Source organism: Marinobacter zhanjiangensis (assembly GCF_014651935.1).
Lineage (GTDB): Bacteria > Pseudomonadota > Gammaproteobacteria > Pseudomonadales > Oleiphilaceae > Marinobacter > Marinobacter zhanjiangensis.
Map to the genome: position 1 here is coordinate 519044 of NZ_BMXV01000002.1, position 115343 is coordinate 634386.

At 60.1% G+C, this 115343-nt stretch carries 98 protein-coding genes, 5 tRNA genes and 1 pseudogene (2 of these 104 running past the window's edge); 57 read left to right on the top strand and 47 right to left on the bottom strand.

Annotation, left to right across the window (positions count from 1 at the left end):
* The 3 genes from pta to IE079_RS05835 all read right to left on the bottom strand — a co-directional run.
* A protein-coding gene (pta, locus tag IE079_RS05825; protein ID WP_189574184.1) for a phosphate acetyltransferase crosses the window boundary here: on the bottom strand, window positions 1-1231 show its 5' portion. It extends 923 nt beyond the left edge of the window; the window shows 1231 of its 2154 coding nt (coding positions 1-1231); the start codon lies at window positions 1229-1231; the stop codon falls past the left edge of the window.
* 15 nt (window positions 1232-1246) lie between these two features.
* Entirely contained in the window at window positions 1247-2458 is a 1212-nt protein-coding gene (locus IE079_RS05830) for an acetate/propionate family kinase (RefSeq protein WP_189574187.1), read from the bottom strand.
* 93 nt (window positions 2459-2551) lie between these two features.
* Entirely contained in the window at window positions 2552-4957 is a 2406-nt protein-coding gene (locus IE079_RS05835; protein WP_189574190.1) for a bifunctional diguanylate cyclase/phosphodiesterase, read from the bottom strand.
* 295 nt (window positions 4958-5252) lie between these two features.
* Here IE079_RS05835 and ccoM point away from each other — a divergent pair, with 295 nt between their 5' ends.
* Window positions 5253-5390, top strand: a complete 138-nt coding sequence (ccoM, locus tag IE079_RS05840) for a cytochrome c oxidase subunit CcoM (RefSeq protein WP_189574193.1) — start codon at window positions 5253-5255, stop codon at window positions 5388-5390.
* A gap of 26 nt (window positions 5391-5416) precedes the next feature.
* On the opposite strand, the gene IE079_RS05845 is transcribed toward ccoM, so the two are convergent.
* From IE079_RS05845 to IE079_RS05855, 3 genes are all read right to left on the bottom strand, one after another.
* Window positions 5417-5492 (bottom strand) — tRNA-Glu (locus IE079_RS05845).
* A gap of 112 nt (window positions 5493-5604) precedes the next feature.
* A complete protein-coding gene (locus IE079_RS05850; protein ID WP_189574196.1) occupies window positions 5605-6513 on the bottom strand; it encodes a TIGR01777 family oxidoreductase in 909 nt (302 codons plus the stop codon).
* Window positions 6506-6883 (bottom strand): sirohydrochlorin chelatase, encoded by a 378-nt coding sequence (locus IE079_RS05855; RefSeq protein ID WP_189574199.1) that lies wholly within the window; start codon window positions 6881-6883, stop codon window positions 6506-6508. The genes IE079_RS05850 and IE079_RS05855 overlap by 8 nt, the downstream gene beginning before the upstream one ends.
* Window positions 6884-6969: 86 nt before the next feature.
* Here IE079_RS05855 and IE079_RS05860 point away from each other — a divergent pair, with 86 nt between their 5' ends.
* The 4 genes from IE079_RS05860 to IE079_RS05875 all read left to right on the top strand — a co-directional run bounded on the left by IE079_RS05860 (window position 6970) and on the right by IE079_RS05875 (window position 10688).
* The gene (locus IE079_RS05860; protein ID WP_189574202.1) at window positions 6970-7584 is read left to right on the top strand and encodes a DUF924 family protein; all 615 of its coding nucleotides are present in this window, start codon (window positions 6970-6972) and stop codon (window positions 7582-7584) included.
* A gap of 165 nt (window positions 7585-7749) precedes the next feature.
* Window positions 7750-7825, top strand: a tRNA-Gly gene (locus IE079_RS05865).
* Between the two features lie 104 nt (window positions 7826-7929).
* Complete coding sequence (locus IE079_RS05870; protein WP_189574205.1) at window positions 7930-8724, top strand: MOSC domain-containing protein; 795 nt, start codon at window positions 7930-7932, stop codon at window positions 8722-8724.
* 14 nt (window positions 8725-8738) lie between these two features.
* On the top strand, window positions 8739-10688 hold the full coding sequence (locus IE079_RS05875; RefSeq protein ID WP_189574208.1) for an ATP-binding cassette domain-containing protein: 1950 nt from the start codon (window positions 8739-8741) through the stop codon (window positions 10686-10688).
* 25 nt (window positions 10689-10713) lie between these two features.
* Here the strand turns inward: IE079_RS05875 and IE079_RS05880 are convergent, their stop codons facing one another.
* Window positions 10714-11145 carry a universal stress protein gene (locus tag IE079_RS05880; RefSeq protein WP_189574211.1) on the bottom strand — a complete coding sequence of 144 codons (432 nt, stop codon included), beginning with the start codon at window positions 11143-11145 and terminating at the stop codon, window positions 10714-10716.
* Between the two features lie 167 nt (window positions 11146-11312).
* A complete protein-coding gene (locus tag IE079_RS05885) occupies window positions 11313-12125 on the bottom strand; it encodes a hypothetical protein (RefSeq protein WP_189574214.1) in 813 nt (270 codons plus the stop codon).
* A 427-nt stretch (window positions 12126-12552) separates the two neighbouring features.
* Here IE079_RS05885 and fadB point away from each other — a divergent pair, with 427 nt between their 5' ends.
* The 3 genes from fadB (at window position 12553) to topA (ending at window position 18802) form a co-directional block, all read left to right on the top strand.
* A complete protein-coding gene (gene fadB, locus IE079_RS05890; RefSeq protein WP_189574217.1) occupies window positions 12553-14700 on the top strand; it encodes a fatty acid oxidation complex subunit alpha FadB in 2148 nt (715 codons plus the stop codon).
* A 31-nt stretch (window positions 14701-14731) separates the two neighbouring features.
* Window positions 14732-15907 (top strand): acetyl-CoA C-acyltransferase FadA, encoded by a 1176-nt coding sequence (fadA, locus tag IE079_RS05895; RefSeq protein ID WP_189574220.1) that lies wholly within the window; start codon window positions 14732-14734, stop codon window positions 15905-15907.
* 261 nt (window positions 15908-16168) lie between these two features.
* Window positions 16169-18802 (top strand): type I DNA topoisomerase, encoded by a 2634-nt coding sequence (topA, locus tag IE079_RS05900; protein WP_189574223.1) that lies wholly within the window; start codon window positions 16169-16171, stop codon window positions 18800-18802.
* 161 nt (window positions 18803-18963) lie between these two features.
* On the opposite strand, the pseudogene IE079_RS05905 reads toward topA, so the two are convergent.
* Both IE079_RS05905 and gltA read right to left on the bottom strand, forming a co-directional pair.
* Window positions 18964-19845, bottom strand: a pseudogene (locus tag IE079_RS05905) (NAD(P)-dependent oxidoreductase); the annotation flags it as partial.
* A gap of 195 nt (window positions 19846-20040) precedes the next feature.
* Window positions 20041-21315 (bottom strand): citrate synthase, encoded by a 1275-nt coding sequence (gene gltA / locus IE079_RS05910; protein ID WP_189574231.1) that lies wholly within the window; start codon window positions 21313-21315, stop codon window positions 20041-20043.
* Between the two features lie 511 nt (window positions 21316-21826).
* Here gltA and sdhC point away from each other — a divergent pair.
* From sdhC to rluB, 13 genes are all read left to right on the top strand, one after another.
* Window positions 21827-22204 (top strand): succinate dehydrogenase, cytochrome b556 subunit, encoded by a 378-nt coding sequence (sdhC, locus tag IE079_RS05915; protein WP_189574235.1) that lies wholly within the window; start codon window positions 21827-21829, stop codon window positions 22202-22204.
* Window positions 22195-22542: a succinate dehydrogenase, hydrophobic membrane anchor protein gene (sdhD, locus tag IE079_RS05920; protein WP_189574239.1), complete on the top strand. Its 348-nt coding sequence runs from the start codon at window positions 22195-22197 to the stop codon at window positions 22540-22542. Before sdhC ends, sdhD begins: the two co-directional genes overlap by 10 nt.
* 3 nt (window positions 22543-22545) lie before the next feature.
* Window positions 22546-24318 (top strand): succinate dehydrogenase flavoprotein subunit, encoded by a 1773-nt coding sequence (gene sdhA, locus IE079_RS05925; protein WP_189574242.1) that lies wholly within the window; start codon window positions 22546-22548, stop codon window positions 24316-24318.
* Between the two features lie 14 nt (window positions 24319-24332).
* Window positions 24333-25037 (top strand): succinate dehydrogenase iron-sulfur subunit, encoded by a 705-nt coding sequence (locus IE079_RS05930; protein WP_189574246.1) that lies wholly within the window; start codon window positions 24333-24335, stop codon window positions 25035-25037.
* A 315-nt stretch (window positions 25038-25352) separates the two neighbouring features.
* Window positions 25353-28187, top strand: a complete 2835-nt coding sequence (locus IE079_RS05935; RefSeq protein WP_189574249.1) for a 2-oxoglutarate dehydrogenase E1 component — start codon at window positions 25353-25355, stop codon at window positions 28185-28187.
* A gap of 26 nt (window positions 28188-28213) precedes the next feature.
* A complete protein-coding gene (odhB, locus tag IE079_RS05940) occupies window positions 28214-29470 on the top strand; it encodes a 2-oxoglutarate dehydrogenase complex dihydrolipoyllysine-residue succinyltransferase (RefSeq protein WP_189574252.1) in 1257 nt (418 codons plus the stop codon).
* A 71-nt stretch (window positions 29471-29541) separates the two neighbouring features.
* The gene (lpdA, locus tag IE079_RS05945) at window positions 29542-30984 is read left to right on the top strand and encodes a dihydrolipoyl dehydrogenase (protein ID WP_189574255.1); all 1443 of its coding nucleotides are present in this window, start codon (window positions 29542-29544) and stop codon (window positions 30982-30984) included.
* A gap of 232 nt (window positions 30985-31216) precedes the next feature.
* Complete coding sequence (sucC, locus tag IE079_RS05950) at window positions 31217-32383, top strand: ADP-forming succinate--CoA ligase subunit beta (protein ID WP_189574258.1); 1167 nt, start codon at window positions 31217-31219, stop codon at window positions 32381-32383.
* Entirely contained in the window at window positions 32383-33255 is an 873-nt protein-coding gene (gene sucD, locus IE079_RS05955; protein ID WP_189574261.1) for a succinate--CoA ligase subunit alpha, read from the top strand. The genes sucC and sucD overlap by 1 nt, the downstream gene beginning before the upstream one ends.
* Window positions 33256-33404: 149 nt before the next feature.
* A complete protein-coding gene (locus IE079_RS05960; RefSeq protein WP_189574264.1) occupies window positions 33405-34619 on the top strand; it encodes a tryptophan--tRNA ligase in 1215 nt (404 codons plus the stop codon).
* Window positions 34620-34750: 131 nt separating this feature from the next.
* Entirely contained in the window at window positions 34751-35485 is a 735-nt protein-coding gene (locus tag IE079_RS05965) for a segregation and condensation protein A (protein ID WP_189574690.1), read from the top strand.
* A 1-nt stretch (window position 35486) separates the two neighbouring features.
* Window positions 35487-36149: an SMC-Scp complex subunit ScpB gene (gene scpB, locus IE079_RS05970; protein ID WP_189574267.1), complete on the top strand. Its 663-nt coding sequence runs from the start codon at window positions 35487-35489 to the stop codon at window positions 36147-36149.
* Window positions 36150-36167: 18 nt separating this feature from the next.
* The gene (gene rluB / locus IE079_RS05975; RefSeq protein WP_189574270.1) at window positions 36168-37187 is read left to right on the top strand and encodes a 23S rRNA pseudouridine(2605) synthase RluB; all 1020 of its coding nucleotides are present in this window, start codon (window positions 36168-36170) and stop codon (window positions 37185-37187) included.
* A gap of 4 nt (window positions 37188-37191) precedes the next feature.
* Here the strand turns inward: rluB and IE079_RS05980 are convergent, their stop codons facing one another.
* A complete protein-coding gene (locus IE079_RS05980) occupies window positions 37192-38145 on the bottom strand; it encodes a GGDEF domain-containing protein (protein ID WP_189574273.1) in 954 nt (317 codons plus the stop codon).
* 310 nt (window positions 38146-38455) lie between these two features.
* On the opposite strand from IE079_RS05980, the gene smc reads away from it, so the two are divergent.
* The 3 genes from smc (at window position 38456) to ligA (ending at window position 45188) form a co-directional block, all read left to right on the top strand.
* Window positions 38456-41953: a chromosome segregation protein SMC gene (gene smc, locus IE079_RS05985; protein WP_189574276.1), complete on the top strand. Its 3498-nt coding sequence runs from the start codon at window positions 38456-38458 to the stop codon at window positions 41951-41953.
* Window positions 41954-42068: 115 nt separating this feature from the next.
* Window positions 42069-43112 carry a cell division protein ZipA gene (gene zipA, locus IE079_RS05990; RefSeq protein WP_189574279.1) on the top strand — a complete coding sequence of 348 codons (1044 nt, stop codon included), beginning with the start codon at window positions 42069-42071 and terminating at the stop codon, window positions 43110-43112.
* Between the two features lie 45 nt (window positions 43113-43157).
* Window positions 43158-45188, top strand: a complete 2031-nt coding sequence (gene ligA / locus IE079_RS05995; protein ID WP_189574282.1) for an NAD-dependent DNA ligase LigA — start codon at window positions 43158-43160, stop codon at window positions 45186-45188.
* Window positions 45189-45383: 195 nt separating this feature from the next.
* Here the strand turns inward: ligA and IE079_RS06000 are convergent, their stop codons facing one another.
* The 6 genes from IE079_RS06000 to flgA all read right to left on the bottom strand — a co-directional run bounded on the left by IE079_RS06000 (window position 45384) and on the right by flgA (window position 50562).
* Window positions 45384-46016 carry a CBS domain-containing protein gene (locus tag IE079_RS06000; RefSeq protein ID WP_189574285.1) on the bottom strand — a complete coding sequence of 211 codons (633 nt, stop codon included), beginning with the start codon at window positions 46014-46016 and terminating at the stop codon, window positions 45384-45386.
* A gap of 128 nt (window positions 46017-46144) precedes the next feature.
* The gene (gene mnmC / locus IE079_RS06005; protein WP_189574288.1) at window positions 46145-48043 is read right to left on the bottom strand and encodes a bifunctional tRNA (5-methylaminomethyl-2-thiouridine)(34)-methyltransferase MnmC2/FAD-dependent 5-carboxymethylaminomethyl-2-thiouridine(34) oxidoreductase MnmC1; all 1899 of its coding nucleotides are present in this window, start codon (window positions 48041-48043) and stop codon (window positions 46145-46147) included.
* Window positions 48044-48046: 3 nt separating this feature from the next.
* The gene (locus IE079_RS06010; RefSeq protein WP_227712339.1) at window positions 48047-48697 is read right to left on the bottom strand and encodes a peptidylprolyl isomerase; all 651 of its coding nucleotides are present in this window, start codon (window positions 48695-48697) and stop codon (window positions 48047-48049) included.
* 155 nt (window positions 48698-48852) lie between these two features.
* Window positions 48853-49323 carry a flagella synthesis protein FlgN gene (locus IE079_RS06015; protein ID WP_189574291.1) on the bottom strand — a complete coding sequence of 157 codons (471 nt, stop codon included), beginning with the start codon at window positions 49321-49323 and terminating at the stop codon, window positions 48853-48855.
* An 8-nt stretch (window positions 49324-49331) separates the two neighbouring features.
* Complete coding sequence (gene flgM / locus IE079_RS06020) at window positions 49332-49661, bottom strand: flagellar biosynthesis anti-sigma factor FlgM (RefSeq protein ID WP_189574294.1); 330 nt, start codon at window positions 49659-49661, stop codon at window positions 49332-49334.
* A gap of 196 nt (window positions 49662-49857) precedes the next feature.
* Entirely contained in the window at window positions 49858-50562 is a 705-nt protein-coding gene (flgA, locus tag IE079_RS06025; RefSeq protein ID WP_189574297.1) for a flagellar basal body P-ring formation chaperone FlgA, read from the bottom strand.
* Between the two features lie 294 nt (window positions 50563-50856).
* Between flgA and IE079_RS06030 the strand changes: the two genes are divergently transcribed.
* The 8 genes from IE079_RS06030 (at window position 50857) to IE079_RS06065 (ending at window position 57148) form a co-directional block, all read left to right on the top strand.
* Entirely contained in the window at window positions 50857-51786 is a 930-nt protein-coding gene (locus IE079_RS06030; protein WP_189574299.1) for a chemotaxis protein CheV, read from the top strand.
* A gap of 52 nt (window positions 51787-51838) precedes the next feature.
* Entirely contained in the window at window positions 51839-52669 is an 831-nt protein-coding gene (locus IE079_RS06035) for a CheR family methyltransferase (protein ID WP_189574302.1), read from the top strand.
* A 28-nt stretch (window positions 52670-52697) separates the two neighbouring features.
* Window positions 52698-53624, top strand: coding sequence for a LysR family transcriptional regulator (locus IE079_RS06040; RefSeq protein ID WP_189574305.1), 927 nt, complete (start codon window positions 52698-52700; stop codon window positions 53622-53624).
* 65 nt (window positions 53625-53689) lie between these two features.
* Window positions 53690-54061: a DUF7352 domain-containing protein gene (locus tag IE079_RS06045; protein ID WP_227712340.1), complete on the top strand. Its 372-nt coding sequence runs from the start codon at window positions 53690-53692 to the stop codon at window positions 54059-54061.
* Window positions 54062-54166: 105 nt separating this feature from the next.
* Window positions 54167-55111, top strand: coding sequence for a sodium-dependent bicarbonate transport family permease (locus IE079_RS06050; protein WP_189574307.1), 945 nt, complete (start codon window positions 54167-54169; stop codon window positions 55109-55111).
* Window positions 55112-55193: 82 nt separating this feature from the next.
* Window positions 55194-56255, top strand: a complete 1062-nt coding sequence (locus tag IE079_RS06055; protein WP_189574309.1) for an endonuclease/exonuclease/phosphatase family protein — start codon at window positions 55194-55196, stop codon at window positions 56253-56255.
* Between the two features lie 53 nt (window positions 56256-56308).
* The gene (locus IE079_RS06060) at window positions 56309-56857 is read left to right on the top strand and encodes a lipocalin family protein (protein WP_189574311.1); all 549 of its coding nucleotides are present in this window, start codon (window positions 56309-56311) and stop codon (window positions 56855-56857) included.
* An 84-nt stretch (window positions 56858-56941) separates the two neighbouring features.
* Complete coding sequence (locus tag IE079_RS06065; protein WP_189574313.1) at window positions 56942-57148, top strand: DUF2905 domain-containing protein; 207 nt, start codon at window positions 56942-56944, stop codon at window positions 57146-57148.
* A gap of 81 nt (window positions 57149-57229) precedes the next feature.
* Here IE079_RS06065 and IE079_RS06070 read toward each other — a convergent pair whose 3' ends face one another.
* On the bottom strand, window positions 57230-58177 hold the full coding sequence (locus IE079_RS06070; protein WP_189574315.1) for an AEC family transporter: 948 nt from the start codon (window positions 58175-58177) through the stop codon (window positions 57230-57232).
* Window positions 58178-58565: 388 nt separating this feature from the next.
* Between IE079_RS06070 and IE079_RS06075 the strand changes: the two genes are divergently transcribed.
* Entirely contained in the window at window positions 58566-59315 is a 750-nt protein-coding gene (locus IE079_RS06075; RefSeq protein ID WP_189574317.1) for a fructosamine kinase family protein, read from the top strand.
* 9 nt (window positions 59316-59324) lie between these two features.
* Here the strand turns inward: IE079_RS06075 and IE079_RS06080 are convergent, their stop codons facing one another.
* The 4 genes from IE079_RS06080 to IE079_RS06095 all read right to left on the bottom strand — a co-directional run bounded on the left by IE079_RS06080 (window position 59325) and on the right by IE079_RS06095 (window position 61666).
* The gene (locus IE079_RS06080; RefSeq protein ID WP_189574319.1) at window positions 59325-60230 is read right to left on the bottom strand and encodes a CHAD domain-containing protein; all 906 of its coding nucleotides are present in this window, start codon (window positions 60228-60230) and stop codon (window positions 59325-59327) included.
* A gap of 142 nt (window positions 60231-60372) precedes the next feature.
* Window positions 60373-60463: transfer RNA gene (locus IE079_RS06085), tRNA-Ser, on the bottom strand.
* Between the two features lie 176 nt (window positions 60464-60639).
* Window positions 60640-60978: a branched-chain amino acid transporter permease gene (locus IE079_RS06090; RefSeq protein ID WP_189574321.1), complete on the bottom strand. Its 339-nt coding sequence runs from the start codon at window positions 60976-60978 to the stop codon at window positions 60640-60642.
* The gene (locus IE079_RS06095; protein ID WP_189574324.1) at window positions 60971-61666 is read right to left on the bottom strand and encodes an AzlC family ABC transporter permease; all 696 of its coding nucleotides are present in this window, start codon (window positions 61664-61666) and stop codon (window positions 60971-60973) included. Before IE079_RS06095 ends, IE079_RS06090 begins: the two co-directional genes overlap by 8 nt.
* A 230-nt stretch (window positions 61667-61896) precedes the next feature.
* Here IE079_RS06095 and IE079_RS06100 point away from each other — a divergent pair, with 230 nt between their 5' ends.
* The 5 genes from IE079_RS06100 to pgsA all read left to right on the top strand — a co-directional run bounded on the left by IE079_RS06100 (window position 61897) and on the right by pgsA (window position 68874).
* A complete protein-coding gene (locus IE079_RS06100) occupies window positions 61897-62151 on the top strand; it encodes a hypothetical protein (RefSeq protein WP_189574327.1) in 255 nt (84 codons plus the stop codon).
* A gap of 135 nt (window positions 62152-62286) precedes the next feature.
* Complete coding sequence (locus tag IE079_RS06105) at window positions 62287-65610, top strand: acetyl-CoA carboxylase family protein (protein ID WP_189574330.1); 3324 nt, start codon at window positions 62287-62289, stop codon at window positions 65608-65610.
* A gap of 190 nt (window positions 65611-65800) precedes the next feature.
* Window positions 65801-66457, top strand: coding sequence for a UvrY/SirA/GacA family response regulator transcription factor (gene uvrY, locus IE079_RS06110; protein ID WP_189574333.1), 657 nt, complete (start codon window positions 65801-65803; stop codon window positions 66455-66457).
* Window positions 66441-68306: an excinuclease ABC subunit UvrC gene (gene uvrC, locus IE079_RS06115; RefSeq protein WP_189574336.1), complete on the top strand. Its 1866-nt coding sequence runs from the start codon at window positions 66441-66443 to the stop codon at window positions 68304-68306. The genes uvrY and uvrC overlap by 17 nt, the downstream gene beginning before the upstream one ends.
* A 7-nt stretch (window positions 68307-68313) precedes the next feature.
* Window positions 68314-68874: a CDP-diacylglycerol--glycerol-3-phosphate 3-phosphatidyltransferase gene (pgsA, locus tag IE079_RS06120; protein WP_189574338.1), complete on the top strand. Its 561-nt coding sequence runs from the start codon at window positions 68314-68316 to the stop codon at window positions 68872-68874.
* Here pgsA and IE079_RS06125 read toward each other — a convergent pair.
* Genes IE079_RS06125 through IE079_RS06140 form a run of 4 tightly spaced genes read right to left on the bottom strand, consistent with a single transcriptional unit; the run spans window position 68868 to window position 72352 of the window.
* Window positions 68868-69506: an ABC-type transport auxiliary lipoprotein family protein gene (locus tag IE079_RS06125; RefSeq protein WP_189574340.1), complete on the bottom strand. Its 639-nt coding sequence runs from the start codon at window positions 69504-69506 to the stop codon at window positions 68868-68870. The two genes, pgsA and IE079_RS06125, sit on opposite strands and share 7 nt — an antisense overlap.
* On the bottom strand, window positions 69503-70441 hold the full coding sequence (locus tag IE079_RS06130; RefSeq protein WP_189574343.1) for an MlaD family protein: 939 nt from the start codon (window positions 70439-70441) through the stop codon (window positions 69503-69505). Before IE079_RS06130 ends, IE079_RS06125 begins: the two co-directional genes overlap by 4 nt.
* Before the next feature lies 1 nt (window position 70442).
* Entirely contained in the window at window positions 70443-71234 is a 792-nt protein-coding gene (locus IE079_RS06135; RefSeq protein WP_189574346.1) for an ABC transporter ATP-binding protein, read from the bottom strand.
* Window positions 71228-72352, bottom strand: coding sequence for an MlaE family ABC transporter permease (locus IE079_RS06140; RefSeq protein WP_189574349.1), 1125 nt, complete (start codon window positions 72350-72352; stop codon window positions 71228-71230). The genes IE079_RS06135 and IE079_RS06140 overlap by 7 nt, the downstream gene beginning before the upstream one ends.
* 188 nt (window positions 72353-72540) lie before the next feature.
* Here IE079_RS06140 and IE079_RS06145 point away from each other — a divergent pair.
* Window positions 72541-72616, top strand: a tRNA-Gly gene (locus IE079_RS06145).
* Between the two features lie 88 nt (window positions 72617-72704).
* Window positions 72705-72778: transfer RNA gene (locus IE079_RS06150), tRNA-Cys, on the top strand.
* 95 nt (window positions 72779-72873) lie between these two features.
* On the opposite strand, the gene IE079_RS06155 is transcribed toward IE079_RS06150, so the two are convergent.
* Window positions 72874-73131 (bottom strand): hypothetical protein, encoded by a 258-nt coding sequence (locus IE079_RS06155; protein WP_189574718.1) that lies wholly within the window; start codon window positions 73129-73131, stop codon window positions 72874-72876.
* Window positions 73132-73531: 400 nt separating this feature from the next.
* Between IE079_RS06155 and IE079_RS06160 the strand changes: the two genes are divergently transcribed.
* Window positions 73532-76117, top strand: coding sequence for a bifunctional diguanylate cyclase/phosphodiesterase (locus IE079_RS06160; RefSeq protein WP_227712341.1), 2586 nt, complete (start codon window positions 73532-73534; stop codon window positions 76115-76117).
* A 95-nt stretch (window positions 76118-76212) separates the two neighbouring features.
* On the opposite strand, the gene IE079_RS06165 is transcribed toward IE079_RS06160, so the two are convergent.
* The 5 genes from IE079_RS06165 to IE079_RS06185 all read right to left on the bottom strand — a co-directional run bounded on the left by IE079_RS06165 (window position 76213) and on the right by IE079_RS06185 (window position 83975).
* A complete protein-coding gene (locus tag IE079_RS06165; protein WP_227712342.1) occupies window positions 76213-77970 on the bottom strand; it encodes a putative bifunctional diguanylate cyclase/phosphodiesterase in 1758 nt (585 codons plus the stop codon).
* 463 nt (window positions 77971-78433) lie between these two features.
* Window positions 78434-78949, bottom strand: a complete 516-nt coding sequence (locus IE079_RS06170) for a hypothetical protein (protein WP_189574353.1) — start codon at window positions 78947-78949, stop codon at window positions 78434-78436.
* 279 nt (window positions 78950-79228) lie between these two features.
* Window positions 79229-80785, bottom strand: a complete 1557-nt coding sequence (locus tag IE079_RS06175; protein WP_189574356.1) for an FGGY-family carbohydrate kinase — start codon at window positions 80783-80785, stop codon at window positions 79229-79231.
* Window positions 80782-82344: a glycerol-3-phosphate dehydrogenase/oxidase gene (locus tag IE079_RS06180; protein ID WP_189574359.1), complete on the bottom strand. Its 1563-nt coding sequence runs from the start codon at window positions 82342-82344 to the stop codon at window positions 80782-80784. The genes IE079_RS06175 and IE079_RS06180 overlap by 4 nt, the downstream gene beginning before the upstream one ends.
* Entirely contained in the window at window positions 82341-83975 is a 1635-nt protein-coding gene (locus tag IE079_RS06185) for an FAD-binding oxidoreductase (RefSeq protein WP_189574362.1), read from the bottom strand. The genes IE079_RS06180 and IE079_RS06185 overlap by 4 nt, the downstream gene beginning before the upstream one ends.
* Before the next feature lie 266 nt (window positions 83976-84241).
* Here IE079_RS06185 and IE079_RS06190 point away from each other — a divergent pair, with 266 nt between their 5' ends.
* Window positions 84242-84916, top strand: a complete 675-nt coding sequence (locus IE079_RS06190) for a spermine/spermidine synthase domain-containing protein (RefSeq protein WP_189574365.1) — start codon at window positions 84242-84244, stop codon at window positions 84914-84916.
* Window positions 84917-84944: 28 nt separating this feature from the next.
* On the opposite strand, the gene IE079_RS06195 is transcribed toward IE079_RS06190, so the two are convergent.
* Window positions 84945-85799, bottom strand: a complete 855-nt coding sequence (locus tag IE079_RS06195; RefSeq protein WP_189574367.1) for a PA4780 family RIO1-like protein kinase — start codon at window positions 85797-85799, stop codon at window positions 84945-84947.
* 246 nt (window positions 85800-86045) lie between these two features.
* Here IE079_RS06195 and IE079_RS06200 point away from each other — a divergent pair, with 246 nt between their 5' ends.
* Both IE079_RS06200 and IE079_RS06205 read left to right on the top strand, forming a co-directional pair.
* A complete protein-coding gene (locus IE079_RS06200) occupies window positions 86046-86459 on the top strand; it encodes a TA system antitoxin ParD family protein (protein WP_189574369.1) in 414 nt (137 codons plus the stop codon).
* Window positions 86449-87018 carry an ATPase gene (locus tag IE079_RS06205; protein WP_189574371.1) on the top strand — a complete coding sequence of 190 codons (570 nt, stop codon included), beginning with the start codon at window positions 86449-86451 and terminating at the stop codon, window positions 87016-87018. The genes IE079_RS06200 and IE079_RS06205 overlap by 11 nt, the downstream gene beginning before the upstream one ends.
* 13 nt (window positions 87019-87031) lie before the next feature.
* On the opposite strand, the gene sodC is transcribed toward IE079_RS06205, so the two are convergent.
* Entirely contained in the window at window positions 87032-87580 is a 549-nt protein-coding gene (gene sodC / locus IE079_RS06210; protein WP_189574373.1) for a superoxide dismutase family protein, read from the bottom strand.
* Between the two features lie 551 nt (window positions 87581-88131).
* Between sodC and IE079_RS06215 the strand changes: the two genes are divergently transcribed.
* The gene (locus IE079_RS06215; protein WP_189574375.1) at window positions 88132-89220 is read left to right on the top strand and encodes a sigma-54 interaction domain-containing protein; all 1089 of its coding nucleotides are present in this window, start codon (window positions 88132-88134) and stop codon (window positions 89218-89220) included.
* Between the two features lie 41 nt (window positions 89221-89261).
* Here the strand turns inward: IE079_RS06215 and IE079_RS06220 are convergent, their stop codons facing one another.
* The 8 genes from IE079_RS06220 to IE079_RS06255 form a co-directional block, all read right to left on the bottom strand.
* Entirely contained in the window at window positions 89262-90152 is an 891-nt protein-coding gene (locus tag IE079_RS06220; RefSeq protein ID WP_189574376.1) for a hydroxymethylglutaryl-CoA lyase, read from the bottom strand.
* A 3-nt stretch (window positions 90153-90155) separates the two neighbouring features.
* A complete protein-coding gene (locus IE079_RS06225; protein ID WP_189574377.1) occupies window positions 90156-92162 on the bottom strand; it encodes an acetyl/propionyl/methylcrotonyl-CoA carboxylase subunit alpha in 2007 nt (668 codons plus the stop codon).
* Window positions 92159-92953 (bottom strand): enoyl-CoA hydratase-related protein, encoded by a 795-nt coding sequence (locus IE079_RS06230; protein ID WP_189574379.1) that lies wholly within the window; start codon window positions 92951-92953, stop codon window positions 92159-92161. The genes IE079_RS06225 and IE079_RS06230 overlap by 4 nt, the downstream gene beginning before the upstream one ends.
* Window positions 92954-92963: 10 nt before the next feature.
* Entirely contained in the window at window positions 92964-94571 is a 1608-nt protein-coding gene (locus IE079_RS06235) for a carboxyl transferase domain-containing protein (RefSeq protein WP_189574380.1), read from the bottom strand.
* Between the two features lie 7 nt (window positions 94572-94578).
* Entirely contained in the window at window positions 94579-95745 is a 1167-nt protein-coding gene (locus IE079_RS06240; protein WP_189574382.1) for an isovaleryl-CoA dehydrogenase, read from the bottom strand.
* Window positions 95746-95811: 66 nt separating this feature from the next.
* Window positions 95812-96192: a MerR family transcriptional regulator gene (locus tag IE079_RS06245; protein ID WP_189574384.1), complete on the bottom strand. Its 381-nt coding sequence runs from the start codon at window positions 96190-96192 to the stop codon at window positions 95812-95814.
* A 77-nt stretch (window positions 96193-96269) separates the two neighbouring features.
* Window positions 96270-96920, bottom strand: coding sequence for a transglutaminase-like cysteine peptidase (locus IE079_RS06250; RefSeq protein WP_189574386.1), 651 nt, complete (start codon window positions 96918-96920; stop codon window positions 96270-96272).
* A gap of 15 nt (window positions 96921-96935) precedes the next feature.
* Window positions 96936-97598, bottom strand: coding sequence for a type II secretion system protein N (locus IE079_RS06255; protein ID WP_189574388.1), 663 nt, complete (start codon window positions 97596-97598; stop codon window positions 96936-96938).
* Window positions 97599-97892: 294 nt separating this feature from the next.
* Here IE079_RS06255 and gspE point away from each other — a divergent pair, with 294 nt between their 5' ends.
* The 11 genes from gspE (at window position 97893) to gorA (ending at window position 107832) form a co-directional block, all read left to right on the top strand.
* A complete protein-coding gene (gspE, locus tag IE079_RS06260; RefSeq protein WP_189574391.1) occupies window positions 97893-99407 on the top strand; it encodes a type II secretion system ATPase GspE in 1515 nt (504 codons plus the stop codon).
* A complete protein-coding gene (gspF, locus tag IE079_RS06265; protein ID WP_189574394.1) occupies window positions 99407-100618 on the top strand; it encodes a type II secretion system inner membrane protein GspF in 1212 nt (403 codons plus the stop codon). The genes gspE and gspF overlap by 1 nt, the downstream gene beginning before the upstream one ends.
* A gap of 89 nt (window positions 100619-100707) precedes the next feature.
* Window positions 100708-101142, top strand: coding sequence for a type II secretion system major pseudopilin GspG (gene gspG, locus IE079_RS06270; RefSeq protein WP_227712343.1), 435 nt, complete (start codon window positions 100708-100710; stop codon window positions 101140-101142).
* Window positions 101123-101704, top strand: coding sequence for a type II secretion system minor pseudopilin GspH (gspH, locus tag IE079_RS06275; RefSeq protein ID WP_227712344.1), 582 nt, complete (start codon window positions 101123-101125; stop codon window positions 101702-101704). Before gspG ends, gspH begins: the two co-directional genes overlap by 20 nt.
* Window positions 101704-102084: a type II secretion system minor pseudopilin GspI gene (gspI, locus tag IE079_RS06280; RefSeq protein ID WP_227712345.1), complete on the top strand. Its 381-nt coding sequence runs from the start codon at window positions 101704-101706 to the stop codon at window positions 102082-102084. The genes gspH and gspI overlap by 1 nt, the downstream gene beginning before the upstream one ends.
* A 2-nt stretch (window positions 102085-102086) precedes the next feature.
* Window positions 102087-102836, top strand: a complete 750-nt coding sequence (gspJ, locus tag IE079_RS06285) for a type II secretion system minor pseudopilin GspJ (RefSeq protein ID WP_189574701.1) — start codon at window positions 102087-102089, stop codon at window positions 102834-102836.
* Window positions 102833-103855, top strand: coding sequence for a type II secretion system minor pseudopilin GspK (gene gspK / locus IE079_RS06290; protein ID WP_227712346.1), 1023 nt, complete (start codon window positions 102833-102835; stop codon window positions 103853-103855). Before gspJ ends, gspK begins: the two co-directional genes overlap by 4 nt.
* Window positions 103856-103871: 16 nt before the next feature.
* Window positions 103872-105176 carry a type II secretion system protein GspL gene (gene gspL, locus IE079_RS06295; protein WP_189574400.1) on the top strand — a complete coding sequence of 435 codons (1305 nt, stop codon included), beginning with the start codon at window positions 103872-103874 and terminating at the stop codon, window positions 105174-105176.
* Between the two features lie 2 nt (window positions 105177-105178).
* Window positions 105179-105706 (top strand): type II secretion system protein M, encoded by a 528-nt coding sequence (locus tag IE079_RS06300; RefSeq protein WP_189574403.1) that lies wholly within the window; start codon window positions 105179-105181, stop codon window positions 105704-105706.
* Window positions 105707-105764: 58 nt separating this feature from the next.
* A complete protein-coding gene (locus IE079_RS06305) occupies window positions 105765-106445 on the top strand; it encodes a GNAT family N-acetyltransferase (RefSeq protein ID WP_189574405.1) in 681 nt (226 codons plus the stop codon).
* A gap of 25 nt (window positions 106446-106470) precedes the next feature.
* Entirely contained in the window at window positions 106471-107832 is a 1362-nt protein-coding gene (gene gorA / locus IE079_RS06310) for a glutathione-disulfide reductase (protein ID WP_189574408.1), read from the top strand.
* A gap of 47 nt (window positions 107833-107879) precedes the next feature.
* Here gorA and IE079_RS06315 read toward each other — a convergent pair whose 3' ends face one another.
* The 3 genes from IE079_RS06315 to IE079_RS06325 are packed head-to-tail and all read right to left on the bottom strand — an operon-like array spanning window position 107880 to window position 112999.
* A complete protein-coding gene (locus tag IE079_RS06315; RefSeq protein WP_189574409.1) occupies window positions 107880-109868 on the bottom strand; it encodes a hybrid sensor histidine kinase/response regulator in 1989 nt (662 codons plus the stop codon).
* Entirely contained in the window at window positions 109865-110836 is a 972-nt protein-coding gene (locus tag IE079_RS06320; RefSeq protein ID WP_189574411.1) for a type 1 periplasmic-binding domain-containing protein, read from the bottom strand. Before IE079_RS06320 ends, IE079_RS06315 begins: the two co-directional genes overlap by 4 nt.
* A gap of 27 nt (window positions 110837-110863) precedes the next feature.
* Window positions 110864-112999 carry a TonB-dependent receptor plug domain-containing protein gene (locus tag IE079_RS06325; protein ID WP_189574413.1) on the bottom strand — a complete coding sequence of 712 codons (2136 nt, stop codon included), beginning with the start codon at window positions 112997-112999 and terminating at the stop codon, window positions 110864-110866.
* 276 nt (window positions 113000-113275) lie between these two features.
* Here IE079_RS06325 and IE079_RS06330 point away from each other — a divergent pair, with 276 nt between their 5' ends.
* On the top strand, window positions 113276-113992 hold the full coding sequence (locus tag IE079_RS06330; RefSeq protein ID WP_189574415.1) for a J domain-containing protein: 717 nt from the start codon (window positions 113276-113278) through the stop codon (window positions 113990-113992).
* 11 nt (window positions 113993-114003) lie between these two features.
* Here IE079_RS06330 and IE079_RS06335 read toward each other — a convergent pair whose 3' ends face one another.
* Both IE079_RS06335 and IE079_RS06340 read right to left on the bottom strand, forming a co-directional pair.
* Window positions 114004-114999, bottom strand: coding sequence for a bile acid:sodium symporter family protein (locus tag IE079_RS06335; protein ID WP_189574418.1), 996 nt, complete (start codon window positions 114997-114999; stop codon window positions 114004-114006).
* On the bottom strand, window positions 114996-115343 hold the 3' portion of the coding sequence (locus IE079_RS06340; RefSeq protein ID WP_189574421.1) for a FadR/GntR family transcriptional regulator. The gene runs 336 nt beyond the window's last position; only the last 348 of its 684 coding nucleotides appear in the window; its start codon lies beyond the right edge, outside the window; its stop codon occupies window positions 114996-114998. The genes IE079_RS06335 and IE079_RS06340 overlap by 4 nt, the downstream gene beginning before the upstream one ends.

A 115343-nucleotide genomic window follows, 5' to 3' on the forward strand; every position in this document is an offset into this window, starting at 1 on the left:
GCTCGTTGCCCTCGGGCAAGACAATGCGTTTGCCCGCCTGCCGTGCCAGCTGCGACAGCTGGTGGCGGAACGCCGGCGGTGACAGCCGGCGCAACCGGTCAACCTTCAGGTGCTGCTGTAGCCAGTCGGCATCCAGCCGGGAGGCCACCGTTTCCATCACTTTCTCGATACGGTCCGGATCATCGGCGGGAACCGCGCCGGGCAGATTGGCCAGCTGGTGAGCGGTCTCGTAGGTGTTGGTGTCCGTACGCAGCACGGGCAGGCCGGTTGCCAGGGCCCGGCGGCACAGGTCGATGGTGCGCTGGTCCGGCATCAGGCCGCCGGTCATCAACAGGCCGGCCATGGGTACACCGTTGAGGGCCGCTACGGCGGTGGCCAGCAGGATATCCTCCCGGTCCCCGGGGGTGACAATCAGCGAGCCCGGGCGCAGGGTGTCGACCATGTTGGGAACGGTGCGCGCACACACGGTGACCTTCTGCACCCGCCGTGTATTCATGTCCCCTTCATGGAGCACCTCCGCCCCAAGGTCACTGGCAATGTCTGTCACCCGCGGGGCCAGCAGATCCGGCTGCCAGGGAATGGCTGCCAGCAGGCGCAGGCGGCCCGAGCTGAAAATCTCGCAGTCGTTGGCATAGTCCGGCGTTGCCACCGGTTCCTGGCGGTCGAAGGATGGCAGCATGCCGGTCTGCTCTGGCTTGCCCAGTTTGTTGAGCACGACCCCGATCACATCCGGGTCGTCGGAGTCGGCAAAGAGCCGCGCCGAGAAATCCAGCCACTCGTCCAGTTCGTGGCAGTCGCGGCCATCCGGAGTGCATACCAGGATCACCTCGGAACCCAGGTTGCGGGCCATTTCCACATTCATGCGCGCGGTGTAGGCCTCACTGCGGTCCGGCACCAGACCTTCGACAATGACCACATCAACGTCGCGGGCCACCGACTGGAAGCGTCCTACCATGTCCTCCATGAACTCGTCGGACTTGCCCCGGTTGAGCAGGTTCTGTGCCTGCTTGAGGGGTATCGGAGTGGGCGGATCCAGGTCGGAGCGTGCCCGTACGAACGGCACCGAAAAATCGTCCGCGTTCCTGTCGCCGGCGGATTTCGCTGGCTGGCTGACCGGCTTGTAGAAACCGACCCGGACACCCACCCGGTCCAGGGCCCGGAGCAGGCCCAGGCACACGGAGGTCAGGCCGCTGTTGAGTTCCGTGGGGGCTATAAACAGGCTTTTTGCCATAGCTGCTGGCATCCTTCAGTGATTCTGTGATTGGTTCGGGTCGGCTTCGCCGGTGGCCAGTGCGACCGCTTGACGGGCAATCATGGCCTCTTCCCGGGTGGGGATCACCAGTATCGGGAAACGGCTGTCACTGGCTGAGATGGCTCCATTGCGGGCCTGGCCGTGGTCGTTGTTGCTGTCCGGATCGATACGGAAGCCCGGCAGGGCAAGATGAGCAACGGTTCGCGCCCGCACCTCGCTGCTGTTCTCGCCAATCCCCCCGGTGAACACCAGGGCATCCAGGTTGTCCAGGGACACCATCATGGCGCCGATATAGCGGGCCAGGCGGAAACAGAAGACTTCGAAGGCGTCCTGGCAGTCGCGGTCGCCGTTGCGGGCGGCCTTGAGCAGGTTGCGCATGTCGCTGGTGGTCCCGGACAGGCCCAGCAGGCCACTTTCCCGGTTGAGGATGCCATGGGTGTCTTCCGGACTGATGCCCTTGCTGGCCAGGAAATCGAACAGGCCCGGGTCAACGTCGCCACTGCGGGTACCCATCACCAGGCCCTCCAGGGGCGTCAGCCCCATGCTGGTGTCGACACTTCTGCCATCCCGGATAGCCGTAATGCTGCAACCGTTTCCGAGGTGGGCGGAAATAACGGAAGCGGTTTCAGCCGGCTTGTCCAGACGGCGCGCGGCCTCTTCGGCCACGTACTGATGGCTGGTGCCATGAAAGCCGTATCGCCGCACCCCCCAGTCGTTGTAGAACCGCTTTGGCACCGGGTAGAGCCAGGCATGGCGAGGCAGGGTCTGGTGAAAGGCAGTGTCGAATACCGCCACCTGGGGAACCCGGGGGAACAGCTCCATGGTGGCCTCGATTCCCGCCAGGTTCACCGGGTTGTGCAGGGGCGCCAGGCTGGCGCAGTCCTCAATGGCCCGGATAACCTTGTTGTTCAGCAGTGCCGCCTGGTGAAAGGCCTCGCCGCCATGAACCACCCGGTGACCGATGGCCAGGGGAGCCTTGCCAAGGTGGCCGTTATCCTGAAGCCACTGGATGCCTGCGATCAGGGACTGGCGATGGTCGGCATTCGGGGGCAGGGCAACCGTATCGCCCCCTTCAGGAACCAGGCGGGCGTCGGACTGGCCGATTTTCTCAGCCAGCGCCGACGCGAGTGACTCACCGGAGCGATTGAAAACCGCCATTTTCACGGAAGAGCTTCCGCAGTTTACGACCAGAATCTGATCATTCATGGATTGGGCAACCCCTGCTGTTATTCAGTATAGCGCGGATAGTAGCTTACCGGCGGTCCGCGGTCATTAACAGGCCACGGGTATCAGGGGGTGCTAGCGGATCCGGAGCCAGGCGAGAAAATCGGCATCCGGAATCGGCCGGCTGTAATGGTATCCCTGCAGGAAGTCGCAGCCGTGGGCGCTCAGGAAAGTGGCCTGGGCCGCTTCTTCCACGCCCTCGGCCACGACCGTCAGGCTGAGGCTGTGAGCCATGTTGATGATGGCTCTGACCAGGGCCGAGTTGTCGTCGGCTCCCAGTACATCCGCCACAAAGGACTTGTCGATCTTGAGCGTATCGAAGGGGTAGCTCTTCAGATAGCTCAGGGCCGAGAAGCCGGTTCCGAAATCATCCACCGACAACCGGATGCCGGTGGCGTCGAGTTCCTGCAGAATGGTGGCGGCTTCAATGCTGCTGTCCAGTAACAGGCGTTCGGTAATCTCCAGCTCCACCCGGTCGGCCGGCATGTCGCAGGCGGTCAGAATCTGCTGCACGCTACTGACGAATTCCGGGTCCCGGAACTGCCTGGGGGAGACATTGACCGCTATGTTCAGTGCTGTGCCGGTAGCCTCTTCCCAGCGTTTCGCCGCGGCGCAGGCCTGCTCGATTACCCAGCGCCCGATGGGGATGATCATGCCGGTTTCTTCGGCCAGGGGTATAAACCGGTCCGGCATGACCAGACCCATGACGGGGCTGTTCCAGCGCAACAGGGCTTCGGCACCAGTGACCCTGCCGGTGGCGGCGTCGATAATCGGCTGGTACCACAGTTCGAATTCGTCCAGCTCCAGCGCCCGGCGCATGCGGGACTCCATCTGCAGCCGTTCATGGGACAGTTCCTTCATTTGCGGAGCAAACCGTTCCCACGAGCTCTTGCCGTTGTGCTTGGCCTCGTACATGGCAGCGTCGGCGTTCTGGAGCAGGGTGCTGGTGTTGTCCGAGTCCAGCGGGTAGATGGCGATGCCAATACTGGTGGTCACGAACACCTCCTGTCCGCCCAGCAGGAACGGTGCATTAAAGCCTTTCAGTATGCGCTCGGCCACCTGTCCCGCCCCCTGCTCGTCCTTGAGGCCGGGCAGCAGCACCAGAAATTCATCGCCGCCAAGTCTTGCCACTGTGCTGGTGCCGCGCAGGCAGGAGGAAACCCGGCGCGAGGCTTCCACCAGCAGGGTGTCGCCGGCGTCATGGCCCATGGTGTCGTTGATATGCTTGAAGTTGTCCAGATCCAGGAACATCACGCCGACCAGACCCTCTTCCCGTTGCGCCTGGGCAACGGCCAGTTTGAGGCGGTCAAGGGCGAGCATGCGGTTGGGCAACCCGGTAAGCACGTCATAGTTGGCCTGACGGAGCAGCTGTTGCTCGTAGCGTTTACGGATACTGATATCCTCGCCAATAATCAGGAAGTGGCTGATACGGCCATCCTCATCCTTGATCGGTGATACCACGATCTGTTCCCAGTAATGGGCGCCATTGCGGCGCACGCTGTTGACCTCGCCCTGCCAGACGCCTACCCGCTGGACCTGTATGCGGATGGTTTGCCACAGGTGCTGGCTGTCACGAGCGGCGCGGGCCCCCAGGGCCAGGTCGCCGGGGCGTTGCCCGAGAACCTGTTCCGCCGGGTAGCCGGTCAGCTGGCTGAACTTGTGATTGACGAACTCGATATTCCACTGGCGGTCACAGATCATCACCGACGAGGGGCTCTGCTCCACGGCCATGGAAAGCTTGCGGATTTCCTCCTCGTCCCGTTTACGCCGTTCAAGATCATCCTTCAGCCGTTCGCGCATCTGGTTGAAGGCGTCCGTCACCTGGCCGAGTTCGTCGTTGCGGTGGCGCTGGTTGTCGGACCTGTCCAGTGTCAGCGGCTGATCCAGGTTGTTCAGGGAGAAGCGCCGGGCAAACTGGGCCATGTGGCTCAGGTGCCTGGTGACCATAACCTGAAAAATCCAGACGATCAGAATGGCGGTCAGGAAGGTTTTCAGGAACTGGGTGGTGATGGTGGTCCAGATCGTCTCTTCCAGCTCGCGGTAGGTGCGTTCCAGAGAGGCTGTTACGGTCAGTTCCCCCAGCAGGGTTTCCTGGGGATCGGAATGCCGGATGGGGAAGCTGTGCTCGCGGGTAGCGATGTCGCGGTCAGGTTGTTCACCCATGACCAGCTCTGAGTCGGGGTCGATGCGAAGGCGCAGGTGGACAATGTCCGGCAGTGACAGGATACCTTCCAGCTGGACCTCCAGCAGGTTGCGGTCGAGGGCCCAGAGGCTTCGGGACAGACTGGAGCGATACCCGCTCTCCACAACCCTGAAGCGTTCCTCAATGGCGGAAACGTCTTTATGGAAATCACTATAGATCTGCAGACCCGATGCGAACACGGTGAACACGGAACTGAACACCAGGATATAGGCCAGCAAACGGAACGACAGGGGCGAGCCGTGGCGGAACTGCTGAAGGCGCGAAAGTGGTTTGAGCATCCTGTTTGTGTGCAAACTTCCCGGGTGCGTTGCCGGCCGGAACCGATGGCGACTCAGTGTTTCTGGGCAACGGAAACCGTTGCAACCGGATATCCGGCGTAACCATTGAGAATATAGCAGTCTGCCCGGTGAATTGTCGTGCCGGCAGGGGATGTAACTGGCAAAAATTCAATGGATAAGGGGTTTAGTGCTCTTGATTCAGGTCAAGATCGACCGACCGGCGCAGGCGTAGGCTGAAATTGGAGACAGGGCCTAAAAATGACCGGGCCATCACAGGATGAAGAGGAGTAGTGCCATGTATATGGACGGAGTTGTCATCGCCGGCGTGGGAACCGTATTGCTGATGGTAGGGTTTATGGTGGCTGTCGGGTGGTTTGTGGTGCATGATGCCAAGACCAGAGGCAATGACAAGCACAAACAGGACGGTCGTTAAGAGACAGGATGGTTGTTGAGAAAAAGTGGCGTCCCCTACCGGGTTCGAACCGGTGTTGCCGCCGTGAAAGGGCGGAGTCCTGGGCCACTAGACGAAGGGGACGTATTTCTCTTTGACCGTTACCTCGTCGAGGTGGCGCGTATATTAAGAACGCGCCGGGTGAGTGTCAACGGTCCAACCGAAAAATGTCAGAATTTTTTATCCTTGCGGATGGTTACTTGCCCAGCGCCTCCTGCAGAGCGGGCTCCAGTTCCGGGTAGGCAAAATGGAAGCCCTCCTGCTCCAGTCGCTCCGGTACCGCCCTCTGACCGGTGAGCAACAGCCGGGACATTTCGCCCAGTGCCAGCTTCAGCACAGGTGCCGGAACCGGGAACAGGGCGGGGCGATTAAGTACGTCGGCCAGGGTCCGGGTGAAGGTGCGGTTGGTGACCGGCGCCGGGCTCACCACGTTATAGGGCCCCCTGGCTGACTCCTCGGACAGCATCCAGAGAATGGCGTTGACCACATCCTGCCGATGAACCCACGGCATGTACTGGCTGCCGTCGCCAATCCGGCCGCCGAGCCCCAGCCTGAAGGGTATGGTCATTTGCTGCAGGAAGCCGCCGTCAGCGCCGACCACGACACCCGTGCGGGAATAGCATACCCTGACGCCCTTTTCGGCCAGGATGCTCGCGGCCTTTTCCCAGTCGGCGCACAGGCGGTGACTGAACTCGTCATGGGGAGGGGTTTGCTCGGTGACAGTGGTGTCGCCCTGATCACCGTAATAGCCCACTGCGGACCCGGAAATCATGACCTGCGGCAGGGTATCCTGGCGCAGCAGCGCGGACACCAGTTTCCGGGTCAGGTCAATCCGGCTCTCCCTCAGCACCTGCTTGCGGTGTTCAGTCCAGCGCTTGGCCGCAATGCCCTCGCCGGCCAGGTTCACCACCGCGTGGTAACCGGGGCGCTCGCCAATATCGGTAATCTGGCCTACGGGCGTCACACGACCACAGATCGCCCGCACATCCTCCGGCTTCTGCCGGCTCACCACATCCACCTGGTAGCCGGCATTGAGCAGTTCCGGGCACAACACCCGACCGATAAAGCCGGTCCCTCCGGTTACCAGGATCCGGTGTTCAGGCATGACTTTCCTCCAGAGTCCCCTCGACGATGTCCTTCAGCACCTGGCCAAGCCTGGGGTCTTCGCCAATGGGCGGCAGCAGGGTGATATCGACACCGAAACGCTGGCGATACTCCTCCAGCATGGCAGGAACATCCTTGCGGAGGTGTCGGCCGGCGGCCAGAAACAGGGGGACGACGCGTATGTCTCCGATTCCTTCCGTTACGGCCTTGCCGACTTCCTCCTCGAGGGTGGGGCTTGCCAGTTCCATGTAGGCAACGCGCGCCTCAGGGAGTGACTGCAGCGTGGGGGCGGCCAGCGCCTCGAAGGTATCGCACCAGCGCTGGTCGCTGCTGCCGTGGGCCAGTAACAGAACTCGTGTGGCTGCCGTCATGGGTAATAGCGCTCCTTTGGCTTGAACTGCTTTAAGTGTATAACTACGTTTCTGCGACTGCGAATTTCAACGTGACCGGAGACAATATGTTCGCTTGGCACGAGCTTCTGGATTTCTGGTTTGGTGAACTGGACGAAAATGGTCTGCCGGACCGTGAGCATCGGGAGCGCTGGTTCCGCTCATCCCGGGCATTTGATCAGGAAATACGGCGCCGTTTTATTTCCATGGTGCTGTTTGCCTCGGAAAATGGCCTGGAGCAATGGCGGCGGGAGCCCGGCGGACGGCTGGCGGAAATACTTCTTCTGGACCAGTTTACCCGGCATATCCACCGTGGCGGGGGTATGGCGTACTCCAATGACCGCCAGGCGATAGCCCTGTGTCTGGAGGGGCTGGACAAGGGGGCCGATGTACCGCTGGTGCCGATACAGCGTGCCTTCTTCTATATGCCATTGCAGCATTCCGAGAATCGCGCCCATCAGGATCGATCGGTGGAGCTGTATGAACAGCTGGCAGCCTCTCAGGACGGCCCGCTGGGGGCATTCCTGGGGAGCTTTCTGGAATCGGCGCGCAATCATCGCTCGGTGATTCAGCGTTTCGGTCGCTTTCCACACCGCAATGCCGCGCTGAAGCGACCGTCAACGCCAGAGGAACAGGCCTATCTTGGTGCCGGGGCCAGCACATTCGGGCAGCAACAGAGCTGACCGGAAGCCTGGTTATCCGGCTCCCTCGAACTTGCCGGGTGTGGCAGGAAAAACAGTTCGCCCAGCTGCCCGGGCCTGCAAAGAAAAATTCATAAAAACAGTTGACGACTGCGGTCCTATCAGTAGAATACGCAGCCGTTGAGAGGTTACAGCCCTCACAACAAAGCGGGAATAGCTCAGTTGGTAGAGCACAACCTTGCCAAGGTTGGGGTCGCGAGTTCGAGTCTCGTTTCCCGCTCCAGATTCCGAAACCCGGTCCGAAAGGCCGGGTTTTTTCATTTCTGGCCCCTCAGCTTCCCGGAACTTCAGTATACTGGCGCTGGTTCTTTGTCGTCTGGACGCCCTATGAAAATCAAAGCGCTCTATTACTATCCGGTCAAGTCCCTGGCTGGCGTTGCCACTACCGAACTTTCTCTGGACCGTTTTGGTCCGGTGGGTGACCGGCGCTGGATGCTGGTGGACCAGGAAAACCGGTTCGTTACCCAGCGCAAGAACCCGTCGCTGGTCAGAATCCGACCCCGGCTCAACGACGAGGGGCTGTGCCTGGACATTCCCGGCCAGGGCAGAGTTAAGGTAAGGGCGAGTAACGACAGTGAGACCGTGACCGTCTGGCGGGATCAGGTGGATGGTGTGCTGATGGCCAGTCCGGAGGCGTCAGAGGCCGTATCCGTGTTTCTGGGCAAGCCCGTGACACTGGTCTACATGCCCGATTCTGTCACTCGTCCTGTTCGTCAACAAAGTCTGCAGGCGGTGCATCCGGTCAGTTTTGCCGACGGGTTTCCTCTGCTGGTGACCAGTCAGGCTTCCCTGGAAGATCTTAACCAGCGGCTGCCGTGGTCGGCGGACATGCGGCGCTTTCGTCCCAACGTGGTGGTTGAGGGTGCCGCCATGCCCTGGGAGGAAGACCGCTGGCAGACACTGGCACTGGGCGATGTGCCGGTGAGGCTGGTCAAGCCCTGCAGCCGCTGCGTCATGACCACAGTGGATCCGGACTCCGGTGAACGTTCACCGGACGGCAATCCACTGAAAACCCTGTCCGGTTTCCGTCGTACTGAAGACGGCGTCATTTTCGGCGCCAACGGCGTACATCTCGAGACCGGTACCCTGCGCGTCGAGGATCCGGTTACGATCAAATTATAGGAGTTGTTCCGTTCATGCCACTGCTGACCCTGGAAGAAATCTCACTGGCCTTCGGGATGCAGCCCCTGCTGGATCATGCCTCTCTGGTGGTGGAGCCCGGAGAACGGGTGTGCCTGCTGGGCCGCAATGGTGAAGGCAAGTCCACACTGCTGAAGATTATTGCCGGGGAGGTCACGCCTGATGGCGGTGTGGTCCGCCTGGACAGTGGCGCCAGACTGGCGGTGTTGCCCCAGATGCTGCCCTCGGACGACACCCGTACCGCCTATGAGGTGGTCTCCGATGCATTCCCGGAGACTGGTAAACTGCTGGCGGAGTTTCATCATCTGTCCCAACAGGCGGACGAAGCGAGCCTCGACCAGATGATGAAAGTGCAGGAGCGTCTCGAGGCGCTGGACGGCTGGCGCCTGGACCAGAAGGTGAATGCCATCCTGGAGCAATACCGCATTGATCCGGACCAGACCCTCAACACCCTGTCCGGCGGCTGGCAGCGGCGGGTGTTGCTTGCCAAGGCGCTGGTGGCGGAGCCGGATATCCTGTTGCTGGATGAGCCCACCAACCACCTGGACGTGCCGGCCATCGCCTGGCTCGAGGAGGCACTTGGCCAGTTCCGTGGCGCCATTATCTTTGTATCCCACGACCGGGCCTTTATTCGTCGCATGGCGACACGGGTGGTGGAGCTTGATCGGGGCCATCTGGTGAGCTTCGCGGCTACCTATGACCGCTACCTTGACCTCAAGGAAAAAGCCCTGGAAGAGGAGGAGCGGCAGAATGCCCTGTTCGACAAGCGCCTGAAGCAGGAGGAGGCCTGGATTCGCCAGGGTATAAAAGCCCGGCGGACACGGAACATGGGCCGGGTCAGGGCGCTCAGGGCCATGCGGGAAGAGCGCCGGCAGCGCCGGGAACGGGTGGGAACCGCCAGCTTCTCGGTGGAGGATGCTTCCCGTTCGGGCAAACTGGTGGTGGATGCCATCCAAGCCGGATTTGAGTATCCGGATGGCAAGCCGGTTATCCGGGACCTGACGATGACCATCCTCCGTGGCGACAAGATCGGCCTGGTGGGCGAGAACGGCACTGGCAAGACCACTCTGGTTCGCCTGCTGCTGGGAGATCTGGAGCCTACGGAAGGCCGTATCCGTCTTGGCACCAACCGTCAGGTCGCCTATTTTGATCAGCTTAGGGGAGAACTGGACCTCGAGCGCACCGCCCTCGACAATCTGTCAGAGGGGCGGGAATTTATCGAAATCAACGGCCAGCAGAAGCATGTGCTGGGCTACCTTCAGGAGTTCCTGTTTACGCCCGAGCGTGCCCGGTCACCGGTCAGGGTGTTTTCCGGTGGCGAGCGTGCCCGTCTGCTGCTGGCGAAACTGTTCAGTAAACCGGCCAACATACTGGTGCTGGACGAGCCCACCAACGACCTGGATGTGGAAACACTGGAGCTGCTTGAGGAACGCCTGGTGGACTTTGCAGGCACGGTCATCGTGATCAGCCACGACCGGGAATTTCTCGACAACATCGCCACGGACACCCTGTTCCTGGACGGCTCCGGCTTTGTCCGGGAGTATGTGGGCGGCTATTCGGACTGGCGCCGGCAGGGCGGCCGGTTTCCGTCAGAGGAAGGGGCGGGAGGCCCCGGCTCAAGCAGCAGGAAAGCTTCGTTATCGGAGAAGCGTGACAAGGCTGCCAGTAGCGGCACCCCCGCCGGATCCGGGCAGGCGCGACCAGCTCCGGTCAAAATGAGTTACAAACTCAAGCACGAGCTGGAGCAGTTGCCCGGTCAGATCGAGAAACTCGAAGCGAGAATAGAGGCCCTGAACGGGGAAGTGTCAGGCCCGGATTTCTATAAGCAGGATACGGCAACGGTAGACCGTGTTCTCAAGGATCTGACGGACACCAAGGAAAGCCTGGAAGCCGCCATGAACCGCTGGCTGGAACTGGAGGAAATGCAGGCCGGGGGCCAGGGCTGAACCCGGCCCCCGGACGCCGCTGGAATCAGTTGATCCTCAGCGCCAGCACATCGCATTTGGCACCATGGAGCACACCGTTGGCAGTGGAACCCAGCAGCAGCTGGATGCCCCGGCGGCCATGGCTGCCCACGATGACCAGGTCGACACCCTGGTCCTCGCTGAGGTGATGGATTTCCGACTCCGGCCGGCCCACGGTAACAATCTGGTTGTCTTCCGGAATGCCGTATTGCTTGCCGTAAGCGGCCAGTTGTTCACGGGCAGCCTTGTCCAGCTGGTCCTGTAGCTCGCTCAGGTCCATGGGAATATCACCGCCGTAGGCATAGCCTACGGGCTCCACCACATGTGCCAGCAACAGCCGGGCATCGTGTTGTTTGCCAATCTCTACTGCCTTTTCAAGCACCTGCGGCGCTTCCTCCGTGAGGTCAATAGCCACCAAAATCTTCTTGTACACGGACATAGGCTCAAAGCTCCTTTCAGGTAGCGCGACGGGAAGCCATCGGGTGATCCACGGGCTTACCCATTACTTTAGGTGAATATACAACACTGTAAACTGATCGGGGTCAACTATACGAAAACGGGCCACCCGTGGGTGGCCCGCTGTCGGTCCGGTTGTTTCCGGTCGTGTCAGGCGTTCTGCAGGGAATTTACCGCGGAATTCAACTCCTCGAGAATCGCACGGGAATAACGTTCGATCACAAAAACCACGTTCTGCTTGTTATAGTTGATATAGGAGTCCTTGATAAAGCTCCATTTGACCTGGATTTCAACCGCTGTTTCCTGCAGCTGGCCCTGACTGGCGGAAGTGACAAATTCGCTGATCAATGCATCCAGTTCCTGTGCCTGCTGATCCAGTGGCGCAAGACCGGAGGCCCCCTGGAAGGTCTGGGTAACCGGGCTGTAGGACCGGGCGGCGTAACGTGAAAGCATCTGGGCCATCAGCACCGAAGCGGAGCGTGCGGTTTCCACCTGTGGTTTAATGGCGGTCTGGGAGCTTTCCCGCGCCTGGGAGTAGAGTTCCTGCGCCACATTGCTCAGCTTGACGGCCTGGTTGGCCATTTCGCCCACCAGGCGCAGGTCGGGGTAGCCGATTTCGGTGACGTCGCTGACGTTCTGGGCCATGAGCTGGCTGAAGGTATTGAACTCGGACCTGAGGGAGGCGATCTGGTCAGCGCTGAGTACATTGGCGCCGCTTTCGGAAACCGCCTGCAGGTTGCGGGTGGCCTCGCCCATCAGTTCCTTGATCGAATCCTGGGCGGTCGTGTCGTTGGTGGCGCTGTAGCGGTAATAGTTGCTCAGGGCCATGAAGTTGTTCAGGCGGAACTCATGGAGTTCACGCAGGAATGCAGAGCCTTCGTCGGCACGGGCCGACAGAGAGCTGAGCAGCAGCAGTACCATCACTGCCAGCACAGAATGGATTCGGAGGCGAGAGTCATTCATTGGGGCGTAACTCCATTTCGATGCGCTTTCTTATTGGAATGGACGGGATCTGGTTCACAAAGCTAAATTAAGCGTTACAGTCGTTCAAGCGGTTTGTTACAGATTGCGACCCCGTTCCGTGATTTTACTGAATTTTGCAGTTTTTCCGGAGGCTTGGTAAGTCATCTTAACTTGTCGCTTCCGGTGTCTATGGACCTTACGTCACAAATTCGTTGACAAGATCGGAGTTTTTTCACAAGGTGTGCCCTCCTGATTCAAACGGCTGTATGAATTTTTGAATCGAACCGTGTTTCGCCGGGCCTGCCCGCCACCGGGCAGTGACCCGTCCGGGCGATGCACCAGGGCAGTGACCGAAAATCCGCTGTAATGCCGGTTCCGGCGCGGTCGGAGCAGGGCACAGCAATCAACACAGACTGGAGATCAGTTGATGATTTACGAAGGTAAAGCCATCACAGTAAAAGAGATCGAAGGCGGAATTGCGCAACTGAACTTTGACTTGCAGGGCGAGTCAGTCAACAAGTTCAATCGCCTCACTATCGAGGAACTGGGCGCCGCCACCGATAAACTGAAGGCACAGACCGGCCTCAAGGGGCTGGTGGTGACCAGTGGCAAGGACAGTTTCATTGTCGGCGCGGACATCACCGAATTTACCGATCTTTTTGCCGGTCCCGAAGAAGATCTGATCAACAACAACCTCACTGCCAACGCTGTTTTCAATGCCATTGAAGATCTGCCTTTCCCCACCGTGACCTGCTTCAACGGCATGGCCCTGGGTGGCGGCTTCGAGATGGGCCTGGCCACCGATTACCGGGTCATGGACAGCAAGGCAAAAGTGGGTCTCCCGGAAGTGAAACTGGGCATTTTTCCCGGTTTCGGCGGCACCGTTCGCCTGTCCCGCCTTATCGGTGTCGACTACGCCATCGAGTGGATCTGCATGGGCTCCGAACACCGTGCCGATGACGCCCTGAAGACCGGCGCCGTCGATGCGGTAATTGAAACCGACAAGCTGATAGACGCGGCACGGGCGATTATTGACCAGTGCAACGAAGGCAAGCTGGACTACCAGGCCCGTCGTGAAGAAAAGAAAGGCAAGATCAAGCTGAACAACATGGAAAGCATGATGGCCTTTGAAACCGCCAAGGGCTTCGTGGCTGGTCAGGCCGGCAAGAACTACCCTGCGCCAGTTGAGGCCATCAAGGTCATGCAGAAGCATGCCGGCCTGACCCGCGACAAGGCCGTGGAAGTCGAGGCCAAGGGCTTTGCCAAAATGGCCAAGACCAATGTCGCTGCCTGCCTGGTCGGCCTGTTCCTGAACGACCAGAAGCTCAAGGCAAAGGCCAAGCAGTGGGAGAAGGAAGCGGCTGACGTCAAACAGGCTGCTGTTCTCGGCGCCGGTATCATGGGCGGTGGTATTGCCTATCAGTCTGCCTACAAAGGCACGCCGATTCTGATGAAGGATATCAACGAGGACGGCATCAGCCTGGGCCTGAAGGAAGCCAAGAAGCTTCTGAGCAAGCGGGTGGCGAAGGGCAAGATGAAACCCGAGCAGATGGCCGATGCCCTCAACAACATCCGGCCGACCCTGAGCTATGGCGACTTCGACAACGTGGATATCGTTGTGGAAGCGGTTGTCGAGAATGTGAAGGTCAAGGACTCTGTCCTGCGGGAAGTTGAGGAAAAGGTATCCGATGACACCATCATTACCTCCAACACCTCTACCATCTCCATCGATACCCTGGCCAATAACCTGAAACGCCCGGAAAACTTCTGCGGCATGCACTTCTTCAACCCGGTGCACATGATGCCCCTGGTTGAGGTGATCCGCGGTGAGAAAACCAGTGATCGCGCCATTGCCACCACGGTTGCCTATGCCAAGGCCATGGGCAAGACCCCGATCGTGGTCAACAACTGCCCGGGTTTCCTGGTGAACAGGGTGCTGTTCCCGTACTTCGGCGGCTTTGCCGGCCTGGTACGCGACGGTGCGGATTTCCAGCGGGTCGACAAGATCATGGAAAACTTTGGCTGGCCCATGGGTCCGGCCTACCTGCTGGACGTAGTCGGCATGGATACTGGCAAGCACGCCAACGAAGTGATGGCGGAAGGCTTCCCGGACCGGATGAAGACCGACTGGAAGTCCGGCATCGACGTGATGTTCGAGAACGACCGTTACGGCCAGAAGAACGGCAAGGGCTTCTACGCCTACGAGGAAGACAAGAAAGGCAAGCAGAAGAAGGTAGTGGACGAAGAAACCTACAAACTGCTTGAACCCGTGGTCAAGGAAAAGAAAGACCTCACTGATGAGGACATCATCGCCCGCATGATGATCCCCCTGTGCATGGAAACCGTTCGCTGCCTGGAAGACGGCATTGTCGAAGAGCCGGCGGATGCGGATATGGGCCTGATCTACGGCATCGGCTTCCCTCCGTTCCGTGGTGGCGCCCTGCGCTACATCGATGACATGGGCGTCGACAAATTCGTCGAGCTGGCAGACAGGTACGCAGACCTGGGTCCGTTGTACCAACCGACCGAGAAGCTGCGCGAAATGGCCAAGAACGGCGATAAGTTCTTCGCCTGATTGAACGAGATTTCCGAACGGAGAAAGATCTATGAGCCTTAATCCGAGAGACGTTGTCGTAGTGGATTGCGTGCGGACTCCGATGGGTCGTGCCAGGAACGGATGCTTCCGCAACGTTCGCGCAGAGACCCTGTCCGCCACGCTGATTGATGCACTGCTGGAGCGCAACCCCAAGGTCAACCCCAAGGACGTTGAAGACGTCATCTGGGGTGCGGTCAACCAGACCAAGGAGCAGGGCTTCAATGTGGCCCGCCACATCTCCCTGCTGACCGGGTTACCTCACGAGACCGGCGCGCAGACCGTCAACCGCCTGTGCGGTTCGTCCATGAGCGCCATCCACACCGCCGCTCAGGCGATCCAGACCGGCAACGGTGATGTGTTTGTGATCGGTGGTGTCGAGCACATGGGGCATATCCCCATGACCGAAGGCTTCGACCACAATCCGGCCGCCTCCAAATACTCCGCCAAGGCCTCCAATATGATGGGCCTGACCGCGGAAATGCTGGCCAAGATGCACGGCATCAGCCGCGAGCAGCAGGACGAGTTCGGTGCGCGGTCGCACCGTCTTGCCCACGAGGCGACCCTGGAAGGTCGCTTCAAGAACGAGATCGTGCCCATTCAGGGCCATGACGAGAACGGCTTCGTCAAGCTGATCGAGGACGACGAGACCATTCGTCCCGAGACCACCGCGGAATCACTGGGCGAGCTCAAGCCGGCCTTTGACCCGAAGCAGGGCACGGTCACGGCGGGTACCTCCTCCCAGCTGACGGACGGTGCTGCGGCCATGCTGATGATGTCCGCCGAGAAGGCCCAGGACCTGGGCCTGACGCCGATCGCGAAGATCCGTGGTATGGCGGTTGCCGGTGTCGATCCGGCCATCATGGGCTATGGCCCGGTACCTGCTACCAGGAAGGCACTCAAGCGGGCCGGCCTGACCATCGATGACATCGACTTCTGGGAGCTTAACGAAGCCTTTGCCGGGCAGTCGCTGCCAGTACTGAAGGATCTCAAGTTGCTGGACGAGGTGGACAAGAAGGTCAACCTCAATGGCGGCGCCATTGCCCTGGGCCACCCGCTGGGCTGCTCCGGTGCGCGGATTTCCACCACTCTGCTGAATATCATGCAGGCTCGTGGCGGCGATCTGGGTGTGTCCACCATGTGTATCGGTCTCGGCCAGGGCATTGCAACCGTCTGGGAACGGCTGTAACACCCGGCTGAAAGTCAGGTCCTGACAAGCCCGGCCCTGTGCCGGGCTTTTTTCTGGATACCGGGCCGGAGCCCGCTTTCAGGATGTGCTTAAGGTTTATCAAAAATCAAAGTATGGGTTGTCTTGACTTTGCTGACACTGTAAAACAGTGCACCTATGCGATCCGGCCGGCCTCCGCGTGCTTCCCAGTTGGCTGATTTTTCTTGCGGTTTGGGCCATGGCTGAAATTATTGAACTGTTTCCTGGGGTAATGTCTCTGATATGGGTAAAAGTCTCGTTATTGTCGAGTCGCCAGCCAAAGCGAAGACCATCAACAAGTATCTGGGCAACGATTACATCGTAAAGTCCAGTGTTGGTCATATTCGCGATTTGCCTGTCAGTGGCAGTGGTTCCACGTCCGATCCCAAGGAGCGTGCCCGTCAGGCCGCCCAGACCCGGAAGCTGGACCCGGAGGAAAAGGCCGCCTACAAGAAACGCAAGGCCCGCGACCAGCTGATTGCCCGTATGGGCGTCGATCCGGATCATGACTGGCAGGCTCGCTATGAGATCCTGCCGGGCAAGGAAAAGGTGGTCAGTGAGCTCAAGCGCCTGGCCAAGTCCGCCGACCACGTCTATCTGGCGACGGATCTGGACAGGGAAGGGGAGGCCATTGCCTGGCACCTGCGGGAAACCATCGGCGGCGAACCCGACAAGTATCGCCGTGTGGTCTTCAATGAGATCACCAAGCGGGCGATTCAGTCCGCGTTCGACGATCCCGGCAGCGTGGACACCAACCGGGTCAATGCCCAGCAGGCCCGCCGGTTCCTGGACCGGGTGGTGGGCTATATGGTGTCGCCGCTGCTATGGTCCAAGGTTGCCCGCGGGCTTTCCGCCGGGCGGGTGCAGTCGGTGGCGGTACGCCTGATCGTCGAGCGGGAAAAGGAAATCCGCAGCTTCATACCGGAAGAGTACTGGCAGCTGCATGCGGACCTGAAGAAAGGGTCTTCCGCCGTCCGGTTCGAGACCACCCGCTACCAGGGCAAGACCTACCGCCCGGAAAATGAAAAGCAGAGCAACGAGCATGTGGCACGCCTGAAACAGGGCGAGTTCCGCGTTGCCAAGCGGGAAGACAAACCCACCCGGTCCCGGCCCTCGGCACCCTTTATTACCTCGACGCTGCAGCAGGCGGCCAGCAACCGTATGGGCTTCACCGTAAAGAAGACCATGATGCTGGCCCAGCGCCTTTACGAGGCCGGCTACATTACCTACATGCGGACCGACTCGACCAACCTGAGTCAGGATGCCGTTGCCGGTGCCCGGGACTGGATCAGCAAACAGTTCGGTGATCAGTACCTGCCGGACTCGCCCCGCGTTTACGGCAGCAAGGAGGGGGCCCAGGAGGCGCACGAGGCGATTCGCCCCACCGAAGTTACCCGTAAGCCGAGTGATATCAGTGGGTTGGAAAAAGATGCCGAGAAACTGTATGAACTTATCTGGCGCCAGTTTATTGCCTGCCAGATGGCCGACGCCGAGTTCCTCAGCACGTCCATTATGGTTGCCAACGGCGACTATGAGCTGCGCACCCGTGGCCGCATCATCAAGTTCGAGGGCTTCCTGAAAGCCGCGCCCCAGTCTGCCAAGAAAGACGAGGACGTGGCGTTGCCGGATATCAGGGTGGACGAAGTGCTGGATCTGGAAAAACTGGACCCCAGTCAGCATTTCACCAAGCCGGCTCCCCGCTACACCGAGGCCAGCCTGGTCAAGGAGCTGGAAAAGCAGGGCATTGGCCGGCCATCCACCTATGCTTCCATTATCTCCACCATCCAAGACCGGGGCTATGTGCGCCTGCAGAACCGCCGGTTCTACGCCGAGAAGATGGGCGATATTGTCACCGAGCGGCTCACCGAATCCTTCCCCAATCTGATGGATTTCGACTTCACCGCCCGGATGGAGGACGAGCTGGACGAGATTGCCGAAGGCGAGGAGGACTGGAAGAAAGTCCTCAATGACTTCTACGCCCGCTTCCGTCAGCAACTGGAAGAGGCCGAGAAGCCCGAAGGGGGCATGCGCAGCAACACCCCCACGGAAACCGATATCCCATGCCCCACCTGTGGTCGCAACATGCAGATTCGGGTCGCCAGTACCGGGGTGTTCCTGGGCTGTTCCGGTTACTCGCTGCCCCCCAAGGAGCGCTGCAAGACCACCATCAACCTGGTATCCGGTGATGAGGTGGTCAGCGCCGAGGACGACGTGGAAGGCGAGGGCGAAAGCCGTCTGCTGCGCAAGAAGCGCCGCTGCCCGAAGTGCGGCACGGCCATGGACAGCTATCTGATCGACGAGAAGCGCAAGCTGCACATTTGCGGTAACAATCCGGATTGCTCGGGTTACGAGGTGGAAGAGGGCACCTTCCGCATCAAGGGATACGACGGTCCGACCCTGGAATGTGACAAGTGCGGCTCGGAAATGCAGCTCAAGACAGGCCGTTTCGGCAAGTATTTCGGCTGCACCAATCCCGAGTGCAAGAACACCCGCAAGCTCCTGAAAAGCGGCGAGCCGGCACCTCCCAAGATGGACCCGGTACCCATGCCAGAGCTTCCGTGCCAGAAGGTGGACGACACCTATGTACTGCGGGATGGCGCTTCCGGCCTGTTCCTGGCGGCCAGCAAGTTCCCCAAAAACCGGGAGACCCGTCCGCCGCTGGTCAAAGAGATCAAGCCGCACCGTAAGGAAATCGATCCCAAGTACGATTACCTGATGGACGCGCCGGAGAAAGACCCGGAGGGCAACCCCACGGTGATCCGTTACAGCCGCAAGACCAAGGAGCAGTATGTCATGTCCGAAAAGGACGGCAAGGCGACGGGCTGGTCTGCATGGTACGAGAACGGGCGCTGGGTGCCGAGGGACAAGAAGAAGTAACTAAAAGCCCCTCTCCCTTGAGGGGAGAGGGGGTGGGGTGAGGGTGGAGAGGCCAACTCTCAAGTCCGATGCTCTGGCGCCCTGCGGGCGCTCCCCCTCACCCTGGCCCTCTCCCGCGCAGGGGAGAGGGGATAGACGGCGCAGGCTTGGCGAGAGTCACCTCACCGCTTCCTCAACCTCTGGACTAACGAAGACGTATCCCAGCGCCGTCCACCCATGTCCTGCACATCCCCGTAGAACTGGTCCACCAGCGCCGCCACGGGCAGTTTGGCGCCGTTACGACGCGCTTCCTCCAGACAGATGGCCAGATCCTTGCGCATCCAGTCCACCGCGAAACCGTGATCGAATTCGCCGGCAATCATGGTAGCGGACCGGTTTTCCATCTGCCAGGACTGGGCGGCTCCCTTTGAAATCACGTCGATCACCTTGCTGACATCCAGGTCTGCCTCTTCAGCGAAATGGATAGCCTCCGACAATCCCTGCACCAGCCCCGCAACCGCAATCTGGTTGACCATCTTGGTTTTCTGGCCGCTGCCAGCCGGCCCCATGAGGTTGAGGGCTTTTGCATACAGGCTCAGTGTCTTGCGGATGCGGTCGTAGGCATTCTGGTGGCCGCCGCACATGATGGTGAGTTGACCATTTTCGGCGCCCTGCTGCCCCCCCGAAACCGGGGCATCCAGAAATTCCTGGTCGACGTTGGCGGCTGCGTCATAAAGCTCTTCGGCAATACCGGCGGAGGCGGTGGTATGGTCCACCAGAATGGCGCCCTTCGGTGCATTGGCAATGATGCCATGGGAGCCCAGGTAAACGTTACGCAGGTCGGGGTCCGCCCCGACACAGGTCAGCACCACATCGGCTTTGCTGACGGCATCGGCAATGGTCGTGCAGGCTTCGCCAGCGTACTCGTTCGCCCAGTCGCTGGCTTTTTCCGGACTTCGATTCCAGACGTTCACAGCCAGCCCGGCATTTGCCAGGTGACCCGCCATGGGGTAGCCCATCACGCCAAGGCCGATAAATGCGATATTCTTCATCCGGTTTTCTCCAGTTGCCCGTTGGTAGAGAGAAAACCGATGATTGCAGAAGTCCGGGGCATGTTAAAGGCGTGCGCTCAGGCCGGAATTTACGTAAATCGGGGTCAGACCCCAATTTTCAGGTTTCCACATAGGGAGTTTAATCAAAAAAAGGCCGCTGGATTCCAGCGGCCTTTCGGGTCGGTCCTGAGAAACAGGGCAGCGCGCTTACTTCTCCGGGTAATCCCGCTTTTCGAAGCCGGTATAAAGCTGGCGCGGTCGACCAATGCGGTAGTTGCCGGATACCATCTCGTTCCAGTGGCTGAACCAGCCAATGGTGCGGGACAGGGCGAAGATAACCGTGAACATGGAGGTCGGGATGCCGATGGCCTTGAGAATGATGCCGGAGTAGAAGTCGACGTTCGGGTACAGCTTGCGCTCCACGAAGTACTCGTCTTCCAGGGCGATCTTCTCCAGGCGCTGGGCGATCTTGAGCAGCGGATCGTCTTCCAGGCCAAGTTCCTGCAGAACTTCGTGGGCGGTCTCGCGCATGACCTTGGCGCGGGGGTCGAAGTTCTTGTAGACCCGGTGACCAAAGCCCATGAGGCGGAATGGATCGTCCTTGTCCTTGGCCTTGGCAATAAACTTCTCGATGTTTTTCTCGTCACCGATCTCGGCCAGCATGTCCAGTACGGCCTCGTTGGCACCACCATGAGCCGGTCCCCACAGGGCGGCAATGCCGGAAGCGATACAGGCATAGGGGTTGGCACCGGTTGAGCCCGCCAGGCGCACCGTGGAGGTGGAGGCGTTCTGCTCGTGGTCGGCGTGCAACAGGAAAATCTTGTCCATGGCCTTGGCCAGGGTGGGGCTCGGCTTGTAGTCCTCGCAGGGTACGCCAAACATCATGTGCAGGAAGTTTTCCGCGTAGTCCAGGTCGTTGCGGGGATACATGAACGGTTGACCAATGGAATACTTGTAGCACCACGCCGCAATGGTGGGCATCTTGGCGATCAGGCGATGGGCGGTGATTTCGCGCTGGCGGGGATCGGACACGTCCATCTGGTCATGATAGAAAGCGGACAGGGCGCCTACCACGCCGCACATGATAGCCATGGGATGCGCATCACGGCGGAAGCCCTGAAAGAAGTTGCGCATCTGGTCGTGCAGCATGGTGTGGTTCTTGATGGTGTCGTGAAAACGCTGGTTCTCTTCCGGGGTGGGCAGCTCACCATTGAGAAGCAGGAAGCACACTTCCAGATAGTCGGAATGCTCCGCAAGCTGGTCGATGGGGTAGCCGCGGTGCAGCAGCATACCCTGGGCGCCATCGATATAGGTGATAGCGGATTCGCAGGCGGCGGTGGAAACAAAGCCCGGATCGTAGGTAAAAACGCCTTCCTGAACGAGGCCTCGAACGTCAATGACGTCAGGCCCAACGGTACCTGAGTAAACCGGAAGCTCAATGGATTTGTCACCCACCGAGAGCGTGGCTTTCCTGTCGGTCATGGTGCTCTCCTGTTTTTCAGCGTTAGTAGCGCGGGAAGGCGCGTATTATTGGTAAACCGGCGGCAAAATATAGGGTGTTGGCTTTTTTTGTCAATGCGCGGCGAGATAAAAGATACGGATTCAATTCAGGCATGATACCTGATTGTGATCTGAAATGGAGGCGTCCGCTGGCTAAAAACGAGCTATAACCGTGCCGGGTCGTCTCTGAGCCACAACGCTTATCCGTCTCAAATTGTATTTGTCAATTATCCCAATAGCGGAGTGTGCGGCCTGATCTGACAGGGTTTTACGGGTTTGCCGGTTTGTAATTCCCGGGGGCACTCCTTATAATCTCTAGCCCGGAAACGGGGACATGCCAATAAGGAACGCCTGCAACGACGTCTGCGGTGATGTTCTCCCTCCTGAATTACCTGTGCGGACACAACGGCGTGCCGACACGGTCATCCTTTATACCAACCATCCGCCCCGGCCCGGCCGGAAACGCGGAGTAAAAAGAGAGTGTGAGAGCGCTGTGAATAGCAAACGACCAGTTAATCTCGATCTCGGCAAGTTTCATTTTCCGCTGCCTGCCATTACTTCCATTCTGCATCGCATCAGCGGCGTCATCATGTTCGTGGGTGTCGCCTTCCTGCTTTACGGGCTGGACCTTTCCCTGTCCGGGGAAAATGGCTTCAACCGGGTTAATGAATTGCTGGACAGCTTCCTGGCGAAGCTGATCATCTGGGGCATCCTGTCAGCCCTGCTTTATCATCTGGTAGCCGGCATCAAGCACCTGCTGATGGACATGGGTATCGGTGAAGAGCTTCAGAGCGGTCGTCTCGCGGCCAAACTTACCTTGGTGATTTCGGTCATTCTTATCATTCTCGCGGGGGTCTGGATATGGCTGTAAACAGCGTAACGAATCTTGGCCGCAGCGGTGTCTACGACTGGATGGTCCAGCGTGTCAGCGCCTACGTATTGGCTCTTTACACGATTTTCCTGCTCGGCTTCATGCTGACAACTGACGTCGACTATGAAGCCTGGGCGGGTCTGTTCGGGCAGACATGGTTCCGGATTTTCAGTCTCGGAACCCTGATCGCGCTCGGTGGCCACGCCTGGGTTGGTCTGTGGACCGTTTCCACCGACTACATCAAGGCAACGCTGCCGCGTTTCCTGTTTCAGGCCGCTTGCGGCACCGTGATGTTCGTATATATCGTCTGGGGCATTCAGATTCTTTGGGGGCTTTAATAGATGGCTAATATCAAGACCATTTCCTATGATGCGGTCGTTATCGGTGGCGGTGGCTCCGGCATGCGTGCCGCGCTGCAGCTGACCGAGTCCGGGCTGAATACGGCCTGTATTACCAAGGTTTTTCCAACACGCTCCCACACCGTGTCCGCCCAAGGCGGTATCACTTGCGCCATTGCCAGTGCAGATCCCAACGATGACTGGCGCTGGCACATGTATGACACCGTCAAAGGCTCCGACTATATCGGTGACCAGGACGCCATCGAATATATGTGCTCCGTCGGCCCCCAGGCCGTTTTCGAGCTGGAGCACATGGGGCTGCCGTTTTCCCGTACCGAGCAGGGACGCATCTACCAGCGTCCGTTCGGCGGTCAGTCCAAGGGCCCGGATAACCCCACTCAGGCAGCGCGTACCTGTGCCGCCGCTGACCGTACCGGTCACGCCCTGCTGCACACCCTGTACCAGGCCAACCTGAAGGGCGGCACCACCTTTCTTAATGAGTGGTACGCCGTCGATCTGGTCAAGAACAGCAAGAACCAGGTGGTTGGTGTGGTCGCGATCGAGATCGAAACCGGCGAAGTGGCCTATATCAAGTCCAAGGCCACGGTACTGGCAACCGGCGGGGCGGGTCGCATCTACTCCTCCACCACCAATGCCCTGATCAACACCGGCGATGGCGTCGGCATGGCTCTGCGCGCGGGCTTCCCGGTTCAGGACATGGAGATGTGGCAGTTCCACCCGACCGGCATTTATGGCGCCGGCACACTGGTAACCGAGGGTTGCCGGGGTGAGGGGGGTTATCTGATCAATGCCGAGGGTGAGCGTTTCATGGAGCGCTACGCACCCAACGCCAAGGACCTGGCCGGTCGTGACGTGGTCGCCCGCTCCATGGTTCTGGAGATACTCGAAGGCCGTGGCTGTGGTCCCGAAAAGGATCACGTTCTGCTGAAGCTGGACCACCTCGGTGAAGAGACCCTCAACCTGCGTCTGCCCGGTATCTGTGAGCTGTCCCGTACCTTCGCCCATGTCGACCCGGTGAAAGAGCCGATCCCCGTGGTTCCCACCTGTCACTACATGATGGGCGGTATTCCCACCAACGTGGGCGGTCAGGCATTGACCCAGGACGAGAACGGCAACGACATGGCCATCGAAGGCCTGTTTGCCTGTGGTGAGGCGGCCTGTGTGTCCGTGCACGGGGCCAACCGTCTGGGCGGCAACTCGCTGCTGGATCTGGTGGTGTTCGGCCGCGCGGCCGGTCTGCACATCGAGAAGATGCTGCGTGACGGTTTCGAGATCGATGGCGCGACCGAGGAAGAGATCCAAAAGGCCATGGCGCGTCTGGACCGTCTGAACAACGCCGACGAAGGTGAAGACGTGGCCCAGGTTCGCAAGGACCTGCAGGCCTGCATGCAGCTTTACTTCGGTGTATTCCGTGACGGTGACAGCATGGAAAAAGGGCTCAAGCAGCTTGACGAGATTGGCGAGCGCGTGCGCAGAACCCGTCTGGCGGATCGCAGCGATGCTTTCAACACGGCTCGCATTGAAGCCCTTGAGCTCGACAACCTTTATGAAGTTGCTTACGCCACGGCGGTGTCCGCGGTTGAGCGCAGGGAGAGTCGCGGTGCTCACGCCCGTAACGACTTTACCGAGCGTGATGACGAGAACTGGCTCAAGCACTCGGTTTACTTCCCGCTCGAGAAGCGGCTTGGCAAGCGTGATGTGAACTTCGCGCCAAAAACCGTTCCGACGTTCGAGCCGAAGATTCGGACCTATTAAGGGGGACCTGAAAGATGTTGGTAAGCCTTTACCGTTATAACCCGGAAACTGACAACGCCCCTTATATGCAGGATATTGAGCTGGAGCTGCCGGAAGGCAAGGACCTGATGGTCCTGGACGTGCTCAACCTCCTGAAGGAGCGGGATCCTTCTGTGGCGTACCGCCGCTCCTGCCGTGAAGGTGTCTGTGGCTCGGACGGCATGAACATGAACGGCAAGAACGGCCTGGCCTGTATCACTCCGATGTCCGAGGTTGTCAAGAATGGCAAGCTGGCGCTGCGCCCGCTGCCGGGCCTGCCGGTGATCCGTGACCTGGTGGTGGACATGAACCTGTTCTACCAGCAGTACGAGAAGGTACAGCCATACCTGATCAACAACACGCCGGAACCGGCCATCGAACGCCTGCAGAGCCCGGAAGACCGCGAGAAGCTGGACGGCCTGTACGAGTGTATTCTCTGTGCCTGCTGCTCCACTGCCTGTCCGTCGTTCTGGTGGAATCCGGACAAGTTCATCGGTCCGGCGGGTCTGCTGCAGGCCTATCGCTTCCTGGCCGACAGTCGTGATACCGCCCAGGACGAGCGCCTGGCGGAGCTTGATGACCCGTTCAGTGTGTTTCGCTGCCGGGGCATCATGAACTGTGTCAGTGTTTGCCCCAAGGGCCTGAACCCGACCCGGGCGATCGGGCACATTCGTGATCTGCTGTTGCAGCGGGCCACCTGACCTGCGGTTTTCCGCAAGACCGCTATACTGTTCTGGAAGTTCCAGGCCTCCGGCCTGAATGACACCTGACCGGATAGCCTTCTACCAAAGGCGCATTGGCAGGTGAGGGCCGGTAAGGCAAGCTATCGGGCCGCAGCAAGTGCCCACAAAGTGCTTCTGCGGCGTGATTCAGTATAAAAACCACCGGGGAACGGAAAACATCCGTGAGCAATGTGGTGGCTGCAGTCGATCCGGTAAAAACCCGTATTGACTGAGAAATATCCCTGGCCGACCATTAAGGGCTCCCCCGCACCAGTCCAAGGTGAGCTATTCAAAATGCATGAAAGCATAATGGAGCAGTTATGGCAGACCTCCCATCTCCAGGGTGGGAATCTGACCTATGTTGAGCAGCTTTTTGAAACCTACCTGACCGACCCCAACGCCATCCCCGAAGAATGGCGAAATTATTTCGATAAGCTGCCGGGTGTCGAAGGTAATACCCGTGACGTTTCGCACTCCATCATCCGCGAACAGTTCGAGCATATTTCCCGCAACCAGCGCTTCTACAATGGCGCCGGTGTTCCCGCCTCCGCCACCACCGATGCTGACCGCAAGCAGATCCGTGTTCTGCAGATGATCAATGCTTACCGTTTCCGCGGTCATCAGGAAGCGCAGCTGGATCCGCTGGGTGTCTGGCAGCGGCCCAGGGTGGAAGACCTGGACCCATCCTTTCACGAGCTGTCGGAGGCGGACCGTGATCTCGAGTTCCAGACCGGTTCCCTGAATTTCGGTTCCGAGCGGATGAAACTTGGCGATATCGTAGATGAACTGCGCAAAACCTATTGCAGCAGCATCGGCGCCGAGTACATGCATGTGGTGGACACCCGTATCAAACGGTGGTTCCAGCAGCGTATGGAGCCTGTCAGGTCAAAGCCCGCCTACGAAGCAGCGACCCGCAAACACCTGCTCGAACGGCTTACCGCCGCGGAAGGCCTGGAAAAGTATCTGGGTTCCCGTTATCCCGGTGTCAAGCGCTTTGGCCTCGAGGGGGGCGAAAGCCTGATCCCCTGCCTTGACGAGCTCATTCAGCGCGCCGGCAGTTATGGCGCCAAGGAAATCGTTCTGGGCATGGCCCACCGCGGTCGCCTGAATGTGCTGGTGAACACCCTGGGCAAGAACCCGAAAGATCTCTTCGACGAATTCGAAGGCAAAAAGATGGCGGATTCCGGCTCCGGTGACGTCAAGTATCACCAGGGCTTCTCATCCAATGTTATGACCGAAGGCGGTGAGATTCATCTGGCCCTGGCGTTCAACCCGTCGCACCTGGAAATCGTGTCTCCGGTGGTTGTCGGTTCCGTCCGGGCCCGGCAGACCCGCCGTCAGGACACCGACGGCAGCAACGTGGTGCCCATTATTCTTCACGGTGACGCTGCCTTTGCCGGGCAGGGCGTGGTCATGGAAACCTTCCAGATGTCCCAGACACGGGGCTTCAGGGTGGGCGGCACCATTCACCTGGTGATCAATAACCAGGTCGGCTTCACCACCAGCAAACAGGAAGACGCCCGTTCCACCGAGTACTGCACTGACGTCGCCAAGATGGTTCAGGCGCCGATCCTGCACGTTAATGCCGATGATCCCGAGGCGGTCATGTTCGCCACGCAGATGGCCATGGACTACCGCAACGAGTTCCGGGGCGACGTGGTCATTGATCTGGTCTGTTACCGTCGCCGTGGCCATAACGAGGCCGACGAGCCGTCGTCTACCCAGCCGGTGATGTACGACAGGATCCGCAAGCTCAAGAGTACCCGCCATCTGTACGCCAGCAAGCTGGTGGAGGAAGGGGTCATCTCCGAGGATGACGCCAAGAAGATGGAAACCGAGTATCGCGACGCCCTCGATAACGGTGAGCATGTGGTGAAGTCGCTGGTCAAGGAGCCCAACACCGAGCTCTACGTCGACTGGACCCCGTACCTGGGCCACGAATGGACGGCCAAATGCAAGACCAGCGTGAGCCTGAAGAACATCCAGCGCCTGGGCAAAAAGCTGACCTACGTTCCGGAGGGTTTTTCTGTCCAGCGTCAGGTGCAGAAGATTGTCGATGATCGCAGGAAGATGACCGCCGGCGCCCTGGGGCTTAACTGGGGTTACGGCGAGATGATGGCCTACGCCTCCCTGCTGGACGAGGGCCACCCGATCCGGATCACCGGCCAGGACGTGGCCCGCGGTACCTTCTCGCACCGCCATGCGATCCTGCACAACCAGAAGGAAGGAGACACCTGGACGTCCCTGGCCAACCTGTCCGAGAAACAGCCGAAGTTCGAGATCTACGACTCGCTACTGTCGGAAGAGGCGGTGATGGCGTTCGAGTATGGTTTCGCCACCACCACACCTGCCACTCTGGTGGTCTGGGAAGCCCAGTTCGGCGACTTCTCCAACGGCGCCCAGGTGGTGATCGATCAGTTTCTCACCAGTGGCGAACACAAGTGGGGACGCCTGTGTGGCCTGACCCTGCTGCTGCCCCATGGTTATGAAGGTCAGGGTCCGGAGCACTCCTCGGCGCGGCTGGAGCGTTTCCTGCAGCTGTGTGCCGAGCACAATATTCAGGTGTGCGTACCCACTACGCCTTCGCAAGTGTTCCACATGCTGCGCCGGCAGGTGAAGCGGCCCCTGCGCAAGCCGTTGGTGGCCATTACGCCGAAGAGCCTGCTGCGCCACAAGGAAGCCACGTCGGACCTGGAAGACCTGACCTCCGGCACCTTCCAGACCGTGTTACCGGAAAAGGAACCGTCGGATCCGAAAAAAGTTACCCGTCTGATCCTCTGTAGCGGCAAGGTGTACTACGATCTCCTTGAGAAGAAAAAGGCGGATGGTCGTGACGACACGGTGATTTTCCGGATCGAGCAGCTTTACCCGTTCCCCGGTGATGATCTGGACGAGTTGCTGGCCCCTTACACCGGGCTCAAGAACGCGGTGTGGTGTCAGGAAGAGCCGATGAACCAGGGTGCCTGGTACTGTAGCCAGCATCATATGCGGGCAGCGCTGGCGCGACTCAATCCGAAACTTTATCTGGATTACGCTGGCCGTGATGCTTCCGCCGCACCGGCCGCCGGCTATATGTCCGTACACGTCGAGCAGCAGAAAAAGCTGGTGAATGACGCCTTTGAACTGTGACCAGTTACCGAACGTAAGGATTTGAAATGTCAACAGAAATAAAAGCCCCCGTTTTCCCGGAGTCGGTCGCTGAAGGTACCATTGCGACCTGGCACAAGAAGCCTGGCGAAGCCTGTGAGCGCGACGAACTGATTGTCGATATCGAAACCGACAAGGTGGTTCTGGAAGTGGTTGCGCCGGCCGACGGCGCCATTGAGGAGATCGTCAAGGACGAGGGCGACACCGTTGAGAGCGGTGAGGTAATCGGCAAGTTCAAGGAAGGCGCTGCGGGCGAGAGCAAGCCCGAGGACAAGGGCGACTCGGGCAAGGAAGAAGAGAAGGCCGAGACCAAATCCGAAGAGCCGGCTTCCGCCGAAAGCGGCAGTGCTGCTTCTTCCGGAGATGCCATTCTGAGCCCGGCGGCCCGCAAGCTCGCGGATGAAAACAACGTTGACCCGGATTCCGTCAAAGGTACCGGCAAAGATGGTCGCGTCACCAAGGAAGATGTGCAGGCCCACGTCGACGGTGGCAAGTCTTCCGCCGGCAAGGCCTCCGGTGGCAGCCAGCCCGCAGCCGCTCCAGCAGCCGATGTCCCGACCGGCGAGCGCCCTGAGAAGCGTGTGCCCATGACCCGTCTGCGGGCCAGCATCGCCAAGCGCCTGGTACAGGCCCAGACCGATGCGGCCATGCTCACCACCTTCAATGAAGTGAACATGAAGCCGGTGATGCAACTGCGTACAGAGTACAAGGAAGCCTTCGAGAAGCGCCATGGCATCAAGCTGGGCTTCATGTCCTTCTTCGCCAAGGCCGCCACCGAAGCCCTCAAACGGTTCCCGGCGGTGAACGCCTCCATCGACGGCAACGACATGGTTTACCATGGTTATCAGGATATCGGTGTGGCCGTGTCCACCGACCGGGGCCTGGTGGTTCCGGTTATCCGTGACGTAGACAGCCTTGGTCTGGCGGATATCGAGAAAAAGATAGTTGAATACGGTCAGAAGGCGAAAGGTGGCAAGCTGGGCATTGACGAGATGACCGGTGGCACCTTCACCATCACCAACGGTGGCATTTTCGGTTCACTGATTTCCACTCCGATTCTGAATCCGCCGCAGACAGCGATTCTGGGTATGCACAAGATCCAGGAGCGTCCGATGGCGGTGAACGGGCAGGTGGAAATTCTGCCGATGATGTACCTGGCCCTGTCGTACGATCACCGTATGATCGACGGCAAGGAAGCCGTTCAGTTCCTGGTGGCCCTCAAGGAGATGATCGAGGATCCGGCCCGAATGCTGCTGGACGTCTGAGCCGTACAAACCAATTCCGGAGCCCCGGGGGTGAAAGCCTCCGGGGCTTCCGCCAGATAACGGGATAGAATATGTCTGACAAGTACGATGTCATCGTCATTGGCGCCGGCCCCGGCGGTTATGTAGCCGCCATCAAGGCAGCCCAGCAGGGCCTGAAGACCGCCTGTGTGGAATCCTGGACATCCGGGGACGGCAAGCAGCAGGTACTGGGCGGAACCTGCCTCAATATCGGCTGTATTCCGTCCAAGGCGCTGCTGGAAATTTCCCACAAGTATGAGGAAGCCCAGCACGGCTATGCCGATCAGGGTATCGAACTGAACGACCTGAGCATCAACATCGACAAGATGATGAAGCGCAAGGAGGGTATCGTCGAGCAGCTTACCGGCGGTATTGCCGGCCTGTTCAAGAGTAACGGTGTCACCGCCATCCACGGTCATGGCAAACTGCTCGCCAACAAGCAGGTCGAAGTCACCGATAAAGACGGCAAGACCACGGTCTATGACGCAGAAAACGTCATTCTTGCCAGCGGCTCGAAGCCTATCGAGATTCCACCGGCCCGGTTTGACGGTGACCATATCGTGGATTCCGAGGGTGCCCTGGAGTTTACCGATGTGCCCAAGCGAGTGGGCGTGATCGGTGCCGGTGTCATCGGGCTTGAGCTGGGTTCCGTGTGGGCCCGCCTGGGTTCCGAAGTGACCATGCTGGAAGCCATGGACACGTTCCTGCCGGCGGTTGACCAGCAGGTGGCGAAGGACGCCCTCAAGCACTTCAGGAAGCAGGGCCTGGACATCAAGCTGGGCACCCGCATGACCAAGGCCGAGGTCAAGCGCAAGCTGGTTTACGTAGACTATGAAGAGGGCAACAACAAGGAGCAGCTCAAGTTCGACAAGCTGATTGTTGCCGTGGGCCGCAGGCCCAATACCGAAAATCTGCTTGCCGCTGACGCGGGCGTCAACCTGGATGAGCGTGGCTTTATCTTTGTTGATGAGCAGTGCAAGACCGATGTGCCGGGCGTATGGGCCGTTGGTGACGTGGTGCGTGGCCCCATGCTGGCCCACAAGGCGTCGGAAGAAGGCGTCATGGTTGCCGAGCGCATCGCGGGCCACAAGCCACAGGTCAACTACGACTGTATTCCCAACGTGATCTACACGTCGCCGGAAGTGGCCTGGGTTGGCAAAACCGAAGAGCAGCTCAAATCCGAGGGTGAGGCCTACAAGGTCGGCACCTTCCCGTTTGCCGCCAATGGTCGCGCCATGGCAGCAAACTCCACCGGCGGCATGGTAAAGATCATTGCCGACGAGAAAACCGACCGGATACTGGGCTTCCACGTAGTTGGCCCCCAGGCGTCCGAGATTGTGGCCCAGGGCGTGATCGCCATGGAATTCGGCTCCAGTGCCGAAGACCTGGCTCTGACCTGCTTCGCACACCCGACCCTGTCGGAATCCGTGCATGAAGCGGCTCTGGGTGTCGACGGTGGTGCCATTCACAAGGCCAACCGTCGCAAGAAGAAATAACGCTGATGCCCCGGGCAAAGGGCTGGCATGCCAGCCTGCAGCGGCGAAATAACGCCGTGCCCGGGAAGCGTTTGGGTACGCTGAGTTGATCCCCGGCGTACCGTAGCGAATTCGCTTAGAGGGAGCGCATCGGAGTCAGGCTGCAGGCGTACTGCGCCGGCCTGTTTCCGATGGGTTCTGGCGGGTTCATTTCCGTATGTGGTTATCCTCCATCAAATCGGGACACTAGATTATGAATTTGCACGAATATCAGGCCAAACAGCTGTTCGCTGAATACGGCCTGCCCGTATCCAAGGGCTATGCCTGTGATACTCCTGAAGAAGCCGTCGCGGCGGCTGACAAGATCGGCGGTGACGCCTGGGTGGTCAAGGCTCAGGTTCACGCTGGTGGCCGCGGCAAGGCCGGCGGCGTCAAGCTGGTCAAGAGCAAGGATGAGATCAAGGCGTTTGCCGAGCAGTGGCTGGGCAAGAACCTGGTAACCTTCCAGACCGACGAGAAAGGTCAGCCGGTTGCCAAGATTCTGGTCGAGTCCCTGACCGATATCGATCAGGAGCTGTATCTGGGTGCGGTGGTTGACCGTGGTGCCCGTCGTATCGTTTTCATGGCGTCCACCGAGGGTGGCGTCGAGATCGAGAAGGTAGCAGAGGAAACCCCCGAGAAGATCCTCAAGGCCGAAGTCGACCCGCTGGTCGGCGCACAGCCTTACCAGGGCCGTGAGCTGGCTTTCAAGCTGGGTCTGAAAGGACCACAGATCGGTCAGTTTGCCAAGATTTTTGTGGGTCTGGCCAAGCTGTTTGAAGACAAGGACCTGGCGCTGCTGGAAATCAACCCGCTGGTCATCACCGACGAAGGCAACCTGCACTGCCTGGACGCCAAGATCGGTGTGGATGGCAATGCCCTGTACCGCCAGAAACAGATCCAGGAAATGCACGACCCGTCCCAGGACGATGCCCGCGAAGCGGAAGCAGCCAGCTGGGAACTGAACTACGTGGCCCTGGATGGCAATATCGGTTGCATGGTCAACGGCGCGGGCCTGGCCATGGGCACCATGGACATCATCAAGCTGTCCGGCGGCCAGCCCGCCAACTTCCTGGACGTGGGTGGCGGTGCCACCAAGGAGCGTGTCTCCGAGGCGTTCAAGATCATCCTGTCTGACGATAACGTGAAGGCGGTACTGGTCAACATCTTCGGTGGTATCGTGCGCTGCGACATGATTGCCGAGGGTATCATCGGCGCCGTGAAGGAAGTGGGTGTGAAGGTTCCTGTGGTGGTTCGTCTGGAAGGCAACAATGCCGAACTGGGCACCAAGGTACTCGAAGAGAGTGGCCTCAACATCATTGCCGCAACCAGCCTGTCCAATGCTGCAGAGCAGGTCGTTACAGCCGCAGGGGGTAAATAATGAGCATCCTGATTAACAAAGACACCAAGGTTATCTGTCAGGGCTTTACCGGTGCCCAGGGTACCTTCCACTCCGAGCAGGCTCTGGACTATGGCACCAAGCTGGTCGGCGGCGTCAGCCCCGGCAAGGGCGGCACCGAGCATCTGGGTCTGCCGGTGTTCAACACCGTACGTGAGGCGGTGGAAAAGACCGGCGCCGAGGCAACGGTTATCTACGTGCCGGCACCCTTCTGCAAGGATGCCATCATTGAAGCAGCCGACGCCGGTATTCAACTGATCGTCTGCATCACCGAAGGCATCCCCACCATCGACATGCTCTATGCCAAGGAGTATGTGGACAAGGTCGGCGCCCGCATGATCGGCCCCAACTGCCCCGGTGTGATCACTCCGGACGAGTGCAAGATCGGCATCATGCCCGGTCACATTCACCAGAAGGGTAAGGTGGGTATCGTATCCCGCTCCGGCACCCTGACCTATGAGGCGGTCAAGCAGACCACCGACTTCGGCTATGGTCAGTCCACCTGTGTCGGCATCGGTGGTGATCCGATCCCCGGCTCCAGCTTCATCGATATCCTGAAGCTGCTGCAGGAAGATCCGGAAACCGAGGCCATCGTGATGATCGGTGAAATCGGCGGTACCGCCGAGGAAGAAGCCGCCGCCTTCATCAAGGAAAACGTGACCAAGCCGGTGGTATCCTACATCGCCGGTGTCACCGCGCCTCCGGGCAAGCGGATGGGGCATGCCGGTGCCATCATTTCCGGTGGCAAGGGTACGGCGGACGAGAAGTTCGCCGCCCTGCAGGACGCCGGTGTCAAAACCGTGCGCAGCCTGGCTGAAATCGGCAATGCCCTGAAGGAAGTAACCGGCTGGTAAGAGCCCCAGAGGCCGCATCCGGTAAACTGCAAACCCCCGCCCGGTGTCACCGGTGCGGGGGTTTTGCGTTTAGGGAAGGGGATCTCTGTCATCCCCGGGCGGAGTGATTTATCATAACCGGTCAATTGTGACCATAAGGAGTTCATGCTTTGGGTTCTGTCGATTCCCGGCAACGGGTGCTGTCCGGTATGCGACCGACCGGTCGTCTGCATCTCGGGCACTACCACGGCGTACTCAGGAACTGGGTGAAGCTGCAGCATGAATTCGAATGCTTTTTTTTCGTGGCCGACTGGCATGCCCTGACCACCCGTTACGATGACCCTTCCGATATTCGTGAAAACGTCTGGGAAATGATCATCGACTGGCTGGCTGCCGGGGTCAATCCGGGGTCGTCCACGCTGTTTATCCAGTCGTCGGTGCCGGAGCACGCGGAACTTCATCTGCTGCTGTCCATGATCACCCCGCTGGGCTGGCTCGAGAGAGCCCCCACCTACAAGGATCAGCAGGACAAGTTACGTGAGAAAGATCTCGCAACTTACGGATTTCTCGGGTATCCGCTTCTGCAAAGTGCCGACATACTGCTGTACCGGGCCGGCAAGGTACCGGTGGGGGCCGATCAGGTGTCTCACGTGGAGATTACCCGCGAGATTGCCCGCCGGTTCAATCATCTCTATGGGCGCGAACCCGGTTTCGAGGAGCAGGCGGAAGCGGCCATCGTCAAGATGGGCAGGAAAAACGGGCGTTTGTACAGTACCCTCAAACGTCGCTACCAGGAAGAGGGCGACATGGAGGCGCTGGAAACCGCCCGCGCGCTGCTTCATGAGCAACAGAACATCTCCCTTGGCGATCGGGAACGCCTGTACGGCTATATCGAGGGCGGGGGCAAGGTGCTGCTCCCCGAGCCCCGGGCATTGCTGACGGATACCTCGAAAATGCCCGGGCTGGACGGACAGAAAATGTCCAAGTCCTATGGCAATGATATCGGCCTGCGGGAGTCACCGGATTCAGTGGCCAGGAAAATCCGCACCATGCCCACCGACCCCCAGCGGGTGCGCCGGACGGATCCGGGTGAACCGGAGAAGTGCCCGGTATGGGAGTTCCACAAGGCCTACAGCGACGAAAAGACACAGGAATGGGTCCAGACCGGGTGCCGCAGTGCCGGCATCGGCTGCCTGGATTGCAAGAAACCGGTCATTGACGCCATCGTGGAAGAGCAGCGCCCGCTGCATGAGCGGGCCAGGGAGTACGAGGAAAGCCCGGACCTGATTCATGCCATTATCGAGGAGGGCACCGACCGCGCCCGTGATGCGGCCCGGGATACCCTCGATGAGGTTCGCGAGGCCATGGGCGTGGTCTACCGGTGAGCGGAATCAGGGGATGACACGTGACTGAGCGGGTAACCGGCTCCGACGATAGTCGGGACATTCCTGCCGCACCGGAGGGCGAGCAGGCGCAGGCCCCTGTGGCCCGGGTAGAGGGTAAACCCCTGTCCGATATGCCCCGGGATCTGTACATCCCCCCGGATGCGCTGGCCGTGTTCCTGGAAGCCTTTGAAGGTCCCCTGGACCTGCTGTTGTATCTGATTCGCAAGCAGAACATGAACATCCTGGACATCGACGTCAGCGAGATCACCCGCCAGTATATGGAGTACATCGGTGCCGTCGAAGCCATGCGCTTTGAGCTGGCGGCGGAATACCTGGTGATGGCAGCCACGCTGGCAGAGATCAAGTCGCGGATGCTGCTGCCGCGTCAGGAAGTGGAGGACGACGAGGAAGTGGACCCGAGGGCCGAGCTGATCCGCCGCCTGCAACAGTACGAGCGTTTCAAGAAGGCTGCCGAAGACGTGGACAGCCTGCCGCGCATGGAGCGGGACACCTTCGTGAACTCCGCCAAGCTGCCTGAGCTGGACCGGGGCGCCAGCCATCCTCCGGTGGAGCTGCGGGACATGCTGCTGGCCCTGCAGGGTGTGCTGCACCGCGCGGATCTGTTTACCAGCCACCACGTGGAGAAGGAGCGGCTGTCCACCCGGGAGCGGATGTCCTCCATTCTATCGATGTTGCCCGCCGACCGGTTCATGGCTTTCGAGAGCCTGTTCACCCGGCAGGAGGGGCGTCTTGGTGTGGTAGTGACGTTCCTGGCCATGCTGGAGCTGGTCAAGGAAGAGCTGATCGAGATCGTCCAGGCGGAAACCCTGGGTGCCATTCATGTACGGGCACGAACCAGTAACTGAGATGAACGAAGAAAACCTCAAGCGAGTTCAGAATATCGTGGAAGCGGCGCTGCTATCGGCCGGCCGTCCCCTGAGCATTGACCAGCTTCGGGACTTGTTCGAAGAGCACGAACGGCCCGCCCGCCAGATCATGGAGCACGTGCTGATGCTGCTGGATGAGTCCTGCATCGGGCGTGGCTTTGAACTGCGCAGGGTGGCCAGCGGCTACCGTTTCCAGGTTCGTCAGCAATACGCACCCTGGGTGGGCCGCCTGTTCGAGGAAAAGCCTCAGCGCTATTCCAGAGCCCTGCTGGAAACCCTGGCGCTGATTGCCTATCGCCAACCCATTACCCGGGGCGAAATCGAGGATATACGCGGTGTTACGGTAAGCAGCAATATCATTCGTACCCTGCAGGAACGAGAATGGGTTCGAGTGGTGGGCCACAAGGACGTTCCCGGGCGTCCGGCCATGTACGCCACCACTCGCCAGTTTCTTGACTATTTTAATCTGACCAGCCTCGAACAGCTGCCACCGCTGGCCGAGATCCGTGATCTCGAGGAAATCGGACGCGAGATCGAGCAGGACATACAGGCCGAGATCCAGTTCGAGTCGCCTGCAGCGCCGGAACCGGCGCAGGATCAGGGTTCCGGCGATTCGTCGGACAGCAACACCACACTTCATTAAGCCAGTAAGGATTGTTCCATGGCGTCGCAACGCCCCCCCAAGCCGTCCAGGTCGGACGCACCAGACTCCGGAGAGCAGCCCGAGCGTCTTCAGAAACTTTTGTCCCGTGCCGGTGTTGGTTCCCGTCGTGAAGTCGACGCCTGGCTCCAGGATGGCAGGGTGACGGTCAACGGATCCGTTGCCCAGCCCGGCGACCGCGCCCTGACCAGTGACCGCATTGCCGTTGACGGCAAGCCCGTTGAAAGCCGCTCCGCTGCCGCCGTGGTTCGGCGCGTGCTGGTCTACAACAAACCGGAGGGGGAGGTCACTACCCGCCACGATCCGGAGGGCCGGCCAACGGTCTTCGACAACCTGCCACGGCTCAGGGATCAGCGCTGGATCGGCGTGGGCCGCCTGGACATCAACAGCACCGGCCTGATGCTGTTTACCACCGACGGCGATCTGGCCAACCGGCTCATGCATCCTTCCAGCGAAATCGACCGGGAATACGCCGTGCGCATTTTCGGAACCGTGGATGACGACATGATCCGGCGGCTACGGGAAGGCGTGTTGCTGGACGATGGCGTGGCCGCTTTTTCTGACATTGCCCCCGCCGGTGGCAAGGGCCAGAACCAGTGGTTCCATGTCACCCTGATGGAAGGACGTAACCGGGAAGTCCGTCGCCTGTGGGAATCCCAGGGTGTGCGGGTGAGCCGCCTCAAGCGGGTTCGTTACGGCCCGATATTCCTGCCCAGCCGGCTCAGTGTCGGGCGCTGGGAGGAGCTGGACCAGAAGGGTCTGGATGATCTGAGCAATGCTGTCGGGATGTCGTCATCACGGCTGCCGGACAAGACCCCTGGCGAACAGGCGGAGCATGAGCGTCGCCGCCGCAAGGCGCCATCAAGGGGGAACAAGAAGTCCGCCGGTGGTCGCTGGCAGGTGGCTGATCAGGCTGCACCGAAAGCGTCTGGCCAGCGCCGGACCGAGCGTAGCCCGGCGCCAGGAAAGCCCGCGGATCGCAAGAAGGGGCGCAGTACGTCTCGCGGACCTGCCCGGTAATGCATCAGACGGGCTGCGTCTTGCTGCCTTTTACCACGTGGGCAACGCGGGTGCAGTTCCGGCCACCATTCTTGGCGCGGTAGAGTGCGTCGTCGGCCCGGGCCAGCCACTGGTCCGGGGTTTCGCCGCGACGGTGAGAGGCAACACCGGCGCTGGCCGTAACGCTTACCTGGTGATCGCCAAAGGGCACCCGGATCTGGCTGACACCGGCCCGTATCCTGTCTGCCACCTCGAGGCCGTCGTCCGAGTCGGTGTGGGGTAGCACAATGGCAAATTCCTCGCCGCCAAAACGGAAAATACTGTCCCCCTCCCGTGTCGCTTCCCGCAGTGCCTTTGCGGTAGCCTTCAGTATATGGTCACCAATGACATGGCCGTAGTTGTCGTTCACGTCCTTGAAATGATCCAGGTCACACAGGATGAGCGTGAAGTTATCGCCATGCCGGTCATCGATACTGCAGTCCCGGACCAGGGCCATGTCCAGCGCCCTTTTGTTCGGGATTTCCGTCAATGCATCGGTCAGGGCGGCCTGTTCCACCAGCGCGTACTGGCAGGCGTTGCGCAGAGGGCAGATCAGGATGCCAAGAAGGTACTCGATGATTTCCAGTTCCTCTTCGTGGAACCGGGTCCGGCGCTTGAGTGCGAGTGCGCCATAGTTGATGCCTTCCAGGGTCAGTTGGTAGTCACAGCGGTGGGACCCGCCGGTGCCGGTTGAATAGACAAAGTCCTGGTGTCCCAGCCGGTGCCGGTATACCAGCTGGCCATAGGGCAGCGCGCTGGCCAGCTCTTCTGCAAAGATGCCCAGCAGTTGTTCCAGTGACAGCGTCGTGCTGGCCCGCCGGTAAAGTCTTGCCACCGGATCACCAGCGCCGGTCCAGGCGTCCCGTGCCTGGCGCAGTGCCACCAGCCGTCCCTGGTCAGTTGTCTGAGCGTATTGGGATGAACGGTAATTACCTGCCATGGATGCTGCCTTTGCCAATGTTTTTTCTTGCTTAAGCAGGTAATGTGCCAGAACTGAAAATACAAGATAAAACAGTGCTGTGCCTGTAATTTTCCCGAGTACTGATGCGTTATGTAGACAAAAGCGGCAAATTTTTGTCGCGCTTTCGCCAGGTCCGGGAAATGGGAAAGAGTCGGGCTGGGCATCCGTCATGCGTATGGTAAACTCCGCTCCCTCAAGCGCCCACGCTTGCCACCTCGTTTTCTGTCCGGTTAGCGAATCCACCAGACAGAACACCGGCCGTCGCGGATAAAGGAAATCACACAACAACATGCGCCTGAAGTCCATAAAACTCGCGGGTTTCAAATCCTTCGTTGACCCCACCACCGTGCCGTTTCCCTCGAACATGACCGCTGTGGTGGGTCCCAATGGCTGTGGCAAGTCCAACATCATTGACGCCGTGCGCTGGGTCATGGGGGAAAGCTCCGCCAAGTACCTGCGCGGCGAATCCATGTCTGACGTGATCTTCAACGGCTCCAGCGCCCGCAAGCCGGTGGGCCAGGCCTCCATCGAACTGATTTTCGACAACTCCGATGGTACCGCGCCGGGGGAATTCGCCCGTTTCAATGAAATCTCGGTACGCCGCCGGGTATCCCGGGAGGGGCAGTCGGATTATTTCATGAACGGGGCCAAATGCCGGCGCCGTGATATTACCGACCTTTTCCTGGGTACCGGCCTGGGGCCCCGTAGCTACGCTATTATCGAACAGGGCATGATCTCCAGGCTGATCGAGGCCAAGCCGGAAGAGCTGCGAGTGTATATCGAGGAAGCGGCCGGTATCTCCAAGTACAAGGAGCGCCGCCGGGAAACCGAAAACCGCATCCGCCGCACCCAGGAGAACCTGGAACGCCTCACCGACCTGCGGGAAGAGCTCGAACGGCAGCTCCAGCATCTGCAGCGGCAGGCCCAGTCTGCTGAACGTTACAAGGAACTGAAAGCCACCGAGCGTCGGTACCGCGCGGAACTGACCGTGCTGCGCTGGCAGGGGCTGGATGACGACCTCAGGCAACGTCGCGAGCAGCTTCGTGACACCGAGCTGGAACTGGAAAAGCACCTGACCGAGCGGGTCAACCTGGAAAGCACGCTGGAGCGTCTGCGGGACGACCACCAGCAGCGCACCGACGAGTTCAACCGCAATCAGGCCCGCTACTATGAGGCGGGTGCCGATATTGCCCGGGTAGAGCAAAGCCTGGAACACCAGCGGGAGCGCAGCCGGCAGGTGGCCACGGAGCTGGACCAGGCCCTGGCCAGCCGTAGCGAAATAGCCCGGGAACTGGACCAGGATGAAGACAAGCTTGTCGCTGTCAATGACGAGCTGGCCAGCGTCGAGCCTGAACAGGAAACCCTGGCTGCCCAGGCGGAGGAATCCGCCATACAGCTGCAGTCCGCCGAAGAGGCCATGAGCGACTGGCAGCAACAGTGGGAAGCCTTCAGTGCCCGTTCGTCCGATACCAGGCGGGAAGCGGAGCTTGCCCAGAACCGCATACGCAACCTTGAGCAGGAGGTTGAGAACCTGCTTGTCCGTCAGCGGCGCCTGGAAGACGAAAAGGAGCTGCTGGATGATCAGCTGGATCGTCGGGAGCTGGATGAACTGCTTGCACAGGAATCGGAACTCGACCTCCGTCGGGAGCAGGCGGCTGAAACCATCGAGGAAGCCACCGACCATCTGCAGGATCTGAAAGGACAGCTGAGAGATCAGGAGCAGCAGGTCAGCGAGCTGAGCCAGCGGGACCAGTCCCTGAGGGCATCCCTGGAATCCCAGCAGGCCCTGCTGGATGAACAGCTGGGGGCCGACGACGATACCCTGCAGCAGTGGCTTGCCGGCGCCGGGCTTTCAGGTGCTCCGCGTATCGCCCGTCAACTGCAGGCCGATCCGGGCTGGGAATTTGCGGTAGAGGAAGTGCTGGGCAATCTCCTGCAGGGGGTTGAAGTGGACAGTCTGGATGCGCTCGGGCGGCAGCTGGATGAAGCGCCGCGGGGGGCAGCCCTGGTCCAGAAGGGATCGGCGGATAGCGAACCGCACCCGGACAGCCTGGCGGCCCGGGTGCGCAATGGCAGCGGTCTTGCGCCATGGCTTGGTCGTGTCAAGACGGTAGCAAGCCTGCACGAAGCCCTGGACCGCCAGCCGCAACTCGGCGATCACGAATCCCTGATCACGGCCGACGGTATCTGGCTGGGCCGGAGCTGGCTGCGCATGCCGGAGTCGGACCGGTCCCGCACCGGTGTGATCGAACGCCAGCAGAAGGTGGAAGAACTGGCCGCCGCCCTGGACGAGGCTGCAAACCGGCTGGCCGAGGCACGGGAACGCCTCGCCGACATCCAGGAGCGGACCTCCGGTGCTGAGCTGCAGCGGGACGAGGCGCAGCAGAGTGCCAATGATATCCAGGCAGAGCTGTCTTCGCTCACTTCCCGGGTCAGTGGCCTGAAGGCCCGCGCTGAACAGATCAACGAACGCCTGCAGCGGATTGACGAGGACGTGGCCGATATTCGGGAACAGCTGGCCATGAAACAGGAAGAGCTGGAAGAGGTCCGGCTGCAATGGGACCAGTCCCTGGCCGAGAACGAGGACACCGAGGCGGAAAAGGAGCGCCTGCTGGAGCAGCGGGATGAACTCCGGGAACGCCTGGATCACCTTCGGCACCAGGCTCGTAGTGACCGGGACCATGCCCATCAGCTGCAACTGCAGATCCAGTCACTGAGCAGCCAGCAGGATGGGCTCAGGCAGACCCTGGAGCGTACGCGGCTGCAGGATCAGCGCCTTGAGGAGCGGCTGGATATCCTGCGGGAGAACCGCGAGAACGCAGAAGCCCCTATCGAAGATCTGCAGATGCAGCTCGAAGGCCTGCTGGACCGTCGTCTGGCCGAGGAAGAAAAGCTCTCTGCCGCCCGCGACGCGCTCGAGGAAATTGACCGCACGGTGCGGGAAAAAGAACAGTTCCGCAGCCAGGCGGAGCATCGCGCCCAGGATATCCGCGGCCAGCTGGAAAAGCTGCGGATGGAATCCCAGGCCCTGGAAATCCGCGCCTCCAACCATCTTGAGCAGCTACAGGAACTTGAGGTCAGACTGGCCGACATTCTCGAGCAGCTGGCGGAAGACGCCACCGAAAAGGGCTGGGCCGAGGAGCTGGAAAAGATCGGAAACCGCATTCAGCGTCTGGGGGCCATCAACCTGGCCGCCATCGAGGAGTACCAGGTACAGAGCGAACGCAAGACTTATCTGGACAGCCAGCACGAAGACCTGATGGAAGCCCTGGAAACCCTCGACAACGCCATCCGCCGAATCGACCGGGAAACCCGTCAGCGCTTCAAGGAGACCTTCGACAAGGTCAACAGTGGCCTCCAGGCCCTGTTTCCCAAGGTCTTCGGTGGCGGCAACGCCTACCTGGACCTGACCGGGGAAGACTTGCTGGAAACCGGCGTGACCATCATGGCGCGGCCACCCGGCAAGAAGAACAGCACCATTCACCTGCTGTCCGGTGGTGAGAAGGCGTTGACTGCGATCGCCCTGGTATTCTCGATTTTCCAACTCAACCCGGCGCCTTTCTGTATGCTGGATGAAGTGGATGCGCCTCTGGATGACGCCAACGTCGGTCGTTATGCCAACATGGTGAAGGAGATGTCGTCTCAGGTGCAATTCATCTACATCACCCATAACAAGATCGCCATGGAAATGGCGAATCAGCTGATGGGGGTTACCATGCACGAACCCGGCTGCTCACGCCTGGTCTCGGTGGACGTGGATGAGGCCGCAGCGTTGGCGGAAGCCTGATCGGAAGGCTTCCCGGACATGAAAAAATGGCCATTTGACAGGCTATTGCGTTGTATTCGTAGTGGTCTTTTCTTAGAGTTACCACTTTAAACGACACTGACAGGATCGGGTAGTTATGTCGCTTCGGGAATGGTTGATGGCCATTGGTGCCCTGATTATTATCGCCATCGTTGTGGATGGTTTGCGCCGCATGCGGCGTGCCCGCAAGGATGCCGCCGCCATCTCCAGCGGCATGGGGGCGGATGATATCGAAGACTCGCCCCTGGATGACGACTTCAACTCGGAGTTGCCCAATGGTGGCGCCCGGCCGATATCAAGGGGCACGCTGGAAGAGCGGGGCTATGTTACGTCTGCCACCACGTCGGATTCACCTGACCACGAGCAGCCGGCTCCGTCCCCGAAGCAGCCGGAATCGCCACGACAGCAGCCGGAACCGGACATGCCATCCTTCTCGGCTTCCGACCCCGAGCCGGAGCCGGAACCTGCCGACCCTCCGTTTGACGAGTCCGTAACCGCCCACGACAACCCGCCGGAAAGTCAGGAAGAGATCGCCAGCGAGCCTCGCACGGTAAGGCGGCCGAAACGCCCTGAGCGCAAGAAATTCATGGGCCGCAAGGACCCGGAACCGCCCATGATCACCGAGGTGGAAGAGGACACCGCGAGCCGGGGCGGCGCCTCCGGCGAGCCCGGGGAGGGCGAGCCCCGGGCCGGAGCCAACCGGCCGCCGGCAGAGGAAGTGATTGTCATCAATATCCTAGCGTCTGAAGAGCGGGGCGATTTTTCCGGTGCCGCCCTCAAGAAGCTGTTTGAAGCCTGTGGCCTGGAACATGGTGACCTGGATATCTACCATCGCCATGAAACCGAGGATGCCACCAGTCCTGTCCAGTTCAGCGTGGCCAACGCAGTCGAGCCGGGCACCTTCAAGCCCGGCGAAATGGAGCAGATGTCGACGCCGGGCATCAGTTTCTTCATGAGCCTGCCGGGACCCACCGACAATATGCAGGCGTTCGATTTCATGCTGGAAACCGCCCAGGCGGTGGTCCGCAACCTGGGGGGCGAACTGAAGGACGAGCGCCGCAGCGTGATGACGGCACAGACCATCGAGCACTGTCGCCAGCGCATTCGCGAATACGAGCGCAAACGTCGTTCCAAACGCTGATCGCCAACCGCACCAGACCAGAGCCATTCCCGGAATCACAGAGACATGAGTCAGACCTCGTCCGTTGAAAGCCGTATCCAGGAACTCCGCCAGGTCATCAATGACCACAATTACCGCTATTACGTTCTGGACGAACCGGCAGTACCGGATGCTGAATATGACCGGCTGATGCGCGAGCTGCAGTCTCTGGAGGATGAGCACCCCGAGCTGATAACGCCGGACTCACCAACCCAGCGTGTCGGCGCCAGTGGTGACAATACCTTTGCCGAGGTCGTCCACCGCCTGCCGATGCTGTCCCTCGACAATGCCTTTTCCGAAGACGAGTTACGGGATTTCGACCGCCGTGTGCGTGACCGCCTGAAAAGGGAAGAGCCGGTAGAATATGTCTGTGAACCCAAGCTGGATGGCCTGGCGGTAAGCCTCCACTACGAGCAGGGCCTGCTGACTCAGGCAGCCACCCGCGGGGATGGCTATACCGGCGAGGACATAACCGCCAATATCCGCACCATTGAATCCGTACCACTGCGCCTGCGGGGACACAAGGTACCGGAGGTGGTGGAAATCCGCGGTGAAGTCTATATGCCCCGGGCCGGCTTCGAGGAGCTGAATCGCAAGCTGGCCAATCAGGGTGAGAAAACCTTCGTCAATCCCCGTAATGCCGCCGCTGGCAGCCTGCGCCAGAAGAGCCCCCGGATTACCGCACGTCGCCCGCTGGAAATGTGCGCCTATAGCGTTGCGGTTCCCGATGAAGGCATTCTGCCGGACACCCATTACGCCTGCCTGCAGATGGTTCACGACTGGGGCTTTCGTATCAATCCGGAAATGAGTCGTGCGACCGGCCCCGAGGAATGCCTTGAAGCCTATGAGGCGCTGTTGCAAAAGCGCGATACGCTGGCCTATGAAATCGATGGCATCGTCTTCAAGGTCAACCGGATCGATTTTCAGCAACAGCTGGGCTTTGTGTCCCGGGCGCCGCGGTGGGCCATCGCCCAGAAGTTCCCGGCCCAGGAGGAGCTGACCGAGCTGCTGGACGTGGAGTGGCAGGTGGGTCGCACCGGCGCTGTCACGCCGGTCGCGCGACTGAAACCGGTCTTCGTGGGTGGGGTGACGGTCAGCAATGCCACGCTCCACAATATGGATGAGATCCGGCGGCTGGACGTCCGCATCGGCGATACGGTCTTTGTCCGCCGCGCCGGTGATGTGATACCGCAGGTGGTCAAGGTGGTGCCCGACCAGCGACCGGATAACGCCACTGAGGTGGAGCTGCCCGACCATTGCCCGGTGTGTGGTTCCGATGTTGTCCAGATCGAGGGCGAAGCGGTGGCCCGCTGCAGCGGCGGTCTGTATTGCCCGGCCCAGCGCAAGGAGGCGATACGCCACTATGCGTCGCGCAAGGCTATGGATATCGAGGGGCTGGGGGAGAAGTGGATCGATATGCTGGTGGAGAAGGAGATGGTTGCGACCGTCGCGGATCTCTATCAGCTTCGCAAGGCGGATCTGGTCCGGCTTGACCGGATGGGTGACAAGTCTGCCGACAATCTTTTGAAGGCGATTGACGGCTCCCGTGAGCCTGAACTCTGGCGCTTTCTCTATGCACTGGGTATCCGTGAGGTGGGCGAGGCCACCGCCAAGGGGCTGGCCATGCATTTCGGCACCCTTGAGAAGATTGCCGGGGCGTCGGAGGAGGCCCTGGAGGAGGTCCCGGATGTGGGCCCGATTGTGGCCGGGCACATTTACAGTTTTTTCCGGCAGCCCCATAACCAGGAAACCATTGATGAGCTGCGTGAGCGGGGTGTCCGGTGGCAGTCCGTCGAGGTAGCAGAACCGGCGGCTCTGCCGCTCAAGGGTGAGACCTGGGTACTGACGGGTACCCTGTCTGAAATGACCAGGGAGGAAGCGAAGGGAAAGCTGGAGAGCCTTGGCGCCAGGGTGGCCGGCAGTGTGTCAAAGAAGACCAGTTGTGTTGTTGCCGGGGAGGCCGCGGGTTCCAAATTGGAGAAGGCTGAGTCATTGGGTGTGAATGTGATGGATGAGGCGCAGTTCCGGGCGTTCCTGGCTGAGCAGGGCCTGGACTGAACCTTTTTTCGTTTTGTTCTCCAGGCGGCGGGCACCCAGGTTGATGCACGTAAGGTGAGGGGTTTTTCCGGGACCTTCAAAAACATGGACGTTTTTGAAGAGCCTCCAGGGAAGGATTCACGGCGTGTCCCGGAAAAGGGTCCCGCCTCACGTGCCCAAACTTTGGTGCAGGCCTCTAGAAAAAAATGCCCTAACTTATACTTCTCCCTCCTGCTGACTGAGGCTCGCATAAAGCCTGAGATAATCCGTGCTGGTAATGATGCCAGTCGGGGTGCCATCGGCCCCGACCACCAGGGCGGCATCCAGTTGGTGGGCCAGCATCAGTCGGGCCAGCTGGTGGGCGTCGGTTTCGGGGGAGGCGGTCAGGAAAGCGGGTAGCTCTATATGCAGGAAGCTCCGGGACACATCCTGATCCCGATTCTCGTGGAGCCAGTTGAGGATCCAGCGGGTATCCACCAGACCACCGACCAGGCCGCCGGAGGTGATGATCATATGGTGAACGCCGTGTTGCTCCATGGTATTCAGGGCATCCGCCAGGGTAGATTCCGCCGGCAGGGTATGGATCCATGGGCTGCACACGCGGCTGACCGGGAGATAGGCGCGTTGCGGTTCCGGCTCGGCCTCCTCCGCCTGGCTGTAATGGGCCACTGCCCGCCGGGCATTGGCTTCCCGCGCCTGCTGGAAGGCGCCATCGGTGATTTCCTCATTGCTCTCCCGCATGGGGTGAGCTTCGCTGATTTCGTCCAGCGCGCCCACCCGTCGGCTGCGAAAGATCTCCGGCAGTCGGGTGCCCGTCGGTCGACCGGGTTCGCTAACGTGTATGGCCATTGCTGCTCCTGAAAGTCCGGTACCCAGGCCCTGGCGAGCATCCCGTCAATCAGAGTGGAACGATTTCGAAGGCGCCTTGACCATTTATACCCCTTTATCGGCCGCGACGACAAAAACTGGACCGCAAATCAGGCAAGCTCGCCTCTGGTGTCACTTGATACGGGTTTCGCCAGACAGCGTTTCGGGTCGACCCTCCGGGCCAGTGAGCGGGGCAGGGCAGCCGGGTGGCCAGTGAGACAGTCTGCCAGGTATTCAGCCAGCAGGGGCGCCCACATCAGCCCCTTGCTGCCCAGGCCTGTAAACAGCCAGGCCGCTTCCAGAACCCGGCCTTCACCGTTGACCATGGGGCCGGCGATAGGCTGATAGTCGTGGGTGGTACAGCGGAAAGATACCCGGCTGGACGCAGACGACGGCGCATCATCGCTGGTGACCATTCCCGGAATCATGTCGTTCAGCCCGGCCATATTCTCCTTGTCGCTGCTGAGCCGCACCCGGGGATCGGCATCGTGCAGGTCAAAGGTGGCCCCGGTAACGGCCATGCCATCCATGGGCGGGTTCAGGTAGCGGGATCCGGCGATTACGGCCTTCGGCGTTTCTGACAGGCTGTCAACGGGCAGGGCGGTGACCTGACCGCGGATGGGTTTCATGCGGAATTCCCCCAGTACCGGCATCAGCTTGCGCGTCTCGTGTCCGGCGGCGATGACCACCGCATCAGCCACCAGGTCCTGGCGGGCCTCTCCGGAGAGGCACCAGCGATTGTTGCAGGGCAGCAGCCGGCTGGCACGGAAGCCGAATTCGGTGCGGATACGTGGGTGGTCCAGCAGTGTGGCACACAGCCGTGACGGCTCCAGCCAGCCGGAACCGGGGAACCAGAGTCCGCCATGGGGGCAGGCAACCCCCGTGAGCGTCCGGGCCTGCCCGGCGGACACGGGAGTCAGTACGCTGGCCGGATACTCGTTCTGCCGGAGAAACTTCTGCTGGCGCTGGCGTTCCTGGTCGGAGCTGCCCATCATCAGCAGGCCTGTGCCATGCCACACACCGGGCGTGTTTAATGGATAGTAGCGTTGGGCATGGAGCAGGGCGGCCAGGCTGAGTCGTGTCTGGTCATTGAGCTGAACGCCCAGTTTGGCGTAGAGGGCGCCCTGGGCATTGCCGGAGGCGCCGGCGCCGGGCCTGTCGCCCTGATCGGCAACGACAACCGACAACCCCCGGTCTGCCAGGTTGCGGGCAAGCAGCGAGCCGGCCACGCCGGCACCGACCACCAGAACAGAGTCTGGCCGGTTGCAGACCGTTCCTGCTTCGGTCGGGAGTTCTCCCCGGAGCATCTCCCGCTTGTGGCCAAAGCCTGCCACGCACTGCATCTGAAAGCCTGCTTCAGCCAGGGTCCGCCGGATACGGCCAACCGCCGTGAACGTGGAAAGGGTAGCCCCGGGGCGGCTATGGCGGCGGACCTGTTCCATTACCCTGTCTTGCCAGATGCCCGGGTTACAGGCCGGGGCAAAGCCATCAAGGAACCAGGCATCGGCGTTGAAGGCCAGATCCTCGAGCGCTTCCAGTCCATCACCAAAATAGAGCGTCAGACGGACCCGGCCGGAATCCAGCACCAGCCGGTGGCTGCCCGCCACCAGCGGCGGATACTGCTGGCAGAGTTCGTCCGCCAGCGGTGCCAGTTCCGGCCACAGGGAAAGGGTCTGGCGAAGATCGTCACTGGTGAGCGGGTAGCGTTCAACGGAGACGAAATGCAGCATGGCTCCGGCCGGGGCCCGCTCCCGGAAGCTCTGCCAGGTCGCCAGAAAGTTCAGGCCGGTGCCGAACCCGGTTTCCGCGACCACCAGGGTATCGCCACCCTGCAGGCGGGCGAACCGTTCCGGCAGCTGGTTGTGCCGGAGGAATACGTGCCGGGCTTCTTCCAGGCCGTCGTCACGGCTGAAATAGACATCACCGAAGCGGGCAGACACGGGCTGCCCGTCGTGCCATTCCAGGATTGCCGGTTCGATGGAGGGCAGCTTCGGACTGTCTCGTTCCATGGCCTATTGCTCGTCGTCGATCAGGCGTATCGATTTGATGATCACCGGGTCGGCCGGTACGTCAGACATGCCCTTGGCACGGGTGGTGTTGGCTTTGGCAATGGCATCCACTGCACCCATGCCGTCAATAACCTTACCAAACACGGTATAGCCCGGGCGCGCCTTGGTGGCATTCAGGTGCGGGTTGTCCATCAGGTTGATAAAGAACTGGGCGGTGGCGGAATCCGGATCGCGGGTGCGGGCCATGGCAAGGGTGCCACGCAGGTTTTTCGCGGTCTGGCTGGACTCATTGACGACGGGATCCCGCGTTTCCTTTTTGCTCAGATCCTGGTCGAAACCGCCACCCTGGATCATGAAACCCGGAATGACCCGGTGGAAGAGAGTGCCGTCGTAGAACCCTTCTTCTACATACTCCAGGAAGTTGGCAACGGTCAGAGGGGCATAGTCAGGGCGCAGGCGCACGGTGAATGCGCCCTCGGTGGTGGATATCCGCACCAGAGGCAGTTCATCGTTGTCGCTGGAAGTCTGCTGGGCCTGAGCGGGTGCGACAAGACCAACCAGGAGCATGGCGAGTGCGATGATCAGCGACCCGAAAGGGCCAGTCCGTTGAGCAGTGGTGGCAGTAATGGCAGTGCGGGCTGAGAGGCGGTCCATGGCAGGCTCCGTTCGGTGGATGACCGTTTGAAGTCTACCAGAATCAGCAGGATCGGTGACCCCGGTAAAAACCAGATTACCAATTCGTCTGGTTTGTTGTAGAAGGTGATACCGGGGTCGCCGACGAATGCGGCGGAATACAGAAGTAGCCTGACTCAGGCGCTGGCAAGCATATTCCTCTGACCAACGGAGGTCTGCTGGCCGGTCGCCCCGTAAAGCTTCTGCTGGCTGGAGCTGCCGCGGAAGATATCGGTCAGTTTCGCCAGCCGTGCCTGCAGGTGGCTGACCACCTTGCTGTTCTGCTGGTTCAGGGCATGGCAATCTGCCAGGGAGGCCTGGGCGGATTCCCAGCGCTGGTAGAGTTCGGTCAGGCCGGCGCTGCGGATAAAGCGGGAAGGGTGGCCCTGGTCGGGTCGGAAGCCCATTTCCACCAGCAGGTGAACTTTCTGGCGGGCGCGATCGCGGATGGCCGTCAGCAGCGTGTTCTTTTGCTCTGTCAGCGGTTCAATACCGCGCACGTCGGCATTGCCCAGCAGGGTCTTTTCTTCCTCGAGCAGTATTTTCAGCTGCCCGAGTTGTTCAATATCCTGGTCAAGAAGTGCCTGGAGCTTGTCTACAGTAGACATGGTTTACCTCACCCAAAAATGCTGTCATCCATCTCAAGCATTTTCTGGGCCACTTTCTCGGCGTCCACCTTGTAGGAGCCGTCTGCCAGCGCAGCGCGAATCTCTTCCACGCGGCTGTCGTCCACTTCCGGGTAGCTCTCCAGTTTGTCACCCATCTGCCGGAGTTCCCTGGCCTGTTTGCTCAGGTTGACGTTCTCCCCACGTGCCGCAGGCGCCTCTCTGGAGGCCTGTTCCGCCGGCGCCGACGGGTTGCCGCTCTTGCTGGCCGGGGCCTTGTCGGTGTTGGTGGTGGGGGAGTTAACCGGGTTGTTGCCGATGCCGCTAAAGTTAACTGCCATGACGATACCTTCTCTTCAATGTGCCGCTCCGTGGCGGGCGAAATTTGACTCTTACCCGTTTATCGACGGGTTTAGCCCTTTCTTGAGTAAAACTTTGTTCATCTTTTGTGGCGCCGTGACACTGTTCACTTTCCGCCCCGCCAGAGGAACTGCCCTCGGCAAACGTTTGCCGTTGCTGGCAGGCCCTTGCCGGTGATTACATGGCGATTTCCACCTGGCCGGGGGCTATCACCCGGGCCCGTACCGTGCGGGCAGAAGACAGGTTTTCCACCAGTACTTGCTCACCTACCCGGGCATCCGCCAGCGCCTTGCCCCTGGTGCGTACGGCAAAGACTCTGCTCCTGGCCGTAATCATAACATGGTCACCCCGGGACACGGCATCCGGGGTAATCACCAGATGCGGAGTGAACGGTGTTCCGGCCCGCACCGGGCGTTTCAGTTCCAGCCCGATCAGGTTGTCGGGGCGGGTAATGGTGCCCTGACGAATGGCGTTCACCACAACCCGGTCGGTAGTGACCATGGCCTGGCTGATGCGATCGCCACGGTTCAGCGGGCGTGCCGAAACCAGGGCGTCGCCATAGATATCCAGCGATACGGAAAGGTACATACGCCAGGGACGCTTGCCCTGGCAGGACACCAGCAGCGAGGGCTGGGTGGTCTGCATCGGATCGCTGCTGAATTCCACCGCAATGCCATCTTGGGCGCAGGGTGCCAGCGACAGCCTGGGGTCCAGCGAGCCAAGGCTGTATTCCGCCTCCAGGTCGTCTGCCTCGAGTTCCCCGGCGTAGCCCTCCATGAAGGCTCGGGCAGCGTCCAGAATATCCTCCGGACCGGTTTTTGCGGCCGCCATGGCCGGGCTCGCGAGAGCAGCGATAAGCACGAGTACAGGAAATATGCGCATTGAGCCGGCTTTGTCCTATGCTGTCAGTGGAAGGCGCCAGCAAAGTCGTCGCTGGTGGCGCCGGAACACCTGTCAAAGGCGCTAAACTTTTCCGGATACCAGCCGTTACACACGCCAGCCGCAAGCAACGCTACAATGCGTGGCCAAAGGCATTTTCCAGGCTGGCGCGTCGGGTTTCTGGCACCCGGATGACGTTTCTGGCCAATCAACCAAAATTAAGCAACTACCGTGCCCATCCCTGATTGCCGAGGGAGCCATGCCGGTAAGCTGCCATAACCACTTCGGGAGTTTCGAATGGCAGGCGTCCTTGACAGTGTTAACCAACGCACCCAGCTGGTGGGGGAGAATCGCCTAGAATTGCTGTTGTTCCGGCTGCAGGGCCGTCAGCTTTATGGCATCAACGTATTCAAGGTCAAGGAAGTACTGCAGTGCCCGAAGCTGACCTCGATTCCCAACAGCCGTTCGGTGGTCCGGGGGGTTGCCCATATACGGGGTGAAACCATCCCCATTATTGACCTTTCCATGGCAATCCGGGGCCCTGGCCTGCCGCAGGAGCAGATGGCCACCAGCTTCGTGATTATTACCGAGTACAACCGTCGCACCCAGGGGTTCCTGGTATCCGGGGTTGACCGCATCGTCAATATGAACTGGGAAGATATCCTGCCCCCGCCCAAGGGGGCAGGTCGTGAGGTCTACCTGACCGCGGTTACCCGCATGGACGATGCACTGGTTGAGGTCATCGATGTGGAAAAGATCCTGTCAGAGGTCTCACCGCTGAAAGAGGACGTCGCGGAAGAAATTCTTTCCAGAAACACCCGTGATCGCAGTGCCTCCCGGCCGATACTGGTGGTGGACGACTCTTCCGTGGCCCGTCGCCAGATGATTCGCTGCCTGACCGCCATTGGTCTGGAGGTTGAATCCCGCAATGATGGCAAACAGGCGCTGGACTACCTGCGTGAGCTGACCGCCGATGGCAGCAAGGTCACCGACCACGTTTCCATGGTGATCTCGGATGTGGAGATGCCTGAGATGGATGGCTACACTCTGGTGGCGCGCTGTAAAAATGACCCGGCACTCAAAGACCTGTACATTATGCTCCACACGTCCCTGAGCGGCATTTTCAATCGCGCCATGGTAGAGAAGGTCGGCGCTGACGATTTCATGGCGAAGTTCAGCCCCGACGAGCTGGCCGAGCGGGTCATGGAAATCCTTGACCGGGAATAACGGTGCCATCCGGCCGCGGCCGTCCGACAGAGCAAGCGACTGCAGAGATTTGATGAAAGCCGATATCACCCCCCAGGAATACGACGCATTCAAAAAATTCCTGCAGGATGCGTCTGGCATTCTGCTGGGCGACAACAAGCAATATCTGGTCAAGAGTCGCCTGCGCCGGTTGCTGGAAGACAACGGACTGGAGTCGCTGGGGGATCTGCTGCAACGTCTTCAGCGGCCCGGGTCGATGCAGCTGAAAGAAACGGTCATCGATGCCATGACCACCAACGAAACACTCTGGTTCAGGGATAATCACCCGTTCCGGATCCTGTCCGAAAAGCTTTTGCCTGAACTGGCCGCCCGCAATACCAGTCAGCCCCTCAGAATCTGGTCAGCGGCCTGCTCCACCGGTCAGGAGCCATACTCCATCGCCATGGCCATTGAGGAGTACAAGCGCTTTCAGCCCGGGCGCCTGAAGAACGACATCAAGATAACCGCCACGGACATATCCAGACCGGTACTGGAAACTGCCCGTCGTGGCGAGTATGAGATGCTCGCACTGGGAAGGGGGCTGTCCCAGGAGCGTTTGCGCCACTTTTTCACGGCGCTGCCCAGCGGCGGGTGGAAGGTGAAGCCCCAGGTCCAGCGAATGGTGGAGTTCCGGGAACTGAACCTGATGGACCGCTACGCACTGGGCCGGTTCGACCTGGTGTTCTGCCGGAACGTGCTGATCTACTTTTCCGCCGAACACAAGCGGGACATCCTCTCCCGTATGCACAGCTGCCTGAACCCCGGGGGGTACCTGATACTGGGTGCGTCTGAATCGCTCAATGGCCTGTCTGACCTGTACGAAATGGTCCAGTGTCATCCTGGTATCATTTACCGCCGTAAGTAATCGACAGGCTTTCAGCGGAGCCGCCCGGATGAATCCCATCAATTTTCGCCACCTTTACTATTTCCGCGTAATCGCCCGGGAAGGCGGAATCCAGCGCGCCAGTGAAGTGCTGGGGCTTACCCCGCAGACGCTCAGCGGCCAGCTCGCTACCCTGGAAAACGAACTGGGTGGTGCATTGTTCCTGCGCCGGAACCGGGCCCTGAAGCTGACGGATTTCGGCCATTCCGTGTACCGCTATGCCGATGACATGTTCACCACCGCCGATTCCCTGGCGGAGATGGTGCGACAGCCACCGGAAAACCGTCCGCTGACCCTGACGGTGGGTTTGTCGGCGTCAATTCATAAACTCATCGGTTACCACCTGCTGGAACCGGCCCTGGGCCTGAGCAGGGAAGTGCGCCTGCACTGCCAGACCGGTGACACAACCAGCCTGCTGGAACGGCTGGCAAGAAAAGAGCTGGAAGTGGTGCTGACGGACCGCCAGCCAGGCTCCGGTGAGGCCGGGGCGTTCAGGACCCATCGCCTGGCCAGCTCGTCCATCTCTCTGTTTGCCTCGCCACCATTGGCGGCGTCGTTGCGGGAAAACTTCCCTGCGAGCCTGGATGGGGCGCCGTTTTTGGCCACATCGGTGGAGGCGCCCTATTTTACGGAACTGATGAACTGGTTTGCCGGCAACCAGGTAAGAGTGCGGGTTGTGGCCGAGGTGGACGACAGTGCCCTGATCAAGGTTTTCGGGCGCCAGGGCCTGGGCTACTTTGCCGCCCCCACAGCGATTGCGGATGAGGTCTGCCGGCAATACCAGGTGGAAACCGTGGCCCGTATCGATGATGTGCAGGATGTGCTCTACGCCGTGACTCGCTCCGGACGGAGCCACCATCCGGCAGTAGAGGCGATCGTGCAGCCGCGACCGGATCTGGGAAATGATTCGAAAAAATCGAACGGAAATACTCAATAAAGTTGATTCATTCCGAGGTTCCAGTGGCGCACTATAGGCCCGTGTTCCACACAGGAGAGCGCCTCATGAAAACCATCCACAAGTTTCGCATCAATCCCGGCAAGGAGCCCACCCGCCTCACACTGAAACGCGGATTCCGCGTGGTCCGGTGTGAATACCTGGTGTCGGAAAAAGGCGTCTTTCTCTGGGTTGAGCAGCCGTTGCAGGTGACCACGCCAACCGTTGAGTGCCAGTTCCGAATTGTGTTTTCAGGTGACCCGGTGCCTGAAACCTACCAATACCTCGGTACGGCACTCGATACGTTCGGGCCGGAGGCGTACCACGTGTTCGAGGTGCGGGCCGACTCTCATGCCAGCGCCGTTGACCAGGCTGAACAGCACACAGCTGACCAGGCGCTGTTCGGTGGGGGCCCCTATCAGGCGGTTGCAACCAACTGAGTGACCAGTACTGAATCCTTGAGGGGCCCTGCGGGGCCCTTTTTTTCGACTTTCCCAGGGAGAGCCTGAATGGTTCTCCTGAGCCACTGATTTCCGAGACTTGTGATGCCGGATATTGTTGTCATGTTTTTCCTGCTTGGCCTGGTGGCCGGCGCCCTGCGATCCGACCTGGAAATTCCCCGGGCTGCCTATGATGTGCTCAGCCTGTTGCTGATGCTCACCATTGGCCTGAAGGGTGGCATGGCCCTGCACGGGAACCTCAGCGTCGGATTATTCGCTGAACTGGCCGTGGTGGCAGCGCTCGGCTTCCTGCTGCCCTTTGTCCTGTTCCCGGTGCTGCGGTACGTGGTCGGCCTGAATGTGGCCAATGCCGCCAGCCTCTGTTGTCACTACGGCTCTGTCAGTGCGGGAACCTTTGCGGTAGCCATGGCCTGGGTGGAGGCACGGTCGCTGCCCACCGGGGGTGAGGTCACACTCTATCTGGTGTTGTTGGAATTGCCGGCAATCCTGATGGGACTCTGGTTCTATCGCCGGTTCTCCGGTCGCAAGGCACCCGGCGAAGGTTCGACCCCGCTGTGGCAGGAAACCCTCACCAATCGCAGTGTGGTACTGCTGGTTGGCGGTGTCATCATCGGTATGCTCTACGGCTATACGGGTGGTGACAAGGTAACAGCGCCACTGACTGAAGCGTTCGCCCTGATTCTGGCATTGTTCCTGCTGGAAATGGGACTCGTCGCCTCGGAGACACTGCGCCGTTTGCGCCCCCGGGACTGGAAGCTGCTGGCCTTTGCCGTGGCAGCGCCGCCGGTGCTGGCGCTACCGGGGCTTCTGGCGGGCGCGTGGATCGGGCTTGAACCGGGCAACCTGGTCATTCTCGGTACGCTGACCGCCAGTGCCTCCTATATTGCGGCGCCGGTGGCGGTACGCCATGCGATTCCGGACGCCGATATCGGTATGGCCATGCTGGCTTCTCTGGGTATGACCTTCCCGTTCAACGTCATGGTGGGCATCCCGCTATATGGGTTGGTCGCCGGCTGGCTCACGGCCTGACCCGAACTGGCGGTACAACCGTTCCAAAGTGCCATTCAGATGCCATACTGGCCTCAGGGACAGACTCTGAAAGGGAGATGACATGACGGAACTTGCACTCGCCGGTATCGCACTGGTGCTGGTGGCGGTCACGGTACTTGGCAGGGTGCCGATACACGACTGGTGGGCAAGAGCCTGTGAATTTCCGCGTATCCAGATAGCGACACTGGCGCTGGTTGTGGCGCTGCTGTCACCGCTGGCAGACCCGCCCTGGTCCTGGTGGGTATTGTTGGCGGCCCTGCTGGTACTGGCTGTTCAGGTATCGTGGATCCTTCCGTGGACCCCTTTATGGCCCCTGCAGGTTCGGCCAGCCGAACGCAGTCAGCAGGACCGGTGTTTTACCCTGATGGTGGCCAATGTGCTGACCTCCAACCGTAACAGCGACGACCTGATCCGCCAGGTCCGGAATCATGAGCCTGACGTACTGCTGACCGTGGAGTCCGATCAATGGTGGGGCGACCGGCTGGACGAGGCCTTTGGCGACTGGCCCTGCATCATCCGGATTCCCCTCGACAACCTCTACGGCATGCACCTGTATTCACGGCTGCCCCTGGAAGAGGCCGAGGTGAAATACCTGATCCAGGACGACATTCCGTCCATCCATGGCTGGCTGCGGCTGCCATCCTCCCACCGGATACGTCTCCATGCGGTTCATCCGCGGCCGCCGGCCCCCAGTGAAAGCAAGGAATCCCTGTGGCGGGACGCGGAGCTGCTGCTCGTCGGCCGGGAAATCCGGGACTCCGGGCACCCCTCGGTGGTGGTGGGCGACCTGAACGATGTAGCCTGGTCACGTACCACCCGGTTATTCTGCAAGGTAAGCCACATGCTGGACCCCCGGCGCGGGCGGGGCATGTTCAGTACCTTTCACGCCGGCCACTGGTTCCTGCGCTGGCCCCTGGACCATGTTTTCACCAGTGAGGCATTCACCGTCCGGCAGATCGAGCGGCTGGATTATTTTGGCTCGGACCATTTTCCCATTCTGGTGACCCTGTGCTACCGGCCGTCTCGTGCCGACGAGAATGAGGCCCCGGAAGCCGATACGAAGGAGCATCAGGAAGCCCGGCAAACAGTCCGGGAAGGAAAAGAAAGGGACCAGGAAACCTGACCGTCATTTTGCGCGTATTAACCGTTTCATCCATCAGCGTTCAAGGATTTTCCATGCGCCTGGCACCACTCCCGATTGTCGCTCTGTCCATTGCAATAACCGGCTGCACCGGCCTTCCGGACGGCATCGAGCCGGTGTCCGGATTCAACGCCGACCGATACCTGGGCACATGGTACGAAATCGCCCGGTTCGACCACTCCTTCGAGGAGGGGCTGACCAACGTCATCGCGGAATATCGCTACAATGACGATGGCAGCATCGAGGTGATCAACCGGGGCTACTCACCGGAAGAGGGCGAGTGGCAGGAAGCCGAAGGCAAGGCCTGGTTTATGGGCGACGAGGATGTGGGCCATCTGAAGGTCTCCTTCTTCGGGCCTTTCTATTCGTCCTACGTGGTGTTCGAGCTGGACCAGGACGACTACCAGTACGCCTATGTCACCGGCTATGACCGAGACTACCTGTGGTTCCTGTCCCGTACGCCAACGGTCAGCGAGCAGACCCTGGAGGATTTTCGCTCGGTTGCCGAGGCAGAGGGTTTTGACCTGGATGAACTCATTATCGTGGAACAGGACCGGAACCTGCCCGAAAGCCAGTCGGACTGACCATACTTTGCGCCAGAGTGATCCTTCCGGCATTCTGTTAGCAGTCACACAGACGTCATGATCTGTAACGGGAGGCTCTAATCCATGGCACGCTGGTTCATCGTCGCCGGAGTGGTTCTGGTGGTGATCGGATTGATACTGCATTTTGCGCCGGGACTGGTGCAATGGTTCGGCAAACTGCCGGGGGACCTGAACTGGCGTTCGGACCGTACCCAGGTGTTTGTGCCCATCACCTCCATGATCGTGATCAGTGTGGTGCTGACGATCCTTATCAACCTGTTCAACCGGTGAATGCTGCCCACGACCACAGACCGGATGATCGGCGTCGATCGATCAGTTTGCCCGGGTGTTGCCCGCCCTTGAGCCGGCACGTCAGATGGTGCCGGTGCCTTTCAGAACGAAGACCCCGAAGGTCACCGTGATACTGGCCAGCAGCGTGGTCATCGCCACGATATTGGCGGCCATGCGGGCGTTACCGCCCAGGGCTTTCACCATGACAAAGCTGGCGGCGGCTGTCGGGCTGGCCCAGTACAGGAACATCAGCCCCAGTTCCTGGCCCTCGAAACCGGCCAGCCAGGCGGCCAGCGTACACAGGGCGGGCAGGGTAACCATCTTGAACGCGGTGGCGCCCATGGCGGGGCCACTGTCCTGACGGATAGCGTTCAGAGAGACCGTGGCGCCAATGCACAGCAGGGCCAGCGGCAGGGTCAGCGAGGCGAAATAGTCGCCGCTGGTCATCACCCATTCCGGCAGTGACAGGTCCCACCAGGCAAAAGGCACGGACACAATGACCGCCAGAATCAGGGGGTTACGAGCGATGTCCGCGAGGATGTGGCCCCAGTGAAGCTTCTGTTCCGATTGATAGGTAAGCAGTACCACCACCGACAGGATGTTGTAACAGATAATCACCAGCCCCAGCAGGATGCCGCCGGCAGACAGGCCGTAATCCCCGTACATACTGGCCGCCAGGGCCAGGCCCACAATGCCGCAATTACCCCGGAAGGAACCCTGCACATAGACGCCCCGATCCATCCTTGGAACACGCCACAGCGACCATAGCCAGACCAGCGCAAAACTGCCGAGGGTGGCCAGTGCAAAGAACCCGAGCAGCCCGGGGTTAAGCGCGGTATCCAGGTCTGCCCGAAGGATACTCAGAAAGATCAGCGTGGGCAGCGTTGCCTTGAACACCAGCGCCGAGGCAGTGTTCACAAAGGCTGCGTCAATCCAGCCGAGCTTGCGCAGGCCCAGGCCAATAAACACCATGGTGAATACCGGCAGCGTGGTGGCCAGAGTCTGAAGGAAAATGTCAGTGAGCGTCATGGTGTTACTTGGGTTCAAAAAAGGATGCTAACGTTAGGCTTGGCATTTGTGGCTGTCAATTGACGGAAGCCGGGTCACGGACTGTCGGCTTGATACCCGTTAGGGGAACGCCAGGCGGCTGTGTTAAAAATAGCATGATAACGGGTCTGCGGGGGCTTCGTCGGCAAGAAGCTGACTGTGAATCCGGTCAAATCACCGCCCGAAAGTCGGCGGCAGCCGCCCGAAGTTCTGATGGAGTTCCCGGTAGGTGAATGCCATTACGCATTATAATCAGGGTATTGCCCAGGCTGTATCGGGATGATTCGGGGATTGCTCCGGCAGTCGTCATGCCATTGCCGGCTCGCCCGGTGGTGTTAACGTGGACGTTATTGGCTTCAGGGGTCGCACCATGCATACGAAAAAGAACGAAACCGGTTTCGCGGATGCCCTGTTGCGGGAAGCGGAAGGACTGGAGTTGCTCGGGGATGCCATCACCGAAGCAGGTATCAGCGGCCTGCGGGTTCCCGAGATTTACTCCGTCAGCGAGGAACGCCTGGAAATGACGGCCATAACGCCCATGCGCCGATCTGACGATCTGCTTCAGCAGTTCGGTTATGGGCTGGCCGGGATCCATGGACTAACGCAGGCCGGCTATGGTTTTCATCACGATAACTACATCGGCCTGAATCCCCAGAAGAACCGGAAAAGCGATAACTGGGGTGATTTCTTTGTGGAGTACCGGCTGGGGTACCAGGTAAGCCTGATAACCGATCCGTCGCTTCGCGACCGGTTCCGCGAGATTCTTGATTCCAGACGCGAGGTGCTGGCGGAGTGGCTTGATGAGCAGGTGGACGGGCCGAGCCTGCTTCACGGAGACCTGTGGTCCGGGAACGTGCTGTTCGACGATACTACGGTCTGGCTGATTGACCCGGCGGTCTACTATGGCGATCCGGAAGCGGATATCGCCATGACCGAGATGTTCGGCGGTTTTGGGCCGGCATTCTATCAGGCTTACAGCACCGTAAGGCCGTTAAGCGAGGATTACGCAATGAAGCGCGAGATCTATAACCTCTATCACTTCCTGAACCACTACAACCTGTTCGGCGGCTTCTATCTCGGGCCCTGCGAGAAGGGATTCGCACTGATCAGCAAGTTGTAACGGCTCAGGTCAGGGAGCTGGTACCTGCCAGGTCTGCCAGTAACGCTTCCAGCGCTTCTTCAGGGCCCCTGGTTTTTCCGCGTAAAGGCGTTGACCGGTCTCCCACGCCTGCCAGCGCAGGCGCTGCTGTTCCCTGTGAATGGCCTTTTGCAGGCGTTGCCGGGTCCGGGGCTTCGCCAGTTCCTCGCCCTCCGACTCGAGCAGGGCATCCAGCAATGACAGGTCGTGATCGTTCCCCAGGATGTCCGCAAGGTCCTTGCTTTCACTCCGCCAGGCCTTGTTCACCCGTGGCCAGAGAGGGCGCAGCAGCTGCAAGTGGTGAGTGTGATATTTGACCCGCTTGCGCCATTGGTGAAAGTCGCTGGCGGCTCCGGTCTCGAATGCGCGCCTGGCTGCCTTGCGGCCACGTTGGTAGGTCTTGCCGAAACCCTGCACGGCCTGGAATCCATCGGCATCCAGGCGCCAACCGTCAACGGCCCGGCGGGCAACGCCCAGAGAGCGCCGGGCCTCAGCCAGTAGCGCTTCGGGAGACTGGGTGGAGGAAGCCGCCGCCGCGTCGCGCTTTTTCCGGAGCTTGCCCAGTACCGGATCAAACCTGGCGCGCTCCCTGTCCCCGAGTCTTGCCTGCAGCCGCTTGAGCGCCTCCACCATTGACTGTTCGTCCCTTATGCCAGACAGACTCCGGGCAATATCGCGAAAGCGGGCATTCTCACGCTGGTAGGTTTTTCCAAGGGCCGGCCGCACCAGCCGAACCAACGCTCGGAGCTTCTTGCAGCGCTTGCGGACCTGGTGGATTGCCTCGTGACGATCAAGACTGGCGTCGTCGATGTCGGCGATAGCCTTGTCGATCTGGTCGCGACCGATACGCCGGATATTCTGCTGTATCGTCTTGCTACGTTTCAGTTTATAGCTCATGGCGTATGGCCTCCTCACCATTCCTGCCCGCGTAGGGAGCAGTGAAATCCCATGGATCTATCTCTGAATACTACCTGTAAGCAGACGTTAACTGAGCGAGCGGCCAATAAAAAAGCCCGGCATTTCTGCCGGGCTTTATTATTGGCGGAGAGGGAGGGATTCGAACCCTCGATACGCTATTAACGTATACACACTTTCCAGGCGTGCGCCTTCAGCCACTCGGCCACCTCTCCAATAACTTTTTAATTCTGCCTGATTTTTCGCGCGGCGCTTGCTTTGCAAGCGAACTTTCCAGGCGTGCGCGTTATTTTCTGTTCCAAATCAGCGATCTTGTCGCTCATTTGAGGGCGCAAACTTTAATGGTTTTTTCGGGGTTTGGCAACCGTTGGCCGGAAAAAATCCTGACGGGCTACAGTGTGGTCAAGCCGCTCTGCTGGATAGCCATGTAAACGGCGGTGCCCGTGACGATCGACAGCAGGGCGTTGCGGTGCCAGAGGTGTAGCAGGATGACCACGGCGCAAGGGAGCAGGGCGTCTGCGCCAAAAGCGGGGGCGCTCCAGCTGGCCGATTTTATCAGGAATACCACCACCAGCAGGGCCATGACCGCGGCCGGCAGGTAACGGCCGATGTGCAGCAGCAGCGGATGTTCATGGTGCCGGGACAGGAACAGGAAGGGGATGACCCGTGTGGCGAAGGTGGCAACGGTGGCCACGGCAATGAAGGACAGAATGTAGAGAGTGCTATCCATGGACTCTCTCCACATTGTCTCTGTTGCGGCGGTACTGGATCAGCAGCGCTGCAGTGGCCAGGATGACAGCGCCGATCAGTTGTTGAGCGGCGGGCAGAAGGGCCACGGCCAGGGCTGCGGAAAGGGCACCGGCCCAGAGCGGGAAGGTTTCTCCCAGGGCCTTGTACTGTTCAATGGTCAGGACAATGAACAGGGCAACCAGCGCGAACTCGATGCCGGTACTGTCGAAAGCGACATTGTCGCCAAGCAGCGCCCCCAGGGCGCAGCCGGCCACCCAGTAAGCCTGGTTCAGCAGGGTGATCCTGAAGTCATTGCGCTGTTCATCTTCCCGGGGCCCGGGCCTTGGCCGGCTGGTGAGCAGGGAGTAGGTTTCGTCGGTCAGCCCGAAGATCAGATAGATCTTGCGCCAGCCGGCACCGCGGAACTGGCCCAGCAGCGACAAGCCATAGAACAGGTGACGGGCATTGAGCACGAACATGGCGACGAATACCTCCAGCAGGCCCGCCCTGGCGGCAATCAGACTGACCGCAAGAATCTGACCGGCGCCGGCAAAGATGGTGACGCCCATCAGTGGCGCATACCACCAGGCGTAATCCAGCTGAGTGCTGAACAACACCCCGAACGCCATGCCCAGGGGCAGGTAGCCGAAAAGTATCGGTAACGTCTGTCGAAACAGCGCTGCGTTCATGGTCCGGTATCCGTGGTCAGGGGGTAGAAGCCGGCAATCATAGCCCAGCCAGCCCAACTCTTGCCAATCTGATTCGCCTCCTATCCTTTCAGGTTCCCGCCGCCTTTTGTCGGACTACGCGGGCGTGGAAACCACTCTGCCCGGTTCCTGGTTCGTGGGGGGCTGGGTCCATTCTCTTTGCCGTAATGGCTGCTATGATGGCGCTTCATTTCCGGAACGAGATGCCAGCCATGGATCAGAACGGGAAAGTCCCCGACTCCGACCCCCGCGAGGCCCCCTTTATGGTGGATGCCGACCTGTTGTCCGAGGACCAGCTGGAAGGGCTGGTGCAGGAATACTGTACTCGCTACCACGGCCTCAATGATCAGGAAAGTCCGTTGGGCGAGCGTGACCGGGTCATGAATGCTGTCCGCCGGGGTGACCTGGTGGTCTGGTTCGACCCGGTGGAGAATACGGCCGGACTGGGAAGACCTTCTGGCCCATAAGCCTGATGCATGACAGGGTATAATCCATACCCGGTTCTGTTGATAGGCTTTCCGCTTTATCATGATGCTCCCATACCTGAAGTCGGCACCTGCCCGGGAAGCCGGGCGCTGATCAATAACAACGGAACGACATTCATGGCCAGTTTTCGCAGTGTCCTGATCGCCAACCGTGGCGAAATCGCCATTCGCATTGCCCGCACCCTGTCCGAGGCCGGTATACGGTCCGTGGGTGTTTATGCGCCGGATGATACCGGCTCGCTCCATGTTCGCCGGGTCGACCATGCCATCGCACTCAGCGGGCAGGGCGTTGAGGCCTATCTGGACGGCGAGCAGCTGATCCGCCTCGCCCTGGCCGAGGGCTGCGACGCCATCCACCCGGGTTATGGTTTCCTCAGCGAGAATGCCGAATTCGCCCGCCGTTGCGCGGACTCCGATATCACCTTTGTCGGGCCTTCCGCGCAATGCCTGGCGTTACTGGGAGACAAGGCCCGGGCCCGGGAGCTGGCGAAAGAATGCGGTGTGCCGCTGGCCACAGGCACCGGCAGCGCCATCACACTGACCGATGCCGGCGAGTTCCTGCAGCAGCTTAAAGCCTCCCATGGCGAACAGGCGGGCATGATGCTGAAGGCCGTCGCCGGGGGCGGAGGCCGGGGCATGCGCCCGGTCTTTCATCCCGACGAGCTGGAGAACGCCTGGAATGCCTGTCAGCGGGAAGCCGGGCGGGCTTTCGGAAACGATGCCCTTTACGCTGAACGACTGCTGGCCAACGCCCGGCATATCGAAGTCCAGGTCCTGGGTGATGAAGGCGGAAACGTCAGCCATCTGTGGGACCGGGACTGCAGCCTGCAGCGCCGCCGCCAGAAACTGGTGGAACTGGCGCCGGCCCCCCACCTGAGTGAGGCGCAGCGCCGGGGAATGATTGATGCCGCCCTCACCATGTCCCGTGCCGCAGGCCTGTGCGGTTTGGCCACGATCGAGTTTCTGCTGGACAATGATAGCGGTGACTTTGTATTCATGGAGGCTAACCCCCGCCTTCAGGTGGAGCACACGGTGACCGAGGTCATCAGTGGCCGCGACCTGGTGGATATTCAGTTTGGCCTCGCCGGCGGCCGCTCACTCCAGCAGCTGGACCTCTCCGACACGCCCCTGATGCCGGGGCCGACCAGTGCCGTGCAGGTGCGCATCAACCTTGAAACCCTGACTCCCGAAGGCGAAGCCATGCCCGCCGCCGGCACCCTGTCCGTGTATGAGCCCCCCGGCGGGCCGGGCATCCGGGTGGATGGCGCCGGTTACGCCGGCTACACAAACACCGCCCACTTCGATTCCCTGCTGGCCAAACTGGTGGTGTCCGGCCAGGGTTCATTGAAGGAGCTGATACGCAAGACCTACCGGGCGCTCTGTGAATTCCGTGTCGAGGGCGTGGCAACCAACCTGGAGTTTCTGCGCAACCTGGCCCGCCTGTCGAACCTGGCGGAATGGCGGGTAAGCACCGCGCTGGTCGAACAGCAAATGCTGACCCTGACCGATGCCAGAGATGGTGCCCATCCGCGTTATTTCTTCGAACAGAATGCCGGCACCCCGGTAGCGACGACCAGCCCGGATCCCGACCCGGCCAGCGACGCGCCGGAAGGCCAGCTGGCGGTGACAACTCCGGTCCAGGGCACGGTTGTGCGCCTGGCGGCCGCCCAGGGTGATGCCGTGGAAGCGGGGCAGGTTCTTGCCATCGTCGAATCCATGAAGATGGAGTTCGAGGTCAGGGCGCCAGCGGCGGCACGCGTGGAGTCGGCTCTGGTGGAGGAAGGCCAGACCCTGAAGGAAGGGCAACCGGTGTTCCATGTTTCCGGCGCCGGCAACCGGGACGACGGCCCGCTGACGGAGGAAAGCTGGGATCTGGAGCATATCCGCGACGATCTGGCAGGGGTGCTGGATCGGCACGACCGGTTACAGGACCATCGCCGCCCCCGGGCGGTGGAAAAGCGCCGTAAAACGGGCCAGCGCACCGCCCGGGAGAACATCCTCGACCTGATGGACGAAGACAGCTTTACCGAATACGGCGCCCTGGCCCTGGCCGCCCGCCGGCGCCGTGTGCCCATGGACGAGCTGATGGAGGCCAGCCCGGCCGATGGCCTGATTGCCGGCCTCGGCACCATTAACCGGGATCAGGTGGGTGCCGAACAGGCCCGTTGCATGGTGATGTCCTATGACTATACGGTGTTTGCCGGCACCCAGGGCATGATGAACCACAAGAAAACCGACCGTATGCTGCAGCTGGCGGATCGCTGGCAGTTGCCGCTGGTGCTGTTTGCCGAGGGCGGTGGTGGCCGCCCCGGGGATACTGACCATGTGGGCGTGGCTGGCCTGGATTGCCATACCTTTACCGCGATGGCGGCATTGTCGGGCAGGGTGCCCCTGATCGGCATCGTGTCAGGGCGCTGTTTCGCGGGCAATGCGGCCCTGCTGGGATGCTGTGACGTGATCATCGCCACACGGGATGCCACCGTGGGCATGGCCGGCCCGGCAATGATTGAAGGTGGCGGGCTGGGCCGCTTTACCCCGGAACAGGTGGGGCCGGTCTCTGTGCAGTCGCCGAACGGGGTGATTGATGTGGTGGTTGAGGACGAGGCGGAAGCGGTCTCTGTCGCCCGGAAATACCTGTCCTGTATGCAGGGTGATCTGTCACAATGGCAGGCTTCCGATCAGCGCCTGCTTCGGCACCTTGTTCCTGAAAACCGGGTCAGGGTTTACGATATTCAACGGGTGATCGACACGGTTGCCGATGAAGACTCCGTTATCGAATTGCGCCGTGAATTCGCGCCGGGACTGGTAACAGCCCTGGTGCGCATCGAAGGTCGTCCGTTCGGGCTGATGGCCAATAACCCGGCGGTACTCGGCGGTGCGATAGACGCGGACGGTGGCGACAAGGCGGCCAGGTTCATGCAGTTGTGTGATACTGCCGGTTTGCCGATACTGTCGTTGTGTGACACGCCCGGGTTCATGGTAGGGCCGGATGCAGAACGCGAGGCCACGGTTCGGCACGTTTCCAGGATGTTCGTAACCGCCGCCAAATTGCGGGTGCCATTTTTCACCGTGGTTCTGCGCAAGGGGTACGGCCTGGGCGCCCAGGCCATGGCAGCGGGCAGCTTCCATTCGCCGATGTTTACCATCGGCTGGCCCAGCAGCGAGTTTGGCGCCATGGGCCTGGAAGGTTCGGTCAGGCTCGGTTTCCGCAAGGAACTGGAGGCCATTGACGACCCGAAGGAGCGTCAGGAAGCATTCGACAGGATGGTGGCCAGGGCCTATGAACACGGCAAGGGCATGAATATGGCCAGCTTCCTGGAGATCGATGCGGTTATCGATCCGGCGGAAACCCGGCGCTGGGTCATCCGGGGCCTCGAGTCGTCGCCGGCGGCCAGTCGCGAAGGTTTCAACCGGGCGGACGGTTTTATTGATACCTGGTAGTACGCGGACAGTGCCCCGTGAGCCGGAATGACCCCTGCCTGCCATCAGGCGTGAACAGGGGCGACAGGTTTATATTAAAGGTGTTAATTTGTAGGCTATTCGTGCATTTCGACTGGCGGTACAATCGGGACTTCCCCCATGGGGCGGTTACATCGATCATCGCAGCATTGATCCAGGCAAGAGGTGAACATTGATCAGCGTACTGGTTGTAGACGACCACGAACTGGTTCGTTCCGGGATAACCCGGATGCTGGCCGACAATCCGGATATTGAAGTGCTTGGTGAAGCGTCATCCGGTGAAGAAGCGATCGAATCCGTGCGCAACAGACGGCCGGATATTGTCCTGATGGACATCCGTATGCCGGGTATCGGTGGCCTGGAGGCCACCCGCAAGATTCTCCGGCTGGATGATTCCATCCGGGTCATCGTGGTAACGGCCTGCGCGGACGATCCCTATCCCACCCGGGTCATGCAGGCGGGAGCCACCGCCTACATCACCAAGGGCGCGGATATTGACGAGATGGTTCGCGCCATTCGCAAGGCTCATTCGGGGCAGCGTTATATCAGCCCGGAAATCGCCCAGAAGATGGCGCTCAAGCAACTGGGGGGCGATGCTGACGATCAGGATGAGTCGCTGTTCGATCGCCTGTCGGAACGGGAACTGCAGATTGCCATGATGGTGGTGGACTGCCAGAAAGTGCAGGACATTTCCGACAAGCTGTGCCTGAGTCCGAAAACCGTCAACAGCTACCGTTACCGGATTTTCGAAAAGCTGGAGATTTCCAGCGATGTGGAACTGGCTCTGATGGCCGTAAGATTCGGGTTGCTGGATGCCGACAGAGTCTGAAACGACGGCAGAGCCACAGAATCAGGGATTTGACAGCAAGGCATTCCTGAAGCAGCTGACGGAGCGGCCCGGCGTCTATCGGATGTACGATGGCGCGGGCAACCTGCTGTATGTGGGCAAGGCCCGGAATCTCAAAAAGCGGGTGGGCAGTTATTTCCGCAAGACCGGGCTGGCGCCCAAGACGGCCGCCCTGGTGGCCCGCATCCAGCACATCGAAGTCACTGTGACCGGCAGCGAGACCGAAGCCCTGCTGCTGGAACAGAACCTGATCAAGTCCGAACGCCCCCCGTACAATATCCTGTTACGGGACGACAAATCCTACCCCTATATCTATCTGTCCCCTCATTCGGACTATCCGTCGCTGACCTTCCGGCGGGGCCGTACCCGCAAGGGGCAGGGTACCTGGTTCGGGCCTTATCCGAGCTCCGGGGCGGTCAAGGAAAGTCTTAATATTCTGCAGAAGATATTCCGTATAAGGGATTGTTCTGAAAGCTATTTCCGTAACCGGACAAGGCCGTGCCTGCAGTACCAAATCAACCGTTGCACCGCACCCTGTGTCGGCTATGTGACCCCCGAGGAGTACCAGGACGATGTGCGACACGCGACCATGTTCCTGGAGGGCAAGAACCCGGTCATTATCCGTGACCTGATGGACACCATGGAAAAGGCCTCCGCCAATCTGGAGTTCGAGAAGGCAGCCGCCTGTCGTGACCAGATCAACCACCTGCGTCATGTCCAGGAGCAGCAGTCCATGGAAGGTGAGGGCGGCGATGCGGACGTTATCGCCATGGCTCAGGATGCCGGGGTGGTCTGTGTGGTGGTGATTATCGTGCGGGGCGGTCGGGTGTTGGGCACCAAGGATTATTTTCCCCGCTTTTCCCTGGAGCAGACGGACGAGGAGCTGCTTGGGTCGTTTCTGGGTCAGTTCTACTTCGGCAGTGCGGCCCGGCGGGAGATTCCCAAAGACGTGCTGGTAACCACCTTGCCGGAAGAGCATGAACTACTGGCCCGGGCTCTGTCTGAGCAGGCCGGCCGCGAAACCCGCATCCGCGGCAACGTTCGTGGTGAGCGGCGCAAATGGCTGGAGCTGGCCGAAACCAATGCCCGCCAGACGCTGCTGACGCACCTGGCGAGCAAGGAAACCGTCTATCGCCGGTTGCTGGCGTTGCGGGACCTGCTGGATCTGCCCGAAACCCCGTCACGGATGGAATGTTTTGACATCAGCCATAGCCATGGCGAACACACGGTCGCATCCTGTGTGGTTTTCGACGAGAATGGGCCCCTCAAAAGCGACTATCGGCTCTATAATATTGAGGGTATTACCGGTGGTGACGACTATGCGGCCATGCGCCAGGTACTCTCACGCCGCTACCGGCGGATGGTGAACGGTGAGGGCAAACGCCCGGACCTGGTGCTGATTGACGGTGGCAAGGGGCAGTTGCGCATGGCGCGGGAGGTCTTCGAGGAGCTGGAGATCCGTGATATTCCTCTGATCGGTGTCGCCAAGGGGGTTACCCGCAAGGCCGGCATGGAGCAGCTGATTGATGCCCTGACGGGCCGGGTCTTCCGGGTGCCGCCGGACTCGCCGGCTCTGCACCTGATCCAGCATATCCGGGACGAGAGCCACCGCTTTGCCATTTCCGGGCATCGGGCCGGTCGTGACAAGAAACGCCGCCAGTCCACGCTTGAGGGTATTGAAGGGGTGGGCCCCAAGAAGCGCCGGGACCTGATTCGCTATTTCGGCAGTGTGCGAGCCTTGCGCGACGCCGGAGTCGATGAAATCACCAAGGTGCAGGGCATCAGCAAGGCCCTCGCCGAGACCATCTACGCTGCATTACACGACGAGTAAGGAATCCATGAACCTGCCCAACGTACTCACCCTGTCCCGCATCGTGATGATCCCGGTCTTTGTGGCGGTGTTCTACCTGCCTGTGGATTGGCGATATGTTGTCAGTGCGGCGATATTCGGCGTTGCCGCAGGCACAGACTGGCTTGATGGCTATCTTGCCCGCAAGCTCGACCAGTCCACCCCCTTTGGTGCCTTCCTGGATCCGGTGGCAGACAAACTGATGGTGGCGGTGGCGCTGACGGTGTTGATCGGGGAACACGCCAGTTTTATTCTCACCCTTCCCGCCATGGTTATCATCGGCCGGGAGATTGTCATCTCGGCCCTGCGGGAGTGGATGGCGGAAGTCGGCAGTCGTGCCAGTGTGGCCGTGTCCTACATTGGCAAGATCAAGACCACGGCCCAGATGGTTGCCATTATCATGCTGCTGGCGGCGCCCCCCGGCGAGTTGGTGGCCCATGCGGGAACCGCTTTGCTGTACGTGGCTGCCGTACTGACCCTGTGGTCCATGTTGCTTTATCTGAAAGCCGCCTGGCCGGATCTTTTCCCGGAAGACAACACTGGTCAGTAGTCGGCGAGTTCGGATCTTGTCCAGTCAGCCAGTTCGGTAGCTAGCTGGTCGGACACTTTTCCCAGTGCAGCGACCACCGCCCGGATCTGCTCGCCATCAACCGGTAGCCGGATGTCGAAATCCCGGGTTGCCAGTGTCCTGCGACTGCCATTTTCCACCAATTGTGCCTGCAGGTAGATCCGCACCCCGGAAGTCTCCTGTGTACGCACTTCCTGGAAGGCCAGCAGGTTCGATGTCAGGGTAACGTCGCTACCGGAGCCACTGGCGTCTGTCACCACGCTGGACATACCTGGTGACTCCCTCAGTGCCCGTACCAGATGGTCCCGCAACAGCACTGGCGCGTCGGCGATCCAGCGCACGGTGCTGTAGGCGGACAGCTCATTGGGCCGGGATTCAATGAGCATTCGCCTGCCGGCGAGAACGCCGCTGGCCTGAGGCCTTACCACTTTCAGCGCCGGAAGTGTGTCTGTACGCTGACCGGCGGTTTTCGCCGGCTCATAGCCGTAGGGCAGTGTAAAGATGCGCAGGGCCTGTTTGTCCGGGAACAGCGCAATACTGCAACCCGCTACTGTCATTGCCAGCACCGCGAACGTGACGATCCGCAGTCCCCGGCTCGCGCTGCGGGGGATCATGGCGATACCTCCTGAATGGCGTCCCGGCCGAGCAGTGCCCGGGCGGGATCCTCTTCCAGTCGCCTGGTCAGCAGGCTCAGATTACGCAGGGTAGCCTGGAGCTCCTGCATGATGGGCGTCAGTTCGCCCAGGCTGTCGAGGCCCTGACTGACCGAGCCCTCGTTATCGGCCACCAGCGCGTCGATCCGGGTCGAGGCGCGGTTAAGGGCTTCCGCGGCTTCGCGGGTCTGGGCCAGGGTTGGTTGGCCATGATCTTCCAGCAGCATGCCCAGGTAGTCCCCCAGTTCGTGGTAACGATCGAAGGTGTTCCTGGCTCTCTCCGCTGCGTCATAAACGCCGACCAGGGCGCGATTGATGTTGTCCCTCTCGGCCACCAGCGCCTCGGTGGTCAACCTGAAGTTCTCGAGGGTGACAGTGAGGTTGTCGGCATTTTCCTCGGAAAGAAAGCGGTTGGCATTGGTGAGGAACTGGTCGGCCTTGGTCATCAGGTTCTCGCTGCTGCTGAGCAGGTTAGTGAACTGGGACGGCTCCGCCTGAATGTATGGGGGGTTGTTGCGGTCACCTTCAAGGATCGCACTGTCCGGCGTGCCACCGTATAGCTGGATAGTCATGGCACCAGTGATGTTCGCCAGGTTCAGCGTTGCCTCGGTGTCCTCGCGCAGCGGCACATCGCTGTATACCCTGACCAGGGCCCTGACATGGCGGGGGTCCTGCGGGTCCAGGCTCAGGGTGACCACGTTGCCCACCTCGATACCGCTGTACTGAACCGGACTGCCCTCGGACAGGCCACTGACACCATTGCGGAAACCTATTTCGTAATACTCATAATCCCGATTGTTTTCCGCATCGCCGAGCCAGAGCGCAAACAGCAGGATGGCGGCGATGGTAATTACGGTGAAAATGCCGATCATCACATGGTGGGCTCTGGGTTCCACGTCAGTGGTCCTCCTCTGTATGCTGACTGTGTGCTGCGGCCACGGCCCGACCGCGGGGGCCATGAAAATAGTCCTGAATCCATGGATCGGGATTCTGTTCTACCACATCGAGCGAATCCGCAACCAGAACCTGGCCACGAGACAGAACGGCGACCCGGTCGCATGTGGCGTAAAGAGTATCCAGGTCGTGTGTGACCATGAATACACTGAATCCCAGGGCGTCGCGAAGCGTCTTCAGCAGTGCATCAAAGGCCGCAGCGCCAATGGGGTCCAGGCCAGCCGTGGGTTCGTCCAGGAACAGTACCTCCGGGTCCAGGGCAAGAGCCCGGGCCAGGGCTGCCCGCTTGACCATGCCACCTGATAACTCTGACGGATAGTTCAGGGCCGCTTCCGGCGGCAACCCTGCCAGAGCCAGTTTCATTCGCGCCAGGTGCTCCGCATCCTTCCGGCTGAGACGTGCGTGTTCGATCAATGTCAGCGCAATGTTCTCTTGCAGGGTAAGCGAAGTGTACAGGGCGCCACCCTGAAACAGCACGCCCAACCGACGTTCAGTCCGGGACCGCTCCCCGGATGACATGGTCATCAGATCGCCCCCGAATACACTGATGGTACCGCTATTGGGCTGGTGAAGTCCGACAATACTTCGTAACAGGACCGACTTGCCGGTACCTGAGCCGCCGACGACCCCGAGTATTTCACCCGGGTACAGATCCAGGTCGAGATCCTCGTGAACCCGGTGGTCGCCGAACCGGTTCTCCAGCCCGCGAACCTGTATCAGTGGTTCCGTCACCATCCCATCTCCATGAAGAACAGGGCGGCAATGGCATCCAGCAGTATCACCATGAAGATCGACTGGACCACACTGGAGGTGGTGTGCTGGCCAACGGATTCCGCACTGCCACTGACCTTCAGGCCCTCCAGGCAGCCGATCACCGCAATCACAAAGGCAAACACGGGCGCCTTGCCCAGGCCCACCAGGAAGTGGTTGAGGGGAATGTCCTGTTCAATAATCGACACGAACTGGGTCGCCGAGATATCCAGACTGTACAGGCACACCAGAGCACCGCCCAGGATGCCGCTGACCATGCCCACGAAGGTCAGGAACGGCAGGCTGATCACCATTGCCAGAACCCGCGGAATCACCAGCATCTCCATGGGGTCCAGCCCGGAGGCCCGCAGGGCGTCGATCTCCTGGTTGGCTTTCATGGAACCGAGTTGTGCGGTATAGGCACTGGCCGTGCGGCCGGCGAGCAGAATAGCTGCAAGCACCACGCCGAATTCCCGCAGAAAAGCGAAGGTCACCAGGTGCACGGTGTAAATGGTGGCCCCGAAATTTTCCAGTACGGTCGCGCCAAGGAAGGCCACCACCGCCCCCACGAGAAAGGTCAGCAAGGCAACAATGGGCAGCGCATTCAGCCCGGTACGCTGGACGTGGGCTACCAGGGCGGTGACCCGCCAGCGCCGTGGCACCAGAACAATAGCCGCCAAGGTGGTCAGCGTCAGGCCAATAAAACCCGCCAGCAGCTTCTGGTCTTTGGCAAACCCGGTAATAGTTCGGCCCACTGCCGCAAGGGACTGCCGGATCCCCCGTGTCCGGGTGGGAGGTGTCGCATCCAGCCCGGACATGGCCCTTGCCACGGTCAGCAGCAGGCCTTTTCGCTCAGGCGCCAGGGTAGTATCGGCCTCCGCCAATCGTGTCAGGCGTTCACTGCCCAGCAGTTCGGCAATCAGCGTGGCACCGGCGCTGTCGAGATGCTTCAGAGCTGACCAGTCAACATCGTCCGCGGGCAGTTCGGCACCGGGGCGTGCAGCATGGACCTGCTTCCTGAGGTCATTGAAACAGGACAACACCCAGTCATCCTGTAACACGACGGTCCTGCCTTCAATTTTGAGGCTGCCGGCTGTCGGCATTCACCACTCCCGTACCAATAGCTTACTGATCACTGCATGATAGCGGATTGAATCCGATAGGGAATGATCCCGGCGTTGTGCGGACGCAATAAATGCCCGATATTACTGAAACCTGAGAAAAAGTATTGACGCCCCGGGCGTAATCCGTAGAATACCCAGCCGTTGACGAGGCAATGCCTCCGATTCATGCGGGAATAGCTCAGTTGGTAGAGCACAACCTTGCCAAGGTTGGGGTCGCGAGTTCGAGTCTCGTTTCCCGCTCCAATTTCTTGCCCTCATTACCGGCTGGAAATCACAATTCAAGTCTCTCAATGCCCACCTGAGAGCAAGAGCCAGTTCAAACGGCTTTCCCGGCGCGGTGGCAGAGTGGTTATGCAGCGGACTGCAACTCCGTGTACGCCGGTTCGATTCCGACCCGCGCCTCCATTATTTCCTTTTATAATCGACAACCTGACTCATCCGTTTTGGCTTGGTTGCTCAGCCCGAAAAAACCCGATTCCGACCCTCGCCCGGCCATTGTTCTAGCCAATTCCTGATTTGGTCGCCCTGTGTTGTACTCTACAACCGGAAACAGCTGGCCTGGGAGCTGAGCCCTTCTGCCGGTTTGCCAGTTCCTCGCTTGAGGCGGAGACCTGCTCGGTGGAAGCGGCGGACTGCTCCCCGATGTCCCGGATGCGGGTAACGTTCTGGTTGATATCCTCCGCCGTTGAGGACTGCTCCTCCGCAGCGGTGGCAATCTGACTGTTGTGCTGACGGATTTCCTCGACCACGGCGGCCATCTCGCGAATGGTCTTACCGGGTATTGTTCAGATTCAGGTTTCTCTTCCTGAAATGGTGCCTCTCGGCGTTTCAGACTGATGCAGCTTCGGGGCATCACGACAGGGCCATATTCATCGCCCGGGCTTTCTCTAATGTGACGAATCTGTAATCATGGCTATCGGCCATGTTGTCAGAAACTTGCGTTGCATCAAGAAAAACGATGTAAATTTATGGTTGATAGCTTCCGGGACACGTAGACATAACGACGAAATTGGCCCTGAATACGGAGTAGCGGCAATAAAATTTTGTTGCAGTGTGCATTGAATTTCTGGCAATTCAGACTTCAATGAGTACTGATTTTCGGTGCAAACCGGTAGGCGCGGTGTGCTCAATCCTGATGCGGTTACAAGGATTTCTCCATTGAATAATGCGCTGTCACTACTCGAGGGCCAACAAGCCATTCATGAACTCATCGCCCGGCAGCGACCATTGCCGGAAACCCTGAATTCGATCACTGGCTGGATGAGTCAGATGATGCCGGGTGCGCTGGTTTCCATCATGCGCTACCAGCCGGATCGTCACACCTTGAGCCTGGTTCCCAACGACCAGTTCTCCGAACAATACACCTCGTTGATGCAGGAGCAGCCGGTGGGACCGGACGTGGGCACCTGTGGTCCCGCCGCCCATGACAAGAAAACGGTCATTACCGAAGACATTCATCGCGATGCCCGATGGGATGCGTTCCGTGAAGCCGCTGACCGGGAGCAGCTCAGGGCCTGCTGGTCAGTACCCATAGTGACCGGAGAGGGCGAGCTTCTGGGTACCTTTGCCACCTACTACAGGACACCCACCTATCCATCGTTGAACGCTATCCGTAGCCTTGAGCGCGCCGCTGGCCTGACGGCTCTGGCATTGCTTCGCCACCGGGATGTAAACCAGCACACGGCCCTGTCCGAATGGCACCGCACGCTTTTCGAGAACCACCCCGATGGTGTTTATACCTTCGACCTGGAAGGGCGGTTCCGAAGTTGTAACCCGGCGTTCAGGCGAATTACCGGTTATCGGGAAGAGCAGCTATTAGGGTTTCACTTTAACCCGTCAGTGGTGCCTGCCTATAGACAGCAGACTCAGGCCTGGTTTGATCGAGCCTGCGCGGGGGAGTCCGTAACCTATGAAACCATGGGTATTCACGCCGACGGCCACGCTTACCATCTTGAGATTACCAACTTCCCGGTTGTCCTCGAGGGTCAGATTGTCGGGGTGTACGGAGTTTGCCGGGAAATTACCGCACGCAAGCAGCAGGACGCCGAGCTGAGGCTACTCAAACGCGGTATTGAATCCAGCCCCAATGGCATCCTGATGGCCGATGCGCTGGCGCCGGATTATCCGGTGGTATACGCCAATGTGGCGTTTAGCGAGATCACCGGTTACGAGCTGGATGAAATCCTCGGTCGAAACTGTCACTTCCTGCAGGGGCCGGACACGGATCCGGCCAGTATCGAGCAGATCCGGGCAGGCATCAGGGACCAGACCGACGTGGATGTGGTCCTGAGAAATTACCGCAAGGATGGCATACCCTTCTGGAACCAGCTGCGTATCAGCCCGGTGTTCGATGAGGCAGGTATCTGCACTCACTTCATCGGCATCCAGCAGGATATCACCCGCCAGAAAGAGCAGGAGGCCCGTATTGCCCATCAGGCAACCCATGACCTGCTGACGGACCTCCCGAACCAGGCACTTTTTGCAGAGCGGCTGCGGGAAGCCATGGAACAGGGGGCGGGTCGGCGGCTCGTGGCGGTACTCTTCATGGACCTGGATGGCTTCAAACCGATCAATGAAGGCCTCGGCCACGAGGTCGGCAACCTGGTACTGAAAACCGTGGCACAACGTTTGAAATCGGTGACGCCTCCCCGGGCTGTACTCGCCCGAATGGTAGGGGATGAGTTTGCGGTCCTGTGGAGTGGTTGTGAGAGTGATCAGCAGGTGACGGTCCTGGCTGACCGGATTCTTGAGACTCTGTCAGAGCCCATTGACGTGCAAGGGTACAAGGTTCACCTGAGTACAAGCATCGGCATCGCCACCAACCAGCTTGCGCTCAACATGCCCTATGAACTCATGCAGTATGCCGATGTGGCGCTGGAGCAGGCCAAACGCCAGGGCCGGAATACCTGGCAGTGGTGCAGGGGCACGCAGGCAGGGGATACCCGGCACAGTGTCACTTTGCGACACGACCTTCACAATGCTCTGGCGGAAGATCAGTTCGAGCTTTACTACCAACCGGTGGTGGACGCTGTCAGTGGGCGTATTCGCAGTACCGAAGCGCTCGTCCGTTGGCACCACCCCTCGAGAGGGATGGTGTCGCCGGGGGAATTTATTCCCCTGGCTGAGCAGACCGGACAGATCGTGCCTCTGGGGCGGTGGATTCTCAGGCGGGCCTGTCAGGACATGGTCAGGTTCAATGCGGACCGGGAACGTGAGCTACCGGTGGCGGTGAATATCTCGTCACTGCAGTTTCATCGGGATGGCTTCCTGGCAGATGTCCGGCAGATTCTGGCCGAGACCGGTATGCCCGCCCGGTTACTGGAGTTTGAGGTGACAGAGAGCGTCCTGCTCGACGGGACCGGCCCGGTCATCGAATTGATGGAAACCCTCAAGGATATGGGGATCCGGGTGGCTCTGGATGATTTCGGTACCGGGTTCTCCAGCCTGAGCTACCTGAGGGACCTGCCCACCCACAAGGTCAAGCTCGACCGCAGCTTTATCAAGGATATTCAAACTGACCGGCGCATTGCCGCCATTGTGCAGGGGGTCATCACCATGGCTCATCACATGGATATGTGTGTGGTGGCCGAGGGGATTGAAACTCCGGAACATCAGGACGATCTTGCCCGGCGGCTTTGCGACCTGCTTCAGGGTTACTATTTTGCCCGCCCCATGCCCCTGAACGCGCTTCAGGCCCTGTCGGACCGGCTTCCCCACCACCAGAAGACACAAGATCATTCATGATACCGGTTCGTGATATCGAGGGAGCCTGAACCATTTTCTGGCCATGGTGATGTTCCCTTCGTATCACTCTCTGGCAGTCCGATGGCCTGACAGGCTCAGTGACCTGACTCGATACCCGCCAGAAATGCCGGCATCTGCTCGGCAGGCATCGGCCTTGCATACAGGTACCCCTGTGCCAGGTCAAAGCCTGCTTCTCTGACCAGATTATCCTGCTCACTGGTTTCCACGCCTTCCACGACCACGCCCAGGCCAAGACGGTGCCCTACAGAAATCATCGCCTGCATGATTGCCATGTCGCTTTCATTCTCCATTGCGTGATGCAGAAAGCTTCTGTCTATCTTGAGGCTGCACACGGGCAATTTTCGCAAATAAACCAGAGAAGAATAACCGGTTCCGAAGTCGTCAATGGAAATATGCACACCGGCGTTTTTCAATCGCTCCAGTTGTCCTATCTGGCCCTCGTAATCCCCGAACACGACGTTTTCCGTCAGTTCCAGGCCCAACTGGTCGGGCGTCAGTTCATAAAGCTCGAGCGTTTGCAGAATATGCTCCGCCAGGTGCTGATTGGTTAGCTGCCTGCCGGACAGGTTGATATCAATTCTTGTGTTTTTAAGGGCTGTACCCTGCCAGGCCTTCAGCTGCTTGCAGGCCGCTTCGATGACCCAGTCTCCCAGGCGATTGATCAGCCCAGACTTTTCCGCCACCGGAATAATCGTAGCAGGGAAAATCATCCGGGAACTTTCATCGAAGCAACGCAATAGTGCTTCGCAGGAACCGATGCCACCGTTTTTCAGATCGATTTGTGGCTGAAAATACAGCTGCAGTCTGTCGGTTTCGATGGCGCGTCGCAGCAGGGTAGTGACTTCCTGATAGTGAACCAGTCGGTCGTTGATATCCGGCGTGTAAAAGCAGATGCCGTTCTTGCCATTTTCCTTGGCCTGATACATGGCGGCGTCGGCATTTCCCATCAGCTCGGCAACGGTCTCGCCATCCCCCGGAAACAGGCTGACCCCGAAACTGGCCGTGACCTGATAGGAGTCTCCATCCAGCATAAAACCCTGATCAAGCTTACCGATCAGGCGTTTGAGGAGTTCATGGACGTGTTCGGGGCCATCAAAATCAAACAACAACAAGACAAACTCATCACCGCCAAACCGACTCAGCAGGTCGTAACGGCGAGTTTCTGTTTTCAGGGCTTCAGCAACCGCCAGTAGCAGTTTGTCGCCATAATGGTGACCAAGGGTGTCATTAATCAGCTTGAAATTGTCGAGATCAATAAACACCACGGCCATTGCTCGACTGGTGCGTTCTGCCTCAGCCAGGCGAGCCAATAATTCAACCTCCATCAACCTTCGGTTGGGTAATCGGGTCAAATCATCAAAACTCGCCATTCTGTACAGTTCTTGCCTGGCTTTTTTCTGTTCCTCCAGGCTGATGTCGATGCAGAACATTTCACAATCGCCAGTATCCTGTTTGATCATTACGTGACTGGAATAAACAGGCACCGGATAACCATCTTTATGTTTCAGTTCAATTTCTTCCGAGGGAATACTGATATTATTATCTAACCACTCCTGGTGGGCATGTATGACTTCTTCACGCATGTGATCAGGAATAATCAGGTCTTCCAGTAGCTGTCCGTGAGCCTCTTCACGGGTATAGCCATAGAGACGCCGGCTTGCATCGTTCCAATAGATAACCCGGCGGTTTATATCATAGCCCTGCACGGCGACCATAGGCAGGCTTTCGATCAACTCATAGAACCGCTGTTCACTGTGTTGGACAGCAGAAAGCGAGGTTTCGTTGCCAGTAGCGGGCGTAAGGGGCATTACAGGGGCCTGTTTATCCGGCATTGACTGAACTCATGAATACCACCTCATAACCGGACCGGAAAACAGTTATCCCTTTTATTTGGTTATAAGGATTTAAAAAGCCCTTTCGGCTCTGCATAATGCTTACTCAATGTCGTGGGCGCCTATAGACCTTCTGACTAAGAAAATAGTCGCTAAAATGTGAAGCATATCACTAAATTTTAGAGCAATATGTGTCGATTTTCCAGAGACGCTCGCACGCCAGACTATGCAATAACACCAACGTCTGGAACGATATACGATACGCGTTCAAAAAAGATTGGTTAACGGGGACAGGGCTCTGACTCTGGCTGGGTCATGTGGCAAAACCAGACAAGAATGAGTCGCTCTTCTTCGAAGGGACTCTGGCGCAACGGACAGGGGGCTCGAAGACGGGTTAGTCACACGGGAGACGTTCGGCAGGTATAAGGGAAAAGCCCCTGGCCCGGACGGGCCAGGGGGTGAATCAGAAATTGAAGCCCATGCCGACGCTGTAGTACAGAATACCATCGTCATAGTTGTCATCGACGTCGCTTCCACTGTCGAACAGGAACTGGTATTGCACCATGCCCTGCACGAAAGTCTTGTCCAGAACGTAGTACTTCAGGCCGGCTTCAGGACCGGCGGAGAAGGTTTCTTCCGTACGGTCACCGTAGTTGTAGCCGAGGTTGGCGCCAATGAATGGGCGTAGTTCATTGCGACCGAAGTGATAGTCGTAAAAGCCTACGGTTGCGCCATCAAGGTCGGTGTCGTCGCCGTCGCGATCGGAAATGCTGAGGGATTGACGGATACCGAGCTGGCCCTGGTTGCTGAGGTACTGGCCGTAGCTTGCGGTCATGGCGAAGGCGTTGTTATCCAGATCCTTGTCGCTTTGGCCCTGGCCGCCGAGGGTGACTTCACGGTCACCACTCACTGCCTGAGCAAATACCAGGGAAGGGGCGAGGGCGGTCGCTATAAGAGTGACTTTCAGAAGCTTGTGCATATCCGGTTCCTTCTGCGATGAAAAAGTGGGCAAGCGCCCGAGGCGCTATGCCCCACTGGTTCATTGCAGAAGGCATGCCATTATCGACAATAGTGGGCTTTCGTCGGAAAGTGATTGGAAGTAGACAGTTATCTGTTGTATTTCAAGCAATTTCTTATATGGCCAGCAGGGCGACATGCCAATGCTGGTCTGGCCTGTTATATCAAAATTACCGAAATGGCGGTAAGTTTTACCGATTCACAGCCGGATATACCCCCTCTGGTGGAACGATAGGTCAGTCTATTCCGGATAACCGGTTATGCGCCTGATGTCCTTGTAAAGTGGCGCCAGCCGCCGGTACATGGGACGGTAAACTGACTTGTAAAGCTGCTCATACAGTTGACGGGCCTCAGGGTCGGGTTCGAACACCTGTGCCGGGCGGGACATGCCTTTTGCGGCGGCCTCCACCGACGGGTACCGTCCCAGTGCTGCCATGGCCACCATGGCAGCACCCAGGCCTGAGGTTTCCGGGCTTGCCGCGCGACCGGCGGGTATGCCGAAAATGTCCGCGGTCAGCTGCATGGCGGCGTCGCTGCGGGCACCACCGCCGGCCACCCGCAGTGTGGTGATGGGGATGCCACTGCGTTTTTCGATACGTTCCTTGCCTTCCCGCAAGGCATAGGCCAACCCTTCCAGTATCGCCCGGTAGATGTGGGCCCGGGTATGCACGTCGCCAAAGCCGATCATCGCGCCCTTGGCTTCCGGCCCCGGGTGGCGAACAGCAGGTGACCAGTAGGGTTGCAGCATCAGGCCCATGGAGCCGGGTGGCACAGCATTAACCAGCTCGTCGAACAAGTCCTCCGGGGCGATGCCCTGCTCCTCGGCGATATTCTGTTCGCGCAGTCCAAACTCCCGTTTGAACCAGCTCACCATCCAGTAACCCCGGTAGATCATTACCTCGGTGGAGTAATGGCCGGGCAGGGCGGAGGGGTAGGGTGGCAACAGCCGCACCGGCTCCACATATTTGTGATTGGTGACATTGATGGTGGCGGTGGTACCGTAGCTCAGGCAGGCCACATCCGGTGCGGTACCACCGCTGCCCAGCACTTCGCAGGCCTTGTCAGAGGCGCTGGCGATCAAGGGCAGCTCTGCTGGCACCCCAAGGTGGCGGGCGGCGTCTGCTGTCAGGTGGCCCAGGGTATCGCCGGGTCGGACCAGCTCCGGCAGCTGGTTCCGGCGTACCGGCATCAGGTGCCATTTGAAATTCCTTCGGCCGGCCCAGCGATGGTGCCTGTAGTCGAAGGGCAAATAGCCCACCTGGCAGGCGGTGGAGTCCCGGTACTGGCCGGTCAGGCGCCAGGTCAGATAACCGGAGAGCAGCAGGTACTTGCGGGTACGCTGCCAGTTGTCCGGCTCGTGCTGGGCCAGCCAGTTAGCCTGGGCATTGCGCCGGAACTGGTTGACCGTGTCTTCCAGGCGCAGGGCTCTGAATAGCCAGCCCCAAGGGGCAGGGATTGGTCCGTGTATATCGGCGTGACGCTGGTCCAGCCAGATAATGGCAGGGCGCAGGGGGCGCCCCTGGTCGTCCAGGGTCACCACCGTACCCCGCTGGGTGGTCAGGGTTACGCCCATGACCTGGTCAGGTGTGGCGCCGGTGCTCTGCCAGAGCAACCGGCAGGCCTGCCCGAGATTGTCCCAGAAATAGTCCGGATGTTGCTCTGCCCAGCCAGGGTGGCGGGAAAAATAGGGGTCAATGGGCTGATGGCCACGCCCCACCAGATTGCCAGCAGGATCGAACAGCAGGGCTCGCACGTTTTGCGTACCCTGATCGATGGCGAGGACCAGCGAAGGTTTCATGGCGTTTCCGGCTCCGTGGGCAGGTGATAGGCAGCATGCCAGAGGCCCAGGTAGCGGTGGATTTCTCCCTGCCAGTCGTCGTCGGACCAATCCAGTTCCAGGGCCAGGCGTTGCCGGATCTCCGGTAACAGCGCCCGGGCGCCCTCCGGCAGAATCAGGCCCAGACGGCTGCGCCGTAACAGCAGATCGTCCAGGTGTACTACCGACTCATTTCTCGCTGCCCAGTGCAGTTCCGCCCACAGGTATTGGCTTCCGGGGATCTCCTGCAATGGTCCTGCTTCCAGTACCTGGCCGAGCCGGGGGCCGTATTGCCCCCTGAGCCGGCGCCATGTCAGATGGCGAATCTCCGGCGGCCTCCTGAGCGGTGGTGCCGCCCGGAACATCGGCGTATCGTCGTCCTGCAGCATCATGTGGGTCAGCCGCGGTGCCCCGATGACCAGCACATCCCGGGCGATCCGGCGGAAGGTTGTCAGCTTGCCACCGGCAACCGAGACCAGCCCGCCTTCGTCCCAGATGACGTGTTCACGGCTTTCGTCCGACGGTGCGCGCCGGGTTTTCCAGGTGACCACTGGACGTATGCCGGCCCAGGTGGAGATGACGTCACTGCGGTCAATGGCTGCTGCGGGGAAGGCGTTCTCGACGGCCTGGAACAGGTACGTCAGCTCCTCTGTGGAGATCCGGGGCTCGTGATCCAGGTTGTCGGTATGGTCGAGATCGGTGGTGCCAATGACCGTGCGGCCCAGCCAGGGAAAGATGAACACCGGGCGCTTGTCCCGGGGGTGTGACAGGGTCAGGGAAACGGACACCGGCAGACGTCTGAACGGGACCACAATATGGCTGCCCCGCAGTGGCCGGATATGCTCCTTGCCATGGGATTCCCGCCACAGCCTGTCCGCCCAGGCACCGGTTGCATTGACTACGACAGATGCGGACAGGGTCTGTTCTGCGGGTTGCTCCGGACGCTGATCCTCTAGGGTCACCGACCATGGCGCATCCTCCGACTTCTCGACACGGGTAACGCGCAGGTAGTTGTGGGTTTCCGCGCCCAGGGAGCGGGCCTCATCCAGTACACGCAATACCAGCCTGGCATCGTCGGTGACGGCATCGCTGAAACCGGAAGCGGCCTTGAGCCCCTCGGTTTTCAGGCCGGGCAGCCATTGCAGCATTTCAATAATGTTGATTCTATGCCGGTACCTTTCACCACCGAACCGGTCGTACAGCCACAGCACCTTGCCGAACAGCCAGGGGCCGGGAAAGCTTCCGCGGTAATGGGGCATGACATAACGCATGCGGTCCACCAGCCCGGGCGCCTGGTCCAGCATGCGCTGGCGCTCACGAACGGAGTCGCGGGTAAGGCTTAAGTGTCCCGCGGCCAGGTAGCGCAGTCCGCCGTGAACCATCTTCGACGAACGGCTGGATGTGCCCCAGGCAAAGTCTTTTTGCTCCACCAGCAGGGTAGCCAGACCGGCTGCGGCGGCTTCCCGGGCAACGCCGGCGCCAGTGATGCCACCGCCAATGATAAGTACGTCGTAGTGGGGGTTCAGTTCGAAAGAACTCATGACCCCGTCCGGTTATCGTTCCCGCTGGAATCCGTTTCGTCCCGGAGCAGGGTGCCCGGGTTCAGGCGGTTACCGGGGTCAAAGGTGGTGACCAGGCCGTGCAGGGCGGCCATGCCCAGTTCGCCCTTTTCCTGCGGTAGCCATGGGGCATGGTCCTTGCCGACGCCGTGCTGGTGCGAGATGGTGCCACGGTTGTTGACGATCAGGGCCGAGGTGGTCTCCTTCAGGTGCTTCCAGCGTTCATGGGTCGCTTCGTAGTCAGCCGCGACCGGAAACACGTAGGTGGTGTAGATACTGCTGCCCTGAGGATAAACGTGGGACAGGTGGCTGAACACATGGACCGGCTGCTCTTCGTGGGAGAGACCGTGGCGCAGGTTAACTTCGATCAACCCCATCAGATAGTCCACATTGTCCCAGTCGGTGGCGGTTTCCAGGGTATCGACGGCATAGCCTTGCTGCCACAGACTTTCCCGTAAGTAGGGCATGGCAAAGCGTTTCCTTGCCCATTTCCGGCCCATGCCGGTGCCCATGTATACGGCGCGGAAGGGTTTACAGAAGGCGCGCACTTCTTTCAGCGCGAACCGGCACTGGCGTTTGGTGCCGGTAATGCCGAAGGTCATCATGCACTTGCCGTCACCGGCACCGTGGAGCTTGAGATAGGTTTCCAGCAGGCCGGTCATCAACGGGTGGCCAGCCAGCGCCAGCTGGGTTGTCGTTTCCACGGCATTGCTCAGCCGCAGCATGGACAGGGGAAGTTTTGCCTGAACCATCCTGCGAGCCGCTTCCCGGGCAAGATGCCAGTTGCGGAAGACCATCACATGGAAGGACTCCCGTTCCGGCAATGGGGTAACCCGTACCTTTGCCTCGGTAATGATGCCGATACGGCCTTCGGATCCGAGCACCATTTCCCGCACATCCGGCCCGGCGGAGGAGGCGGGCAGGGTGGGTATGTTCAGGGTGCCGCGCAGGGTTTCCACGGTGCCGCCGGCGAACAGCTGCTCGATGCGGCCATAGCGCAGGGATTGCTGTCCGCTGGAGCGACTGGCGATCCAGCCGCCGAGGGTGGACAGTTCAAAGGACTGGGGAAAGTGGCCGAGGGTGTAGCCGCGTGCCCGCAGCTGTGACTCCACCAGGGGGCCGGGGGTGCCGGCGCCGAAGGTGGCTATCTGGCTCTCCGTGTCCAGGTCGAGCAGGTGGTTCATTTGCTCCAGGCTAATGGTGAGTACCGGGGTATCGTCATCCAGAGGATTGATATGGCCTGCGACACTGGTTCCGCCACCATAAGGGATAACGTTGAATCCCTTCTCGGCGGCCAGGTCCAGCAGTGTCCGGACCCGCCAGGCATCCTCCGGTTGTGCCACGCCGTCGGGGAACACCTGGAATTGGCCACTACGCATGGCCAGCCAGTCGGGCAGGCTCTGGCCCCTGGCGTGGCGGATGCGGGTTTCCGGGTCTGTGTTGATCAGGGGGTGGTCTGGCAGGCGGGATGGGGGCACCTGAGCTATGACGTCTTCCAGGGAGGTGTCCGGCAAGGGTTTGGCGGGGCCAATGCGTTCCTTGAGGAATTTGAGGCCAGTGCCCGGGAGTTCTGGCTGGATACTGTCGTCACCCCAACCGTTCCATCTACGCATGGTGTGCTTCCCTTATGTTTTTTGTCTGCTTCACCGTGCCAGTGGAGGCGGTTCGGTATGCTTTTCCCGGACCACCTCCACCCAAGCAATTCAGGTGCCTGACACTTTCCTGATCTTGTCAGTAAAACCAGACCTAATAAAGTGCCAAAGGGTTTATAAACTGAACAGGTTATCCTGCGCCGAAAAAAGCAATGCGGTTTTACGTCGCAAAGACGTGTAATCTCCCCATTTCTAAGCGACTCCATACACTTTCCCTGAGGTTTCCCATGGCCCGTTTCGAAGAGCTTGGTACCGCCATTATTCCCGGCAAGGGCACAAAGTTGCGTTTGCTGCGTCGCAATGACGAGTTTTCCATCAGGATTGCCGGCAGTTCCGGGGAGTTGATGAACAGTCGCCTGCATGGATCGGAAGATGCACTGGCCACACTGGCCTGCGAGTGCCTGACGGACAATCCTGCGCCACGGGTGTTGATCGGTGGCCTGGGGATGGGCTTTACGCTGGCGGCTGCCCTGCAGTCGCTGGGGCCGGCGGCCGAGGTGACGGTGGCCGAGCTGGTGCCGGAGGTGGAAACCTGGAATCGCGGCCCCCTGGGCGAGGCGGCCGGGTATCCGCTGAAGGACCCGCGGGCGCGGGTCCATCTCGGGGATGTGGTGGAGCTGATTCAGTCTTCTCCGGCTGCTTACGACGCCATTTTGCTGGATATCGACAACGGTCCGGAGGGGCTGACCCGCAAGGAAAATGACTGGCTCTATACCACGGCGGGTATTGCCGCCGCCCAGGCAGCGCTCAGGCCGGATGGGGTGCTGGCGTACTGGTCAGCGGGGCACGACCCCACCTTCACCGAGCGGCTGAAGCGTGCGGGGCTGTCCGTGGAGCCGGTGACGGTGCGGGCCCACCGCCCGGGCAAGGGCGCCCGTCATGTGATCTGGCTGGCCTGGTAAAGACCCCGGCGCAGATTCAGGTGCGCCGCTAGTCTTCGTCGTCGTCCTGTTCCCGCTCCCGGCGTTCCCGGTCCTCTTCTTTGGCCGCGTCGATCACTTCCATCACCTCGTCGACATCGGCTTTGGTTTCATCCCGGGTGAAGAGGCCGGTTAACGGGCTTTCCGGATGAAGCTTGCCGGATTCGTATAGCGCCCAGATTTCGCCGGCGTAGTCTGTCTTGAGCAGCTCGGGAGCAAAACGGCCGAAATAACGGCGCATATTGTCCACATCGCGCTGGAACATGCGTTCGGCGTTGTTGTTGCTGGCGGCGTCGACGGCCTGGGGCAGGTCGATGATCACCGGGCCGTGCGGGTCAACCAGTACGTTGAACTCAGACAGGTCACCGTGGATCAGGCCGGCGCAGAGCATGCGCACGATCTCGGCGATGATCCGGCCATGGTAGTCCACGGCCTGCTCCGGGGTGAGGGTGACCTCATCGAGTCGCGGTGCCGCCTTGCCAGAGTCATCGGATACCAGTTCCATCAGCAGCACGCCGTCCACGAACCCGAAGGGTTCCGGTACCCGCACGCCGGCAGAGGCCAGGCGGTAAAGAGCGTCGACCTCGGCATTCAGCCAGGCGTCTTCCTGCTCCTTCTGCCCGTATTTGGTTTTCCGGTTCATGGCCCGGGCCCGCCGTGTGTTACGGACCTTGCGCCCTTCCTGATACTCCACGGCCTGTTTGAAGCTTCGTTTCTGGGCTTCCTTGAATACTTTCGCGCAGCGCTGTTGGTCGCCGCAGCGCACAACATAGACCTGGGCTTCCTTGCCACTCATCAACTGGTAAAGAACCTCATCTACCAGACCATCATCTACAAGGGGTTGTAACCGTTTTGGAACCTTCATAAAGCCTTTTGACGTAATAATGAATGCTGGCCTGGCGTTGGCGGACCGCTCCTGCTCTGATAGCCAGAGGGATCTGCCTTATTGTCCAGGATCTCTGCGGGCAGTATAGAGCTCTGGCAACGGAAAAGGCAGTCGAAGGTGCGTTGCGGGCATTATGTCCTGTATATTTTCTGTTTGTCAGTTGTTGCATAACGCAACACCTGTGGTAATCTGAAACGGATGATCCGATAACAGTCAGGAGGTCCCATGACCACAGCGGTCAGACTTGAAGATACCCTGGTACGCCATGCCTCAGCCGAAGGGCAGGTTCAGCGTCGGTCAACCCCGAAGCAGATCGAGTTCTGGGCCGAAATCGGCCGGGCGGTTGCCGGAGAGGTGAGCGCGGAGGACCTGATTGCGATCAGTCAGGGTATACGCAAGGTAAAGGTGGAGCCGGTGATGCCTGAGCCGGTAACCAGTGATGATATCTGGGCCGATGTTGAAGCGGATCGTGAATCCGGTGGGTTGTCCCGTCATATTGCACGGGACCGGATTGTGTACCAGGCTTCGACGAGCCGCCCGGGTTATCTGGAGGCGATATATCCCGATGGCCAGAAGGTTACCGGCCAGTTCCGCAACGGTCGTTTCGAGCCCCTGAGCGGGCAGGGCCATGCAGCCTGAGCTCTGGCTTCTTGTCGGGGGCAATGGTGCAGGAAAATCAACGTTTTACGATCGTTTTTTAAAGCCAAAAAACATCCCTCTGATCAATGCGGATAACATAGCAAGGACGCTCTGGCCCAACGAGCCGGAAAAACACAGCTATGAAGCCGCCCTGATCGCCGAGAAGGAGCGCTTCCGCCTGGTGGAGGAAGGGCAGACCTTCTGCTTTGAAACCGTTTATTCCCATCCTTCCAAACTGGATTTCGTGGCCACTGCCAAGGCCGCGGGGTTTCGTATCCAGATCTTCTATTTTCATCTGGGTGATACCGGGCTGCATAATGCCCGGGTATCGTCACGGGTTCAGGCCGGCGGCCATAGTGTGCCGGAAGAGAAAGTGAATAGCCGGGTGCCCCGGACCTTTGCCAATATCCGCGACTCGGTGGGACTTGCTGACGAGCTTCACCTGGTGGACAACGCCAGTGCCGTAACACCCTATGTCCGCATTGCGTCCTGGAAGGACGGCGTGTGGGAGATTTTCGTACGGGAAACGCCGGCATGGGCTGCACAGATCATGGGCTGACCACCAGGGCACATTACTCGCCCTGAACCACACCACAGGCCATGCGGGCCCCGCCGCCACCCAACGGGCGTGGGTCATCCGAGTAGTTATCACTGCCCCGGTGGATCACCAGGGCACGCCCCTGGAAATCGTCCAGTTGCAGCCGCGGCGCGAGATAGGTCTGCTTGGACTCACCCGCCTGACCCACATGGAGTCGGGGCAGGTCACCCAGGTGACCGCCGGTATCGAACGGACCCTTGTGAGCCCCTGTGTTGTCCGGGTCGTAGTGTCCTCCCGCTGCGCCTGCGGCGATCTTCTCGCCATCTTTGGTTACCGGGCCACAATCCGGGTTTTCATGCAGGTGGAAACCATGAGGCCCCGGACCGAGCCCTTTAAGGTCCGAGGTGATCAGAGCCCCGTGGTCATTTTTTTCAATGGTGACGGTGCCGATAAGATCGCCCTGGCCTTCAGCGGTAACCTGATACATGTCCACGTCAACGCTCTCATTTGCTTGTGCCAACGGGGCACACATCAGAACGGTGGATGCAGCAAGACCCCACAGGCCGGATTTTGCATGAATCATCTCAAGCTCCTTTTAGAATCCTGTCATGGTTGGTTGAAATCAGCAGCGCCCTGCTGATTTGAAGTCTAGTCAAGAATTCCGGGACGGTGTGTCCGCAGGTGGAATCCAGGAGTTGATCAGAGACTCCCTAATAAAAATTAATATTGGGCACTTGTTAGGAGTCTCCCTGGCACCGCAGCGGATTATCTATCTGTGGCAAATTAGAAGGTTACCTTGAAAGCTCGCATTCGGCGGTATCACTGTTGCGTTAATACGCCCGGCGTGGGTCCGCCGAGCGGTTTGACTTTTTTGTGATGTGGTTCCATATTCGACAAAACACTATATGAATGCCTTTAAAAACAATGTGTTGTGTATAAGTTCTTATGTAGCGTTTATGGCCAGTTGTGATTGGATACGGATGCACTCTTTAATGCACATCACCAGATCAGGCAGACATTGTGTTGGTACGGTTGGTTGTCATCGGGTTTATGGCTTCCTGGTCAGTATGGCTGCGTAGACATGGCCTTTCGGTGATCCGGGTGGCTACTGGCTAACGCGAAGGAGTGAAGGCAATGAGTCTTGTCGAGTATGGAATGTCGTTTGAAGCAGGCAGAATGCCCGGCGACAGTGGCTTTGACTTACAGGTCCCGGCCAGGCTGGACGACCAGGGAGATAACCTTGGCCATATCCACCTGGAAGACCAGTTTGGCTCGTCCCTGGTGATGAGGGAGGTGCTGATTCAGGTCCGCCGAGTGGCCCCGACGTCCGCAACGGTGCTGATAACCGGCGAAAGCGGAACCGGCAAGGAAATCATCGCCCGGGCGATCCATGAGCACAGTAACCGACCGGACAGGCCTTTTGTTCCGGTCAACTGTGGCGCCATTTCACCACAGCTGATCGAGAGCGAGCTGTTCGGCCACGAGAAGGGAAGCTTCACCGGGGCGGTGCGCAACCATCACGGTGTATTCGAACAGGCGGATGGTGGAACCCTTTTTCTGGATGAGATCACGGAGATGCCCGTGGAGCTGCAGGTCAAGCTGCTGCGGGTTCTGGAAACCCGTCGGTTTGTCCGGGTGGGAGGTGACCATGAGCAGAACACAGATATCCGCATTATCGCGGCAACCAACCGCTGCCCGGAAGATGAAGTGGAAGCGGGCAAGCTGAGGTCTGATCTGCTGTACCGGCTTCAGGTGTTCCCCATTGAGCTGCCGTCGCTACGGGAGCGCAAGGAAGACATCCGGGACCTGGCGATGCTTTTCCTGCGGGAACTGAACGACGCTGACGGCGACGACAAGTGTTTCGCGAACGCGGCTCTGCTGGCCCTTGAGGGGTACAGCTGGCCCGGGAATATCCGGGAACTCAGGAACGTGGTCCAGCGTGGCTACATCATGGCCGACCACATTATAATGGCCAAAGACATGCTTTCGGAGATAGCGCGGCCTGCACACCCTGTGCCTGTACGGAGGCGCGGGCAAACCCTGACCGTGGACATCGGCACATCGGTGGCCGAGGTTGAGCGAAACCTGATCTTTGCAACCCTGGACCAATGCGGGGGCCGCAAGGACAAGGCTGCCAGCATTCTGGGTGTCAGCATGAAGACACTCTATAACCGCCTTCGCAAGTATGAGCAGACCCATAACCGGCGGGTCACCGACGCGTAAACGCTGCCATGGCGAGCACGGGTACAGCGCTCACCCGGGGCCTATCGCGTCAGGGCCCTGCCAGTACGTGACGGATTGTCCCGGGACAGAGTGCTGCATATGGACGCCCCAAGCTTCGCCACTTTGTGCAAATCTACCCCCGTAGCAAATCCTTCGCCTTCGAGCAGATACAGCACATCCTCGGTAGCCACATTGCCGGTCGCACCCCTGGCGTAGGGGCAGCCACCCAGCCCGGCGACGGCGGAATCGAAGATGCGGATACCCCGCTCCAGCCCGGCGCTGATATTGGCGATGGCCTGGCCGTAGGTGTCGTGGCAGTGCAGGGCCAGAATGTCGGTCCCGGTGTCAGGAATGATCGCATCCAGCAGGGCGTGGATCTCCCGCGGGCGGGCAACACCGATGGTGTCTCCCAATGAGATTTCGTCAACCCCCAGGGCCAGCAGGCTCTGGGTGACATGGGCTACCTGGGCCGGTTGGATGTGTCCCTCATAGGGGCAACCCACCACGCAGGAAACGTAACCCCGCACACGTCGTCCCGACGCTTTGGCACCTTCCACCACCGGACGGAAGCGCTCGATGCTTTCCTCGATGGAACAGTTGATGTTCTTGCGGTTGAAGCTCTCCGATGCTGCCGTGAATACCGCCATGACCTCCGCGGAGGTTTGCAGGGCGGCTTCCAGACCTTTCCGGTTGGGCACCAGCACTTCGGCAGTGACATGAGCGGGCTTGTGGATCAGGGACATGACCTCGTCCGTGCCTGCCATCTGGGGCACCCATCTGGGTGACACGAAGCTGCCTGCCTCGATCCGCCTGTGGCCAGCGGCGACCAGGGCGTCAAACCATTCGGCCCGTTGGGCCGGAAAGACCGGCGTTTTCTCGTTCTGCAGGCCATCCCGAAGGCCTACCTCCACCAGGGTTACCTGATTGTCCATGGGTCAGTCCTCCGGTTGCGCCAGGGTAATCAACACCTGGGCAGCCTCTACATTGCTGCCTGTTTGACAGTGTACTGCCTCTACAGTGCCATCAAACCCGGCTTTCAGGGTGTGTTCCATTTTCATGGCCTCCATGGTCAGCAGGGCCTGGCCGGCGTGAACCGGCTCTCCGGGTTTGCAGAGCAGGGCGGTGACGCGGCCGTGCATGGGGGCGGTCAACTCGGTTTCGTCTGCCACCGCACCCTGGGCTACTTCCGGATGATTGATCCGCGCTTTCCAGGTGGCGGCATCGGCGAACACTGCCAGTTCATCCCCGCGTGCCGCGCTATCGAGCCGGATACGGCGCCCGGACAGCCGAACTTCCAGCGCGCCGTCGGTCATCCGGTCCCAGCGCACGGTGGATTCCTCGTCATCCATACAGAGCGTCAGGCGCCCGTGATCCAGCGCCACTTCGGTAACCTGGTAGTGACCATGGTATCGATCGGCATCGAGATCCAGCTCGAAGGGCTGCCAGTGGCTGTCGTCCACCCGGAAGTTGCGCAAGGTGGCCCAGACATCGCGGTTATCGGCGTGAGCAAACCCGCCCACGCTGTCCATCCAGGCAACCAGGCTCAGACGCTTGCGGAACCAGGAGCTGAACGGAGGATCCAGCAGCGCCTTCTCATGCACTTCCACAAACCGCGTTGTCAGCTCCGCCCGACCAAAGGCATCGTGACGCAGTACCCGACTGACGTAGTCGGTGTTCAGTACCACACCGTCGGTGTGATAGCGGTTCAGGGCCTCGATCAGATTGATGCGGGCGGCATTCCGGTCATCCCCGAAGGCAATCACCTTGGCGAGCATGGGGTCATACCAGGGGGTGATTTCCAGCCCCTGGCAGACGCCGGAGTCCACCCGTACGGTGTTGCTCTCTACAGGCTCATGCAGAGTGTGCAGGCGGCCGGTCTGGGGCAGGAAGCCATTATCCGGGTCCTCCGCGTAGACGCGGGCCTCCATGGCATGGCCCTGGCAGCGGAGGTCATCCTGGTTCCAGGGCAACGCCTCACCGTTGGCAACACGGATCTGCCATTCCACCAGATCGAGCCCGGTGACCATTTCGGTGACCGGATGCTCCACCTGCAGGCGGGTGTTCATTTCCATGAAGAAGAACTCGTGGCTTTCCGGCTCATAGAGAAACTCCACGGTGCCGGCACCCACGTAGCCGATGGCCTCGCCACAGCGCACGGCGGCTTCGCCCATGGATCTGCGAACGTCGTCGGGAATGCCCGGGGCGGGTGCTTCCTCGATAATTTTCTGATGTCGGCGCTGCACGGAGCAGTCCCGGTCGAACAGGTAGACACCGGTGCCATGCTGGTCAAACAGGACCTGCACTTCCACATGGCGCGGCGTTTCCAGGTAGCGTTCCAGCAGTAATGTGGGGTCGCCAAAGGAGGAACCGGCTTCACGCTGGGCCGCTTCCAGCTGATGCCTCAGTTCGCCGGCGTTTCTGACAATGCGCATGCCCTTGCCGCCACCGCCGGCACTGGCCTTGATCAGCAGGGGGAAGCCGATGCGTTCAGCTTCCTTGACGAACACGGCAAGGTCCTGGTCCTCACCGTGGTAGCCCGGCACCAGCGGCACATTGGCTTTGTCCATCAGCGCCTTGGCCGCGCTCTTGGAACCCATGGCAGCGATGGCACTGGCCGGCGGGCCGATAAAGCGCAGATTGGCCTTTTCACAGGCGGCGGCCAGGTCGGTATTCTCCGACAGGAAGCCATAACCGGGGTGAATGGCGTCGGCGCCGCTGGTGCGGGCGGCGGTGATGACCTTTTCGATATCCAGGTAGCTTTTGGCCGCCTCGGCCGGTCCGATACTGATGGCCATGTCTGCCTTCCGGACGAAGGGGGCACGGGCATCGGCATCGGAATGGACAGCCACGGTGTTCAGACCCATGGTTTCGGCGGTTCTGAAAATACGCAGGGCGATCTCACCCCGGTTGGCCACCAACACAGAGGTGATCGCTTTACTCATGAGGTCACCGCCCAGTCCGGAGTGCGCTTGTCGAAGAAGGCGGCCAGGCCTTCCTGCCCTTCATCGCCGGTTCGCAGGCGGGCGATGACTTCGGCAGTATACTGGATCATCTCATCGGAGATGGCGCCACCGGAGATCCCGGTAATCAGCTGCTTGCCGGCCGCCATGGCCGTTGGCCCGTTGCGGAGCAGGGCAGCGATCAGTTCTTCCGCCCTGGCATCCAGCGCATCATCAGCGACCCGTTCGTGGATCAGGCCCAGCTCCAGGGCCCGGTCTGAGCGGATGACTTCGGCGGTCTGGAAATACCGCCGGGCGTGGCGCTGACCCAGGGTGCGGACCACGTAGGGACCGATAGCGGCCGGGGTGATACCGAGCCTGGCTTCGCTGAGGCAGAACTGGCTGTTCTCTGTGCCAATGGCAATATCAGAGGCACAGATCAGCCCCAGGGCACCACCATAGGCCGCGCCCTGAACCAGACACAGAGTGGGGCGGTCGAGACGGTCAAGGGTCTGCATCAGGTTCGCCAGGCGGCGGGCGTCGTCGATGTTTTCCTGCTCACTCAGTTCGGCGGTGCGTTTCATGTAGTTGAGATCGGCGCCGGCAGAGAAATGCCTGCCCTCGCCGGCCAGGACCACCACCCGGCAGTCGGGGTTGCTGCGGGCAGCCTGTATGGCGTCGGTCAATTCGGTGATGATGCGGTCGTCAAAGGCGTTGCGCTTGTCCGGACGGTTGAGGGCGATCCGGGTAACGCCGCGGCTGTCGGTGGTGCTGATGATGGCGGTCTCAGTCATGGAATTCTCCTTACATCCGGAACACGCCGAAGCGGGTGTCTTCGGCCGGGGCGTTGAGGGAAGCGGTCAGGGCCAGGCCCAGTACCTTGCGGGTGTCGGCCGGGTCGATAACGCCGTCGTCCCACAGGCGGGCGGAGGCATAGTAGGGGGTCGACTGTTCCTCGAACTGGTCGATGACGGGCTGTTTGAAGGCCTGCTCGTCGTCATCACTCCAGCTCTTGCCCTTGCGTTCCAGGCCGGTTCTTTTGACGTCCGCCAGAACGCCGGCGGCCTGCTCTCCGCCCATCACGGCTATACGGGCGTTGGGCCACATCCACAGAAAGCGGGGGTTATAGGCGCGGCCACACATGCCGTAGTTGCCAGCGCCGAAACTGCCGCCAATGATGATGGTGAACTTGGGTACCCGGGCGCAGGCCACGGCGGTTACCATCTTGGCGCCGTTCTTGGCGATGCCACCGTGTTCGGCCTGTTTTCCGACCATGAAGCCGGTGATGTTCTGAAGGAATATCAGCGGGATGCCGCGCTGACTGCATAACTCTATGAAGTGTGCACCCTTGAGGGCCGATTCCGAAAAGAGGATGCCGTTGTTGGCCACGATGCCCACCGGATGGCCATACAGATGGGCAAAGCCGCACACCAGGGTGGTGCCGTAGCCCGCCTTGAACTCGTCAAACTCCGAACCATCCACCAGTCGGGCAATGACCTCATGCACGTCGTAGGGGGTGCGCAGGTCTGCCGGTACCACGCCGTGGAGTTCCTCCGGGTCGTACAGTGGGTCCTGTACCGGTCTGGTGGTCAGGTCATTCTTCTTGCGGTGATTGAGGTTGGCGATGCATCGGCGGGCCCGCTCCAGGGCTTCCTCTTCGGTATGGGTCAGATGGTCCGCTACACCGGAGATGTTGCAATGCACATCGGCACCGCCCAGTTCCTCGGCGGAGACGCTTTCGCCGGTGGCGGCCTTCACCAGGGGCGGGCCGGCCAGGAAGATGGAACTCTGGCCCTTCACCATGATGCTTTCGTCAGCCATGGCGGGCACGTAGGCACCGCCGGCGGTGCAAAGGCCGAGTACCACGGCGATCTGGGGTATGCCTTTGGCGGACATGTTGGCCTGGCGGTAGAAAATGTGGCCGAAATGCTCGGCATCCGGAAACACTTCGTCCTGCTGGGGCAGGTTGGCGCCGCCGGAATCCACCAGGTAGATGCAGGGCAGGTGGTTGTCCTCGGCGACGGTGAGGGCGCGGATATGTTTCTTGACCGTCAGCGGGTAGTAGGTGCCGCCCTTGACCGTGGAGTCGTTGGCGACGATCAGGCATTCCACGCCCTGGACCCGGCCGATGCCGGCGATAATGCCGGCAGCAGGCACGTCGTCGTCATAGACGCCGTCCGCGGCCAGCGGTGCTAATTCCAGAAACGGCGAGCCGGGGTCCAGCAGGCGGTTGATGCGCTCCCGGGGCAGCAGCTTGTTGCGGCTGCGGTGGCGTTCCTGGATTTCCTTGCCGCCGCCCTGGGCGACCCGTTCGAGCCGGGTGGTCAGGTCGTTGACCAGCGCCTCCATGGCGTCTTTGCGTTGCCGGAATTCCTCCGACTGGGTATTGATGGTGCTGTGGAGTATTGCCATGGCGACCTCAGGTGGATTCCTTGAACAGCTCGCGGCCAATCAGCATGCGGCGGACTTCCTGGGTGCCGGCGCCGATTTCGTAGAGTTTGGCATCGCGCAGCAGGCGGCCGGTGGGGTAGTCGTTGATATAACCGTTGCCGCCGAGGATCTGGATGGCTTCCAGGGCCATTTTGGTGGCCCGCTCGGAGGTGTAGAGGATCGCACCGGCGGCGTCCTTGCGGGTGGTCTCGCCCCGGTCGCAGGCCTGGGCGACGGCGTAGAGGTAGGCGCGGCTGGCGGCCAGTTCCGTGTACATGTCGGCCAGTTTGCCCTGAATCAGCTGGAATTCGCCGATGGGCTGGTCAAACTGTTTGCGCTGGTGAACGTAGGGGACAACAGCGTCCAGGCAGGCCAGCATGATGCCGGTGGGGCCACCGGAGAGCACTACGCGTTCGTAGTCCAGGCCGGACATGAGGACTTTCACGCCTTCGTTCTCTTTACCGAGGATGTTTTCTTCCGGCACTTCCACGTCTTCGAAGATCAGTTCGCAGGTGTTGGAGCCGCGCATGCCCAGCTTGTCCAGCTTGGGACCGCGGGAGAAGCCTTTCCAGTCCCGCTCGACCAGGAAGGCGGTGATGCCTCTTGGGCCACCCTGGGGGTCGGTTCTGGCGTAGATGACGTAGGTGTGCGCGTCGGGGCCATTGGTGATCCACATTTTGCTGCCATTGAGGATGTAGTGGTCACCCTTTTTGTCGGCCCGGAGTTTCATGCTGACCACGTCGGAGCCGGCGTTGGGTTCGCTCATGGCCAGCGCCCCGATGTGTTCGCCGCTGACCAGTTTGGGCAGGTATTGTTGTTTCTGGGCGTCGGTGCCATTGCGGTGGATCTGGTTGACGCACAGGTTGGAGTGGGCGCCGTAGCTGAGGCCGATGCTGGCGCTGGCGCGGCTGATTTCTTCCATGGCGATAACGTGGGCCAGGTAGCCCATGTCGGAGCCGCCGTATTCTTCGCTGACGGTCATGCCCAGCAGGCCCATGTCGCCCAGTTTCGGCCACAGGTCATTGGGGAACTGGTTGTCCTTGTCCGTCTTGTCGGCGATCGGGGCGATCTGGTCGCGGGCGAAGCGTTGGACCTGGTCTCTCAAGGTGTCCAGGGTTTCGCCGTGATCGAAATTGAGGGTGGTGTATTGGGTCATATTTTGGGCGCCTCTAATTGTTTGAGTTTTGAGTCGGCATTTCGGGGGTATGGTGGAGGGCCGTGGCTAGTCATCATTAAACGCCTCCATACACTTTGCTTCTGCCTCGTCCAGCTCCTCCTGCATCAGCTGAATATCGTGAAGCTGAGCTTCAAGCTGTTCACGTCGTTTATGAATTTTATCCAGCAGGGCATTGATTTGATGACGATTATCAGAGTCCGGATCGTACATCTCGATCAGTTCCCGGGACTCCGACAGGCTGAAGCCCAGGCGTTTTCCCCGCAGGATCAGTTTGAGCTTGACCCGGTCGGCCTCGTTGTAGAGACGGGTCTGGCCATCCCGGTAGGGGCAGAGCATGCCGGATTCTTCGTAATAGCGGATGGTGCGGGTGGTGATGTCGAATTCCCGGGCCAGGTCGCTGATGGAGTATTGGTGGTGTGAGGCCATATTGTGTTTCGTTTGAACGTTTACGTTAACGTAAAGCAGGCGGGGATATTCTGCAAGAAGGGAATCGGTCGGGACTGCTACTTGAGGGCGTCGATGAGTCGGTCCTGCAGGGATCGCCAGTGGCGTAGCTGTTCGGCGGTGCCGGAGCGCTTGGTGCGGCTGCCGCTGATGCGCCAGAGGCCTTCACCGTTGAAGCTGTAGACAGGTTCGAGGTCGGTGCGTTGTGAGGCGCGTTTGATCTGGTTGATGAGGTTGTCGAGTATCAGTGGGTCTGCGTCGGGTGTGGGGTACCAGGCGACGACCATATGGGCCTGGTTCAGTTCCAGGGCCTTGACGTAGACGATGCGCAGCTGGTCATCGGGTACGCCAAGGGATCGCAGGGTGAGGTATTTGGCGATGGAGAAATCTTCGCAGTCGGCGCCGTTGGTGGCCAGCATTTCCACCGGGGTTGCCCAGTAGTCTTCCTGATTCCAGTGTTGCAGGTCACTGAGAAAGGGAGTGCGGTTGAAGAAGGAGTTGACCAGCTGGACCTGTCGCCGGATGGTCGCGGAATCGGCGATGTTGTGGAGGCGCTCCCAGTTCTCGAGCCGGGCTCTTGCGGCGGCGCCGTGTTCTTTCTCGATGTACTGGAGCAGGTCCGGGGCAAGCTCGAAGGCAGCGACAAAAGCGGAGAACACAACGACCAGGAGCAGGGGGCTGCGTCTGGGCGCCTGCCGCTTTTGTGCCATGAAGCTACCTCATCGTTATTGGTCCCTCAGCCGCTGACGGAGTTCCTCCAACCGCTGGCGTATCTGTTCACGACGCTCGTCGGTGGCCTGAGGTGTTGATGGTGCCCGGGACTGGCTGGGGGCCTGGTTGCTTCCGGTTTGCCGGGCCTGAACCGGGTCCGGCTGGGCCCCGTTGTCGATGGCTGCCAGCTCTACCCCCCGGGCGTCATCCGTCTCGGGAAAGTACAGGTTCTCCAGCTTGCCTCCGCGCTCAATAATAATCCGGTTGGCGTGTACTGAACGCAACGTGGCGTTTCCCGGAAGTTCATCACCAATGATATAGACCTCAGTGCGGTTCCTGTCATCCTCGATCAGGGCACTGCCGGGCTGTTCCTCGGTACCGGCAAGCACGCCACGCAGGAAAAGTCGCAGGTTGGTTTCCGGTAGATCTTCCGTGTCCTGATCGGCGTTCATGGCCTCAGGGGCGGCACGGCCGAACATTTCCACGTTGGCGAGGGCTATCCCGGGCTGCTGCCGGGCAGCGCTGGCGGACGCGGAAGCGGGTTGCGCGGTGGTCCGGTTCTGTTGTGTTTGTTCCTGTTCCCAGAACCGGTATCCCTGCCATCCCAGTGTGCCGACCATGGCAACGGTGAGCAGCGATGCGGTTACCAGGGGCAGTCTGGCACCAAGAGCAGACATGACTATCCTTATATTTACTTGTCTCGCAGCGCCCGTGGGCCGGCCGGTACTGGCTGTTCCGCGACGCGGTTCAGGTTCGGTACCCTGGTCGGAAACGCTGCCGTTCTTCCTGAAAAGCCTTAACAAAAGACGCCCATCACAATGTAACAGGTTTACCGTCATTATAGTGTATTGAGTTATTCAGCGGGCGCCAAAACCTGTGGTAGCCTTCACACCTACAGGGAATAATAAACGCAACGGTTGTCAGGGATGCAGGTCCGGCCCCCTGACTCCGGTTCGTTACGACACACGGGGATGACCTTGACTACTGAAACGCAAATCCAGCCGCAGGATGCACCGCTGGGACGGCTTCCTTTCACCTTTGCCAAGCGTAACGGGGTAATACTCACCCGTAACGACGTCGGCGACACGGTGATTCTGGTTCGTCCCGGTGCTCCCCATAGTGCCCTGGCCGAGGCCAACCGGATCAGCGGCGGGCGTGCCCGGTTCGAGTCCATTGACTCCGACAACTTCGACGAAGCCCTCAATAGCGCCTATCAGAATGATTCCGCGGAAGCCATGCAGATGGTGGAGGGCATTGGCGACGACATGGACCTGGCCTCGCTGGCCGAATCCGTACCCGAGACGGAGGACCTACTGGAGCAGGAGGACGACGCCCCGATTATCCGTCTGATCAACGCCATTCTTACTGAAGCGGTCAAATCCGGTGCCTCGGACGTTCACATCGAGACCTATGAGAAGCGGCTGGTGGTCCGGTTCCGGGTGGACGGTGTCCTGCGTGAGGTAGTGCAGCCCAAGCGGGCACTGGCACCATTGCTGGTGTCGCGGATCAAGGTCATGGCGAAAATGGATATCGCCGAGAAGCGGATTCCCCAGGACGGCCGCATCGCCCTGCGCGTCGCCGGCCGTGAGGTGGATATCCGGGTATCCACCATGCCCTCGGCCAGCGGCGAGCGGGTGGTGCTGCGTCTGCTGGACAAGAACGCCGGCAATATCAAGCTGGAATCCTTGGGCATGAAGGGCCGCGACCTGGACCTGCTGCGGTCGATGGTCAAACGCCCTTACGGCATTCTGTTGGTAACCGGCCCCACCGGCTCCGGTAAGTCCACCACGCTCTATGCTGGCCTGCAGGAAATCAACGACCGTAGCCGCAACATCCTGACCGTTGAAGACCCCATCGAGTACAACCTGCCTGGCATCGGTCAGACCCAGGTCAATACCAAGGTCGACATGACGTTCGCGCGGGGCCTGCGCGCCATTCTCCGTCAGGATCCGGACGTGGTGATGATCGGTGAGATCCGCGACCTGGAAACGGCGGAAATCGCCATCCAGGCCAGTCTGACCGGTCACCTGGTGTTGTCCACCCTGCACACGAATACCGCTGTCGGCGCTATTACCCGGATGATGGACATGGGCATCGAGCCGTTCCTGATTTCCTCCAGTCTGGTGGGGCTGGTGGCTCAGCGACTGGTCAGGGTGCTCTGTCCGGAATGCAAGGAACCCTACAAACCCTCCGCCGAACAGTGCGAGTTCCTGCAGGCAGACCCGGAGAACCCGCCCACCATCCATAAGTCCAGGGGCTGTGAACACTGCAACAACCTGGGCTACAAGGGCCGGATCGGTATCTATGAGGTGGTGGAGATCACCGATGCCATGAGCTCGATGATCCACAAGCGCGCTGGTGAGCTTGATCTCGAGAAGGTTGCCCGCGAGTCCGGCCCCAGTATCCATGCTGACGGGGTCAAGAAGATCCTCAACGGTGTGACAACCGTGGAAGAGGTCCTCCGGGTGACCCACCGGAGCCGCTGATGCCAGCCTACGATTACAAGGCGCTGGACAGGCGCGGCAAACAGACCAGTGGCGTTATCGAGGCGGACAGCTCCAGGGCGGTTCGCCAGCAGCTACGGGAAAAGGGCTTGGCCCCGCTGGCTGTGGAACAGGCCCGTGAGAAGCAGAGCAAGGGGGCGTCTTTCGGTCGCCGGGGCAGTCTCAGTGCCTCTGACCTGGCGCTGGTCACCCGCCAGCTTTCGACCCTGATCCAGTCCGGCATCCCCATTGAACAGGCCCTGTCGGCGGCGGCCCAGCAATCCGAAAAGCCGGCCATGAAGAGCATGATGATTGCTATCCGCTCCAAGGTGATGGAGGGCTATACCCTGGCGGACAGCCTGGGGGAATTCCCGCGGGCGTTCCCGAGGCTGTACCGGTCCACCGTGGCAGCGGGGGAGCACGCCGGCCACCTCGATCTGGTGCTCAACCGCCTGGCTGACTATACCGAAGCCCGGCAGGAGGCGCGCCAGAAGATCCAGCTGGCCGCTATCTACCCCATCATTCTGACCGTTGTGGCCCTCGCCATCGTGGTGTTCCTGTTGACCTACGTGGTGCCGGATATCATCGAGGTCTTCGTCAAACAGGGCCAGGATTTGCCAACGCTGACCCAGGCCATGCTCAGTATTTCGGACTTTCTGTCCAGCTATGGCATTTTTCTGTTACTGGCCCTGATCATCGCCGGGGTGGCGTTCAGCGTGTCACTGCGCACGGAGAGCAACCGGCTGCGCTTTCACAAGGCGCTGCTGGAAATGCCGTTGCTCAAGGGCATGGTGCGGGGCATCAATACTGCCCGCTATGCCAGTACCCTCAGCATCCTGACCACCAGTGGTGTCCCCCTGGTAGAGGCCATGCGCATTGCCGGCGAGGTGCTGGCCAACGATCACCTGCGCGCCAGGCTCCGGGGCGCAGCGCAAACCGTTTCCGAAGGTGGCAGCCTTCACAAGGCTCTGGAACAGACCGGCTACTTCCCGCCGATGATGCTGCACATGATCGCCAGCGGTGAATCCAGCGGTGAGCTGGACAGCATGCTCGAGCGCACCGCCCGCATGCAGGAAAATACCCTCCAGTCGAAAATCGCGGCCATGGTTGGCCTGTTCGAGCCCCTGATGCTGCTGGTAATGGGTGTTGTGGTTCTCATCATTGTGCTGGCCATCATGTTACCGATTCTGAACATGAGTAACCTTGTGGGGTGAACCATCCGGCGGATCGTTTGCCCAACACCGAACAACAATAATCGATACCCGATAATGCCAAGTCGAACCCTGAAACAGGAAACACAGCAATGACGATGAAACGACGGAACCAGCGAGGGTTCACCCTCATCGAGATCATGGTGGTCATGGTTATCCTCGGCCTTCTGGTGGCGGTGGTCGCACCAAACATCATGGGCCGTAGTGATCAGGCCAAGGTCACCATTGCCAAGACCCAGATGAGAAATATTGCCAATGCCCTCGACATGTACCGGCTCGACAACAGCCATTACCCCAGCACACAGCAGGGGCTTGAAGCCCTGGTAGAGCGCCCCAGCGGCTCTCCCGAGCCCTCGAACTGGAATCCCGACGGCTATCTGGACAGTGTCCCCGTAGACCCCTGGGATAACGAGTACCAGTATATAAACCTGGGCTCCAGCGACTACGATCTGTTCTCTTACGGGGCCGACGGCAACCAGGGCGGTGAGGGCGACGCTGCGGATATCAGTGTTGAAGATATCAAGTAACAGGCCGGTTTCACCCGGGTCAGGTTGGTCTCGCCAGTCCGGTTTCACCATGATCGAGATCATGGTGGTACTGGTGCTGGTGGGGCTGCTGGCATCGCTGGCCGTGGTCAATCTCGGCGGTGGCAGCCAGCAGCGGGAAATGACCAGCAAGATCCGCGAACTCTACGTACTCATGCAGACCGCATCGGAACAGGCCATCCTCAACAATGAGGAACTGGGCCTGGTCATTGATGAGCAGGGCTATCGTTTCGTGGTCTACGACGAGCGTGAACGGGAGTGGAAAACCGAAAGCGAGCGTCTGTTCCAGGGTCGCGGCTTTCCCGAGTGGATGAGTGTTGTCCTGTTCAGCGAGGGCGACATCCCCCGGCTCGCCAGTCGCGACGACGAGGATGACGAGGACACCCGGCTGCAACCGGACATAGTCTTCTATTCCAGCGGTGAAACCACGCCCTTCGAGCTGGAGTTCCAGCTGACACAGTCCTCTGACCGGGTCTACAGCCTGGTGGCAGACGGCCTCAACGAGATCGAGATGAAAACCCCATCGGACACGGACGACTTCTGATGCGACAGCGCGGTTTTACCCTGATCGAAGTACTGGTTGCGTTGATGGTGTTCGGGCTCATCGCAACCGCCGCCTCCCGGGCGGGCAGCCAGTATATTGGCAGCTTTGAGCGGGTCAGAGACCTGACCCTGGCGTCGTGGCTGGCCAGCAACCAGATGAATGAAGTCCGCCTGCAGGAAGACTTCCCGCCGGTCGCGGAGAACAGTGAGGAAGTGGAGTACGCCGGTCGGCGCTGGCGTGTGGTGACCACTGTTTCGGATACCGATGAGTCCAGCATGCGGCGAATCGAGGTTGTTATCCAGGCCTACCGGGGCAGGGGTGACCCCGCACAGATCCAGAGCCTGTCAGGGTTCCTGCGTGATCCGGAGCAGACCCTGTGACCATGTGTCGGCCCGCCCCCCGACTCGTTGGCACAAGACTTCAGCAGGGCTTCACCCTGATGGAGGTGCTGATTGCCGTCTCGATCACGGCGGTGATTGGCCTTGGTGTATGGCAGGTCATGTCTGGTGTGATCATGTCCCGGGACCGGGTGGATGAGGTCGCCGAGGAGTTTGAGGGTCTGCAGAAAGCCTTCCTGCTGCTGGAGCGAGACCTGAGACAGGTTCTGAACCGCCCGGTACGCAACATATACGGGGACTACGAACCGGCGCTCACCTCCCAGGGTGAGGAGTTCGAGCTGATGGTGACCCATCAGGGCTGGCGCAACCCCCTGGGCAAACAGCGTAGCGAACTCCAGCGTAGTGCCTGGGAGTATACCGGCGACGAGTTGCGGCGACGCTACTGGGCCATGCTCGACCAGCCCCAGGAAGAAGACAGTCGCGATCAGTTGCTGCTATCGGATGTGACCGCATTCGATATTCGCTTCCTGGACGAGGATCGCACCTGGCAGGACAGCTGGCCGCCGCCCAACCAGAGTATTCCGAGTGGTCCGGGCGCCCCCGTCATTCCGCTGCCCATGGCGGTCGAGGTGTCGCTGGATCACGTTCGGTTCGGTGAGGTGTCGCGCCTTTTCCTGATGCCGGATTTCGATGTCACCGAGGTTCAGACCAGCATCATCCGGAGTGGCCAGCAGGGTGACGAGGAAGACAGCGAGGACGACGAGGATCAGGGCGGACAGGGAGGCGGTTCGTGACCCCGCTACCGAACCCCCGCCACCAGCTTCCCGGCCGTCAGGGTCAGGAAGGTATGGCCCTGATCATGGTGCTGCTATCCATGGCACTGATCGTCATGATGATAGCGGGTATGATGCAGCAACAGAGCGTACGGGTCTTCCGTGCCGGTCATTTCCTGGCCCAGAACCAGGGCTATAGCATTGCGCTTGGCGCGGAATCCTTCGCCAAGCAGATCCTGTTCCAGGATCTGGAGTCAGACCGTGAGGACAACGAACCGGTGGATAGCCCCGACGAACTCTGGTGGAAACACTCCGCTGTGCTGCCACTGGACGACGGCGGTGTGGCGGAGGTACAGATTGATGATCTGTCCGGTCGCATCAATCTCAATGACCTGGTCAGTCCCACTGGCGCCATTGACCAGACCACGCGGGACCGGCTGATGAGGCTGCTGATGGTGCTGGGGATTACCGATGTGCATGTAGACGCGCTGATTGACTGGATCGATCCCGACGAGGAGCCGCTATCAGCCTATGGCGCCGAGGACGGACAGTACCTGATGAAGGAGCCACCCTACCGGGCCGCCAACCAGCCCTTCGCCAGCGTGACCGAACTGCGCCTGATCGAGGGGATGACCGAGGAAGCCTACCGCCTGTTGCGCCCACATGTTGCGGCACTTCCGGTTTCCGGTACCGGGATCAATGTTAACATGGCTTCAACGGCGGTTATCCGCTCACTGCACCAGCAGATAAGCGAGGCCCAGGCCAAGGCGGTCGCGGAACGTCGGGAGGAGGAGCCGTTCCTGACAACCCGGGACTTCACCGCGTTGCCGGAATTTGCGGGCCTCGGGCTCAAGCCCCGGGGGCTGAACGTGAGTTCGGAGTTTTTTGACGTGGTGTCCCGGATCACCTGGAACGGCCGCGAAGTGAATCTGGTGAGCACAATGTACCGTAGCCGGGATGGGGAATTCGCGGTGGTTCGCCGCGACACCGGGCAAAAGCACAGAATCACCAAGGAGCCTTACGGGGTATCCGAGGAATAGAACAAGGACGCACGCGATGTCATATCACCTCTACGCAAGACCGGTGCCCACTGATGCCGACAGCACTGATGGCGAGCAGCGCTTCGACTGGGTGCTGCTGGACGCCAGTGGCGACCTGCAGAGCAGGGGCCTGAGCGAGACCCGGGGCAATATCGAAGACGCCCTGAGCCAGAATTCCCTCGAGGGCGTGCGGCTGATCGGGCTGGTACCCGGCGATGAAGCGCTGTTCTGCTTCGCGGACATTCCGGCCAAACAGGCGCGATTCATACGCCAGGCCCTGCCGTTTGCCGTGGAGGAGCAGCTGGCCCAGGACGTGGAATCGGTTCACCTGGCCCTTGGTGGCCAGGGTGCCGATGGTGAGGGTTACCGGGTTGCCGCCATTGATCACCAGCGCATGGGCCTGTGGCTGAACACCTTCCTGGACTGGGAGGGTGTTGAGCTGGAGGCACTTTATCCGGACGCCGCCCTGGTTCCACTACAAGAGCACGACTGGGCCATCTGCCTTGGCGAGGAGTCCGCCCTGCTGGCGTCACGACGGGGCGAATGGATGACCATGCGGGCAGACAACCTGGCCGTGTTCGCCCAGACCCTCGCTACTCCATCGGAAGATGAGGTGGCGGCCGAGGTCCAGGTGGTGGTTTACGGCACCAATGACGCCTTCGCCGGCAACGAGGATCTGATGTCCGCGCTGGCCGGCACGCCGCGGCTGAGTGTTCACCGGGAACCCATGGAAGGTGCCATTGTCGAGCTGCTGGCGAGTGCCCATTATCACCACGCGGCGGAGCCGATCAATCTCTGCCAGGGTCAGTACGCCCCCAGCCATGGCGATGGTGGCGCACTGAAGCCCTGGCGACCGGCCATTGCCATCGCCGCCACCTGGTTCCTGTTGCTGGTCGGGGGCCAGCTGGCACTGGGCTATTACCATAACCAGCAGGCAACCTCGCTGGAGGATCAGGCCATGGCCATTTATCGTCAGGCATTCCCTGATGACCGGCGTGCCACGCCCCGCAATGTCCGCCGCATGGTCGAGGCGCAAATGCGTGTTGCCGGCGAGCAGGGCGGTGATGCCGGCTTCCTGCCCCTGATGAAGCACACCGGGCAGCAATACCAGCGCCTGTCAGGTAACCAGTCGGTCAACTTCAATTCGGTCAATTACACCAGCTCCCGTGGCGAGCTGGTGGTCGACGTACGGGCAGACAGCTATGAAAAACTCAATGCCCTGCGCTCCAATATTGCCGGCCAGGGACTCGAGGCCAGTGTTGGCTCCGTGGTCAATGACTCAGAGGGCACCCGAGCCCGTCTAACGGTATCAGGAGGTTAACCGTGATCGGAAAACTGAAGGAAAACCCATCCATCACACGGATGATCGCGCGTTACGACCAGCTGCCACGCCGTGACCAGCAGGCCCTCAAGCTAATGACCGTGGTCGTGCTGGCAGCCTTGCTCTACTTCGCGGTCTGGCAACCGGTTGCGCAGTATCATGATCAGGCGGTCGCAGACCGGCAGAATGCAGCGGAGCTGCTGGCCTGGATGCAGGAAAACCGCGTCACCATCCGTGAACTCGCGGGCGATAGTGGTAGCGCCGGTAACAACGCGCAAAAACCCGCCGATGGCCGTGAACTGATGGCAACGGTAACCTCCACCGCCCGCGAAGCAGGGCTGGACCTGCAACGCTTCGAGCCCAGTGGCGACGATGCCATCCGTGTCTGGCTGGAAAACGTACCTTTCACCCAGGTGGCGGCGTGGCTGGAAGGCCTGAACAGCGATCATGGCATTCTGATTGATCAGGCGGCGCTGGACCGCCGGGAAACGCCCGGTATTGTATCGGCTCGCCTGACACTGGCAATCTGACTTGAGATAAGACAAAGTACCGCCCAATATCCCTGAAATCTCCAACGGAGTTCCTGCGATGGCAGAAGGCATGGCAACGACTGACAACACCAACAACAGCGCTCGTGAACCATCCCTTGTCCGACTGGACGAAAGCGCCTTTAACGAGGCCAAGTCCATCCTTTATCAGGCCTACCGGCACGAACCCACTTTCCAGTACCTGTTTGACCACCGCAAACCGGGTTACGACAAGCGGGTCCGGGCTACCATCCGCGAGCTGCTCAACCTCTATTTCGAGCTCAACCAGGAATCCGTTGGCGTGATGGCCGACAATACACTGGTGGCCGTCGCGTTCATCGGTGAGCCGGAGCTTCGTTTGAATCTCGCCGAACAGCTCAGCTGGCGCCTGCGCATGATCATGACGGCGGGTTTTGCCTCCACCCGCCGTTACCTGGATTACCACGAAAAGATCCGTGGCATGCTCCCGGGCGAGGGGGGTACCTTTCAGCTGCCCTTGATGGGCGTGCACCCGAAGTATCAGAATCGCGGTTTCGGCAGGCTGCTGCTGTCGGCAGTTGAGAGACTGTGCTCCCAGAACCCGCGCGGCAATGGTCTGGTTCTGGATACCGGCAACAGCCGTTATCTGCCGTTCTATGAGTCGGAGGGCTTTCGGAGCCTTGGCACCATCAGGCTGGGGGACTACGAGGATTTTGTCTTGTTCAGGGATGCGGACGCGCCACCGATGGCTGCCAGTGAATAACCATTTACCTTGAACAGGAGTCTACGTGTCAGAATCCCGGGATTTTGATCTAGTTGTTATCGGCGCCGGTTCCGGCGGTGTTCGTCTGGCCCGCATGTCAGCACAGCGGGGTGCCAGGGTCGCCATTGTTGAATCCCGTTATCTGGGCGGCACCTGCGTCAATGTAGGGTGTGTTCCCAAGAAACTGTTCGTTTACGGGGCCCACGTCGGAGAGGACCTGGAGGATGCTGCGGGCTATGGCTGGCACGTGCCGGCTGACGATGTCCGCTTTGACTGGCCCACCCTGGTAGCCAACAAGAATACTGAAATCGAGCGCCTTAACGGTATCTACCAGCAGTTGCTGGAAGGTGCCGGCGTCACGATTATCCAGGGCACCGCAACGCTGCGTGATCCCAACACCATTGCTGTCGGCGAGCGTGAGCTGACCGCCGATCATATCACCGTTGCTACCGGCAGCTGGCCGGCCATCCCCGATGTGCCTGGCCGCGAACTAATCCTGTCTTCCAATGAGATGTTCTATCTGCCCCAGTTGCCCCGGGAAGCCGTGGTCTGGGGCGGTGGTTACATTGCCGTGGAGTTCGCGGGCATTCTGGCGGGTCTCGGCGTGGAAACCACACTTGTCTACCGGGGTGAACTCTTCCTGCGCGGGTTTGATGACGACGTGCGCCGTTTCATGGTGGGTGAACTCGAGAAAAAAGGTATCCGCCTGCGGTTCAATACCACCATCAATGGGGTTGAAGAATCCGGCATCGGCTATTCCGTCAGCCTGTCCGATGGCAGTGTGATGGATACCGGGCTGGTACTCGCCGCCACCGGGCGTCGCGCTCTTGCCGACGGTATCGGGCTTAAGGCTTTGGGTGTGGAGTTCACAGCATCCGGGCATATCCACGTGGATGAAGGCTTTCGAACCGCAGTACCCTCCATCAGCGCCTTGGGCGATGTTATCGGCACACCACAACTGACACCGGTGGCACTGGCTCAGGCCATGGTGCTGTCCCGTCGCCTGTTTGGCGATGGCGAAGGCGAAATGGACTACCGCAATATTCCCACCGCCGTGTTCTGCCAGCCCAGCATTGGCACCGTTGGTCTGACCGAAGCCGAAGCCAGGGAGGCCGGACACAAGGTGGTGCTTTACCGCTCCGAATTCCGGCCCATGAAACATACCCTCAGCGGACGGGACGAGCGCAGCCTGATGAAGCTGGTGGTGGATGCCGACACCGATCGGGTACTGGGTGCCCACATGGTGGGACCGGATGCCGGTGAGATCATGCAAGGCCTTGGGGTCGCCCTCAAGTGCGGCGCAACCAAGGCAGACTTTGACAGCACTATCGGTATTCATCCGACGTCGGCGGAAGAGTTCGTTACCATGAGAACACCGGCGGCCTGACGCCCGTAACGCTCGGGCCGGTCTTTCCGCTGAAGGTTTGCCAGCCTTTACAGGGGCACCCAACGGCTGAGCACGGCCCGCAACTCATGCTTGCGCACGGGCTTCGCCAGGTAGGCGTTCATGCCGGCTTTCAGGCAGGCGGTCTCCGTGTCCGGCAGGGCGTCGGCGGTCAGAGCGATAATCGGAGTGTGCCGGCGGCTTTCCCGGTTTTCCCAGTCCCGTATCGTCTGTGCGGCGGTAAATCCATCCATGACGGGCATGTGACAGTCCATCAATATCACCGTGTAGTCGCCGTCCTGATCCATCACCGACTCCACTGCCTCCCGTCCGTTGCTGACGGTTTCCGCGTCAAAGCCAAGCCGGTCCAGCAGAGTCCTGGCAACCCGCTGATTGACCGGGTTGTCCTCGACTACCAATGCCCGGGGCGCATGCCGGTTGTTGGCGTCGGCGGGCAGGGAAGTGGTCGCCTTGATATCCGGTACCAGTGAGTCATGACTCTCGTCTGCCTCTGGCGCGAATGCCGGCGGCAGATCAAACGGCACCTCGAAACGGAAGCTGGAGCCTGCACCCGCCTGGCTGTTCAGCCCCACATGTCCGCCCATCAGCTCCACCAGTTTCTGAACCAGGGTCAGGCCTATGCCGGTCCCTTCGGAGGGGCGCGACAGGGTAGAGTCCAGCTGCTCGAAGCTGCGGAATATCCTGGCGAGCTGCTCTGGTGGGATGCCATCGCCACTGTCCTGCACTTCGCAGCTGATAAAGACGCAGTCGTCCGCTTCCTGGTGCCAGTTCATGGTGACCAGCACCTCGCCATCGTCGGAAAACTTGATGGCGTTGTCCAGCAGGCTGGAAAGTACCTGGCGGTATCGCCGCGCATCGCCGGCAACCTCCGGTTTATCCGGCCATGGTCCCGTCAATGAGAGCTTCAGGGCCAGTCCGTGTTGTTCGGCGGCATGGCGGAAGCTGGCAAGACAGTTTTCTGACAGCTCCTTCGGGTTGAACAGGCGGTTTTCCAGCAGCAGCGTGCCCTGGTCCAGCCTCGATACATCCAGAATATCGTTGATCAATGTCAGCAGATCGCCAGTGGATTGCCTTGCCGTGTTCAGATAGTCCGCCTGTCGCTCCGAGAGCGTCTCCTCGGAGACCAGGTCGACCATGGCAAGCACGCCGTTCAGTGGCGTTCGCAGTTCATGGCTCATCAGTGCCAGGAATTCTGATTTTGCCCGGCTGGCAGCCTCGGCCTTGTCCCTGGCGTTCTCGGAGAGAGTCAGGGTCTGGTCGCGGGATTCCTGCAGGTGTGCCAGGTCACGGGCCAGGTGGTTGAGGTTGTCCTCCAGCTCGGCGATTTCCGCCACCCTGGTGCGGGTTGGCCGGGTTTCCCGGTAATTGCGGTGGTTCATTTCAAGAACCCGGTGCGTGAGCGCGCGGATCGGCTCCAGCAGCGTTGCCGACATGCGGTTCACCAACAAAAGGGTCAATACCAGCAAGGATATGCCCACCACACCGGAAGTCAGCAGGATATCCGTCCGGCGCTCTGTCAGCTGCTGCTCGCTGACCGCTACGTCCACCGAACCGACCCGCAAGGCCCCGCCAGATACCCGGAAGTCGGGCTCGAACCACTCGGTACTGCTATCACCTCCCAACTCCACCGGCTGTTGCAGAATATCACTGCTGAAACGATGAATACCGGGGTCCTCATCGGTTTCCCCGGGCCACTGATCGATACCCCTGCGGCCCACGAAGCCCAGTTCGCTCCCGGTAACGTCGGTGATCCTTATCCACTCGAGATTGCTACCGGCCATTGACTGTTGAAGAATCTCGTCAAGCACCCTGCGGTTACCCGACACCACGGCGTACTCCAGGGCGGGCGCCAGATTGTCAGCCAGTCTCTGAGTGGAATCAAACAACTCCTGGCGAGCGTCCGACAGCCGCGCGTTGGTAAAAAACGCCATCAGACCCACGAACATCAGGATGGCGGGAATGGCACCCAGAAGCAGTAACTGAGTGTTCAGGCTGCGTTTACGGGGTGAGTACTTCATTCCGGCGCTTCCGACGACTGTTCCAGCATGCGCTTGACCTCGTCAACGATTTGCTCGCTGTCGGGCAGGGGGATGTTCAGTGATCGCGCTACCTGTCGGTTGATCTCGATACTGAATTCCGTCGGGTAGGAGGCCGCCGGAAGTTTTCCGGTCTGTTCCCATTCGCGGATGTACCTGGCAACCGCTACGGTGTAATCCGACAGCGGCACATAGGATGAAGCCAGCACTCCGGCTCTCACAAAAGCATGGCTCGGCCCGATGACAAGCCGGTTACGGCGATAGGTTGTCAGCAATATGTGCTTGATGTTGCGGGCGTTGTAGATAGCCTCATCCGGCGTGGCCAGCAAAAAGTCGCCAAACCCCAGGGCGCGGTTCAGGGCCGGAATCAGTGCATCTTCACCAGACACCAGGAAAACCCTGGCTTCGATCCCGTAATCGGCGAGCTGAGTGATCAGACGGTCATAGCGACTGGCCTCCTCCGGGCGTGCCAGCAGGGCCATGTGCGAAGCCTGGGGCAGAATCACCCGGCCAATCAGAGCCTGGCGGAGCAGGGGAGGGTCGTAAAAGATCGCGGAAATGGATGCGTCCTCCCCTCCGGAGACACCCTTGAGGAAAGAGCGCCCCACCAGTAACGCAAGCACTGGTCGGTGAGTACCCTGTTCGAGGACCTGATTGAGGGCTTCCTGGCCCAGTGTGATAACCGGCCCGGGCGGACCCTCGAAATTACCCAGCGAGCCAAAAGCGCGGATTTCGGTGTCTTCGCCAAGCCGCTCCTCGAGCAACTCGGTAAAACGGAGATTGAACGTCGGGTTGGCGGAACCCTGAAGATAGACCACGGTGGCATGACCCGGCAGGCTGAATGCCATCAATAGCGCAAGCGCAACACCCTTCAGCTTCTGGTGCCGGCCCGATCCCTGGCGTTTTCGTCTGAAACGGGAAAAACTGCTGCCCATACCCACCCTGGTCATCCTCAGTTGCCTGTGAGGTCAAATACGTCAGAAACGGACGCCGGCCTCCAGGTAAAACTGGTTGCGATCCCTGTAGTTGTTGTCTCGGCTCAACAAGGGGTTATCGTTGAGATAATGCTGAACGATCAACGCGATATCGTAACTAAGGTTAGCGCGGTGAACGGTTTTTGCCACCCGGAAATCGGCCCGTTGGTAGGAGCCGCTGCGGAATTCGTCGGCCACGTACAAGGCTACAGCACTGTTCCAGTCCCTGGGGTACCGCTGGATCCAGGCAAAACTGCCCGAATGCCGGACCGTAAGGCGGCTCTCGAGGCCCAGGATCTCCTGCTGCTTGTCCAGGGGCAACCCATCGTCGGCGGTATACTCGCTGTCCTGATCCAGGTAGCCATAACCAAGCCGCAGACGGGTATCACCCAGGTCCAGCGCTGTCTCCAGCTCGATACCCTGCTGGTCGATGGCAACGCGGTTGCCAAGATCAAAATCCTCCACGTTGATGATCCCTGCCACCAGGTCTCTGAGCTGGTCGCGGAAATAGCGGACTTCCGTGGACAGAATCCCGTTCCCCAGGCGGAACTGGCCGTAATAACTGATTTCACGGCTGGTGATACGCTCTTCTTCCAGGTCTCCCCGGGCTTTCGCATAGTAATCAGACAGGTCGACAGGCGTCTGTGCATCGAATTCCCCATCCAGACGCTGGCCATCGAAGTCATCGTAGATATCAGGGCTGACGTTTTCCGGCGTATAGGCCCAGTCCGCGCGTTGTTCCAGGGCATCGGGGGTACGAACTGCTCTGGAGTAAACGAACCTGACGGTCTGATTCTCGGTAAGGTGGAAGTTGGCGGCCATTCTGGGTGACAGGTAGTCGTCATCAACCAGGGAATTGTCTTCCCAGTTTGCGCCAGCGTTAATGGTCAGCCAGTGTACCGGGGTGTACTCAAGGTTACCGAACACTCTGGCCTGGTAAATACCGCCGTCACCGCCAAAAAACGTCTCCGATTCATAGCCATCTTCCCGGTAACCAATGCCCGATACCAGCCTCACATCCGGGGAGGCGGCCCAGGTATCCTGCAGCTCAAACTCGAGTCGCTGCTGATCCAGATCCTCATTGAGACGGGTGCAAATCGGGGGTTGGCCCGAGACCAGAGGGACGCAGCTGTGCCAGCTTTTTTCGCGATTATAGCGCTGAACGCTGCTCTGGAATTCCAGCAGGTGGTTTTCCACACCTGTGTAGCCATATCTTGCCTGAAGGTAATAATCCCGGACCTCATCATCAGGCTTGCCTTCGATGTTCAGGTCTGCGCCTATTTTCAACGGATCATCCTCATCGGTGCCGTCGGTAATGCCCGCGCGGAGGTCCAGGGAGTGATCAGGCGCCGGCTGGATCACACCATCATAGAAAAACTGGTTGAACTCGTAACCGTTCCTGAAAGGGGCCTCCTGGAGATTACCGTTGGTATCCCGCTTGTACTGGAAATCAAACCCATCCGACTGACGGTTCTGCCAGGCCACCCGCCAGCTGTAGGTATCGTCGGCGCGACCATGATAGGCGGTGTAGTTACGCACGCCATGGTCGCCACCCTGGAAGAACAGACCGCTGCCGGCCGAGTTCTCCGGTGACAGTGTGATAATATTGATGGAAGCCAGAAAGGCATTGTTGCCGTATGCCGCCGAGTTGGGGCCGCGGCTGACCTCGATGCGGTCAATCAGCTCCAGGGGTACCGGCATGGCGTTCCAGTCCACGTCTGCCAGGCTGGGCTGATATCCTGTGCGGCCATCAATCAATACCTGGAGGCGGCGTTGCTCGTAAGCCACGGTGCCGTGATAGCTAACCACGGGCTGGCCACTGCCGACGGAAGCGACGGTCATGCCCGGCACCAGCCGGAAGACATCCGCCAGCGACAGCAGCCCCAGGTCGCGAATGGTTTCGCCGGAAATCACGGTGGTGGTGCCCGGCACCCTGGCCTTGGGCTGGCGCAGGCGTGTCGTGGTCAGAACCTCCGGCAGCGGGTAGCCTGCCTCGTCCGTAAGCCCGGCAGACGGGCCAAGCCAGGGCGGCGGCGACGGTTCCTGGCCCAGTGCCAGGGTTGGCAGGACAAGCGCCAGCACCATTGCCGACAGAGACAGCTTTTCAGGGGTCAGGTCGAAACCACGAACTGTTTTCATGTTGCCGGGCGCCTTCCTGCATTGCTTCAGCGTGGCCTGTTCGCCATGACATTGGTCACAGAAGAACGAAAACACCACGCCCCGTGACTGACAGCAGGGTTATTGTTTTCGATATTGATTCAAGATCAGTGCGGGAATTGGCATGATAACCAAAACCGTGAACATTAACGTATTGTCAGCGACTTTGCAGTAAACACCCCTGCAATGCAAGACTGGCCAGGGTGACCCATTTTATCCACAACAGGCTCACGCCTGATCGCAGGAGTACCTTGATTGATGAATTGCTGGGAGATACTCGGTATCGAACCGACCCGGGACACCACGCGAATTCGCGATGCCTTTGAGCACCAGCGCAGGTTTGCGGGGGGCGATGAGGCCGGACGTCTGCAGGACGCCTATGAACAGGCCATGGCAGAGGCCGGCCATGAGGTCCACGAGCCCCGTCACGAGTCTGCGGCCACCGGGGAACAGATGTCCGATCCCTCCACCTGGCAGTCACAGAGCCGCGCCGCGCCACTGAGTGCCGCCGACCGACAGGTGGTACGGGAAGTGGTCATCCAGGTTAACGCCATGCTCAATGACAGCGCCCGCCTCAATGACGTGGCCATCTGGCGGGCAATCCTGACAGAGCCGCCGGCAGACCAGGAGGCACTCCGCGCGGCCATCGGTGAAGAGCTTGAGCCAAAACTGCGGCCACTGGCCGAAGATGCACAAATGGCGGCCCCGGTCGCCCGTTTCCTGGGCGACTGGTTCGGCTGGTATGGCATGACCGACGCCCTGGAGCGGGAAGGCCATGATGACGACCCCGGCCTGGATGACGCCGGTCGTTTTCAGGGTATCAACTTCCCGGACAGCGAGGGCGCGGATAGTACCAGGCAGGGCGATCAGGAACGCCCCCAGATGACCAACTTCTGGCCGGCGGTCATTGGCTGGATCGTGGGTATCGTCATACTGACCAGCCTGTTTGGCGCCATGACCGGGGGCGGGGGCTGAACCGGCAAGGGTTAGTCCCGTGGCCCGTCAGATCCGGCTTCGATCAGACGCCGGTACCGCCGGGCCAGCATCGCGCCAACAATGACCTGTATCTGGTTGTAGCACATGATCGGCAGCACGATCATGCCGAAGCCCGGGTGTCCGGAAAACAGCACCTTGGCCATGGGCAGACCGGAGGCCAGGCTTTTCTTTGAGCCGCAAAAAACCACCGCCGCTTCATCCTCCAGCCCGAATCCCAGACGTCTTACCAACAGGTGGGCGGCCAGCATGAAGAACCCCAGCAGCAGGAAACACAGCACAATGGTCAGGCCAATGGCGCTGACCGGCAACTGATCCCACAGGCCACTGACCACCGAATGGGAAAATGCCGAGTAGACGATCAGCCAGATAACACACTGGTCGTATCGGGAGGCGAGGTTTTCATGACGCGCCAGAAAGCCCCCCAGCCACGGCCGCATCCCGTGCCCGACGGCAAACGGCAGGAGTAACTGCAGCACGATATCCCGTAACGCCTCCAGCACCGAAAAGTCTCCGCTGCCAGAGGTGCTCACCAGCAGGATCAACAGAAACGGCGTCAGCATCATGCCGAACACATTGGACGCCGCCGCGCTGCAAATGGCCGCCGGCACATTGCCCCGGGCCAGGGCGGTATAGGCGATGGATGACGATACCGCCGACGGCAGCACCCCCAGATAGAGAAACCCCAGCCCCAGATCCGCCGGCATCCATTGTGGTGCGATGCCGCTGAGCCCGTTGATGGGCAGCACGGCCAGGGGAAAGAACACAAAGGTGAAGGCCGTAATCACAATATGCAGGCGCCAGTGGGTAGCGCCATCCACAATCTGCTGACGGGACAAAGCCGCCCCGTGCAGAAAAAACAGCAGCCCGACAGCAATGGTGCCGATGACCGATACCGTTTCCGCCACTTGCCCGCGAACCGGCAGAAAGCTGGCAAGAACAATGGCGCCGAGCAGCAACAGAGTGAAGGGATCCAGCCGCAGCTTCACTGATCGCCACCATTGAGGGTGGTCAGGCTGGGCGCCAGTAGCGAGCGGGCCAGAGTGACGGCCCGGTCAGGATTCTGCTGCCGGATGGCGGCCAGCAGCAGTTCATGGTCCTCCTGGGAGGGTTCCGGCAGATCCGCATCCTTCTCCGTGCGTTCGATGGTTTCAGTCACCGATTGCGCGAAGTACCGGTACATCTCAAGCAGGGCAGGGTTATGGGCCGCCTCAACCAGCGCGTGGTGAAAACGCTCATCATGGTATACCCGCTCCGCCAGGTTATTACCGGCACGGGCACGCTGGTCCAGTGCCTCGGTCATCTGCCGAAGGTCTTCTGCCGTGCGCCGCCG

What these genes read in the sequence shown, in the direction of transcription:
- sdhD (WP_189574239.1), top strand. Translation starts at nt 22,195, where the DNA reads ATGGCTGTAAACAGCGTAACGAATCTTGGCCGCAGCGGTGTCTACGAC.
- IE079_RS06070 (WP_189574315.1), bottom strand. Translation starts at nt 58,177, where the DNA reads ATGACGCTCACTGACATTTTCCTTCAGACTCTGGCCACCACGCTGCCG.
- IE079_RS06165 (WP_227712342.1), bottom strand. Translation starts at nt 77,970, where the DNA reads ATGCCGGATAAACAGGCCCCTGTAATGCCCCTTACGCCCGCTACTGGC.
- IE079_RS06010 (WP_227712339.1), bottom strand. Translation starts at nt 48,697, where the DNA reads ATGGACCGCCTCTCAGCCCGCACTGCCATTACTGCCACCACTGCTCAA.
- scpB (WP_189574267.1), top strand. Translation starts at nt 35,487, where the DNA reads ATGAACGAAGAAAACCTCAAGCGAGTTCAGAATATCGTGGAAGCGGCG.
- IE079_RS06320 (WP_189574411.1), bottom strand. Translation starts at nt 110,836, where the DNA reads ATGACCAGGGTGGGTATGGGCAGCAGTTTTTCCCGTTTCAGACGAAAA.
- rluB (WP_189574270.1), top strand. Translation starts at nt 36,168, where the DNA reads ATGGCGTCGCAACGCCCCCCCAAGCCGTCCAGGTCGGACGCACCAGAC.
- gspL (WP_189574400.1), top strand. Translation starts at nt 103,872, where the DNA reads ATGTCATATCACCTCTACGCAAGACCGGTGCCCACTGATGCCGACAGC.
- IE079_RS06215 (WP_189574375.1), top strand. Translation starts at nt 88,132, where the DNA reads ATGAGTCTTGTCGAGTATGGAATGTCGTTTGAAGCAGGCAGAATGCCC.
- IE079_RS06055 (WP_189574309.1), top strand. Translation starts at nt 55,194, where the DNA reads ATGACGGAACTTGCACTCGCCGGTATCGCACTGGTGCTGGTGGCGGTC.
- IE079_RS05870 (WP_189574205.1), top strand. Translation starts at nt 7,930, where the DNA reads ATGAAAATCAAAGCGCTCTATTACTATCCGGTCAAGTCCCTGGCTGGC.
- IE079_RS06240 (WP_189574382.1), bottom strand. Translation starts at nt 95,745, where the DNA reads ATGACCCAATACACCACCCTCAATTTCGATCACGGCGAAACCCTGGAC.
- IE079_RS06250 (WP_189574386.1), bottom strand. Translation starts at nt 96,920, where the DNA reads ATGGCACAAAAGCGGCAGGCGCCCAGACGCAGCCCCCTGCTCCTGGTC.
- IE079_RS06105 (WP_189574330.1), top strand. Translation starts at nt 62,287, where the DNA reads ATGGCCAGTTTTCGCAGTGTCCTGATCGCCAACCGTGGCGAAATCGCC.
- IE079_RS05860 (WP_189574202.1), top strand. Translation starts at nt 6,970, where the DNA reads ATGTTCGCTTGGCACGAGCTTCTGGATTTCTGGTTTGGTGAACTGGAC.
- lpdA (WP_189574255.1), top strand. Translation starts at nt 29,542, where the DNA reads ATGTCTGACAAGTACGATGTCATCGTCATTGGCGCCGGCCCCGGCGGT.
- IE079_RS06195 (WP_189574367.1), bottom strand. Translation starts at nt 85,799, where the DNA reads ATGAAGGTTCCAAAACGGTTACAACCCCTTGTAGATGATGGTCTGGTA.
- IE079_RS05930 (WP_189574246.1), top strand. Translation starts at nt 24,333, where the DNA reads ATGTTGGTAAGCCTTTACCGTTATAACCCGGAAACTGACAACGCCCCT.
- IE079_RS06315 (WP_189574409.1), bottom strand. Translation starts at nt 109,868, where the DNA reads ATGAAGTACTCACCCCGTAAACGCAGCCTGAACACTCAGTTACTGCTT.
- IE079_RS06140 (WP_189574349.1), bottom strand. Translation starts at nt 72,352, where the DNA reads ATGCCGACAGCCGGCAGCCTCAAAATTGAAGGCAGGACCGTCGTGTTA.
- IE079_RS05885 (WP_189574214.1), bottom strand. Translation starts at nt 12,125, where the DNA reads ATGAATGACTCTCGCCTCCGAATCCATTCTGTGCTGGCAGTGATGGTA.
- IE079_RS06045 (WP_227712340.1), top strand. Translation starts at nt 53,690, where the DNA reads ATGAAAACCATCCACAAGTTTCGCATCAATCCCGGCAAGGAGCCCACC.
- IE079_RS06235 (WP_189574380.1), bottom strand. Translation starts at nt 94,571, where the DNA reads ATGGCAATACTCCACAGCACCATCAATACCCAGTCGGAGGAATTCCGG.
- gspJ (WP_189574701.1), top strand. Translation starts at nt 102,087, where the DNA reads ATGTGTCGGCCCGCCCCCCGACTCGTTGGCACAAGACTTCAGCAGGGC.
- flgM (WP_189574294.1), bottom strand. Translation starts at nt 49,661, where the DNA reads ATGGCAGTTAACTTTAGCGGCATCGGCAACAACCCGGTTAACTCCCCC.
- IE079_RS06220 (WP_189574376.1), bottom strand. Translation starts at nt 90,152, where the DNA reads ATGGACAATCAGGTAACCCTGGTGGAGGTAGGCCTTCGGGATGGCCTG.
- sodC (WP_189574373.1), bottom strand. Translation starts at nt 87,580, where the DNA reads ATGATTCATGCAAAATCCGGCCTGTGGGGTCTTGCTGCATCCACCGTT.
- IE079_RS06190 (WP_189574365.1), top strand. Translation starts at nt 84,242, where the DNA reads ATGGCCCGTTTCGAAGAGCTTGGTACCGCCATTATTCCCGGCAAGGGC.
- IE079_RS06230 (WP_189574379.1), bottom strand. Translation starts at nt 92,953, where the DNA reads ATGACTGAGACCGCCATCATCAGCACCACCGACAGCCGCGGCGTTACC.
- sucD (WP_189574261.1), top strand. Translation starts at nt 32,383, where the DNA reads ATGAGCATCCTGATTAACAAAGACACCAAGGTTATCTGTCAGGGCTTT.
- gspF (WP_189574394.1), top strand. Translation starts at nt 99,407, where the DNA reads ATGCCAGCCTACGATTACAAGGCGCTGGACAGGCGCGGCAAACAGACC.
- uvrC (WP_189574336.1), top strand. Translation starts at nt 66,441, where the DNA reads ATGCCGACAGAGTCTGAAACGACGGCAGAGCCACAGAATCAGGGATTT.
- IE079_RS06030 (WP_189574299.1), top strand. Translation starts at nt 50,857, where the DNA reads ATGGCAGGCGTCCTTGACAGTGTTAACCAACGCACCCAGCTGGTGGGG.
- smc (WP_189574276.1), top strand. Translation starts at nt 38,456, where the DNA reads ATGCGCCTGAAGTCCATAAAACTCGCGGGTTTCAAATCCTTCGTTGAC.
- IE079_RS06325 (WP_189574413.1), bottom strand. Translation starts at nt 112,999, where the DNA reads ATGAAAACAGTTCGTGGTTTCGACCTGACCCCTGAAAAGCTGTCTCTG.
- IE079_RS05850 (WP_189574196.1), bottom strand. Translation starts at nt 6,513, where the DNA reads ATGCCTGAACACCGGATCCTGGTAACCGGAGGGACCGGCTTTATCGGT.
- IE079_RS06245 (WP_189574384.1), bottom strand. Translation starts at nt 96,192, where the DNA reads ATGGCCTCACACCACCAATACTCCATCAGCGACCTGGCCCGGGAATTC.
- IE079_RS05880 (WP_189574211.1), bottom strand. Translation starts at nt 11,145, where the DNA reads ATGTCCGTGTACAAGAAGATTTTGGTGGCTATTGACCTCACGGAGGAA.
- IE079_RS05965 (WP_189574690.1), top strand. Translation starts at nt 34,751, where the DNA reads ATGCCCCGGGATCTGTACATCCCCCCGGATGCGCTGGCCGTGTTCCTG.
- gspE (WP_189574391.1), top strand. Translation starts at nt 97,893, where the DNA reads ATGACCTTGACTACTGAAACGCAAATCCAGCCGCAGGATGCACCGCTG.
- IE079_RS06170 (WP_189574353.1), bottom strand. Translation starts at nt 78,949, where the DNA reads ATGCACAAGCTTCTGAAAGTCACTCTTATAGCGACCGCCCTCGCCCCT.
- IE079_RS05830 (WP_189574187.1), bottom strand. Translation starts at nt 2,458, where the DNA reads ATGAATGATCAGATTCTGGTCGTAAACTGCGGAAGCTCTTCCGTGAAA.
- gspG (WP_227712343.1), top strand. Translation starts at nt 100,708, where the DNA reads ATGACGATGAAACGACGGAACCAGCGAGGGTTCACCCTCATCGAGATC.
- IE079_RS05935 (WP_189574249.1), top strand. Translation starts at nt 25,353, where the DNA reads ATGCATGAAAGCATAATGGAGCAGTTATGGCAGACCTCCCATCTCCAG.
- IE079_RS06035 (WP_189574302.1), top strand. Translation starts at nt 51,839, where the DNA reads ATGAAAGCCGATATCACCCCCCAGGAATACGACGCATTCAAAAAATTC.
- IE079_RS06125 (WP_189574340.1), bottom strand. Translation starts at nt 69,506, where the DNA reads ATGATCCCCCGCAGCGCGAGCCGGGGACTGCGGATCGTCACGTTCGCG.
- IE079_RS05980 (WP_189574273.1), bottom strand. Translation starts at nt 38,145, where the DNA reads ATGGCAGGTAATTACCGTTCATCCCAATACGCTCAGACAACTGACCAG.
- IE079_RS06095 (WP_189574324.1), bottom strand. Translation starts at nt 61,666, where the DNA reads ATGAACGCAGCGCTGTTTCGACAGACGTTACCGATACTTTTCGGCTAC.
- IE079_RS06175 (WP_189574356.1), bottom strand. Translation starts at nt 80,785, where the DNA reads ATGAAACCTTCGCTGGTCCTCGCCATCGATCAGGGTACGCAAAACGTG.
- IE079_RS06000 (WP_189574285.1), bottom strand. Translation starts at nt 46,016, where the DNA reads ATGGCCATACACGTTAGCGAACCCGGTCGACCGACGGGCACCCGACTG.
- IE079_RS05875 (WP_189574208.1), top strand. Translation starts at nt 8,739, where the DNA reads ATGCCACTGCTGACCCTGGAAGAAATCTCACTGGCCTTCGGGATGCAG.
- IE079_RS06155 (WP_189574718.1), bottom strand. Translation starts at nt 73,131, where the DNA reads ATGGCCGCCGTGGTCGAGGAAATCCGTCAGCACAACAGTCAGATTGCC.
- IE079_RS06050 (WP_189574307.1), top strand. Translation starts at nt 54,167, where the DNA reads ATGCCGGATATTGTTGTCATGTTTTTCCTGCTTGGCCTGGTGGCCGGC.
- gltA (WP_189574231.1), bottom strand. Translation starts at nt 21,315, where the DNA reads ATGACCGACAGGAAAGCCACGCTCTCGGTGGGTGACAAATCCATTGAG.
- IE079_RS06015 (WP_189574291.1), bottom strand. Translation starts at nt 49,323, where the DNA reads ATGTCTACTGTAGACAAGCTCCAGGCACTTCTTGACCAGGATATTGAA.
- fadA (WP_189574220.1), top strand. Translation starts at nt 14,732, where the DNA reads ATGAGCCTTAATCCGAGAGACGTTGTCGTAGTGGATTGCGTGCGGACT.
- ligA (WP_189574282.1), top strand. Translation starts at nt 43,158, where the DNA reads ATGAGTCAGACCTCGTCCGTTGAAAGCCGTATCCAGGAACTCCGCCAG.
- topA (WP_189574223.1), top strand. Translation starts at nt 16,169, where the DNA reads ATGGGTAAAAGTCTCGTTATTGTCGAGTCGCCAGCCAAAGCGAAGACC.
- gspI (WP_227712345.1), top strand. Translation starts at nt 101,704, where the DNA reads ATGCGACAGCGCGGTTTTACCCTGATCGAAGTACTGGTTGCGTTGATG.
- IE079_RS06080 (WP_189574319.1), bottom strand. Translation starts at nt 60,230, where the DNA reads ATGAGCTATAAACTGAAACGTAGCAAGACGATACAGCAGAATATCCGG.
- IE079_RS05835 (WP_189574190.1), bottom strand. Translation starts at nt 4,957, where the DNA reads ATGCTCAAACCACTTTCGCGCCTTCAGCAGTTCCGCCACGGCTCGCCC.
- IE079_RS06185 (WP_189574362.1), bottom strand. Translation starts at nt 83,975, where the DNA reads ATGCGTAGATGGAACGGTTGGGGTGACGACAGTATCCAGCCAGAACTC.
- IE079_RS06225 (WP_189574377.1), bottom strand. Translation starts at nt 92,162, where the DNA reads ATGAGTAAAGCGATCACCTCTGTGTTGGTGGCCAACCGGGGTGAGATC.
- IE079_RS06135 (WP_189574346.1), bottom strand. Translation starts at nt 71,234, where the DNA reads ATGGTGACGGAACCACTGATACAGGTTCGCGGGCTGGAGAACCGGTTC.
- IE079_RS06255 (WP_189574388.1), bottom strand. Translation starts at nt 97,598, where the DNA reads ATGTCTGCTCTTGGTGCCAGACTGCCCCTGGTAACCGCATCGCTGCTC.
- IE079_RS06330 (WP_189574415.1), top strand. Translation starts at nt 113,276, where the DNA reads ATGAATTGCTGGGAGATACTCGGTATCGAACCGACCCGGGACACCACG.
- IE079_RS06075 (WP_189574317.1), top strand. Translation starts at nt 58,566, where the DNA reads ATGCATACGAAAAAGAACGAAACCGGTTTCGCGGATGCCCTGTTGCGG.
- IE079_RS06180 (WP_189574359.1), bottom strand. Translation starts at nt 82,344, where the DNA reads ATGAGTTCTTTCGAACTGAACCCCCACTACGACGTACTTATCATTGGC.
- IE079_RS06060 (WP_189574311.1), top strand. Translation starts at nt 56,309, where the DNA reads ATGCGCCTGGCACCACTCCCGATTGTCGCTCTGTCCATTGCAATAACC.
- pgsA (WP_189574338.1), top strand. Translation starts at nt 68,314, where the DNA reads ATGAACCTGCCCAACGTACTCACCCTGTCCCGCATCGTGATGATCCCG.
- zipA (WP_189574279.1), top strand. Translation starts at nt 42,069, where the DNA reads ATGTCGCTTCGGGAATGGTTGATGGCCATTGGTGCCCTGATTATTATC.
- IE079_RS06100 (WP_189574327.1), top strand. Translation starts at nt 61,897, where the DNA reads ATGGATCAGAACGGGAAAGTCCCCGACTCCGACCCCCGCGAGGCCCCC.
- IE079_RS06305 (WP_189574405.1), top strand. Translation starts at nt 105,765, where the DNA reads ATGGCAGAAGGCATGGCAACGACTGACAACACCAACAACAGCGCTCGT.
- IE079_RS06090 (WP_189574321.1), bottom strand. Translation starts at nt 60,978, where the DNA reads ATGGATAGCACTCTCTACATTCTGTCCTTCATTGCCGTGGCCACCGTT.
- flgA (WP_189574297.1), bottom strand. Translation starts at nt 50,562, where the DNA reads ATGCGCATATTTCCTGTACTCGTGCTTATCGCTGCTCTCGCGAGCCCG.
- fadB (WP_189574217.1), top strand. Translation starts at nt 12,553, where the DNA reads ATGATTTACGAAGGTAAAGCCATCACAGTAAAAGAGATCGAAGGCGGA.
- ccoM (WP_189574193.1), top strand. Translation starts at nt 5,253, where the DNA reads ATGTATATGGACGGAGTTGTCATCGCCGGCGTGGGAACCGTATTGCTG.
- sucC (WP_189574258.1), top strand. Translation starts at nt 31,217, where the DNA reads ATGAATTTGCACGAATATCAGGCCAAACAGCTGTTCGCTGAATACGGC.
- IE079_RS05855 (WP_189574199.1), bottom strand. Translation starts at nt 6,883, where the DNA reads ATGACGGCAGCCACACGAGTTCTGTTACTGGCCCACGGCAGCAGCGAC.
- odhB (WP_189574252.1), top strand. Translation starts at nt 28,214, where the DNA reads ATGTCAACAGAAATAAAAGCCCCCGTTTTCCCGGAGTCGGTCGCTGAA.
- mnmC (WP_189574288.1), bottom strand. Translation starts at nt 48,043, where the DNA reads ATGGAACGAGACAGTCCGAAGCTGCCCTCCATCGAACCGGCAATCCTG.
- IE079_RS06200 (WP_189574369.1), top strand. Translation starts at nt 86,046, where the DNA reads ATGACCACAGCGGTCAGACTTGAAGATACCCTGGTACGCCATGCCTCA.
- IE079_RS06065 (WP_189574313.1), top strand. Translation starts at nt 56,942, where the DNA reads ATGGCACGCTGGTTCATCGTCGCCGGAGTGGTTCTGGTGGTGATCGGA.
- sdhA (WP_189574242.1), top strand. Translation starts at nt 22,546, where the DNA reads ATGGCTAATATCAAGACCATTTCCTATGATGCGGTCGTTATCGGTGGC.
- IE079_RS06040 (WP_189574305.1), top strand. Translation starts at nt 52,698, where the DNA reads ATGAATCCCATCAATTTTCGCCACCTTTACTATTTCCGCGTAATCGCC.
- IE079_RS06205 (WP_189574371.1), top strand. Translation starts at nt 86,449, where the DNA reads ATGCAGCCTGAGCTCTGGCTTCTTGTCGGGGGCAATGGTGCAGGAAAA.